The sequence below is a fragment of the Pelagibius sp. Alg239-R121 genome, from assembly GCF_947331435.1.
GTDB lineage: Bacteria > Pseudomonadota > Alphaproteobacteria > Kiloniellales > Kiloniellaceae > Denitrobaculum.
The window spans coordinates 1-115,343 of the sequence record NZ_CAMZOF010000009.1 but is presented as its reverse complement, the minus strand read 5'-3'; the positions used below and the strand labels follow the sequence as shown (position 1 = coordinate 115,343).

Below are 115,343 nucleotides of genomic sequence, written 5' to 3'. Positions count from 1 at the left end.
CTATGGTCAGGGCTGGGATGCGGTTCGCACGGCGCGCCATCAGGAGATGAACGGTCTGGGCCTCTTCCAGACCAACTGGCAGATCTCGCCGCGCGATCCCTCGGCACCGCCCTGGGAGGCCATCGAACATAAGGACTGGCAAGCCAGCAAAATGGCGACCTATGCCGCCATGGTCGACCGCATGGATCAGTCCATCGGACGGCTGGTCGCGGCGCTGAAGCAGCGCGGACAGTATGACAACACGCTGATCCTCTTTCTCTCCGACAACGGCGGTTGCGCGGAATTCATGGCCGAGGACGGCTGGGCCAAGTTCTTCCCAGATCAACTGGATGACGGCCGCAGGATCGAGATGGGCAACCGGCCCGACATCCGGCCCGGCGGCCCCCTCACCTACCAGAGCTACGACCTGCCCTGGGCCAACGTCTCCAACGCGCCCTTCCGCCTGTTCAAGCACTGGGTCCACGAGGGCGGGATTTCAACCCCGCTGGTGGCCCACTGGCCGGCGCGCCTGAAAGCGCCGCAGGTCGCACAGGCCCCGGCCCACGTGGTCGACATCCTGCCGACCATTCTGGAGGCCTGCGGCGCCAAGCCGCTCACGGAACTGGGCGGTCACGAGATCCAGCCGCTTCAGGGCGAGTCCCTGATGCCATTGCTCTCAGGCAAGGACTGGCAGCGCGAACAACCGATTTTCTGGGAACACGAAGGCAACTGTGCAATCCGCCAGGGCCAGTTCAAGCTGGTCCGCACCCACGGTTCGGAGTGGGAGCTCTACGACATGGAAGCCGACCGCACTGAGTTAAACAATCTCGCTGATCGGAACGCGCCCCTCGAAGCCGGCCTGAAGAATCAGTATGCCGACTGGGCAACAAAGACCGGCGTCGAGGCCTGGGACCAAATCCTGCCGCGCCTGCAGAAGGCCTGGAACATGGAGAATATCCACGGCGGCGAAGGCTGAATCTTTAAACGGACACGCCACCTTTCAGGCCGCCGCACCTTCGACAATGAGGAAGTCGGCATCGGCATTTGCATTACGGATTTCCTTTGCAGCCTGATACTCGGGACTCCGGTAGCAAGCCGCCGCCGTTGCGTAATCCTTGAACTCGACCACGACATTACGTGCACGGGCCTCGCCCTCCATGGCTTCAAAGGAGCCCCCGCGAACGAGGAACCTTGCACCGAATTTATCGAAGGCGGCCTTCGCCGCTTGAAGATATTGGGGATAGCGCGCTTCGTTGTGTACGCTGACACGCACGATCCAGTAACCCTTTGGCATGAGACCTGTCCTCTATGGAATCTTCATGTGAAAACGAAAAGCAGGGGCGGTTTTCTAGTGGCTGACCTGAGCATCTCAGATCCTATGCCGCAGCCTTCATGGTCCCGGCGATCAGTCCATAAGCCTCTGCCCAGGCCTGACCTGCTTCTGGCGTCCAATCCTCGGCCAGCCCCTCTTCCAGAGTGCCGAGCAATGCAATTCCGACAGAGGCATAGTGTTCGTCCTGAACCCCATAAGCAGTATGACGCCGGCCAAGCTCCTGTAACTGAGGAACGATTTCCTCAACACCCTCCAACCGGCCAATGACGCCGGCCAGCGCCTGCACCAGTTTCATCCGCTGGGCCACCATATCGGTGCCCTTAAAGAGTTCGCGCAGATCCGGATCGATCTCGAAAAGCTTATCGTAAAACAGAGAGACCGCCTGATCGGCGATCGGAGCAATCTTACGCCAGCTTTCGCGGACAATTGCAATTTGTTCAGGGGACATTTTCAATTCTCCTATATTTATCATGGAATTAATCAACAGGTGCTTGACCAAAAAATGGACGGCGGCGCCAATCGTGACTTGTCTTAGCAATTGCCAATCATTTAAAAAAATGAATAATTATGATGATTTTGTTCTCTATGAGAGATTTATGGATCTGTCCGACCTGAAGATATTTACTGCCGTTGTCGAGGAAGGCGGCATCACCCGCGCCGCTGAGCGCTTACACCGGGTTCAGTCGAATGTGACCACGCGCATCCGGCAACTGGAGGATGAGCTCGGTGTTCCGCTCTTCATCCGCCAAGGTAAACGCCTGCATCTGGCCCCCGCCGGGCAGACCCTGCTCGACTATGCCAAGCGCCTGCTTCTGCTGGCGGAGGAAGCGCGCGAAGCTGTGCACGGAGATGTGCCTCGGGGTCTATTTCGCCTGGGATCTATGGAAAGCACCGCAGCCGTACGCTTGCCTGGGCCATTGGCTGCCTACAACGACCTGTATCCCAAAGTTGAGTTGGAGCTGCGCACCGGAAACCCGACCCAGCTCGCCTCGGCGTTGCTGTCAGGCGAGCTCGATGCCGCTTTGATGGCCGAACCGATCGCAGATGCCAAGTTCGAGTCCGTCCTCGCCTTCGAAGAGGAACTGGTTATCGTGACCGCCCAGGATCACCCCACGATCGACAAGCCAGACGCGGTGCCCCGGACCATCCTGGTCTTCGAACACGGCTGCCCCCACCGCCGGCAACTCGAGCGCTGGTATGCGGCACGGGACGAAACACCCCAGCGCATCATCGAACTCAGGTCCTATCACGCCATGCTCGGCTGTGTTCTCGCCGGCATGGGTGCGGCTTTGCTGCCCAGAAGCGTACTCGGCACCTTTCCCGAGAGTAAGAGGCTGCGCATTCATGATCTGCGGGCAGGTGAATGCGATCTCAACACTCTGTTGGTCTGGCGTAAGGACGTTCGCTCACCGAAGGTAAAAGCCCTGGCGGATATCCTGACGGAAACAGGTGACTGAAGGTGGAGTAATCAGTAAACGCAGGGCTTTCACCCTTACCTCTACTCGTCAGGTTCGTAAACAAGCAGGTCTCCGGGCTGGCAATCCAGAATTTCGCAGATCTTTTGCAGGGTATCGAAGCGCATACCTTTGACTTTGCCAGACTTGAGCAGAGAAATGTTCTGCTCGGTAATCCCCACATGGAGCGCAAGATCCTTGGAACGCATCTTGCGTTTTGCGAGCATGATATCGAGGGTTACAACAATCGGCATAATCAGGTCGTCGTCATTTCTTCGTCATTCTTTGGCGGCAATAGTCATGCAAACTTCGCAGCGCACTGCATTATATGAACGACCTATTCTCTTCGGAGATTTTCGAAGCCTCACTTAGGATTCGCCCGACCAATACGATAAGCAGGCCGATGACGATTGCAAAGGCATCTAGCTCGCTGACGCTGATATAGGCCATTAAGGCGAAATCGGCAGCCGAGATTGACAAACCACTGTCCATCGGAGCAGCCGCAACGACAACCGTCTTTAAGAGACCGAAATCCGCAACGAACCCAATCGGCGCAAGCAGCGTGACCATCCATCCTACTTTGCCGAGGCGCATGGCCGCGATCTCCGTAAAAATCTCACCCCGGCCATAACCACGAAACAGCTCGCGCGCCCAATAGAGGGCACAGAGCGCCAGCACATTGATCATGTTGGAAGTAACGAACACTATCGCACGCGCAAGCGGCGAATAGCTCTCGGGAACCGGATACTTCTGCTGTCCGGCCTCAAACACCGGGGCAAAATCCGGGCTGGAACTCAACACCGAATAGGCAAAGGCGAGCATTTCGTCGTATTCGGCAGGCGAAAAGGCCATGAGGTATGCGGCTTCCGCGCAGTACCAGATGATAACGGCCATACCCACGAGCGTTAGTATCTGCGCAAAGCGGGCCAGAGAGCGAATTCGGCCCGTTGCCCGCCCTTGCCCAGCCATCGTCTCTTCTAAAACCATCAACAACTTCTCCTCGTCACGGGATCCGACCGGCAGCTCAATCGGGCGGGTGTCCGGTGGACAGTTTCTGTACTGCGTTTCCTGTCCCAACATCGGCGCGCAAAAAATCAATTGCGAACACCGTAATTATTTTACTTGAATTTTTTATCGTAAAACAATAATTTTTTCTCATTCAACGATCTTGAATCGTCGTTTAGCACATAACAATGGGATCTAAAATGAACTTCTTGAAGCGGGGATCACTCCCCTCTCAGGCCGCCCCTGCGGTCAGGATTCGGGTCTATCTGGTTCTCCTGAGCATATCGGTGCTCTTCCTATTGCCGATGACGGCCTTCGCACAGCAGGTCAAAGACAACTGGACCGGGCCTTACGTCGGTCTGACCCTGGGTGCCAACGGTACAGCGGCAAGCATCGAAGACGGCGCCAACGGCAATGATCTCGACCTCGATGACAGCGGTGTTTCATTCGGCGTGGTCGGCGGCTACAACTTCGCTCCTTTCGGCCGCTCCGAAAGCGGTCAGTGGCTGATCGGCCTGGAAGCCGACGCCCAAACCCTCGACAGTGACGACAGCGCGAACGATTCTCTTCTGGGTAAGGCCTCTCTGGAGAGCAACTGGGTGGCGACCACGCGTGTCCGGGCCGGCTACGCCTGGGAGCATCTGCATCTATACGGAACCGCCGGTCTCGCCCTCTCTGATATTCACGTCAAGACGGCCGGAGACGATGACGACGGCGTGCGGGCCGGCTTCGCCGTCGGACTTGGGGCAGAACTCGCCATCAACGAGAATTGGTCGGGCCGCCTGGAGGGCATAAGCTACGGTTTCGGCGAAGACGACCGCCGGATTGCCGGATCAGACCACGATATCGGCATCGGTGCCGCGGTTGTTCGCATAGGCGTTTCCCGCCGGTTTTAGTACCCAGACCGCACTCGCACAATATGAACGAGAGGCTGATCCACGTAACTCGCTGATTTAGTTGAATCCGATCAGACTCTTGCCCCAGACACGGGCGGGCCGCTTTTAAAACAGGCGCCCGCCCACCTTCTTTACCTCCAATCAGGTTCCCTCTTTCGTCACCGCGGCAATGCTTTATTTTATCGGAGTCTCGAAATCTCCCGAAAGGCAATGCGACGTGGAAACCGAACTCCAAGCCTGTTTCTCTGCCGATTATGCGTCGGCCCGCCAACGGTTCCTGACGCAGAGCCGCAAACTCGGCTTGGAAGTATCCTCCTACCGCAATCCCAACCTGGGTCCCCTTGGCGAAGAGTTGGCATGCGACACGGCCTGGGCTGGTCCCCGTAACGCCAAAAAAATCATCGTAACTCTGTCTGCAACCCATGGCGTCGAAGGTTTCTGTGGATCGGGCGCACAGCTGGACTGGATGCGGAACAAAGGTCCGGAGAGCCTGCCTGACGGTGTCGCGATGCTGATCATCCATGCCATCAATCCGCATGGTTTTGCCTGGCTGCGCCGGGTCACGGAAGAAGGCTGCGATCTCAACCGCAATTGGCTCGATTTCGACGAACCTCACCCGGTCAATTCGGGATTCGAGGCTTTGCGGGACGTTTTGCTGCCACCCGAGCTCTCCGGTCCACTTTTCGACCAGGCCGAGGAAAAGATTGCCGCCTGGCGCGCCGAACATGGAGAGACCGCCTTTCACGTCGCACGCGGCGGCGGCCAGTACACCCATCCGGAAGGCATGTTCTACGGCGGCAAGGCGCCGACCTGGTCGCGCCGAACCCTGGAAGGAATCATGGTCGATTTCAACCTTCCCAACCGCGCCCACATCGCCGTCATCGATTACCACACCGGCCTCGGACCCTTCGGCTATGGCGAACCGATCTGTGGCAATGTACCTGGCACCCCTGGGCACGATCGCGCCAAGGACTGGTATGGACAGTCACTGACCGAGCCGGATCTCGGCACCTCCTCCTCCGTGCCCAAGGTTGGCCTGTCGGAATTTGGCTGGACGCGGATCGTCGGTGACATTCATACCTACGTCGCGCTTGAGTACGGCACTTACACGCCGGATGCCGGGCGCACAGCCCTGCGCGCCGACCACTGGCTGCACGCGCGTGGCAAGGTCGATTGGCAATCGGAAGAAACCCGGGCGATTAAGAAACGCCTCAAAAACCATTACTATCCGGGAACACCGGACTGGCAGGAAATGGTGATTTTCCGCAGCCGCATGGTTCTCCGCCAGGCCCAGCGCGGGTTGGCGAAGGTATAAACGGGGATTGGCCTTGGCATGAAGATCTGGGACATCACACAGCCGCTCCGCCCCGGCCTGCCTGTGTGGCCGGGCGACACTCCCTACGAAGAAGAGCGCACCTGGCAGATCGATGATCATTGCCCGGTAAATGTTTCAAGAGTCACCCTCTCGACCCATAGCGGCACCCATGCGGACGCTCCTCTTCATTACGACCCGTCAGGCCTGCCATCGGGTCAGGTGGATCTTAGTTTCTACCTCGGCCCCTGCCTTGTCCTGGACGTCATCCAAGCCGGTTCGCGTATCATGCCGCGCGACATCGCGCCGGCGCTGGATCAGCCGGCCGAACGCGTGTTGCTGAAGACCTACAAAACCACACCGCTGCAGCAGTGGGACGAAAACTTCACCGCGATCGCACCGGAGTCCATCGAGGCTCTGGCTGCGGCAGGCACCAGATTGATCGGAACCGACACGCCGTCGCTGGATCCGCAAAGCTCCAAAACCATGGACGCGCACCACGCCGTCCGCCGTGCGGGCATGGCCATTCTGGAAGGTCTGGTGCTGGACGAGATTGCCCCGGGCGCGTACGAATTGATTGCCCTGCCCATCAAGTTTGCAAACCTGGATGCCGCCCCTGTGCGCGCCGTTTTGAGAGGACCCATTCCGTCGTGAGTGCAATCACCCGAGAAGACCTCCTGGAGTGGGATCAAAGCGATCCCCTCGGCCCAATGCGGGCGCAGTTTCATATCCCGGCGAATACCGTTTACCTGGATGGAAACTCGCTGGGGCCAATGCCGAGAACCACGGCGGGGCGCGTATCGCAAGTACTCGAAGAAGAATGGGGCGAAGATCTGATCCGTAGCTGGAACAAACATGGCTGGATGGAATTACCTCAACGCTGCGGTCGCAAGATCGCCGGCCTGATCGGCGCCGCGGCAAACGAGGTCGTGGTCGCGGATTCCACCTCGGTCAATCTTTTCAAACTGCTGGCCGCCGCGCTTCGTCTGCAGACTGAACGCAAAGTGATCCTGTCGGACAGCGGGAATTTTCCGACTGATCTTTATGTCGCCCAAGGCCTGATCGATCTGCTGGACAAAGGCCACGAGCTGAAGCTGGTGGCGCCCGATGAGATCCTTGGCGCGATCGACGACCAGGTCGCTGTGGTCATGCTGACCCAGACCGACTACCGTTCAGGACGCATCCACAAAATGAACGAGGTAACGGCAAAGGCACATTCTGCCGGCGCCCTTATGCTCTGGGATCTGGCACATTCGGCGGGCGCCTTTCCCGTCGATCTTCGGGGTGCAGGCGCAGACTTCGCGGTCGGCTGCGGTTACAAGTATCTGAATGGCGGACCGGGCGCGCCAGCGTTCCTCTTTGTCGCCGAACGCCTGCAGGATCAGGTGCGTCCACCGCTATCCGGCTGGATGGGGCACGAAGCCCCATTCCTGTTCGATCAAGACTACCGGCCGGCGGATGGCATCAGCAGAAACCTCTGCGGCACCCCGGCTGTTCTCAGCATGTCGGCGCTGGACGCAGGCCTGGACGTTATCGGGAATGCCGGCATGTCGGCAATCCGCGAAAAGTCGGTGCGCATGACCAGCCTCTTCATTGACCTTGTGGAGACGCATTGCGCCGACTTCGGCTTCGAACTCTTCAGTCCCAGGGATCCGGAGACACGCGGCAGCCAGGTTTCTTTCAGCCATACGCAGGGTTATCCCATTATGGCCGCCTTGATAGATCAGGATGTCATAGGCGATTTCCGAGCGCCGGATATCCTGCGTTTCGGTTTCACGCCGCTCTACCTCCGCTACGCCGATATCTGGGACGCCGTGGAGACACTTCGTGACATCATGACAAGTGGCAGCTGGGACCAACCGAAATTCCATAAACGCCTTGCCGTCACTTAGGTGAAGGAATCGCAATGCCGGAAAAAAAAGCACAAAAACCCACGACGGCAAACCTGCCTGAAGGCGCCCATAGCGACTTTGCGGAGTCGATGAGCTATGGCGACTACCTCTCGCTGGACAGCCTGCTCGCAAGCCAAAACCCAGTCAGCGGTGAGCACGACGAACAGCTCTTTATCATCATCCATCAGGCGACTGAGCTCTGGATGAAGCTGATCCTTCACGAATTGCATGCCGCCGTCACCTGCATCCGCGCCGACGACCTAGCGCCCGCCTTCAAGATGCTGGCGCGCGTTGCCCGCATTCAGTCGCAGCTCATTCAATCCTGGTCCGTGCTGTCGACCATGACACCTGCGGACTACCTGCAGTTCCGCGATCAACTCGGGCTCTCGTCGGGCTTTCAGTCCTATCAATACCGCGAGATCGAATTCCTGCTCGGCAACAAGAAGCCGGCACTTCTGGCACCGCACCGTCATAAACCGGAAATTCATGACCGCCTCGAAGCCGTGCTGAAGGCGCCTAGTCTCTACGACGAAGTGCTGCTGCTTCTGGCACGAAAGGGTTTCGCGATCGATGCCGCCGTGACCGACCGGGATTGGAGCCAACCCTACGCTGCGTCGCCGTCCGTCGAAGACGCCTGGCTGCAAATCTATCAGCAACCGGAAACCCATTGGGAACTCTACGATTTAGCCGAAAAGCTGGTCGACCAGGAAGATTCCTTTCAACAGTGGCGCTTCCGCCACCTGAAAACCGTCAGCCGCATCATCGGTCACAAACGCGGCACCGGCGGCACTTCAGGCGTCAATTATCTGTCGAAGGCGCTGGACTACAGCTTCTTTCCGGAACTCTGGAGCGTGCGCACCGCTCTTTAGTCATGGACGACGCGTTGCCGGTCACCACCCAAACCCGTCCTTCACAACGGCGATCCGCGTCTGCTCGTCGGATAGAGTTTGCAGGAAAAGCTACGACGCCGAAACAATTGTTCCAGAACCATGGAATGCTGTGAACTTATTCAGCCGAGAGCATCAAAATGCGTTATATGGGATAAAGCTGTTTACCACTTCAGGTGAATAAACCCTTCATTTCCAATCATTCTTGAGTGCCTTGAACCCCGACAACTTAATCTATCCTCAACACCTTTACGGCATTTTATCAATCTGCAGCAGTCTTTTCAGGAACGCAGCGGGTATCGATGTCTCAAGCTCAAGCCGCGGCAGTTGCCGCCCCAGACGAAAAAGAAACGAAAGCAGACCTGCTGGCGCGGGATTCCCTGCGTATTCTACCGCTTTCCTGCATTCCGCTGGAAACCGCGCCGCTTCAGCGCGCTCGGATCGTCAAGAATTTGCACCTTCAGGGCGTCGTCGAGATGTTCCAGGACGAGAGCACCGGCAGCGGACAACTCGAACCCGACCAGTTGCCGACATATTTTGGCTGGGACCCCAACAAGGATCATGCGGACCTTACACGTATCCGAGCCCTTTCGAGCCTAAGCAGTTACGACGTCTATAGCCTGCGCATCGAGCTTCGGCGCCTGGGCATCGACGTCAATGATCATAAAGCGCTTACACTCTCTGAGGATAAGAGCAAGGAGCTCGCGGGTCATATGAAGAGTTTTACCGGTCCACTGCTTCAGCAGGTTTATGGATCCGGTGAAGAAAACATTCAGGATTTCGGCCAGCTTGTTGGCCTGTTCGCTTCGCCGAACAAGGCTGAGGCCCAGAAGAATCTGAAAAAGCTGGCAGACAAGCTTGAGATTGATCTGATCGAAGTTCCAGCATTTTTGGAAGACTATGCCGATACCTTCCTGTCTCTCGCCTACTTCAAGGATTGCCTAGACGATGTAGTTCCCAAAGTCATGTCATTCCTCGAGAATATCGGCGATCTCAGATCCAATCTTCAGTTGCAGCGCACCACCGGCTTCCTGGAAACCTGCGACTTCATGGAACCGCGTCTGAATAGTATCATCACATCGATTACCGGACGTTTCGAGCGCTTTGACCAGCATACGAAGAATCTTTGGGACGACGTCTCAGCGACATCTTTTCAACGGATACGCCGCCTGATCAAAAGTCATCACAAGACGGTTGGCGGAGTCCTTTGCGGTATGTCGACAAAGATGGATGCCTGGGAAGCGAAGTTCGGCACAAACAGCCAGGGGGCCGCGGTCGTCGCCCGTGCCGATTTCATCATGAGCGATATGCGTCACGGTATCGTGCGGCTCGAAGAAATTGAGAAGTCGGCCCCGGATATCGCCGAAGCGTAAAATCTGACATTTTTCCTATGATCTGCTCGACCGGCGATAGGCGCCCGGGCCGACGCCGAAAACTTCCTTGAAGCGCTTGGAAAAAGACGGGACGGAAGCGTAGCCGCAACGGCTGGCGATTTCCGCCATATCAAGTTCAGAGCTCGCCAACCAGTTTCGCGCCTTGCTTAATCGCCAATGCGTTAAGTATCCGACCGGCGGCACACCGACCGTCGCCGTAAAGCGTTCGGCGAACCGCGCCCGCGACATGCCGGCAAGCTTCGCCAAGCCGCCTATCGTCCATTTCACTTGCGGTTCGTTGTGAATTGCCTGCAAGGCTTTGGAAAGCTTTACATCATGCAAAGCTGCAATAAAACCCGCCGGTTCATCCTCGAGTTCTGCCTTCATCCGCCGGACCGATTGAATAAAAACGATCTCGAGCAGGCGAGTCAGAATCCCTTTGCTTCCCTGCGCCTTCAGGTCTGCTTCCATGGAAAGCAGGCGCAGTGCCGCAGCGGTCCAGGGCTCCGCTCCCAGGTCACCGGCGCGCACCAGAAGCAATGCTGGCAAGCTGGTCAGAACAGGATGATCTATCGCTTCATCGAAATGACAGAAGCCACAGAGCAACCGCGCCCGGCGCTCGCCTGATCCGTAACGCAAAAGGCCCTGATCGAGCGCGCCCGCGGCCAACACCTCGGCCAAGGGAATCGGATCTATCTGCGGTCCACTTGAAAGAATCTGACCCGCACCGTCAGGAACGATGGCGAGGTCACCTTCATTCAACTCCCTCTCCACCTGACCCGGCACGCGCAGCCAACAGTGCCCCTGTTGAACAAGATGAAAGCGCACGCGCCGTTTCTCCGGGGGCAGTTCGATCGAAAATCCGTCGCGGAGTTCCGCCTGAAAATAGAGCTCGCTATGAATTCTCAAGGTCGAGAAGACATCAGATAGAACATCCGAATTATCCATACCCTATTCTTTTCGAGACGATTGAATAAGAAATCGAGATCCAGGCAAAGTGTTTGGCGGCGCTGATTCTGTCAAGTTGAGTGAGATCAATTTGAGGGAAAACCTGATGTCGCAGGACACCGTCTTTGCCTTGATTGGCTTTGCATTCGCCATGTCCATCTCGCCCGGTCCGGGCAATTTCCTGCTGCTGACCTCGGGCGTGAACTTCGGTTTTGTGCGCTCGCTGCCACTGGTTTTGGGAATCAGTGCCGGATTCCTAACCATGGTATTTTGTGTGGGAATCGGGCTGGGCCAAATTCTGAACAAGGCGCCGATTATCTATACCTTGCTGAAATTTGTCTGCGCCGCCTACGTGTTCTGGCTCGCCGTAAAGATCGCCCGCAGCCGCTCCATAGGATCAAGCGCCAGTGATCAAATGGCGCAACCCATTTCGTTCATACAGGCGGCATTGTTTCAGCTGGTCAATCCGAAGGCTTGGGCCGTAGCACTGATCGTAACTGTTTCCTATACGAATCCAGACAACTACCTGACAAGTTTGGTTCTCATGATCCTTCTGTTCGCAATCGTGAACCTACCCTCGATCAGCGTCTGGGCAATATCAGGTGTCGCATTGCGGCTTGTTCTCGGAGAAGGCCGCAGGATCGCTCTCTTCAACTTGGCGATGGCGATCCTGCTCGTCGGATCCATGATCCCGGTTTTACTTGGTTCGATGGATTAACCGCAGACTTTCAAGGTAGCCGAAGAGAGCGGCCTACTTACGGCGCCAGGTCGTACCTCCGGCACCGTCTTCCAGCACAACGCCCAATGCATCCAATTGATCGCGAACCTGATCGGCCTTGGCAAAATCCCTGGCCTTACGGGCGTCGGCTCGCTCGATAATCAGGCGCTCGATCTCAGCTGAATCATCGCCACCGTCACCCTGAAACCAGGTTTCCGGGTCGCTTTCCAACAGCCCCAGTAAACGCCCTCCGGCAAGGAGTTCTCCCTTGAGCCTGGCCAGCAGGGCCTCGTCTCGAGGTTCTGCGCCCACCGCCTTGTTCAACGCCGTTCCGACTTCATGCAGAGCTGCAAGCGCGAGCGGCGTATTGACGTCGTCTTCGAGTGCTGTCAGCAGCGGCTGAGGCGGCTCCGATCCAGCTGCCTCGACCTCCTCGACGGAGCGCAAGGCGCCATAGAGCCGGTCAAGCTGGCTTTTTGATTCTGCGACCTTCTCACGCGTGAAATCCAGCGGCTGCCGGTAATGAGCCGAAAGTAGCGTCAGCCGCATGGCTTCGCCAGACAGGCCTTCGTCGCGGAGTTGGCGCACCGTGAAGAAATTGCCGAGCGACTTTGACATCTTTTCGCCGTTTACCACGACGTAGCCGTTGTGCATCCAGTAATTCACGAAGGGCACATCATTGGCGCAGGACGACTGTGCCAATTCGTTCTCGTGGTGTGGAAAGGTCAGGTCAAGACCGCCGCCGTGGATGTCGAAGGTCTTACCCAGATGCTCCTCCGACATGGCCGAGCATTCGATGTGCCAGCCGGGCCGGCCCCGGCCCCAGGGGCTGTCCCAGCCGGGCTGATCTTCCGAACTGGGTTTCCAGAGCACGAAGTCGGCCGGGTCCTTTTTATAGGGGGCAACCTCGACCCGGGCGCCAGCAATCATATCATCGCGGTTCCGGCCCGATAGCGCACCATAGCCCGTCATTGAAGTGACATTGAACAACACGTGGCCATCGGCGGCGTAGGCATGTCCCTTCTCGATCAACCGCGCCGTGATGGAGATCATCTGGGCGATGTGATCGGTCGCGCGCGGCTCAACGCTTGGCGGCAAGGCACCGAGCGCCGCCATATCCTCGTGATAAGCTTGCGTTGTACGGGAGGTTACGCTCTCGATGGACTCGCCCTTTGCCAGGGCGGCGTCGATGATCTTGTCTTCCACGTCGGTGATGTTGCGGGCGTAGGTAACCTTGTCGTCGCCGTAGATCCACCGCAACAGGCGGAAAACAACATCGAAAACCACCACGGGGCGGGCATTGCCGATATGTGCGAAGTCGTAGACCGTCGGACCACAGACATACATCCGTACGTTCGACGGATCGATCGGCTCAAAGCTCTGCTTTGTGCGCCCGAGCGTATTGTATATCTGAATGGTCATGACTCACCGGTGGGACTGTTTGCTGCTGGACTTGCTGATTGCCCGGCAATATTCGGACTGGAGCGAAACAAGTCAAGCCGTCTCGCCCTTCAGGCGCGCTTCCGCCCGTTCCCGACCGATCAGCGGCAGCAAAACCTTGAGTTCCGGCCCATGATCGAGGCCGGTCAGCGCGAGGCGAAGCGGCATGAACAACGCCTTGCCTTTGCGCCCGCTGGAAGCCTTCAGAGCCGTCGTCAGATTGCTCCAGGTGCTCTCATCCCAAGGTTCCGGCGGCAACTGCTCCGCTGCCGCCTGGGTAAAGGCAGCGTCCTCAATCACGGGTGTGACCGAACCCCGGCAGATGTCATGCCAAAGCTTGGCATCGCCAAGTTTCGTCAGGTTCGGCCGGACGGCATTCCACAGAACGTCGTCGAAGTCGGCGGACAGGCGGGATTTGACGCTATCGAAATCCAGCAGATGCAGGATTCGTGCGTTGAGCAGGTCCAGCTCTTCCGGATCGAAACGAGGTGTCCCCCTGCTGAAGCGCGCAATATCAAAGGTCTGGGCCAGTTCAGCCAGTTCGGTCACCGGTTCGATGGCATCGGACGAACCCAGGCGCGCCAGATAGCTGTTCAGCGTCATGGGTTCTAAGCCGGATTCCCGCAGTGACTGCAGGCTCAGGCTGCCGAGCCGTTTGGAGAGTCCACCGCCGCTGGCGTCGGCAATCAGGGGCAGATGCGCGAATACCGGCACGTCACCACCTAGTGCGGCAAAGAGCTGGATCTGAACCGCCGTATTAGAGACATGGTCTTCGCCGCGCAGGATATGCGTCACGTCAAGCTCGATATCGTCGACTACGGACGACAAGGTATAAAGCGGCCGGTCGTCTTCACGGATAAGAACCGGGTCGGTCAAATGTGCGCCATGGAAATGCACGTCACCGCGAACCAGATCCTCCCACTCGATATCATCATGCTCGAGTTTGAAACGCCAGTGGGGCGTCCTGCCTTCGGCTTCGAACTTCGCGCGATCCTCGCCGGTCAACTTCAATGCGCCCCGGTCATAGATCGGCGGACGCCCGGCTTGCAGTGCGACCTTGCGTTTGAGGCCCAGTTCCTCCGGAGTCTCATAGCAGGGGTAAAGCCGCCCCTCATTCTTCAACTTTTCAGCGGCAACGACGTAGCGGTCCAGCCGGTCCGACTGCACGGCAATTTCGTCCCAGTCCAGGCCAAGCCAGCGCAGGTCTTCCTTGATCGCATCGGCGTATTCGTCGCGCGATCGCTCGCTATCGGTATCGTCCACACGCAGCAGGAACTTGCCACCGGCTTTACGCGCCATCAGCCAGTTGAGCAAAGCCGGACGCGCATTACCGACATGAAGCAACCCCGTCGGGCTGGGGGCAAAGCGGACTTTCATGGCTTATAGGGGACCTTTGAAGGCGTTGGTAATGGGATAACGGCGATCCCGCCCGAAGGCGCGCCGGGTGATCTTGACGCCGGGCGCCGCCTGACGCCGTTTGTATTCCGCCAGTTCCAGCAGACGCCAGATGCGATTGACCGTCTCCCGGTCATGACCGCGCGCGACTATCTCATCAACTCCTGCCTCGCCTTCGATCAGGCACTCCAGAATGTCGTCCAGTTTGTCGTAGGGCGGCAGGCTGTCCTCATCCTTTTGATCCGGCTTCAGCTCAGCGGATGGCGGCTTGGTGATGATCCGCTCGGGAATCACCCGCCCTTCCGGCCCCAGGAGGCCGGCGGCCTGTGACTGATTGCGCCAGCGCGACAGCTCGAAAACGGTCGTCTTATAGAGATCCTTCAAGACGTTGTAGCCGCCGCACATGTCGCCATAGAGGGTCGCGTAGCCAACAGAGACTTCGGATTTGTTCCCGGTCGAGAGCACCATATGCCCGAGCTTGTTGGACAGCGCCATCAGGGTCAGGCCGCGGGAGCGCGATTGAATATTCTCTTCGGTGATCCCAGGCGCAGTCCCGTTGAACAGCGGCGTCACCATCCTATCGAAAGCGCCCATTGCCGGTTCGATGCTGACGCTGTCCAGTTTCACACCCAAAAGCTTGGCGGCTTCGGCGGCATCTTCAAGGCTTTCGGCGCTCGTATAAGGTGAAGGCATCATAACGCAGTGCACTCGGTCCGCGCCCAGTGCATCGACCGCAATGGCCGCGGACAGTGCGGAATCGATGCCGCCTGAAAGACCCAGGAGCACGCCTGGAAAGCGATTCTTCTCGACATAGTCACGCAGACCCAGCACCAACGCGCTGTAGACCGTTTCAAGCTTGGGTGTCGGCGCCACACGGGGGCCTTCCTCGCAATTCCAGACTCCGTCTTCGCCGCGCGCCCATTCGGTTAGAACCCAGGCTTCGCTGAACATCGCCAACTGAACCCGAAGTTCCCGCGCACTGCTGAGGACATAGGACCCGCCGTCGAAGACCAGTTCATCCTGCCCACCGACCTGATTCACATAAATGACCGGCAGCTCGGTCTCGAGAACCCGGGCCACTCCCAATTGAAGGCGCTCATCCTCCTTCTCAAGTTCGTAGGGTGAACCATTGATGCAGACGAGAATTTCGGCACCGGATTCCATCAGGCATTCAGAGACGTCGGGGAACCACATATCTTCGCAGACCATGACACCAAGCCGCACGTCCCGAAAGTTCATCGGGCCGTTCAGCGGGCCGGCGGCAAAAAGGCGAACCTCGTCGAACACGCCGTAGTTGGGCAGTTCATGCTTGTAGCGTGTGCCAAGAACCTCGCCCCCATCCATAAGGACCGCCGCGTTGAAAACCTTACCGCGCAGCGGTGCGCGAGCCGACTTGTCCTCGCGCCAGGGCGCACCGATCAGAAGTCCTGGACCACCATCGGCGGTCTCTGCCGCCAGGACTTTGAGCGCGTCATCCACACGATCCAGAAACATCGGCTTGAGAACCAGATCTTCCGCGGGATAGCCGGTAAGGTACATTTCACTGGCAACAACCAGGTCGGCACCCTGCGCCGCCGCCTCCGCACGCGCGGTGCGGATTTTAGCCAGATTTCCTTCGATGTCGCCCAGCGTGGGATTGAGCTGGGCAAGGCAAATTTTCAGCGTGTCAGTCATAGGTGATTACTTAGCTCCACCGGACGATCACAGCAAGGATGAGAACGAGAAGCAGCCAGAAATTCACGGGAATCCAACCAATGAAAAGGCTGGCGATGGTCATACGGCTTACCGGCAAAAGCCGGAAAATGCTCCTGGAGAAGCTTCGTTAACCCTTAAAGAGCTGTCAAACCGTGGGTCTCCAAGATCTCGATCAGCATTTTACCGCTTCCTTCGCGATGCTTTCTGTGGATCCGGCTCGCCGCTTCTCCGTCGCGCCGCAACAGCGCGTCCAGCAGATCGGCGTGATCGGCGCTGGACTTGGTGGGCTTGGGCCTTAATCGAAGGGTGATCATGCGGACACGGTGCGCCTGATCCCAATAGGTGCCGACCAGCGAGCGGAGTCGGCGGTTTCCGCAAAAATCCACCAGCAGCATGTGAAAACGCTCATCGGCCTCTGCCCAGGCCCGTAAATCTCCGCCTTCAAGCGATTGATCCATATCGACCACAGCCTGCTGCAACCGCTCGGTCTGCTCATCTGTTAAGCCCTGGCTAGCTACCGATTCTGCAGCAACCGTCTCAAGCCCCGTAAGGATCTCATAGATTTCTCGCATGTCTTCGCCGGAAACCGGCAAAACCCGCATGCCGTGGCGCGGGCGGACTTCGACCAATCCTTCGTTGGCCAATCGCACCAGCGCTTCGCGGACGGGCGTGCGGCTCATACCCAATGCCTCAGCGATCTCCTGTTCGGTTGCCTGGAAACCGGCAGAAATCTCATTGTCGAGGATCTTGCGGCGGAGCAAGGCATAGGCCTGGTCGGAATAAGACTGACGTTTCCCCTGCGGGACAGAAGCCGTCGTATCCGCGTTGGACAGTGCCTGTTTCAAACCGGCTAAATCACTGACCATCTCTAACCTCTTTACGCCCGTGCTATAAAACCACCCGCTTGCCGAGCTCGTTCGAACTATAGGCGGCTTCCTCGATTCGGATGTTGGTTAAATAGTCTCTCGCTCGGTTCATGACCGGTGCACCATTCCGCAGATGTTCGACTACATGCTGCTGGAGCGCGAAAACGCAATCGCCGCCAAAGTTCCGATCCTGCCAGTCATAATCGATCCGATGCTCGCCGTCATCACCATGTCGACGCAAGAACACTTCGCCATCGCCATTCAGACGCAAGCTTCCCAATGACCCTTCCAGCATCATTTCCCCCATCGTGAGCCTCCGGTTGTTGGCCGGATGGTCGGACAAGCGATTGCCGTCGAACAACCCCATCGTACCGTTTTCGAAGTCGAACAGCATCACACCCGCATCCTCACCCTTTATCGCAGGATTCAGGCGCCGAAGCACGGCGGTTACGGAGGTCATCTCGCCGAAAAGGTAGCGAAAAACATCAATCAGGTGGATTGCAGTCTCATGCACGAGAAAGCGTTCCATCTCCTGAAAATATGGCTGGCGGGCGAGATAGGCCTCCGGCCCCTGCCCGTCACCGGGGCGCAGTCTGAAGGCAACTTGATAGAGCTCCCCTAACGACCCCGCATCGATCTGGCGCTTTATCTCGCCATACCAGGGTTGGAAACGAAAATTCTCGTGAATGACCAGCAGTGCACCAGCGTCTTCCATCAGTCCGGCGGCATACTCCGCTTCCTTCAGACTCGGCGTAAAGGGTTTCTGGCAAATAACCGGAATCCCGCGCGCGGCAGCCAGCTCGATGTAAGCGACATGCGTGGCCGGCGGTGTAATGATATCCACCAAGTCGGGTTTTACTCTGTCCAGCATCTGCGCGAAATCGGTGAATACCTGAGCAATACCGTAGGTATCGGCAATTTTCCGGGCGTTGGCCTCTGTCTTGTTGCAGATGGCCGCAAGATCAACGTCCAGCCGGTGCCAGGCTTCATATTGGAACTGGCTGAAATAACCCGCGCCCACGCAGGCCACCCGAAGCTCTCTTTTCGTTGAGTCCGTCACCTCATATTTCCCATTGTCGCAACAAGGTCCGAACCGTCCCAGACCTGATCGATGGCGGCCAGAACTGCGTTGGTCACCTTACTCGTCCCACTTTCACCCCCTAGTTCGAATGGCACCAGACTGCCGCCGGAGAAGGCCTTGTCCACCGCGGCCGTCAGCAATGCTCCTGCTTTTCCGTATGCCGGTCGCTCATGCTGGTCGCCGAGCCATTCGAGCATCATTGCGGCGGAGAGGAACATCGCGGTTGGATTTGCTTTGCCGCTGCCGACGATGTCCGGTGCACTACCATGACATGGCTGGAACACGGCATTACTGTCACCAATATCCGCCGAGGGAGCCATTCCCATACCCCCGATAAGGGCGGCCCCCAAATCCGACAGGATATCGCCGAACATGTTCTCTGTGACGGCAACATCGTAGACCCAGGGATTGCGCACCAGATTCAGCGCCGTCGCATCGACATAGGCGTGGTCGGCAAGAATATCGCTGTTCCTCGTCGCGCATTGGTCGAAGATGCTGCGAAAAAAGGCAAACGACGTGAAGACGTTCGCCTTGTCGACACAGGTCAGGCACCCGCGATGCCCGGCTGCCTTGCGTTTTCGCGCCAATTCAAAGGAAAAATTGAAAAGCTTCTCCGACACCTCGCGAGTGATGACCATCGTGTCCCGCGCTTCGCGGTCGTCTTCGATCGTGCCCTTCCCATGAGACGCAAAAAGCCCTTCAGTCGATTCCCGAATCAGAACGAAATCCAGCGCCTGAGCGCGCGGATCGGCCAAAGGACCAGGCAAACCCGGGATCGACCGGACCGGGCGGACACCGGCGTAGAGTCCCAGTTCGAAGCGGATGTCCAACTGCGGCGCAATCTCCGTCCCATCTGGATAGCGGATGTCGGGCATCCCCATGGCCGCCAGCAAAATCGCGTCTGCGTCGCGGGCCGCGTCCATCGTCTCATTCGGCAAGGCATCGCCGTGGTCGCGGTAACAGGCGGCACCAGCATCGACTTGGTCGAAGGTAAGCGAGATATCGCCGACCCGTGACGCAACCGCGTCGATGACCTCCAAACACGGGGCCATCACTTCCGGCCCGATGCCGTCACCGGGTAAGACCGCAATTGATAGTGAATTCGATGAAGACATTAGAAACTCCAATGAGCCGGGGCGAAACCGCGAAAGGGTGATTCGAACACAGCGAGGGAGTCTCCCAGCAGGCACCCAAGATAAATGTGCTTCAAGTCCGGTCCGCCAAACGCAAGGCTCGAAATATTCTTTAGCTTCACACTTCGGCAAACGTCCAGGTGCGGCCGACCCATAGTGCCATCCAGAAAGGCCGCTTCGACATATTCCAAATGTGCCGGATCGTTATCTTCCACCATCACCTGATGTTCACCGTTCGGGGCGATACGAATGACCCGATTGCTGACGATGCTGGTTATCCAGATCCCGCCTTCTTCATCAAAGGTCAATCCATCAGGAAAAGTTCCGCTTCCGAACTCTGCCACTGTGGTCTTGTTGGACAGGCTCCCGTCCTCGCTGATATCGAAAGATGTCAATCGGCGCGCAAAGGTCTCATTTACAAACAAATGCCCGCCATCGGGATGTACAACGCACTCGTTGGTGTAGCCAAGTCCATCAGCGACGATACGCGCTTTTCCTCCTTCGACCAGAACGATGAAACCGTCCGCAACGCTGGCATTGTAGCCGAGGTTCCTGGGTATTTGGCGTGTGCTCACCGTTATCCAGATGCGGCCTGCAGCATCCAGGTGTACGTAATTTGTCGGCGGCAACGGGACGCCCTCTATTTCCTGTAGGAATGGGGTAAGACCGCCATCCGTACCAAGCCTGAAGACTCCGCCATCCTCTGCGCCCAGATGGGCGAGTAGGTAGCTTCCATCCGGCATCAGGCAGATGCCGTTCGGCTTGACCTCAAAGTCGCTCTTCTCGAAGACAAGCTGCCTCTGGCGTTCTCCTTCCGAGAGAATGCTGACACCGCCATCCCAGTTCGAAGCGTGAACGCGCCCGTCGAATGTACAGAGAACACATTCCGGCCGTTTCAGCCCTACTCCTTGGAATCCGATGAACTTCAGGTCCGATATAAATTTGCAGGCGCCGACATCCTGCGCGCCGTCCTTTGATTCCAAAACCCCTCTAGCCTCGCTATAAGTATGATTTATGCATGTGACGCCGGCGCCGCGAACTTAAGCAGGCGCAGACCGATTGCCGGCGCGGAGATGCTCACAGGCCGAGAAATCAGCGGCCAAACTGGACAGCGGCCAGATTCGTTGGCTTCGGCTTGCAATCACCAATTAATGCATACATTATCTTATGCATTAATGCACGATAAAAAAATCCGCAATAAAGGAGAGATTTGCAGGCAGCAACTGTCGTTCGCAGTGTCAGTGGCAGGCTCACTTACCCGATTGTCTCAATCAAGAACGACCACTCTGCAACGCTGTCTCAGGAGGTTTACGACAAAACCGGTACACCCCCCCTTATCAACCGGACTCCGGCATCACACGACAATCAAGAAAGCAGAGAAAAATGTTTGTTATTGCAGTTACTTTCGAGATTCACGAAGACCAATCACAGGTTTTTTTGCAAGCCGTGACGGCGCAGGCTCACAATTCGCTCAGTAAAGAACCGGACTGTCTGGTGTTTGATGTTTGCGTCGATCCTGACCGGCCGAACCGCGTCTTTCTTTATGAGGTCTACAGCGACGAAGCCGCATTTGAACATCACATCAAGACCGACCACTTCCGCGAATTCGATGGAACTGTTTCGAGCATGGTGCTCTCGAAGACCATCGAACGCTGGAACCGATTACCTGCCCGAGCATCTTAGTCCGCGTAGAATTGAGACTTGCCGGTTTTTCAGCCTGCTTCCGTCCTGGCACCGGCATTTAACCGGGCCAGATTCCGGATACGTTCAACCGCGGAATAAAAACCGTTGGCCCGGTTCGGGCTGATCTGGGCCTCGAAGTCGAGCCGGCGCAGAACATCCTTAATGTCGACGGCCAGGATGTCTTCAGCGGTTTGCCCCGAATAGATCGACAGCAGCACAGACAACAATCCCCGAACGATGTGGGCGTCGCTATCTGCGCGAAAGGACAGAACCGGTTTGGGATCTGCTGAGACCTCGGCAATCAGCCATGCCTGGCTGGTACAGCCCTGGATACGGTTCTGTTCGTTCTTGTCCGCTTCGTCGAACTCAGGCAGCTTGCGCCCCAAATCGATGATGTAGCGATAGCGGTCTTCCCAGTCATCGAGGAACTCGAAGTTCTCGACCAGTTCATCAACCGATATCACCTGCATAGGTTCGCTGCCCATCTTCATTTCCCGCGCGACTCTGACTTCTTAAGCTATGTGGGAAGAAGCCATGTACCAACCGCTACTTACGCAGCAAAAACTCTCGACCGACCTTGACCCGTGGCTCGCCATCATATTCGACGATATCTGCCGTCGCATAGGTCTCGGACCAGCTGCTAGGTAGATAGCTTCCGGTGCCGACGATATCAATTGGAGCCTGGGCCTCGGCGATCATTTTGCACTTCACCGGGCTGAAGCCGGATGAGCCTACTATCTTCACCTTGGAAAAGCCCTCGTCGTCGAGTGTTTCGCGAAGTTTCCAAATCGCGGCCGCGGAAACGCCGGGTCCGACCAGATAGCGAAGTTCGGCTTCATTTCTGTAACCACGAACCGCCTGGGGCACATTGCGCTCAAGAACCGCATAGGAACTTGGGGGATCCAAGGTTTCGACAAAGCGGCTGCCGGGGGTATCGAGCCGGATCGCCAGCTGTCCATTCGCGGCACGTTTCGGGAAGCGGCGGCACACAGTCATCGCATCGGTGATTTCGCGGGCGAAGTAGTCGACCAGAACGGTCATTGGCTCGTCCGGGAAGACTTCGTCATACATTTCAGCAGCCCGCAGGGTCGAACCGGCATAACCGATGAAAGCATGCGGCATCGTCCCTTTTCCGCCATCGGTACCGAAGTAATGGGCGGTTGCATCCGTTGCGTTGCCGATAAATCCAACGGCCCCGACCTTGCGTTTCGCACGTGCCGAACCGACGGAGGCGGCGTAAGCCATCATCTCCGCCATTTCTGTGCCCGCGCAGTGCCGCGCGTCCATGGCAAGAAAACCAACCTTCGGCAGGTCGGCGCACATGGTGTAGGCGTTATAAGCGGCGACACAGGCCGGCCCAAGCTTTTGAAGCACCAGGGTTTCCAGATCGGCCAGATGAAACAGCGAACCCTTGACGTACAGGATCGGTTCACCGGCGCCGACCCACCTGCCCTCGTCGAAGCGCAGATCGATCTCAAAGCTCGTGCCGCGTTTCTCCGCGACGGCTTTCAGCCAGTCGATGGCCAGTCTTGGTGCTGAAACCACCGGCCGCCGCATGAAAAGCGCATAGACGGCCTGAACATCGCCGAACTTCCCGACCGCCTTTTTCGTTCTCAGAAAGTAGTGATCGGACCAGTTAACGACGTCCTGCTCCCGTAGAGGCCAGGCCGCAATGTCGTGCGTGTTGTCAGGTCCGGCTTCTCGTTCCAAAGCATCATCAGGCATGAGACCGATCCGTCCCTATGAAATTTGCGGAAACGGCGCTTTCGCTGTCTCGGCACGAAGATTATTCAGCAAGGAAAAGTAGAGCGGCTTTGTTCAAGTGTATCAAACAAAAATCACCCCAAAATTCCCTGTGCCGCCGATCATGGGCGCGCGACGTTCGAGCTTAAGACGCCGCTGCGATCGCGCCACTTCCGTTTCTTTGGTCTTCACGTTCCTGTTTCAATTGCTCGGCGATCAGGAACGCCAACTCCAATGCCTGGCTGGCATTCAGTCGCGGATCACAGTGAGTGTGATAGCGGTCGCCGAGGCGGTCTTCGCTGATCGCCTGCGCGCCGCCGATGCATTCGGTGACATCCTGTCCTGTCATCTCAAAATGAACGCCGCCGGCGTAGCTGCCTTCGGCCCGGTGCACGTTGAAGAAGCCTTTGACCTCGGCAAGGATCCGGTCAAACGGCCGGGTCTTATAACCGCTTGAGGACTTGATGGTATTGCCGTGCATGGGGTCGCAGGACCAGACGACCTTCCGGCCTTCCCGCTCGACCGCACGGACCAGCCGGGGCAGCTTCTCCTCAACCTGTTCATGTCCCATGCGCGCGATCAAGGTCAGACGGCCGGCCTCGTTCTCCGGGTTCAGCACGTCGATCAAGCGGACCAGATCGTCGGTTTCCATGGAGGGGCCGCACTTCATCCCGATCGGATTCTTGATCCCGCGAGCGAACTCGATGTGGGCCTCGTCGATGTTACGCGTCCGATCGCCGATCCAGACCATATGCGCCGAGCAGTCGTACCATTCACCGCTCAGGCTATCGACCCGGGTCAGTGCCTGTTCGTAGTTCAGAAGCAGCGCTTCGTGGCTGGTGTAGAAGTCGGTTTCACGCAGCTCGGGGCTCTTTTCCGGGGTCAGACCGCAAGCCTTCATAAAGGCGATGGTTTCGTCGATCCGCCGTCCGAGCTCTTCGTAGCGCTCGCCCTGAGCAGAACCGGCCACAAACTCGAGATTCCACTGATGTACCTTGTGAAGGTCGGCAAAGCCGCCTTGCGCAAAGGCGCGCAGGAGATTCAATGTAGAGGCCGACTGATTGTAGGCACGCAGCAGGCGCTCGGGATCTGGCAGGCGCGCAGCTTCGGTAAAATCAATGCCGTTGACGATATCGCCGCGATAGCTGGGCAACTCTTTGCCGTCGATTGTCTCGGTACCTGCCGACCTTGGCTTGGCAAACTGGCCAGCCAGACGCCCGACCTTGACGACGGGGCAAGCCGCACCAAAGGTCATGACAACCGCCATCTGCAGCAGAACCTTAAAGGTATCGCGGATGTGGTTGGGGTGGAATTCGGCAAAGCTCTCCGCACAATCGCCGCCCTGAAGCAAAAATGCTTTCCCCTCGGCCACCTCGCCGAGATGCTTCTTCAACTTCCTCGCTTCACCGGCAAATACCAGCGGCGGGTAGGCAGCAAGAGTTTCTTCGACAGTATCAACTGCGGATTGGTCAGGATATTCCGGAACCTGACGGATCGTCTTGTCGCGCCAGGAAACAGGCGTCCATTTGGCGGTCATCACCGGCCTCGTTTTTCATCATTATCAAAGTCGTACAGTCACATGGACTGCGCGGAGCGAAGGTTTTACAAGCCTTTCGGGGCCATTACCACCTGAAAAGGCAGCAACGACCGGCACCCGCTCACGCGATGCATCAGCTAAGCCTATTCGGGCCCGGGCGAACAGGAAATAACGCCGGCACCCGCAAATTCTCACCTGGAATTGAGGTATAGCCTTAGGAAGTCGTTATTCCGCAGCCTTTTCAGCAACTTCCGGCACAGGCTCGCGCATTGTGACGAACTCTTCCGCGGCGGTCGGATGGATGCCCACGGTCGCATCGAACATCTGCTTGGTCGCCCCTGCCTTGATGGCAACAGCCAGCCCCTGCACGATTTCCGGTGCATCGAGACCGACCATGTGGACCCCGACCACACGCTGGGAAGTCCGCTCGACCACAAGCTTCATCATTGTCTTCTCATCACGGCCCGACAAAGTGTGCTTCATCGGCCGGAAGGTCGATCGGTAGATATCCAGCCCACCATAGGCCTTGCGGGCATCTGCCTCGGACAAACCGACGGTCGAGACCGGCGGATGACTGAAGACTGCGGATGGTACGTTTTCATGGTCCATCGCACGCGTGTTACCCCGGTAAACCGTATCGACAAAGGCCATGGCTTCCTGGATCGCAACCGGGGTCAAATTGATCCGATCCGTCACATCGCCCACCGCGTAGATGTTTGCCTGACTGGTTCGGGAATAGTCGTCGACCTCAATGGCACCTGAAGCGCTGACCTTTACGCCGGCAGCTTCCAGGCCGAGATTCTTGATGTTGGGACGCCGTCCAGTTGCCGCCATGACAAGATCGGTCTCAAGGGTCGTGCCATCGGACAGACGGACCAGAAGGCCATTGTCACCCTTTTCGATTTTCTCAATCGTGGTCTGCACACGAAGGGCGATACCCTTTTTCTGCACTTCGGCAGCAAGCGTATTGCGAACATCGTCATCGAATCCACGCAGGATCTGCTCCCCGCGATAGACGAGATTAACATCGCTGCCCATACCATTGAAAATACCAGCAAATTCGACTGCGATGAAACCGCCGCCATAAACCAGGGCGCGTTTGGGCAATTCACTCAGGTGAAAGGCTTCGTTCGAACTGATCGCATGTTCCCAGCCTTCACCCGGCGGAAAGCTCGGGCTGCCACCAGTCGCGATCAGGATCGTTTCAGCCGTCACCCGTTCGTCGCCAACCTGAACGGTATGAGGGTCAATCAATTCGGCGTGCGCTCTGAAAGCCTTTACCTGCGCATTGCTGAGCAGATTTTGGTAGATGCCCTCAAGCCGGTCGATCTCTTTGTCCTTGTTCCCGATCAGCTTGTTCCAGTCGAAACTGGTCTCTCCGACGGTCCATCCAAACCCGGCGGCATCCTCGAAATCCTCGTGAAAATGGCTGGCATAGGACAGCAGCTTCTTAGGCACGCAGCCTCTGATCACACAGGTTCCGCCGTAACGATAGGATTCCGCCAGTCCGACCCGCGCACCGGTCGATGCCGCCATACGCGCGCCGCGCACACCGCCGGACCCGCCGCCGATCACAAAGAGGTCGAAATCATAAGCGCTCATATCAGCAATTCCATATTTCAGTTCGGTTCGTGTCCAGCCCGTACAAGGACGAAGCCGTAAGAGATGGGATCATGTGTCGGGATTTCCAGAGCTGGTCACGCAGCCCTGAACATCCCCCCTCTCAGATCTGGCCCGGCTGTCTAGCTGGTTGCCATGCAGATGTATTTGACTTCCAGGAAGTCATCCATGCCGTACTTGGAGCCTTCGCGTCCGATGCCGCTCTCCTTGACACCGCCGAACGGTGCCACTTCGGTCGAGATCAAGCCGGTGTTGACGCCGACCATCCCGCTCTCGAGCGCCTCCGCAACGCGCCAGACCCGGCCGAGATCCTTGGCGTAGAAGTAGGCCGCCAGGCCAAATTCGGTATCGTTTGCCATTTCAACAACTTCGTCTTCGGTCTTGAAGCGGAACAACGGCGCCAGCGGCCCGAAGGTTTCTTCGTGTGTTACCTTCATATCGGTGGTCACGTCGGTCAGGACCGTCGGCTCGAAGAAGGAGCCTCCCAGCGCGTGGCGGCCGCCGCCGACAGCGACTTTCGCGCCTTTGGCCATCGCATCCGTTACATGCTCTTCGACTTTTGCGACCGCCGCGATGTTGATCAGAGGTCCCTGGGTCACGCCCGCTTCGACGCCCGCGCCTACGGAGAGCTCTTTGACCGCGGCCGTCAGCTTTTCCGCGAAAGCATCATAAACGCTGTCCTGGACGAAAATGCGGTTGGCACAGACGCAGGTCTGACCGGCATTCCGAAACTTGCTGATCATGGCGCCTTCAACCGCCGCATCAAGATCGGCATCGTCGAACACGATAAAGGGTGCGTTGCCGCCCAGCTCCATGGAGACCTTTTTGACCGTGCCCGCGCACTGTTCCATCAACAACTTGCCAACCCGCGTTGAACCGGTGAAGGAGAGCTTGCGCACGATCGGGTTGGAGGTCATCTCGCCGCCAATGTCGCTCGATTTGCCGGTCACCACGTTGATGATCCCGGCGGGAACACCGGCGCGCTCCGCCAGCTCAGCGAGTGCAAAGGCCGAAAGCGGCGTCAATTCAGCCGGCTTGATCACCACCGGGCAGCCCGCAGCCAATGCCGGTGCGCACTTGCGTGTGATCATGGCGATGGGGAAATTCCAAGGCGTGATCGAGGCGACAACGCCGATCGGCTGTTTGATCACGACGATGCGCTTGTCGGTTTGGTGCTGCGGAATGGTGTCGCCATACACCCGGCGGGCTTCTTCCGCGAACCATTCGATGAAGGACGCGCCGTACACCACTTCGCCCTTGGCTTCGGCAAGCGGTTTGCCCTGCTCCGATGTCATTAGCAGCGCGAGGTCATCCGCGTTCTCGATGACAAGATTGAACCACTTCCGCAGGATAGTGGCGCGCTCTTTAGCGGTCAGTGCGCGCCAAGCCGGCCAGGCCCGGTTTGCCGCGTCAATGGCCGCGCGCGTCTCGTCGGCGCCCATTCTGGGTATGGTCGCAATGACGTCGCCGTTGGCCGGATTGGTGACTTCCACGGTATCGCCGCTGTCGGCGTCCAACCATTTGCCATCGATGTAGCACTGCTGACGAAGTAGCGACGGATCTTTCAGCTGGACGGTCATTTAAGTATTCTCCTCGGAAGCAGCGCTAACGCTTTGATATTCATAGGGTGCCAATGAGGTCACCCGGCAAATGGCCGCCGGAGTATAAACAAGCAGTGTCCATTGCGAAAAGCGCAATGTCGTCCTTGCCTGCGGGAGAGGAACCTGACAGAGATTCAGAGCCGACTTTTCAATCAGACCAGCGTTCGAGTTTATCAAGCATGAAACACTATAATCCCGAAAACGAGCCGCAGGATTCACGCGCGCGCCGCGCCGTCAAACCGGTTGTCTGCTATCCGACAGAGAGCCTTGTGCCAGCAGAGATGGATCGCCTTCTGACCGCCCGCCAGGACTTGGAAAAAGTTGGCGCAGTGACCGTGCCGCCACGTGACGCTCGCTGCTTCGAGGTACCGGCAGGCCATTTTTTCCGCATCGTCAGCCGCGACGGCGCCCAGGTCGGGGATCTCAATCTCTGGGCTCTCAATGATCTCAATGAAAAATTCTACAGCGGGAAAACCAGAGCTCTTCATGGAACTCACCTCTCTACGGGCGATCGGATGTGGTCGAGCTTTCCCTATCTGCGGCCGCTCGCAACGGTCACCCACGACACGCTCGACTGGTATGGCTGGGATGAATTCGGCGGGTCGGTGCATGACGTGATCGGCACACGCTGCGATCCCTATACGGCCAAGCTGCTGTCAGGCGTCGACTATCACTATTGCTGTCATTCCAACCTGATTCGAGCATTGGCAGATCACAAGAAGATGCCCATGAACGAAGCCGAAGCCTACGTCCATGATGTGCTGAACGTTTTTATGTGCACAGGATTTACCCTGGACACGCACCAGTACTTCATGAAGGCCAGTCCGGTGCGGCCAGGTGACTATCTGGAATTCTTTGCGGAAACCGATCTCTTGGGCGGACTTTCAGCCTGCCCGGGCGGGGACTGCTCGTCGGAGCATTCCTCGAACGAGGCAGCCTGCTTCCCGCTTGAAGTTGAGATCTTCAGATCCCATGCGCCGGAAGTCCGGGACTGGATTCCCCCTGCCCCTTCGAGCTACGCGAGGACCCACGGCTAGAGAGGACCCACGGCTAGAGAGGACTGCGAAATCGGCTACTCTACCGTCACCGACTTGGCCAGGTTCCGCGGCTGATCCACATCCGTGCCCTTCAGAACAGCCGTATGATAAGCCAGAAGCTGGATCGGAATTGAATAGAGGATCGGCGCCACAAAAGGATCGATCTTCGGCAGCTCTATGGTGTGAACGGCAAGCTCGCCTGCCTTGGCAAGGCCTTCCTTATCCGAAAGCAGCACGATGCGGCCACCGCGGGCATGCACCTCTTGAAGGTTGGAGGCCGTCTTTTCGAACAGCGGGCCACTGGGCGCGCAGGCAATAATCGGCACAGCTTCGTCGATCAACGCGATCGGACCATGTTTCATCTCGCCTGCTGCATAACCTTCGGCATGTATATAGCTGATTTCTTTAAGTTTAAGCGCACCTTCCATCGCGATCGGATAGAGCGTTCCACGCCCGAGATAGAGCACGTCCCGTGCCTCCGTCACATCGTGGGAGATCTCTCTGATCGCTTCGTCATGGTTCAGGACTTCGGCGATTCGGGCAGGCACCTCCGTCAGAGCCGCGGACAATTGGCGTTCCTTGGCCGCATCGATGGTACCGCGCGCCCGTGCGGTCGCGATCGCAAGACAGGCCAGCACCGTCAGCTGGGTCGTGAAAGCCTTCGTGGAGGCGACACCGATCTCCGGCCCGGCCTGGGTCGGTAAGACGGCGTCGGAACTCCGGGCGATCGCAGATTCAGGAACGTTGACGACCGAGAGAATTTTCTGATCTTGTGACTGCGCGTACCTCAACGCAGCCAGCGTGTCGATCGTTTCACCGGACTGAGAAATATAGACGCTGACCCCGTCCTCGGGCATCGGGGCCTCGCGATAACGGAATTCGGAGGCGATATCAATCTCGACTGGCTGTCTGGCCAGCTGCTCGAACCAGTATTTCGCGACCATGCCCGCATAGAAAGCGGTGCCGCAGGCGATGAAGGTAAAGCGCGAAACCTTCGAAAGATCAAACGGCAGGGACGGCAATTGAACCGAGAGCGTCGCCGGGTTCAAGAAGCTGTGCAGGGTATCGCCGATGACCGCCGGCTGCTCGAAGATCTCCTTCTGCATGAAGTGGCGGTACTGGCCTTTGCCGATCATCGCCCCGGACATGGCGGTCTGCTTTACTTCACGCTCGACAACGGCGTTGCTGCTGTCGTGAACGATTGCACCGTCCCGGGTGAGTTCGACCCAGTCCCCTTCTTCCAGGTAAGAGATCTGGTCGGTCAGGGGGGCCAGTGCAAGAGCGTCGGAGCCCAGATACATCTCGCCGTCACCATAACCGACGGCCAGCGGGCTGCCGCGCCGCGCCCCGATCATCAGATCGTGGCGGCCGGTAAAGATAATGGCCAACGCGAAGGCACCTTCCAGACGGGAAAGGGCCTTGGCGACCGCGTCCTGCGGACTCATCTGCTGCTTGAGGTGCTCGGAGACCAGATGCACCACGACTTCGGTGTCGGTTTCGGTCTCGAAAACATGATTCGCATCTGCGAGCTCAGCCCTTAACTCCTGGAAATTCTCAATAATTCCATTGTGAACCACCGAGACAAGATCGCTCGCGTGCGGATGGGCGTTGGATTCCGTCGGACGTCCGTGGGTCGCCCAACGGGTATGACCGATGCCGATCGTTCCCTCGACCGGTTCGCTTTCCAGCAAGGTCGCCAGGTTGTGCAGTTTTCCTTCGGCGCGGCGCCGGTCCATGCTGCCGTTCACCAGGGTCGCGATCCCCGCGGAATCGTATCCGCGGTACTCCAGACGCTTCAGGCCATCCAGCAGCAGGGGAGCCACTGGCGCATTTCCAATAATCCCGATGATTCCACACATAGTTTCTAGCCTTCTATAACCCTGTCTCGGAGATTAATCTTTTTTCTGCTGATCGCGGAAACTTGCGGCACGTCCTGGAAACTCCACCTGACGCCCGCGCCCGAACGCGAGGGCGTCCTTGGATACGTCGTCGACGATCGTGCTCCCGGCCGCCACGATTGCCCCCTCCCCGATCGAAACCGGGGCAACCAGCGCCGAGTTCGAACCGATGAAGGCCGACGCGCCGATCGAGGTCTTGAACTTGTTGAAGCCGTCGTAATTGCAGGTGATGGTGCCCGCACCGATGTTCGCTTTGGTGCCAACGGTCGAATCACCGACGTAGGTCAAATGATTGGCTTTCGCACCGGCACCGAAGACGGCATTCTTGCATTCGACGAAGTTGCCGATTTTGACGCCCTGCCCGATATCGGTTCCGGGCCGCAGTCGCGCATAGGGTCCGATCACCGCTCCGCTCGCAATCTTTGCGCCCTCAACGTGAGAGAAAGCCCTGATCTGGACATTGTCTTCTATGGTTACACCCGGCCCAAAGATCACATTCGGTTCGATAAGGACATCGCGGCCCAGGACCGTGTCATGGGAAAACCAGACCGTCTGAGGGGCGATAAGCGTGGCACCGCCGGCCATTGCCGTTGCCCTCAGGCGGTCCTGCATCACCTGCTCGGCGACGGCAAGCTCGGCCCGGGAATTGACGCCCAGAACGTCATCTGCCGGCGCCTCGACAATCCGCGCATCCATGGCTTGTTCACGAGCGGCTGCAAAGAGGTCGGTCAGATAATATTCGCCCTGCGCGTTATCGTTTTTGAGGCCCTCGACCAGTTTCAGCAGTGTCCGGCCTTCGCCTATCAGAGGACCAGCGTTGCAAAGATCGATCTTGCGAATCTCTTCGTCTGCATCGGCATATTCTACAATGCCTGTGACTCCCCCATCACGATCCACGACGAAACGGCCGTATTGGGCGGGGTCGTCCGGCCGGAAGGCCAGCCCGACCAGCTTGGTTGAAGCCGCGGCATTGCGCTCATCGAGCATGCATTTCAGCGTCGTTCCGGTCAACAAAGGTGTGTCGCCGTAAATCACCAGGATGTCTGACGCTCCGTCCGACGCGTAATCGGCTAGAGCCTTGGCGGCGCACATGACCGCATGCCCGGTGCCCAAACGCTCCTCCTGCACGACGACCTGATGCGGCGCGGCAGCCGCTTCCACGACCTCGGCGCCCGGGCCGACGACAACCACAATCCGTTCGGGATTCAGGCTCTCGGCAGCATCCAGCACGTGCCGCAACATGGCGCGGCCGGCAATGGGGTGCAGGACTTTGGGAAGTTCTGATTTCATCCGCGTTCCCTGACCGGCGGCCAGGACAACTACGGCAAGTTTGTTAGCTGTCATTGTGTTTCGGAACTTTAAAAAGAGACAAACGAATTCAGGTTCGGCACATCAGCCGTTGAGGATTAAGGATCAGGATGCAGATAAGCGTTTTACATTGAATTAACTTTGCGCGAATTTGCCATAGGTTAACGATTCAGCGCAATTCACCATTTGTTGCGGTGCGTTACAATAAATTCAGGGACTTACCGGCCGGATATCCGCCACCACCCCCAGAGCATCACTGGGTTCATCGACTGTAACATCCCTATACCACAAGAGAAGGATCAGGCATCAGCATGATCATCGACGCGCCTGGACGGCATTCCACCTTGATATGCGATCTCGACGGAACTCTTGTGGATTCCGCTCCGGACCTGGCGGGCGCTCTTGTCGAACTGCTCGCCCAGGAAAGTAGAAAAAGTCTCTCGCTGCAGCAGGTAAAATCGATGATCGGAGATGGTGTTGCCAAGCTGGTTGAGCGCGGCTTCACGGCAACCGGCATCTGCCCGGAGCCTCCCGCCTTTGAGGCCCTGGTGGCGCGGTTCGTAGACATCTACAACACACGCCTGGTCGCCGAGACACGGCCTTACCCCGGAACTCTTGAAGTTCTCTCCGCACTCAAGGACGCCGGCTGGACGCTTATCGTCTGCACCAATAAGCCGGAGGCCCCGTCTCACGAGATCCTCCGCGCACTACAACTCGCACCGCTGTTCGAGGCAGTTGCGGGCGGAGACACCTTCCCCTACCGAAAGCCCGATCCACGTCATTTGCTGACCCTTCTTCAACAAGCCGGCATCGCGCAGGATACCGCTATCATGTTCGGCGACGGCAGGGCCGACGTGGCCGCAGCCCGCGCGGCCGGCATCCCCTGCCTTCTGGCCACGTTCGGTTATGGCGGAGAAGCCGCCGAGAAGGAAGGTCCTGACCGGCGGATTGCGGGTTTCGACCAGTTGCCCAGCGCCTTACGGGACCTGGCGGTCTGAACCGCCATCCCTCGGATACGCACCGGCCCCGATGTCACCCGAGCCCCTTGACACCACCCGGCCCCCTACCCTAAATCAAGCCAAGCGGCGGCATCGTCGCAAGCAAGACCGGTCCGTCCCTAATCTGAAGGGACCAGCACCTGTCCGGGCGCGTAGCTCAGCGGGAGAGCACTGCCTTCACACGGCAGGGGTCACAGGTTCAATCCCTGTCGCGCCCACCATTTTCCAAAACATCAGTTTTCCGGACGCGGGCCATAACGCGGCAAGCTCTGTCCCTCCTCACAACAACCCAAATCCGGCGCTTTGCCGGCGAATCCATCGTTGAAGTTGGGCAGGACTTCTCCCCTATCGGCCGCCTGGGACTTCGGCCGGAGCTGAGGCAGGTTAACCGACGCCTTATATTCGCTCTTAAAGCTCTTAGGCGGCAGGAAGCCATCCTTAAAGGTGCGATGGCTGTAGAGAGAGACTGCCCCCCGCTTTCGGTAGAGCCGCTTCGAACGCTTGGCATCCTCCAGGGAGCGGTAGCGCTTGTTGTTCCAGACAGCAAAGTCCCCGGCACCGATGCCCCAGGCAAAACCGTCGCTGTCGAAATCAGTCTCGATCATGTGACCCGTGCTGCGCAAGGCCGGGCTTCTGGTGCCGACAAAGATATTGTTGCGCGTCACTACGTTGGAGACCGTCTCCCGGCCCGGCTGAATGTTCAGGGGGATCCCGGCGCGCACCGAAGTGTTGTGGAACAGCAGTAACCCGGAGGTATCGTTGTGTAGCTTAAAAGGTGCGTACTGGGTGTTGTAGATCACGTTCCGAAAGACATAAACCGGTCCGCCATGCACCGGCTGGCCACTAATTCCCGCGTAGCAGTTGGTGATCCGGTTGCGGAACACACGGACGTTTGTGTCCGAGTAATCGGTCTCGATGCCGTCATCGGTGCAGGTGACGATTTCATTGCCGTAGACGTCGGAAGCCGACATGCGTCCACGCTCTCCGTTGTGGACAGCATCCCCGACATTCCGAAACAGATTGTGCGCGATGACGTGGCCGGAGCCCGTAAGCTCGACGGCATAGGTTTCTTCGATCCCCTTTGAGCGCGGCCATTTCGTGATCCCCTGAAAAACATTGTCCAGGACAGCGTTGTTTTGAGATTCCGTGTAACTGGCCCAGCGCGACGTCACGCCGTACTGGGAAAAGTTGAAACGATTGCGCCGCACCAGCAAATCGCGGGCGTAGTCGGCACTCAGCAGACGATCGGCATTCTGAAACACCAAACCTTCGAACCAACGATGCGAAGTTCTGTTGACATTCACCAGAACCTCGCCGCCGCCGCCATCCAGTACCGCCCCTTCCTGGCCCCGGTAAACGATCGGCCGTTCCGTCTCGCCAGATCTCGTAATTTTGAAGCCTGGAACCCGGTAAAGCCCGGGCCGAAGGATGAAGAGATCGCCAGGCTCGGCGGAATTCTCCGCAGCCTTAAGACCGTTGAAGGGCTGATCGGAAGAGCCGTCACCGGCATTGTTAACTTCGCTATTTCGCGGAACGACAAAAAGCTGCCGGAGTTCCTTTGCTTCACCAGGCTCCGGCCGTGTCGCGACGGTGATCTCTTTCGTCACTTCAGTTGAGGAAGGCTCGCCGGTAGTTACGCCGTCCGTATCGGAGAGCGTCAATTCAACGACATAGTCCTGGCCCGGCTTCAGTTCCACCACGCTGCCGGCAAACAACCAGCCGCCGGAGACCCGGTTGTCGACAGACATGCGCTCCGGCAAAGGACGAAACAGAGGATAACCTTCATGCCAGCTCTTTTCGTCGGCTCTGCGAAAACGCACTGTGACCTGTGCGTTCTTGTTGGCATCCCCGAGGATCGGCCAGCGTACCGCGATTGAGCGGAAGGTCGAAGGTTCTAACAGAACCTCACCCGGCGTCGAATTTACAGCCCCGGATCCCGCACTTTCGGACTGTCCCTGCACGTTTCGCGCCCATAAAACCGCGGCACCAATCGTCAGGAAAACCAATAATTGTAGGCACGTCCAGCGAACGGAACGGATCGGCGGCACCAGCCTGATCAAGGAAAACATGGAGAGAACTCTACTTGCATCCAACGATCACACCTTTCATCACCGACGCAGCCGCCCTCAAGCTAACGGATATGAATGACAATTCGTAGATACAAAAAAAAGGCGGCCTCCAATGAAGGGGGCCGCCAAAGCAGAAAATCCGAATTTGTTCAAAAACAGACGCTTCAGATCGCCTCTTCCGGTGTAAGACCGGCCTCTTCCCAAAGCGAGTTTGCTGAATCGAGCCTGACCCTGATCGCCTGCCACTCGGCGGTGATCTCCTCTTCAGTCTTTTCACCGCTCTGCAGGGCTTCAATCGAATCAATGGCAAAGCGCCCGAGTTGAATCAGCGCAAGTATCAGTTCAGGATTCATCACGAACCTCCTCTTCAATAAAAATCATGCTGACAACACCGGATTCGACGAGATTGAGCAGGTCGTCCGTTTCGGTGATGCCGCCGCTGCAAGCTTCGTTGAGGGTCGGCCGCCATTGATCGACAGCTGCGATCTGTTGATCGGTCAGCCGCCCGGCGGCCCGAAAACCGGCGAGCGAGGTCAGACTGGCGGAATAGGCACGGCAGGCGATCTGCAGGTTCTCCTGCAGGGAAATGCTGGATGCGCAACCGGCCAATAAAAAAGCTGCCGAAACGGCAGCCATCATTGCTTTATGCATTTGGGTTTACTCCACATTGGGCACGAGAAATACAGCGAAACTGTTCAGGATCACTCCAAGGGCGGCGACCACTTCCGGATCCAGAAGCGTAACCGCGCTGATCACACCTGTAACAGCACTTGCAATGGCCGCCGCGGCAGCTTTGTCGTACTTGGTAAACATCTTTTCCTTTCTTCAAAATTTCAGGTGTGTCGAAAACGCCGAAGCGGAGGAAACGAGTGCGATCGAGCTTGCTTGAAACAACCAAGGACGAGGAGCCCCTCCACCGACCAGATTTTAGGACCCCTGCGCAAAGGCCTGTTTGAATCCGATCCAAAGCATGCTCAAGAGCCCCGTGATTGCCGTGGTATAAATGGCAATTCTGAGAGCCATGCCGACGCGCTCCGAGGCTCTACGCTGTGATCGTAAATAGGCCATGTCGGCCTGGGCCTCGCGTGGGTCTCTCGTATCGAGCCCCATCTTTACGAAGGTCCTCTCGACGGCCTCGCGTGCCGCCGCTGCTGCGATCGCCCGCGCATCGTCGTGGTTCATAGAGATTGACCGACCGAATTCCGGAGCAGCCATGCCGCAAGATTCCGCGGATGCACGCCATAATCTTGAAAACAGCCATCGAGGAAACGCAGCACTGCTACGTTTGCAACCCCATCCTTCGACAGAACGAGCACCTCGTCAGCATGAAGCCGGGTCTTCGGCGGTACAGCGTTATAAACCTCCATGAAGCGCGCGGCCTGATCGCCCTGAAGATGGGCAGAAACTTTCTCTGCGGCCGACAGACCGGCAACAAAATGCTCTGCAGGACGACAGACCTGAGACGTGGCGCGAGCGGCAAGAGCATCGAACGACAAAACTGCGGACATAAAAAAAGCCGCCATAGCGGCGGCAAGCTTGAACGCTTTCATAAGATTCCTCCTAGGTCATCAAGGTTCCTCTAAACTGCTGGCTTTGGCGCTAAGGCCATCCAGTTGAGATATCGACAGCGTTCACTTCGGCAATCGTTGCGGCTGCCATAACACTCGCCTTCTTCGGCCAGGACGCGGCATAGATGGTCGCAACCCGTTGCGTGACGGCAACGCCCAACGCGATCATCTGGTTCGGCGTCAGGCTATGGGCCTGATCTTCCGCATCGACGAAAGTGATCACGGCGCCCGTTTCCCCGGCCGCGTCAAGCACCTGCGCCAATGTGGTAAGCGCCTGCAGATTATCGAAATCCGGCTGTTCGCGTGTGTCGACCATGCCTGTGAGACCATCCGGGAAAAGATAACTGAGGCCATCGAAAATTTTCTCATCGCGCAGAAGGTTGATGGCCACACGCTTGTCGGCCTTCGCGCTCTCCAGAGTAACAGCAGGCGCGCGCAACGCTTCAAGTTCGCTCGTCAAAGCCGGCAAATCCGCCAGCAATCCATCTCCGAGGTCCCAGGGAACGTCGCCGCTGGATTGGTTACTCCCATCGCTTCGCAAGTGCATCTGGCCATCGTATCGGATGGTCACGAAGTCCACCGGCAAAGTCACTTCCGGGCGCAGTAAAGCCAATTCCGGAACCGTCAGTTTCAGACCTTCGACATCGACCCGGCCGTCATGAATAGTGAGCAGCATCGACGCCTCCGTTAAATTTTGATCATGAGGTTGAGAGCGAGAAACGGCGGCATATTGTTATGGGCCTGGTCGCCACCGACGTAGTTGGTGTTGTTGTTTTTTTGCTGCGCTGTCGAGTAGGCTCCAAAGGCCGGACTGCCACCGTCGCTAGCGGAGCCTCCCCTTCTACCCGTCATGCTGTGCCGATGGCTCGGTATCTCCGACAGCGTCAGCGTGTGCGCTTCCTCTCCACCGGTTTGCCCCAATGCCCGCGCCGTCAATCCCGAACCGCTTCCCTGCCCGATCAGCGCACGGCCAGCCGCCTCGGACAACGTCAGCGTCTTGTCATCGATCCAGTCCTGCAACGCCGTTGCACCCCGGTCACCCGACACCGGCGCCCACTGATTCTCCATGACCGACCATAAGTGAATGAAAAGCTCCTGAAACTGATCCCCGGCATGGATGGCACTGGACTCTGCGCTGCCAATCGCCTGCCCGTTCATCAATAGCCAGCCATCATCCGGCAGGTTTCGGGTGGTCATTTTCACATCGCCAGTCGCCCAGGGAGACAGCACCTCGACAAGTTCCAGCGCCCCGTCGGCAGCACGCCGGATCGTCGTGCCGTCGACCTTGATCATCAACTCTCCGCCATTCAGTTCCAAACCGGAGTTAGGCGCCAGATCGACGGAGAGTTCATTGTTGGAGATGGTGACACCGCTCCCGGCAATAATCGCCGCCTCGGGAAGTGTGACGGTCTTGTTTTCCAGTCCATTGCCCGCTGCATTCCATCCGATAAAGGATCCTGCGGAGACAGCCGGCAGGATGGGGTCGGAAGCGCTTCCCCGTGACAGTGCGAAGGTTCGTGAAAGCCTCTCGTCGAGCTGCTGACAAAGCAGTGTCAGACGGTCCAGCCCACGTTCGTGAGTCTCGGCGGGAAAAGGATCGTTTGAGCGGTAATCGATCGGCTGCTCCATAGGCAGATCCCGCACAATATCACCAAACGCTCTTGGTTCGAAGGCGCCGCGGTCATGGTCACGGCGCCATTCCGCCCGCCGCCATAAACCGCATAATCCACATTGAGCACCTGCAGGAGCTCGGAGCCGTCGCTCTCGATCTTCAAGACATCGAGATCTTCCGGTTGGTAAAAAACAAAGGGAACAAAAAACTCGACCTGTTGACCGTTGCCGGCATAGGTCACCTTGCTTGCCTGTTGCGTAACTGTCATATCGCCTCCAGTGAGAGGGCCAATTGAAATGCATTGCATCGATCGGGCGGCAGCGCGCGTTCGGCCTGACCTGCGAATACCTGCAGAACCGAATGAACGACGCTTGGGGGCTGCCTTGACGCTGGGGACTACCTAATTGATAGCTCCTGCAAAGTTCGACGCTCCCTTCAGAAGCGATGTCCCGGCCGATATGAAACCTTGCGTTTTGGCATTTCGCGCGGCGGATCGGTCCAACTGCGCCTGGGAACGAAAGTTTGTTGCCTGCAGCCTACCGCCATACCTTAAATTCAGTGCATCGAGTTCCGCTTCCAATGCCTGGTCTTCCAAAACCTCAAGCGGAGACCCCTCGAGCGTGACGCCGGCAGCTGCGATCGCCGCACGGCTGCCGGCGGTTTGCCGGCTTGCTGAGCGGCGTTGCCGCTTCTCGTCGGCAGCGGCATTCTGTTCGGCGATGATCGCGTTGTTATCTGCGATTTTCGCATTGAATTCCGATGCGGCAGCGCTCGCGCGTGCTCCCTGTATGGCGCCTAGTGCGCCAACTGCCGCCGAGATTAGAAGAGCTGGTGCCATTTAACTTATCCTCGCATATAGATCGCAGTCGCGCCCATCGGGCGTGTAGGCGCGCAAAGTACCTTCGTGTTGAAATCCGAGCAGGCTTGCCCACCTGTGCCCCGGTGCATGCAGTGAATCGACGGTCATCTCGACCCGCCTCAGCGGCAGACCCTTCAAGAACGCAGCAACGCACCGGTGGACCGCCAGAAACTCATATGCCGATATCCGGCCGAGTAGCGACCAGGCGACCCCGCGATTGCACCAGACCCGCTCCACCCCGGCACAGCCAAGGACGCGGCCGTCTTTTATTGCGGTGAATGCATCGCCCGCCTGCGCCAGTCTGACGCCGTAATCCCGCGACATGTAGTCCGCCATATCCTGCTGTGCGGATTGAAGGATCAGCCCGTCCAGATGTCCGGCCTGAAAGCGTAGGATCTTCAACGGGAATCCTGCGTATGAACTTGCGGAAACACCGCCAGAACCGTCAAAGGCAGAGGCTGATCCTGGGCAACCGTCATACGCCCCTCGGTTTCGTAATCGCCAGGCCAGTCCACAAGTTTATCGCCGTCAAACAGCGGTGGCGGTTCATCCATCAAATCGAAACCACTGCGGAACTCGATCCGGTCGAGCTGGTCGGGACTCGGGCCATACAAAGCGCCGAGAGATTGGTGCAGCCGGATCACAGCGCGGTGAATTCTTTTGGTTTTCCCTTGCGCAGTACCGTCAGCTGCGCCTGCCTCAAGGCGCACGGTTTCCAGGACAGAGCGATATCCCAGTCCGACCTGGACGACCGATGCGGGCACTGACAATTCGATTGTGCCGTTGTTGACCTGACGCTCCGGATGGGTGGCACCATCGGCCAGGACCTGCACCCGCTCGCCTTCGAGATGGCTCAGGCCACTGATGGTCGATGCAGGAGAGCCGCTGTAGGTCAAACCACTGTCGACGAAAAATGCGCTTCGCTGCTGCGTCAGAAGAATTTTCCTGTAGTCGTCAGACGATTGAGATGGCCCTTGGGCTTTGGCCGCGAACGGCGCTTCCATAAACTCGACGCTGCGTTTGACCTGGCCATTGATCCATCTCTGCACCACCACCCAGAGTTCATCCCGGCTGCCATCGGGTGCCGGAATCACGGCGATGGATTCGACCTTCGCTGGGAACGTTCCATCCTGATCACTGAAGCCGCCTACGACATGCCGATGCCAGGCAACGACCTCCTGTTCGCGCTCATAGGTCATGCCGAGCAAAGCGCCGTCTTTTCTGACCGCCCAGACGACACTGTCCGGTTCCTGCTGATAGGCAAGCCCGACAAGACCACCCTCGGAGATATGCTCCGCCAGCAGGGTCATATCGGGCGATCGGAAGCCATCGGCTTCGAACACGTACGCCAGCTCCCTGAGTTTTCGTCCGGCCCGCTGCACGAAGAGAATCGCGTCCGCTGCCTGGACGGGTTGCACGTTGGCGGATCCGCGCGTCGTGGAACGCCGTGCCTGGATATTTGAAGGCGTCAGTGCCTCCCCCAAACTGGACGGACTCACGAGCCATTCCCCGCCGACTGACCCGACGACCAACCCCTTATCGTCGTCGATCATCCAGCGGATAACGTTCACATTGTTGGCGTTCAGAGTGAAAGCGACCGCATTGGTATCTTCGACGGTCCCGTCACCGAGCTTGCTGGGTGCGAAATGGGCATAGTCTCCGGTCACCGAACCATCCAGACGCTGAGGATGGAGCTTTGCCCCTGCAAAATACAGCCGGTCCTGAAAGAAGGTCACGCAAGTCGGAAACCCGGTCGTATCGGACCAGACACCCAAGCGCCACTCCTTGCTGGCAGCCGTAGACACCGCGCTCATGATTTGCCAGGTAACTTGGGTTTTGCTGGTGAAGCCGGTGATGATCCCCCAGCCCCAGCCCCCGCCGTTTTTCTTGCGGACGATCCTGCCTACATCGGTCTCGGAAAAAAGCTCGGCGCTCGCCGTCAATCCACGCCCGGCTCCAACGGCTCCGGAGGAAGAGCTCAGCGTTGTACCTGCAGTGTTGGTCGCTAGATACGGCCCGTCTTTGAAGGCGATTTTTTCAATCGACCAGCTGGTATGACCTGACCTGCGTAAGGTGTAGGGCGGATAGGATGGATGGCAGAGGTAAAGGACATCGGCGGACTGCGCCGTTTTGATCAGGCAGCGTCCATCGCTATCGAACAAATCGTTCTGTGCGTAGGGAGTGGTTATCTCGTAGACCGCGTCTTCGTTGTCCAGGATCCGGCCATGGTTGCGGTAGAAGCGGCAGTAGTGATCTCCGAACTCCAGAACATAGGCCTGTTCGACGTTAAACTCGAAGGGCATCAGCGCAGCCGGCTTTGCACTATCCTTCACCTGCGAAACGTGCCTGAAGCCGCTGCGCCGCTGCGCGCCACCCTGCTGCTGAGGCACCATGTTCAAGAGCGTGCGTGCACCGTTGAAGTACTTCGAAAGATCGACCCGGCCTTCCAGGCGCGGGCTCAGCTCGCCCGCCGTGAAGTTGGTTTGAGAGGGTGAGGCTTTCGGCATCAGAAGCGCGCCTTAATCCAAGAGGTCTCTTCCAATGCGTCCGGCGTTCCCTCGATCGCGTCGATCCGCCGCGCGCGCCGAATGGCCTGCGCGTAGTCGTCCAACGCCATACGCTTTTTTGTGTTGGATTGAGTCAAGGTCTCACAGAGCTCTACCGCCAGGCGAGCCGCGAGCGCTTCGACAAAAAGAGCGTCGAATTCGCTGGCATCGGCTGCGCGTTGCACAAAGGAGATCCGAAGCGGAGCAGGCAGATCGGTCAGAACCCGTCTTCCTTCGACCTTCCAGTCGCCCGGTGGGTAAACCTCGATCACCTTTAAACAATCGCCGGGCAGCTGATACTGCCGGGCAAAGCCATAGACCGGCACCTCCTCGAGCGCAGGAAGAGACTTTCTAACCACCGCAAAATTCCAGTAATGCTCTCTCAGCTCTGCATCTCGAACGCCATCGAACATTCGGGCACAGGCACGTGCCGACTTCACATTGTCCTGCAAAGATACGATGGGTGCCGAGCCCAGCTTATCCAGAGCACGGTTACAAATCTCCACACGGGATGTCATGAGCACCTCAAAATAGATGGGGCGGCCGGAGCCGCCCCAAGTTTCGGTTCAGGGAAACTGGAGATATCAGTCGGATACAATCGAAACACGGATCTTGATCGCTTGACCCCCCGCAAGCGTGCCGCCGCCAACAGTCAGAAACAGTTCCCTGTCCTCTGGCGGCTTGTGACCAAAGCCCGCGGCGGCGGCGACGGTCGCGCTTCCAGCCGCCGAAACGGACGTGGCAGCGAGATAGCGGTCGTCATCCTCGGAATCGCCTAACTTCAGCGTGCGTCCTGTTCCCATGGCACCGAAAACCAGGCGTCCGCCGAGAAAACGTTGCCCGTTGCGCAAGGTACCGACCCTGATCCGATCACCGGAACTTTCGCTCCCCGTGGTCACATACTCGTCGTACAAGACCCGCTGACGCCCGCCATAGTCCCCGCTATCGATCAGCTGCGGCGGAACGCTCCGTGTTCTGGCTTCGTTTGTCGCATTGAAATCAGCCATATTCAGCTCTCCTCTACGGCAATTTCGATGACTTTGCTGTCCTGCATCCGCACGGCCCCAATGCTCATGCCCGCCATCACCTGATAGGATTCACGCTCGTCGATCCAGGCGACCCGCCCATAAGGCGCCTTCCAAGTGCCCAGGTTGACCCCTGACCGCAGAAACATGGCGCAGGACCGGACGGAGCCGTTTTTCGGAAGCAGATGCCCAATCTCAGCGTCGTCCTCGAGCAGATGGAAATGGCAGCCGTAGAAATACTTGACGGTGCCGTCCGGCAGGACCCGTTCGCGGTTGAAGTCCACCGAACTGACCTGATTGGTGTTGATGAACTCGCGTTCCTGGCGCGCAGTCCAGAAGACGTGACAGGTATCGCCGGGCATCAGGGCATTTGCCGCCTTGAGCCGCTCCGACGCCTCCTGCAGTTTTTCCAGCGTAAAGCCGGTGCCGCCGGCTGCAACCTTCTGCCCGTTGGGCAGCGCGACGGACTCGGTGCCGTCTTCACCGATGTAGGCTGTGCCCAAGGCAGCATCGATGACGGCCTTATCGAGCTCTCGCGATGCTGCGGCAGCAAAGGCCTGGGTATAGGCGTTCGTCGGATCGTTCAGAATTTTCAACTTGTCGAACTCGTCGACGAAGTCGCGGATGTAAAAATCCTGCGCGGTGACCCAACGTTTCGCGTGGGGGGTGTTGACCAGTGGAATATCGGTGGCCCGTCCCTCCTTCTTTTTCATTCGCACGGCGCCGACCTGATCGAAGGCATGCCGTTTTCCGGACATCGACTCCTCTCGAACCGCCTGCCGGGTCTGGCTGGACATTTGTTGCGCAAGCAACTCGACGCCCGTGCTGTAGGATTGATAATTGAAAACCGGTATTTGATCGGACATTAAGTCCTCCAACAATCTTGCAATGGGATGATTGCCGGAGAGGTTGCCCCGAGGCGGATCTCGGCCAGTACACAAGGATACGCAACCACCAAAAGTCAGCGGTTGATCCGGGCACCGGAGATCCGTTTGGACCTTCCCTTACTTTTTACGCCTGTTGAGGCGGCTGTCTGTCCAAGCTGTCCGCAAGGAACCTGTTAAATCGGAAAGAAAGCGATACGCACCACATTCTCCACCGCCACAGATTTTATCCTACCTCTTAATAAAGTTTGCTTGCATGCTTTTGCGGCTTCCAGTTCTCCGGCGCAACCGCCTAAAAATCCCAACCTGGAATGCCCGCTATGCAAGGCCATTGAACCCAATCCAACACACTGGACCGATATTTTTTTTTACAAATGAGATAAACAGGCTATTCATGGGAATGATCCTTGGACGGACTCGCAGCACGGAGTACTGAGTCGTGAAGCCTAGACTGTTGGTTTTGTTGTTCGCGTTTGCCATCACTGCCTGCCAAACCGCTCCCCAAGAAGAGCAGACTGCCGCGCCCGAGCCGATAAAACTGTCGAGCGACGAGCTACTTCAGAATCAGCTTACTTCGGCAAGACTGCCCGCAGAGCTTAACGAGCGCGGCCTGGTGGTTGAGCTTGCCGGCGTGTCCTTCGCCCCCAACAGCACCTCGCTGACCCCGGCTGCCCGCTCCCTCCTGCAAAAACTGGCGTCCATAGTCAATGATGCCGAGTACGATACCCGTGTATTGACCATCGAAGGGCATACGGATTCCGTTGGCCGCGAGAGCTATAACTTGAAGCTATCTACCGAACGCGCGGAAGTCGTTGGCCAGGAACTCGTTTTCAATCAAGTTCGTGCCGATCGCATTACAATCGTTGGCTACGGCGAAACCCGCCCAATTGCGTCCAATACCAATCCCGACGGCACCCCCGATCTCGAGGGTCAGGCCAGTAACCGGCGGGTCGATATTGTCATTCATTCGCAGCCTTAGACCACACGTCGCCCTTCTCATTCCTGGCCGATCAAGCTGCACGCCTCCGAAAATCAGCAAAAACTTCTGTATTAAGCAGCGGCAGCAGGCACAATAGCTTAACAAAATGACTCCGCAGGGTTGTTGTTTTCCTTACTCGACTCCCGTAACAAGAATTTTGTTCTTAGGTATCGCGTTAATATCTTCTGATGCCGTTCGATTTTTTCTCAGTTATTCCCTATATCAACGCTGTTTGGAGAAAACATCACGCCAAAAACCCCGTCTAATATTTTGAAAATCCTCATTTGTCACAACAATGACACTCGATTTTTCGTAAATTACCGTCCAATACCGGCTTTGGCCAAATAACGTATTACTTGCTCCAGCGAAAGCACAGTTACGCTAACAGTTGAGTGTTGATGAAGGTTGCGAGGCATGTACTCCCAGTACTTTGGGTTCAAGAAACCGCCGTTCAAAATAACGCCTGACTCCGGTTTCTTTTATACAAACGCAGTATTTCTGGATGCCCATTGCAGCCTGCTGGATGCGATCGATGAGCAGCGCGGCCTGTCACTTCTGACGGGCGCTGCTGGTACCGGCAAGACGACACTGCTCACGCGTCTGGCGCAGGACCTCGACGAGACGGTTCACTTTATCTATCTGCAAAACTCAAATCTCAGCCTGCAGGATTTCATTGGAAGTCTGCTCGATAAACTTGGTGTCATCGACGTCGGGCAACCGCGTATTTCAATCGAGGCTGAAATTTACCGATTGCGTGATCACCTCAAGGTTCTCATGGAGCAGGAACGTGGCTGCGTCCTCTTTATCGATGACGCCCAAAATCTGCCGCACGAGACCCTAAACGCGCTTCCCCTTCTGTTGAAGTCGGATGACGGCAGCAATCAGCTACAGGCGGTTCTCTCCGGATCCCTGGAGTTAATAGACAAACTCACTGACCCGGCACTGTCTGCCGTATCCAGAATGGTTGGCGCACAGGCTCAGCTGGACCGGCTGCCGTCTGCCGAAATCGCTTCCTTCATCGACCATCAGATCCGGGTCGCCGGCAGTATGCGCTCCGATATCTTCTCGGAAGGCGCGATCAGGGAAATCGTGCAAACGACATCCGGACGCCCCAGCGATATTAACAAGGTTTGTGATAAAGCCCTGGAGATCGCCTACAGACAGAAGACGCAGGTCGTCACGCGGGAAATCATCCGGCAAACCTCACGTTCGGCATGGCTGGAAGACGAAACACCTGCCCCATCCAACACAGCTGGCTCCAATCCGTTCAAACAGCTTGCCGCCAAAGTGAGCGCCTCAGCCGCTTCAGGCCGTCCGTCTGTAGCAGCGGCAGTGGCGCGGGTTCAGTCAATCGGCACTGTCTTTAGCCGGAGTATCCGAGGCCTCGGCCGGCAGCTGATCCGATGGAGCCGTATTACGTTCGAAAAATTTGGTGTATTGGCCCTGGTTGCTCTTGCAAAGGCCTGGAAATATGCCTCGCGCTCGGCAAGTCTGATTAAATCCGGAGGAAGCTCACTCTTTTCAGGCACGCAGTCTCAATTGGAAGATAAAAGGCCAGCACTCCGGCGTAGGCACGCTTGGATTGCCGGCGGCCTGGTTCTCGTTGCCGCCTTTGCCGCTTCGCTTGCCTACCTTCCAACACTTGATGATGGCGGTAAAGAACAACGCGTTGCATCTGCAACTGCCAACTCTGGAGCCGCCACGGCAAGCAAACAACAGTCGGCCAGCAAGAAATCCTCCGGTCGAAACCTCACCAAACTTTCGGAATTGCGCCGCAAGGTTGCCCAGTTGAGCCTCGACCTCAAAACCACGGTTTCAAACCGCGATTACCTTAAGAAGCTTGTTGGCAACCTGACCGAAGAGCGCAACGACCTGACCCTCGAACTCTCACAGCTTAAGTTTGAGCATGAGCAGATGCAGCGCACCCTGGACGTAACGCGCAAGCAGGTTGCTGATCTTGAGCGCGATTTGTCCCTGGCGCGCGCACCGGCCAGCGGGCCCGATACGGGATTGCGGAGCGTCACCGGCACAAACACGCTGGATCTGGCTTCAAACGACAGCGCGCAAAGCGGCATTGCAACAACCGTCTCCGATAGTGACCCATCACCTAAAGACCAGACGCTTCTGCAGGCGGCCGCGCTGGAGCAGTCCAAGTCGACGGATGCGCACAAGACAGACGGACAAGCGCCCCTATCCCAGTCAAGCGATGCTGATACGCCTTTGCCCACGTCAGAACAGGCCGGAGACGTCGCCAGTGCGAAGTTGAACCCTTCAACAACTGGCACCTCTGCAACCGACGGATCCCTCGATTATATCCGCGACGTAAGTGCACTTTCGAACGACGCTGCGGTGGCAAGCGGGCAGAACACCGCCTCATCGCTGGAACAGGTCGCGACCACCCCGGCCTACATTCCCTTGGCGAATGAAGATCCGGACACCGGCCAGGCCGGCGCAGAGAAGGCACCGAAGAGAACTTACAGCGACCGGGCCGTTGCATTGCTTCTCCACAAGGCACGGCGCCTTTATCTCAAGGATCTCCTGACCACCCCGGCCGGAAACAATGCGTATGATATCTATATGCAGATACTCGACGCGACCCCCGATCATCCCAAGGCCGCTGCGGGCGTCAAACGGATCGCTGCGCGCTATCTGGATTGGGCGGAAACCGAAGAGAACAACGGCAATAGAACAAAGGCGCTGCGATACTATAAAAAGGCGCTTGCCGTTGTCCCGGATCACATGGGCATCGCAGAGCGGATCGAAGAGATCCAATCTGGCCGGAGCAAGAAGACCAAGGTCGTGGAGGCCACGCCCGAGGTCGACAGCAGTGAGGCGGCTCGCGCTCGCTTGAAGACTCTCGGAATAGAGATCAGCGAACGCAGCTTGCTGCGCGCTGTCGAAGCCAGGAACCTTGAAATTACCGGACTTTTGATCGATGCGGGCATATCGCCCGACGCTCAAAACGTCAACAAACAGACCGCCCTGTTGACCGCTGCCATCAACGGTGACGAGGCCACCACCAAACTCCTCCTCGAACGCGGTGCTGATGTCAACAAACCCAATAGTTTGGGACGCTCCCCGTTGATTGCAGCTGCCTGGAACGGAGACACGCGTCTGATTTCAGTGTTGCTCGCAGGCGGCGCAGAGATCGAAAAGACCAGCGAAGAAGGCTGGAACGCCCTGATGTATGCGGCCTGGAACGGCCATCGGGCTACGGTTAGTGCCCTACTCGAAAAAGGCGGTCGTGTCGACGCGATCAATAGTCAGGGCTGGACCGCATTGATGAACGCCGCCTGGAACGGTCACAGTGCTACAGTCCAGGTTCTATTGGAGCACGGCGCCAATGCCGGCTATCAGACACCCTCTGGCGAAACCGCGTTACTGGTCGCGTCGCAACAGGGGCATCGGGCAACCGCACTTTTGCTCGACTGAGTCCATTCGCACTTCCGACAGATTGCAATACTCCTGTCCTCGCTTTGGCGCCGGATCAAATTTGGCATTGCAATTGTGTGATTCTCCCGTTTTCATCTTCTTTCGGCGGGGCGGGCAACCGGACGGAATAGGGACGTAATCTGATGAAGCGAGTTCTCACTATTGGCGGCAGTATTGTCGCCGTCATTGCTGTTGTGTGGTTCATTGTCGCGACTTTCGTTTTCCCATCGATCGAATCGGTTGTGAAGGCCGCGGTCGAGAAAATCGGTTCCGACCTCACTCAAACCACCGTCCGGCTGGACGACGTCAAACTCTCACTGACGGACGGAAAAGGCAGCCTGCACGGCTTGCACATGACCAATCCGAGCGGCTTCGGAGAGAACGATGCCTTCGCATTCGACCGGGTCGCCATCAAGGTCGATCTCACGACACTCGCCAGCGACGTTATCGTCATCAACGAGGTCGTGATCGAAAAACCGCGGGTTCTTTACGAGCTCGGCGAAAAGGGTACGAACATCGACACCATCCGCAAAAACGTTGAATCCCAGCAAGGTAGCGAAGTTAAATCGGACAGCGGCGACACCCCTTCGTTCATCATTAAGAACCTCTACCTGCGCGACGGAACGGTCAGCGTTGGCGCCACCGGCTTACTGGATCAACAGCTCTCCGTTCCCCTGCCTGACATCCACCTCACCGACGTCGGTGAAGAAGGCGCCGGCGCAAGTCCGGCCGACATCGTCGAACAAACCCTTGCTGCCGTAGGCGGCGGCATTACCTCTGCCGTTGCGGACATCAACCTGGACGGCATTCGCAGAGGCGTTGAGGATGCGGCAAGCAGCGCTGGCGACGCCATCGAGGGTGCTGCGGAACAGACTGGCGAAACGGCCAGCGATGTCGGCGAGGCCATCGGCGAAGGCGCTGAACAGGCCGGCGAAGCCATTGGCGAAGGCGCCGAAGCTGCCGGCAAGGCCATTAAGGGGCTGTTCGACTGACTTCGAGGCCGTCGGGGCACCCGCAGCTCGTGCCGCATTCCAACTTCGGCGCATCGTCCGCGATCATGCAACGGCGCTCCGGCTGTTCGGCACGCGATAGACTTCGTGATGGTAGTCGCGCAGGATTTGCTTGGTCATCTCTCCGATCTCGAACTGATAGGGCCCAATCTCGGAGACGGGACTGATCTCCGCGGCACTGCCGGTCAGAAAGCACTGCTCGAAACCCTCCAGTTCTTCGGGCGCAATTGCCCGCTCGAAGATCTGAATGCCACGGCGCCGCGCCAATTCCATCACGGTCTGCCGCGTGATGCCGTTCAGAAAGCAATCCGGCGTCGGCGTGTGTAGCGCGCCGTCCTTGACGAAAAAAACGTTGGCGCCGGTCGCCTCGGCCACGAGCCCGCGATAGTCGAACATCAGTGAATCGTTGAAGCCGGCCTGTTCCGCCGCATGCTTGGAAAGCGTGCAGATCATGTAGAGTCCGGCAGCCTTGGCTTCGATCGGCGCACAGTCCGGCGCGGGCCGGCGCCAGTCCGAAATGGCCAGCCGCAGGCCCTTCTCCAAAGCGTCGGGCGAGAAGTAGCTGGGCCAGTCCCAGGCCGCCATGGCGACATTGATCTTATTCGACTGCGCCGCGACCCCCATCATCTCGCTGCCCCGCCAGATCACCCGTCGCAGATACCCTTCCGACAATCCGGTCGCCTTAACCGTCGCTTCCGCGGCCTGGTTCAGTTCGGCAACGCTGTAAGGGCAGTCCATGCCCATGATCCGGCAGGAGTTAACGAGGCGTTCGCCATGTTCCTTCAGTTTGAAAACACGCCCGCCATAGAAGCGTTCGCCCTCAAAAACGCTGCTGGCGTAATGCAGACCATGAGTCAGCACATGCACCCGGGCATCGCTCCAGGGCACCACCGCCCCATTCAGCCAGATCGACCCCTCACGTTGGTCAAAAGGAATATTTGCCATGATCTGTCCCACCCTCCATATGATTGTTTCACTGTGATCTTCTCGACAGCAACAATCATACTTAATAGGTCAGTATTACTGACATGTTTTTACTGCAACACAGATATGCGTACAGACATGCGTTTCGAAGTTCGTGGCTAGCCACTGCCACCCTGCCCGTCCCGAAGCCAGGTCAATCCCGAAACCAGGTCAATCCCGAAACAAGGCAAAAAAATTCCCGCGCCGGGCTGTACCGCTGCGGGATCCGGACCTATTGGCCCGCAGCAAAATTCGCAAATTTGCTGTTATAAGTCAATGGGCTGGGGATAAGACTTGTCCCCAGTCAAGACACTGGTGGAACCCCACTGATCTAATCTTAATGTAATAGGTCACAGGACTTTTCACTTAAGGACAGATGGCTTCGTCATTGGGTCTCAAAACCTGCCGAGAGCGGTCATCAACCAGTTTTGTCGGATATCACGGAAGATCCCTTACTGCCCTATGCTGCGCTGTGAACAAATGTCGGCCCCCTTGGCGTAGGATCTTGCCCCCTACGGCACCAGCTCCCAGAAACGCGATTTACCGACTGGCTTCAGGGGAAACTTAGCTTGAAAAGGGTGAATTGTGGAAGGCGGTAGGATCGTACAGGAGGATTGGGTTATTGCTCTCCCGACACGGAAACAAAATTGCAATGGCAACCAGACCGACCATGCACTAACAATCAAATTGGACCCGTCGTACAGGGTCGCTCATTTTTTCCGGACATAACCTAGGACGCGGCTGCGACGAGGTTCTAAATGCAAGAATTACGAACTGATCGGCTTTTTCTGAGACAGTGGAGAGCGGAAGACATCGAGCCTTACACTCGGTTTTTCTCTGATCAGGATAGATCCCGGTACTTCGGCGGACTGAAGAACGCTGATGATGCGTGGCGACACCTGGCTCTGCAGGTTGGGCACTGGCATTTGAACGGCTTTGGATACTGGGCTGTCGAAGAACTCGGCAACAGAACATTTGTCGGATGTGTCGGACTTTGGAGATCTCTGGACTGGCCGGAACTGGAGTTGGGCTATTGGGTTGATGACCGACAGCAACGAAGAGGTTTTGCTGAAGAGGCCGCCGCGGAATGTATCAGCTACGCACGCGAAACACTCAAGTCACCGTCGCTGGTGAGTTACATAGACCCTGCCAATATTCCGTCTCAAAACTTAGCGCTGAAGCTTGGCGCAAAATACGAGCAAACAATAGAGTTGGTGGAGCAAGGACCACACCTGGTTTACCGGCACTTTTGAGGATTTTGTCCCGGATGCTTTGAGGGGTAAGCAGAATTTGGGTGCGGTTGAATAGACATGATGTGACATTGGTAAAGCCGACCGCGATCAATAGCTGTTGGTCCGCATACACTGAATCCACGTTTCTCTAATCGGGTATTTGAGCCAAGTTCATTTCATCTTTTCTGTTCTACCTTGTGGGGACCCTTGTCTCTCATCCGGGTCACACTTCTCGTCGCAATAATTTTGGCCCAGTTGTGGAGCGCCAGATGGCTTTGACCTTCACGTCACATATCTGACCCAATTTCGGAAAACATCGAAAGCTGCCATTGATAAGGTAGGGCAGCTAATGGCTGGTAAGAGCCCCTTCTCATACCTTAGCCAGAGGCTGTTTGATGTCGGCTATGCACTAATACGGGTCAATGGTTGGCCGTTGGATTTAACACTATTGGTAACTGGCTTAAGCCGGAAAGCCCCGATTTTCGCGCTTTCCGAGCATCCTAATGGCGGTTCTCGTTGAGCGGAGCGCCGACCGTAAGGAATTCGCCCACCAGCAAGCCGACAGAGGCCGGGAAGTTCCGCTATTTACCTGTCAGCGAACCCTCAATGAGAATTACCGATTAGGGTAATTTTGACCCGACGCGGACATCGGGACATCTTGTTGGCGTTATCGCTTTTGTGCTTAGCACAGAGATAAGAGCCAGTTTCTGAACGACCGAATCAGCACTCTTTCTTCATCTCCGGCACGACAGACAAAGTAAAGCTCACGGTCCGGCGATATGGTCGTCGTATCCAACCTGACGACGCGCCCGGCCCCCAGATCGTCCTGCACAAGAAGCCGTCTTGCCAAAGCAACGCCCTGGCCATCAATCGCAGCGGTGATCAGGACAGCCGAGTCCCGATATTTCAGGTCTGCAGCTTCCACTAGGGACTGATCCAACCCGACTGCATTGGCCCATTTTCCCCACGCCGGATCGAATTGATCATGTAGCAGGGGAAGGCCTGAGATTGCGGCAGGTGTCATCGGCAGGTCCTCGCCTGCGACCAAGGCAGGTGAAGCCACCACCACCAGCTGCTCGTCCACGAGACGCTCGTAGTGCAAGTTTGGCCAATCAGGAACGCCATAGCGCAAGGCCACATCCACGTCGCTGTCGTCGAAGTCAATCACCTCGTCGTTGGTATCGAGGTAGAGGGCAATGCCGGGATGTTTCGTTCGAAAGGCGGGCAGTCTCGGGACCAACCATTTGGTGGCCAGCGACGCCGACAAGGAGATCGTGATCGCACGTCTGTCCTGCGCCCGCTTGACGCTCCTGATGCCCGTCTGAAGCGCCGCAAAGGCTTGTCGAGTCGCCTTATGCAGTTGCTCTCCTGCGTCTGTCTTTTCAACGCCGTTGGGACGCCGATGCAGCAAATGAACACCGAGGTAGGTTTCGAGTTGCTTGATCTGTCGGCTCACTGCGCCATGGGTTACCCCCAAGGTTTCAGCCGCCCTGCTGAGGCTTGAATGGGTCGCCGCCGTGTCGAAGGCTTGCAGCGCTCGGAGGTGATGGACTTCATTCATTGCTATGAGTTTTCCTGATAGCCGTGTTCGAAAATGTCGCTTTAATGGTCGATTTCCAGGCCGTATTTTCCAAATATTGTTCTATTTTCTCACAGCAAGGCCGATCAGCGCAATTGATCAGACGATAGGAGCCGAAACATGCCTGAAATCAAAGTCGCACTGATGACCGGAACCGGTCAGGGGATTGGCCGGGGCTGCGCCATCGAAATGGCAAAGGCCGGTTACAGGGTCTCCCTCATGTCGCCATCGAAGAGGAGCATTGAGCTGGCAAAGGAATTGGGTGGCATAGGCCGCAGCGGCTCGGTTCTCGACACTGAGGACTTGCAGGCGATGGTGGACGACACCATGAGTGAGTACGGACGTATCGATGCCGTCGTCAGCAACATGGGCCATGGCGGGTCTGTGCCAGAAGCCATCAAGACCGTCGGCTTTGATCCCGACTTCGATGGCCCCCTGCTCGAACTGCCAGACGAGTTGTGGCACGAAAGCCTCGACATGTATGTCTTGAACGTCGTGAAGCTTGCTCGGATTGTCACGCCGATCATGATTGAGCAAGGCGGCGGCGCCCTCGTGAACATCTCTTCAATGAACACCATTGAGCCGCGCGCACCTTATCCTATGAGTATGCTCCGCGCCGCCCTGCATTCGTTCTCCAAGCTCTTTGGAGACCGCTATGCCAGACATAACATCCGCATGAACAATCTCCTGCCGGGCTTCTGCGAGAACGTGAACCTCTCGGAGTTTGCTCGCAAATCCATCCCGGCACAGCGTTCGGCCACCTTCGAGGAAATCGGTCAAGCTTGTGTCTTCCTTGCTTCCCATCAAGCAAGATACATCAACGGTCAATCAATCCTCTCCGATGGCGGCATGAACCGCGCCGTCCGTTGAGGCGAGGTCTGTCTTTGGCTATTTTTGACCGTGCGACGTGGCTTGGATCAATGACCGCAAGACCTCTGAAAGCAGCCATTTAACACTATTACTAAGAACGTTAAGCAGGAACCCCGAAACCTCGCAGCAACATTCTATCTTTAACAACAATGAGTTACCTCGGCGATCGTCATGTTTAACACTTCTCTATGAAAACTGTTATATCTGACGACCTTCAGCCAAAAGACGATTGCACTTTTTCCTATTAATTCAAAGGTCATCGGTTTTGAATAATCAGCTAAAGATTTAACGCAATTCGAGAAGACATTTTCAATCTGTCCACTGAAACGGGGCAAGACGAATTAGCAGACATGGGTTGGATCAAGCAAAATCTCCGCTTTGTCCGCTCAGCTGTCATTGGTTGAAGGCGCAACGAACTTCCGCTCTGTGCCACTCCCTTGAATATCACTGGATGGTGGCTGAACTCCGCAGATGAATGACCGTCCGCTCGTCGACACTTTCGCTGTCGAGGTTGAGCCTATGAGATAATTGTGCCTACGCTCCCATAGCCGCTTTCGCAATGTGGAGCATTCGATGTCGGACCTTTTTTCGCCTTCTTTGTCCAGACCGGAAATTCCGGGCTTTACGCCTGCGCCTGAGCATGCGCCAGGAAACCGTCACGTGGAGGCGGCATTGGTGCGTCACAAGCGCGAGGGCATGGACCTCGCCGTGAAAGCGCGCACCATCGCGATGAGCATAATCATCGTCATGCTCATCTTTATCAGTCCTTGGCCGATGCTGCTCTTCTATCAGGGGATTGCATTGCTCTTTATCCTGAACGGTCTCGTCCAGCAAAGGATTGCCAAGGTCGGCCGGTCCGGCGCGGAACTGGTGCTCCTCTTCGCGGATCTCGCCCTGATGACAGCCACATGCGTGGTTACACCACCCTTTAATACCGAAACCTGGCCGGCCCCCGTCCCTTATGAATTCAACGTCTTTATCTACTTCTTCGTTCTCCTGGCCGGAGCCACCCTCGCATATAGCTGGCGCACGCTTATCGCGGTAGGCGTCTGGACTGGGTTACTCTGGGCCGCCTCCGCGGTCGTTCTGTGGCAAATGACCGAAAGCGACCCCGGGATAGCGCAGGTGCTCGACACACTTTATGCCGGCATGCCTCGATTAAGGGAACTCTACGACCCGACACGGATGCAGTGGGACATCAGGATACAGGAAATCGTCGTCTTTCTGATGGTTGCGGGCATTCTTGCGGTCTCGGTAAAGCGGTCGAGCAGCCTGGTGTTGCGGCAGGCGGAAGCCGCCCGGGAACGGGCCAACCTCGCGCGCTACTTCTCTCCCAACGTCGTTGAGCAGCTCAGTCATAACGACGAACCTCTCAAGCAGGTCCGCAAGCAGGAAATCGCCGTTATGTTCGTCGATATTGTGGGCTTTACACGCTACGCGTCGGGCGAGGATCCAGAGGCGGTGATCGAAACTCTGCGCGCCTTTCACGCGCGGATGGAGGGTGAGGTATTTCGCTACAACGGCACGCTGGATAAGTATCTCGGTGACGGTCTCATGGCGACATTCGGGACGCCGGTTGCGGGGCCCGACGACGCAAAGAATGCGCTCTTGGCCGCGCGTGCAATGCTCGCCTCCGCAGACGCCTGGAACGCCGAACGCCAGCTTGAGGGCAAGGATGAGATTAACGTCAGCATAGGGTTGGATTTTGGACCTGTTGTGCTGGGCGACATCGGGGCCAATCGGCTCGAGTTCGCAGTGATCGGCAACACCGTCAATATGGCAAGCCGGATCGAGGCGATGACCCGAAAGCTTGGCGTCCGGCTCGCTGCAAGCGACGCCTTGATCAGACGTGCCGCGGCGGACGTTTCATTGGAGGATCGGGCCACCGCCGATTTGGTACGCCATGACGATCAGGAGGCCCGCGGCTTTGACCAAAGAATTACCGTTTGGTGCATTGGCCTCAAAGACTAAGAGATTTGACTTCAGTAAGAACGGCGAATTCTGAAACCAAACCGCTCGCGTAAGATCGACAGCAACCATGTCCATTCGCGCCCCGATATCTTGGATGCTTTGTCGGATGATCTGCTTGTCCAGCATATCCGTCACCGGCGCTGGGAGAGATGAAGGTCTGGAGTGCGCCCATAGTTGCCACGTCCGGTTGTTTATGTGACTTATGAGCGAGACAGATTGAATTCGACAGGTGTGCCCGATGACTCAGATTGTCGAAATAATTCGTAAACAGCTGAGCGAGAGTGCTTTGCCTCCAGTTCATCTCGAAAAGGCAGAAGAAGGCTTGGTTACTGTCGTTGAAAAAGACAGCCTCGGCGCACTCATCGCATCAGCAATAGCCTCTAAAAATCAGGGACGCATTGATGAAGCGATATCTAATGTAACGAAGGCAAATCGGCAGCAGTTGGACGCGATTGAAGGCATAACAAAGACGTTGGATGAAGTGTTTGACCGCCCTGCAAACGAAGTGGTTTTTGCAAAGTTTCGTCAAATCTCCCCCTTCGAAATGGGTGTAGAAGGTGCTGACGATGTGCTGGATCTTGTTCGGAGGTTTCAACGAGAAATGCTTTTGGCTGACAGTTCGCAGATTGAAAGACTACATGAACTGGAGTCCGAACAAACCGAGGAGTTTGAAGCCTTGGCTTTTTTTCGTGAAAGATTTTCAGACGGTAGTGCCAAGGCTGATGTTGAGGAAATTGAAACCAAGTTGAAATCTATCGCCGACGAGTTAGAACGAACAAAGACTGTTATTTTGTCATCGGTGATCATGGCCGTTTGCGACTTTATGTCAGAGCGTCAATTGTCAAAGACTTCCTTGCCTGCACACTACGATGTTGCTGGCTGGTTATATCAAATTGTAACCAGCAAAGTTCTCACCAAACCCGCGAGTGAAGTCCTCGTGGTTTGATGCGGCGACCTGTTGAATCCGCACCCGCACAGCAGCCATTGGCGTGAAAATTCGGAACGTCAGCTCTTGCGATGGAAAGCGATCTTGCCCGCGGGAGGCTATCGGCAGGCACCTCAAACCGATGGCTTGCCAGGATAGCGCGTCATAAAATTCTTAGAGTTATACCGGAAAAAATATTAACCCGGCATAATTTGCGTGACGTCGCGCATACTCACATCGGTCAGAGGCCGGAAGCCTCATTTCCCGTCCCAAACCAAGCCGGCCATAACACACCCCATTCGCATCCCTCACGACTTGGGCACCTCCCCGGCAACGGTTTACGCACCCGCACCAGAGCCTCTTGAGATTTCGCACCATATTCGGCGTAACTCGCCCTGGCCTGGTTCAAGCTCATTTTGTTCGCACAGCCTGTTCTATCTGGACCCTGGGACTGAAGATGATCATCGCCCCAACCGCAGATCTCACAAAGATCATAGGTGCCGTGCTCTTCGAACCACCTTCTCATGTAACCACAACAAAGACAGGGGTAACGTTTAAAATCGTCTTTCAGTGGTTTCTCCAAATCAGCCCTTATTTACCAGTTGTCATTCTCGAAAGACATTCATCTGCAGCGACCGGTCGGCTCTCCAGCCGCGCAGAGACCAGTGGCCGCAGCTGTCACGGCTTCGGTATCTCCTCCGGCACCGCCGTCTGGTCGATTAGCTCTTTGAAGTCAGGAAGAATGTTTTCTTCGATATGCTCCAGCCGCCAGCGCAGCATCTCGGCATATTCTTTCGTCGGAGCCGCATTCACACGAATCAGGTTTTCAACCGACCGTCCTTTCTCAACCGCTTCCACCCATTCGAACATCGCACCGACGTATTCGCTCAATGCGCAGATTGCGTTTGGACAGGCACCGGGCTCTGGATCACCAATGTAAGCAGGAGGCAAATCCCCCATCACCACCCAAATCAACTCGTCGACGTCGACGCGGCTTGTTTCGATTTCCAGCAAAAAAACACCCAACAATTCTTCGACGAAGAACCCCACTCTGATCTCGACCACGCGATCACACCAGCGAAAGGACTCCAAGTACTTTCGCGATCGATCGACCAAATCGTTAAAGTACGCAAGGTCCTCTTTTGGCAGCTTGTCTGGCGCTTCTTCCAATGGAAACACCTTAGTTTCATCGATAATTTGCCTCACCTTAGATGTCCCCTTCAAAAGACCGGACACGGCAAGTTCGGATTTGCCGTCCAACAGTGAACAAGCAATCCCTTACATCTTTTCCCACCCAAACCAGCTCCACGGTCTCATTGTCTCCACTTATCAATTTTCACCTGGCATCCGGGCCGGTTTTCGTCATCGGCAGCAGCCCTTTGCTTCCGCAAACAACGGCGTCAAAAAACACTTCCGAATTGCTCACTGCCGGACCATCAGATCGAAGTCGATACTGTCCGCTGTCGCCGTGGTTGCTCCCCACCAGCAACTCCTACCGGCAGGAGGCTTCAGGTCTGGGAACTTCCCAAAACCAAATAAGAACATTTCATGAACATTTAATGTGAAGAATTTTTCTGAGTCAAAATGTTTTTTCAATAATGAGTAGCAACACCCTTTGGGAGCGCTATGAGGTCATTGCCGCTTCCAACCGCTCGCCAACCAAACATTGTTTGTTTGGAAGCCCTATGAACAATGGAGGAAACATGAAATTCAACAACGCGTATTTTCTCGATTGAAATCTATAGAACTCTGTTGACGTTTTGCGTTGCCGGCCAAATCGTCACGGCAAATCTAATCGTCGTATTCAACCTCATAGAGCATGTCGAGAAACGCGGAAAAACTGTCGGCAATAACGTAAATTTCCTTTGCCGTGTAATCTTTCCACATCGGCACCCGGTCGATGAACACTACGGCACCATAGTGTTCGTCAGACAGGTCGAGACAAATCAGATCGTTAAAACTGTCGTTTGCGATTGGGAAAAATTTGTCGAAAGCCGGATCAGCAAAATATCCAATGATAGAATCAAAGTTCTTCTGAAGCTCCAACGCTTTGAGCTCATAATCCACACCATAAAATACGACAACATCACTTGATTCTTCCCTGTGTCCAATCAACGGAAAATCGCAGGGCACCGGCTTTCCGCCGTTATACTGCAACATAAAACTCTTGTAATCTTCAGGGAGTTTCAACTGGTTGTTGTTTTCGAAGTTCGCCAACTTTTCTTCCGTTAATACAGGACCTCTCTTAACGATCTCGACCGTCATGATTTTTCCCCTTCAGAAAGACGGATTGGCTGCCACACGTTCCTGCCAGTTCGACACCAAGCACACTCTCAGGAACCGCTGAACAACAATATTCTCGAAAAGTTGCCGGCCGAAGAATTGACAAGTCTCGACCAGCGCGCACCTCCATATGCAAGCGCTATCTGCTGTGACCAGTTTCTTTTTGATGTCTTTCGGGACACCGCATTTGTGTGCCCAAAATCGAAAAATCACGATATCGAGCTCGACAAACAGCGTAATAGTCGTGCTCTATACCGATGCTCTTTGTTTGGATTAAGCGACCATTTCCTCTTCAGATGCCTGGGAAAAGTGGAGGACGTTCAACGTAGAGAAAATGTTGCTTCAGAAGATCGATCCGCGGGCGGAGCATCGCTGCGTGTTCCTTATCGGCAGGCAAATCGAAGTAGACGAAATCATCGACCGTATCCCCTCCTTCGACCGCCTTGACCCAATCTGAGGCGACAGCTGTGTACCCAGCGAGCGCGACCAAAGCATCTGTGATTTCCTCATTGATAAGATAGGCTGGAGGCAAATCGCCGGCCACCACCCAAATCCACTCCAATATGTCCGTTGAGTCTATCCCGATCGGTGGCGATTTTTCCACTTTATAGGCGAAAACGGCAACAACTGGCGGGCAGTAACACCCAACATAAACGCCTTCGACCGGCGGACACCAAGTATAGGTCGTCAGGAAATTTCGCGCCTCTTTTTCGATTGCATCGAAGCCCTCATGATCTTCCCTCCCGTCGAGAAAGCGATTGCGAAAATCATCCGCTTCGAAAACCAAGTCAAAATCAACCTTGTGCGGCACCTGACACTCCCTTGCTCCAGCGATCAAATTTCTACGTCCAAGAGTTACGCCGGCACACGATTGGACTGTGATTTTAGGAACATGTCATGAACATTTTGTTTAAAAAGCATCACTGAGTCAAAACATTTTTACAATACAGGGTAGTATCATCATTGGGAGATGTATCGAGGTTAACGTGGTTTCCAGCCACCCTCCGAACAACCATTTGGTACGCGGAAGGTTCCTTCGAGAGGAGGAAACATGAAATTCAACAGCGCGTATTCTCTCGATTGGAATCTATAGAGCTCTGTTGAAGTTTTGCGCTGCGGGCCAAATCCTCACGGCAGCTTCAGTCGTCGTATTCAACCTCATAGAGCATGTCGAGAAACGCGAAAAAACTGTCGGCAATAACGTGTGTATCCTTTGCCGTAGGGTGTTACCGCAACTGCCTCATTTATGTTAAAAATTCTTTGTAGTCGGTTAAGATACTTTGCTCGATAAACTCGAGTCTTACTCTAAGATACTTGGCCCACTCTTTTGTTGGCGGGGCATTGACGGGAATCAACTTTGCAACAGAACGCCCCTCCTCGACTGCTTCCACCCAATCCATCATTGCTCGAACATATCCATCCAACGCACAGGCCGCATTCGGGCAACTCCCAGGATTTTGCTCCGCAATATAAGCAGGAGGCAAATCTCCCATAATGACCCAGATGAGCTCATCCACATCGGGTCGGCTGGTTTCAATCTCCAACAAAAAAACTCCCAACACTCCCGGGTCGAAAATCCCAACACGGACACTGACTACACGATCGCACCAGCGAAATGCCTCCAAATACTCGCGAGACCGATTGACCAGATCATCGAAAAATTCGAAATCTTCTTTTTCAAGAAGCTTCGGCGCCTCTTCTAATGAAAACACCGTCGCTTCATCGATTTGCGGACGTGCCATCTACTTCTCCTTCAACTTCTGCCAACGCACAAAATCGCCCTCCTCGATGTGATCTTTCCGAGTCATAGGCTCAATGACTTCAAAATAGTCAGTACCTCCATCAGCCAGCGCTATTGTATGGGAAACATCTTGAAAAAACCCGTATCAGGATCCGTAGGCCATACGATTCCTTTATCTTGTGCATACCGCTTCCTCAACGTCTTATTTGTTGTATGGCGCCCAGGGTGCCACCAACTAAATGTTCCATCAGCCGAAAGATCACCACTCTTCGCATTGCGATACCCCCCTTCGCTTAGGAGAATTATTGGAACGTTGAGATCCTGACTCTGGTCAGGAAATGATGTCTTGATGGGCCCGTTCGGACCTATGGGCGCGAAGCCTTCTGGTTGGTCAGTAAGTGTGTTAGGGCCCGGAGGGTCACCAGCCGTAGTGATTGGTAAATCCGGAACGCCCTGCGCCCCAAACCCCTCCGGGTTAAACTCGCTCCCTGACTGCGGAAATAAAGGCGAACTTTATTGCGTCCCCCCTTAAGGAGACGGCACAAAGAATCGACTATTCGGAAACGTTTCGGTGGTGTCATTACGCTGGTCGGGGTCGTAAAAAGTGGCGTCAATGTTGAAATATCTCTCTGTCGTGATGTCGTACTGCTGGCGGACCGTAACGCGACCAAGCTCGTCATGCTGAATTTCAATTCTACGGATGTCGTTCTCATTGTCCTCTTCGACGATCTTCCCGAGATACTCGGTGCCGTCGCCAATCGACAGAAGGGCATCGCCGAAGAAAAACGCGGCATATGGCGGAAACAGCCGGGCGCGTAACCGCGAAAGCTCCTTATTGCTTTCGCGATAGGTTTCATCCAAGCGACCAACCAAGTTTGAGCTTTCTTTCTGCAATAACTGCGTGGTGGCACCGGCGAGTTCGTCGTCGAGCGGATTTCCAAAGGGCCCATAAAACCCGCTAGTTCCTCGCAAACCGCCCTTTCCGGCAGAATTACTGAATCCCTTGGAAAAGAATCCAGCAGGCTGCAAAAGCGAAGCTCCTTCAGCGTTCACCCCATCGGCAGCGTCGGACTGCCGTGCTCTTGTTTCCAAGATGGTTCTCAGCAGGCTGACCCTGCTCACCATCCCGCCGACGTCATGCCTTAGCTGCGCCCGGGCTTGTCGCGTGTTCAGACCCCGGGCCAGATCGCCCAGGTAATTATCTTCGAGCAAGCCGAGGATCCGGCCGACATGCCGATCCGGCTGCTTGCCAATGAACAACGCGCGCAGATCCCTCTGCAGAACGGCCATCTCTTGGTCGTCGACGAACCGGACCGTCCCGTCGCGCGGCAGCTCCGCCTCTGTGCGCTGCAAGGCATCGGCAGGATCGAGGCCGGCATCTAGCCAGCGCTTGAGAACCCCGCCCCGCGCCCGCGCCTCGAGATCGATCGCGTTCTTAACAAGCTCCGGTGCCGCCGCGAGCAGTTGGCCGTAGAGCTCCGCACCTGCGACCTGCCCGGCTTCGTCACGGCCCTGCAGCAACGCCGTCACATCGCGTGCCAGGCCCTTCGGCAGATAACCGGTCCTTTTGACCGCCGAGACGACCTGCGCGACGGGCGCGTCCTCCGCCCCCTCCCGAACCGCCGCACTGAAGACCCTCTCGTAGAAATCATCCGCGGCGGCCCGGTTCTGCGGATTGCCCGCATCGAAGCCGGCCCCGTTGTTCAGGGAAACCCCGAGTTCGTCCTGCGCCGCCTGCCGTTCCTGTGCCGCGGCCGCCGCTTGCGCCACTTCGCTGCGCAGGGCTTCAGCCTGCGGTGTGGAAAGAGCTCCATCCTCTTCCGCCCGCCGGACCTCGGCCTGGCCGGCCTTGCCTTCTGCGATATCCTGCGAGAGCTTGAGACTCTTGTGCGCGCCCTGCCGGCTGCGGTCGATCCGCTCTGCCGTCTGCTGCCGGGCCAACGCCTCGCGCGCATCTTCCTGTAGCGCGCTGCGGCGCGCCTCCGGGAGTGTTTCCGGCCAGCTTCCGGCTTCCAGATCGACCAATACACCGCCCGGATCACCAGCCATCCGCGCATCGAGCAGTTGCTTCAGCGTGTGCTCTCTCCAGGCGGCCAGGGCCTCGGGCCGTAAACCGAGTCCACCCAGCAGACCGGCTTGCCCATCACCCTGCTTGTCATGACCTTCATCGTCGCTGACTCCGTCACCTAAAAGTTCAAGGGACGCTGTATTGAACTGAGACGCATCGGCGGCAATGCGCTCCTGCCAACTCGACACAACTGCCTGCACATCCTGAAGATCCTTGTGCAGACGGCGGCTGGCCTCTCCCTCCACAAGCCTGCGGGTCCAGGCCCTGCGCCGCGCGTCGATGCGCTCACTCAACTGTGCCTGCAGGCTCTGCCCTTCGTAGCTCTGTACCAGTGCCGCCGCACTGGCTTCAAAGACGGCCTGCTGCCGTTTGATCCGGCTGTCGCTATCCTCCTCCGGCGGTGCCTGCGCATCGCTCTCGGCGCGTTGCCTGGCCACATCGACATCCAGGCGCGACACGGCCTGCATCACCTGACGCTCCCGGCGTTGATCGCGAACTTCGAGCGCCGCGCCCAGATCGGCGACGCCGGCACCAAGTCCGGCCAGTTCCCGGCCAACGCCGCCACCAAAGTCAGCGGCATGTGCTCGGGGCGCGGTAGAAAAAGCAGCGGGCGCCGTGGTCCGCTGCGGCTGAACAGGAAAGCGCGGCATGAAACTCCTCGCGTTGTTGTAGAGAAGCCGGAGGACGGAAACCGCCGTCCGGCAGGGTGAGCAATTTTCAAAAGGAAAACGCCACGCAGCCCGGCGAAAACCGGAAGGCGTGGCGCATAAAAAAAGACCTCAAAAGGAGGCCTGCCGAAAACGTCTGTCAGGTCGTGGTGTGCGGTTTCAAAACCCGGCCATAACGGCCCTGCTCACACGAAAATGGCGATCATTCCATCTTTAGAGCTTGGGTGCCGGATGTACGCGACGTGCCGCACGCTTGGGTCTGCCGACAGGCGGCGAAGCCTTCGTTCCAAGCGAGAGCGTCGCCGAAAGCCCACCCTTGGCGCTGTTCCAGTCAGGCGCACCAGCTTCACTGGGGATCTTGGTGGGGATCTTGGTGGGGATCTTGGTGGGAATCTCGGTCAGATGTCGCACCTCACGCCGGCTCTCCGCCGTCACCCAGCCGAAATACTCCTCCGCGATCTCAAGCAGGTCCCGGCTGTCGCGCGCCCCCTGGCGTTGAAGGGCGAGCCGCAGACAATCGAGCCGCAAATCCTCTCGCTGATGTTCCGCCATCAAGCGGTCCTTTTCGGCAGGGGAACAGGCAACCGGTCCCGTATCGGGTTTCACTCCATTCATGACAGGATCTCCAGTTTTTCAGTTAAGGCAGCCATGCGGGCAACGGCCTGCGGGTGGCCAGGGTGGGAATGTTCGAGCCAGGCCTCCCGGAAGGCCGGATCCGCCTTCAAGGCCGTGATCTGTGCGCGGACCGAGCCCGGTTGGGAAAAGCTCTCGCTGGCCTCGCCCTGCAGATCGTCCTCGGCCATGGCGGACCCGATACGCGCGAACATTTTAAAGACGGCCGCGCGTCCGACCGCCTCTTCCAGACCGTCGATGGTCTCCGCGTCACCGAAGCGCCGCGCCGCACGCCGGGCCTGTTCCATGTTGCGGTCGAAGCTGCCGCCCCATTCGGACCGCAGGGCCTCCTCGTCACGGGCGGCCCGTTCGATCCGCAGTTGTTCGCCGCGCGCCGTCTCGCCGCCCAGATAGCCATGCCAGCCTTCGGACAGCGCCGCCACCTGCGTCTTGGTGAGGCCGGCGCTGTGGAACAGCTCGCGCATCTGCTCTTCAAACGCTGCATCGCGCTCCACACCCTCGGGCACTGCGATCTCGTACCCCTCGGCAGACTCCGGGCGGCCCAGGCGGTCGAAAACCGCGTTCCAGGCTTCTCCGTCACCGTCCTTGGGGATTGCGATCTTGTCGCGCCCGATCAGCTTCTCGAGATGGCGGTAGGACTCCAGAACCGCGCCCGGCGCCTTCCAGCCTTTGGTCGCAAGCAGGGCACGCTGTTCGTCGTTCAGTCCCTCGGTCCAGTCCGCAGGCTCTTGCGCAGGCGATCCGCCCGGTGCTTCTGCCGGCGTTCCAGAACCGCCAGTTCCCCGGTCCCTGTCCTGCTCGGAGCCCGCCGTGTTGGGCGGTCTCGATCCCTCCGTCGTCTCTTGCGGCATTCCGTCTTCCTCTCTTTATGTTCACTAAGCCGTCCTCAGTGCCAACGGCGCCCAAGTCATTCGGGCACGTTGTCGGAGTCCAGCTGCCAGATCTGCTTATCGGTCATGTTGAGGTGCATCTGCAGGCGCAGCCAGACCTCCCGCCGGCCCTCGCGCAGGGCGGTCGCGTGGGTGTCGCCGGGCTGGAAACTCGGCCGCGTCGCACAGCAGAAATTACGCAGGTCGGCGAGCACCGCCTGACCGTCGCGGCTGCCGAAGGTGCGCCGGTAGGCCAAACGGCGGCGGCGAAGCAAGCGGGCAAAGATCTCACGCATTCCGCGCCCCTCCGTCACTGGCGACTTCGGGCAAGCCAGGACCGCCGCCACCCGGGTTCCCAGGCGGGGCACCGCCCGCCACCTGCGCCAGCACGGCTTCCAGGCCCGTCCCAGCACCTTCGATGCCGGACAGCTTGCTGACCGTATCCGCGACCTGTGGCCCGGCGGCCAGGGTTTGCATCATGGCCTCCTGTTGCGCGCGTTGACCGCGCAGGGCTTCCACATCGTCTTTCTTGCGCAGAATATGTTCGACGCCGTGGACCTCGACCGCGATCTTCGCGACAGCATCGGAATCGAAGTTGTCGAAGATGGTTGGATCGGCCGCCGCCATGGCACCGGCGATTTCCAGCGCCCGCATGACGCCCAAGCCCTCCTCTGCGCGCTGGGCTCGGGTCAGCGGGGAGTCGTAGAGAATTTCATAATCGCCTCCGGCCTCCTCGAGCGCCGGCGGCATCGCCGGCAGGGCATCGGCGCGGGCCAGGATTGCAATCTCCCGCTCGATCATGGGCCCCAGGGATTCCGACTGCTGGCGACCGATGGTCGGCCCCAGCAGCACGCCCTTCTCCTGGGCGCGTTCCAAAACTTCGGTCGCGGTCATGGCCGGTCCCCGGACCAGAATCTGAAACAGGCTGACCAGAAAGGCGTCGTTAATGACCTCGCGGCGCTGGTTCATCATGTCCAGTCCGATGTCGACCCGCGCGTTGTTCTGAAAGGGCTGCATCAAGGGCCGGCCGGAGCTGTCGACCCCGCCGTAGTTGATGGCGTTGGGGCGCAGGTCCGGACGGCCGCCCAGGATTCCGTCGTCATGAATCAGCACCGGCGGGTCCACCGTCTTATGCGCCGCACGGATGATGGTCTTGCTCATCTCGTTGAGCATTTTGATATCGGGCAGCACCGCCATGGCCGGCGAGCGCCCATAGACTTCGTTCGGCGCGGTAACATAACGCGAGACCGCGTAGGGGAACTGTTCGAAGCCCCCCACCTGCAGGACGGACCGCGCTTCCATCGCAATGTGATAGGACGCGAATGGCAGGTTCTTGGCATCTGCCTTTCCGGCTTTGAGCTCACCGCGCGGCACCACCGCATGCAGAAAGTCGAAGCGCCGCTCGGGCTCTTTTTCCAGCGCCCGCAAGATGCCGCGCGGCAGGGTCTTCTCCGGCCAGCGTTGCGCCGCCTGGCGGGCGGAGAGACGGTAGGTGCGAAAGACCGTATCGATGCGGCCGTTCGCGTCTTCAGCAAAACAGCAGTCCGAGAGATGGATCGACTTGTAGCGCAGGCCGCGTCCCACCTCTTCGCCGATAAAGAGCACGCCGGTGCCGAAGGCGCCCAGGCTCATGTAGGTTTCATGCTGCTGGCTGGCGTAGTTGGCCCGCGGGCTGTAGCGTGCGGCAAAGAGGATGTCTTCAACCCGCCGGAACCAGTCGCGCACCCCGTCCGCTTCATTGAGCCTTTGATCGGATGCCCGTAGGCGGTGCCAGCGCTGGGCGCGGGGCGTGAGCATCGATTCCATTGCCGCCGCGAAGCGTTCCAATGCGATCGGTGCCGTGGAATCGAAGATCTTTTCGTTGCGCTTGGCTCCGGGGGACCATTTGGTCTGAAAGGAATCCTGGCGCGGCAGAATACGCTCCGCGATCTCCCGCCAGTGATTTTCCCAGGTGGCCCGCGCCGCGGCGAGCTCTTCATGGCGGCGAATCAGATCGTCCGCCGGAGTATCTGGTACGCGAGTGTCGTGCATGGATGGAGTCCTTGTACAGGTCGCCAAAAGAGAGGCAAAAAAAACTTCAATCTAAAGTTCGATATAAATTTGTTGGTAAGCACATGTTAACCATCAGCACCCTATGATTCGGGCTGAATAGGCTGAAGGGTCGGGCGCCGGAGACGGCGGAATGGCCAGTCGTTTAGAGAAGTCTGCACAACAGAACAAAACAGCTGTCCAAACCCTTCGGAAGACTGCGGTCACATCTGGAGAGTCATGGACTATGGCATACGCGCAAACATCACCCTTTTCGTTAGATACGGAAAGTCCCGCGAACATCGAAAATCAGGGTGATGCAGCCGGCGCGCAGCAGCTCGCCTGGCTTACCGCACAAAGCAAGGCTTCGGCGAACAGCCCCAAGCGGCACCTTCTCGTTCTCCGCTTCGCCCTCGTAAACATCATTGCGGCCGGCCTTCTTGGCGCCGCCTATCATCAGGGCTTGGTCGAACGCGCCTTCGCAGCGGATAAGACCTATCTCTCGGTCGCGATCTGCTTCGTCTTCCTGGCCGGCCTGATCGTCTGCGCCCGCCGGGTCTGGGAAACCAGCCGGGATCTGGAGCAGGTCGATCATTTCGATCCACTGCGCGACAGCCATGCCACACTTTACATCGCCAGCCTGCGCGGCCGGGCCGGTGACAGCCGGTCGCTTCTGGCCTCCTCGCTGCGTATGAAGCTGACCCACCGCATCGCCGTGGTCCGCAACGTTGCCAACTCGCTTGTGCTGCTCGGCCTGATCGGCACCGTCGTCGGTTTCATTATCGCTCTCTCGGGGGTCGATCCGGAACAGGCCTCAGACGTCAGCGCCATCACGCCCATGGTCTCGACCTTGATCGAGGGCATGTCGACCGCACTCTATACCACGCTGGTCGGTGCCATTCTCAATGTCTGGCTGATGATCAACTATCAACTGCTGGCGGCCGGCACCGTCAGGCTGATCACTGCACTGGTTGAATTCGGAGAGAGCCATGGAAGGGCTTGATCACTTCGACGACAACACCGGCGACACGGTCTTCCGCGACATCATCTTCCTCGCCCTCGCCGGCTTCGTCGCAATCGTCCTGCTGCTGCTGCCGCACCTGAACCCGCCGGCAAAAGCGGAAGCCGAGACCAACGCACCGGGCAACGTCATCGTCGAACTGCGCTGGCCCGATGAGTTGAACAGCGATGTCGACCTCTGGGTCGAAGCGCCCGGCGACAAGCCGGTCGGTTATTCCAACAAAGGTGGCGTCTCATTCAACCTGCTGCGCGACGACCTCGGTAATCTGGCCGACGCGACGCGGATGAACTACGAGGTCTCCTATAGCCGTGGCGTGCCGAGCGGTGAATACACCGTCAACGTCCATCTTTACCGGAACCTCAGCGGCGTCGGCACCATTCCCGTCACCGTGGTCATCAGTGTCAAGCCATCGGAAGAGGCCCCTGCCAAACAGATCCTCGCGACTGGTGTGAAGCTGGAGCATGAAGGCCAGGAACTCACCGCGTTCCGCTTCTCCCTGGATGAAAAGGGCCAACTCGTCTCCGGCAGCGTTCACGATCTTCCCCGAGCATTGCGCGCCAGGAAATCATAAGGGCCAGGAAATCCTAATGGACAGCATCCGCATCATCTTTCCCATCGCCGTGGCCCTGGTCGCGATCCTTGCCCAGATCAGTGTCTGGTCGCCGCGCCGGCTCTGGATCAAGGTCACCGCGCTGGTCACCATGTCCTTGTTCCTGCCGGTCGCCTACATCAGCCTTGAAACGCTTTTGAGCCGTCCCAAACCCGTGGCGATGGATTGGGCGTCTGAGCACCTGGAAGACGCAAGCGTGCTGGCCGCACGCATCGACGAGGAAGAATCGATCTATCTCTGGCTTGCGGTCGCCGGCATCGACGAACCCCGCTCCTACGTTCTGCCCTGGACCGAAGAAACCGCGCGTGAGCTTCACGCCGCGCAGCAGGGCGCCGAACAGGAAGGCACCGACGTCAAGATCCGCCGGCCCGCCGAGTCCGGACAGGACAATCAGGAACCGATGTTCTACGCCCCCCCGCAGGATACGCCGCCGGAAAAGCAGCATGCGGATTCAGGTGCCCAGATCTTCCAGCGCTCGCCGGATAATCAGTGACATCATGAAAAAGCCGGCCCGTCACTCACTGTCCCCAACACTCGAGCGTCGCACGCCCGGGCCTGGTACGCCCGAAGCCTGCACATCCGGGCCTCGCACGACTGAACCCCACACGACGCAGCGACGAAAGACCGGCGCTTCATTGCCGCCCCTTAAGCCGTCGCGCAACGATCACCCAGGCGGCCGCCAGGCAATCGCCCTCGCCTTCCGGAGCGCCGCGCCGGACATAAAACTTGAACGCGCGCGATGCACCACTCGCAGACTATCCAGCGTCCGAAGAGTGTCAGGCGCCAGAAGAGCATCAGGCGTCAGAAGAGCATCAGGCGCCTGAGGCACCCCCGAACGCCAAAAGATCACGAAACCGACTTAAAAAACGCTGCAAACCCTCATCGAATCCACATCCGTCGAAACTATAGTTTTCTAACCGCCTGATAGTGTTACACTACCACGACTTCCGCCTGTATGGGGATTGGCCGGAAGTTGAATTTATTTTGCACCGGGTAACATAAATTGAGTGGATTACGCTTCAGGAGGTCTTCTTGGGAGCATTGCTTGATGATTGATTGACACGTTAATTGTGCTGATCTAACCCGCAATCAGCAAAGTCTCTAGAGTTTATGAAACCGGCGTTTCTACATCTTAAGTGCGGCCCAGACGGCATAAAAGCCGAAGGCGATACCTCGTATTATCACGGCAACGCCGTTGAACAAGATGACGGTACACGCAACGGTGTCTATGCGGAGTGGTCTTGGGACGGTGCGACGCTTCATGCAAGTAATTGTCGCTACGGCATGTCACCACTTTTCTACTACTGCGGCAAAAATGAGTTTTGCATCTCCAACTCTATCCCCAAAATTATAGAGCGTGGCGCGCCAATTGATTGGGACGACGATGCGATGGCCGTCTTTATTCGGCGCCATAGCTTTTTAGGCGAAGATACTCCGTTCAAAAAGATTCGCACTACGCCGCCAAGCGCTAAGCTGATCTGGCAGAACGGTCAAATGACCATAAAAGGTCATCGACCTACGTCAAAGCTGCAACATCTGAAGCGCTCAACAATCATTGAAGGTGTCATTGAACTATTCTCTAGCTCGATCAAGCGCCGTTTACCCGAATCAGAGAACTTCTATTTACCTTTGACTGGCGGCAAAGACTCTCGACACATTCTCTTAGAATTAGCGCGCCAATCGAGTCTACCTAAAGCCTGCGTCACCGCTAGCTTTCCACCCCCGTTTACCAATCAGGACAGTGAAATTGCTAGCCTCTTGGCCAAAAAACTTGACCTACCACATGTAATAATACCTCCCTCTGATCGTGGATTAATTGATGAGGAGAGGAAAAACCTACATACAAATTTTTGTACTATTGACCATGGCTGGGCACTACCCCTTACTCAATTTCTCCAAGCCAATGCATCTGAGAGTTATGATGGCTTAGGTTTGGACGTATACTTCAGCACTATGTGGCACAGTGAAAAACGTGCGGCTTTGTACAATGAGGGTTCTTTTAAGAAATTAGCAGAAGACTTTCTAGGTGATTCCGAGAATGCACTTTCTTTAATATTTACACCTGAAATAATTCAAAGATTCAGTAGGCGAAAAGCCTTGCAGCGGCTAACAGAAGAAATAGAACTGCACGCTGACGCCCCTCATCCTATAGCAGCATTTCAGTTCTGGAGTCGTACACGCCGAAACACCGCCACTTTCACATTTGGTCTGCAAAACAGTGTTCCCAAAGTCCACACACCTTATCTCGATCATGAACTTTTCGATTTTGTCACTGCCCTCAGTCCAGATGAGAACTTCGCCATCCATACCGATGCGTTATTGGCTGCATACCCCGAATTCAGTTCAGCACCTTTTGTTACGTCTGGCGTGCCCAATCGACCAAGCTCTTGGCGAATTAGACAAATGTCTCTCAGCTTACTATCGGAACTACTATCTCGGTCTAAAACACCTTCGGCTATGAGGTCCCTGTCAGTTGCTGCAAGGCTCACAAAAGGGTGCTTTTCAGGTAACTCCGCTGACTACGATTGGCTGCAGCCACTCCTTGTGTTTCATCTAAAACAACTAGAAAACTTGAGATCCATTTAGCGGCAACCAGAATTTTTAACGCACCAACCGTCGCATCGGATCTCAGCATTTTTCATGCAATTAGCTTTTGTTTCTCAGCGCTTGCCCCGAAAAAAGCAACATCGTTCGCAAAGCAAACGAAACGTATTCGGGGAATTGCCTATCCCTCCTAGACACTTATCCGTCTCATTCTGTGAGTCAATTCGCTTGGTTCGGGGAAACCCTCTATGCGGAAATAGATCGAAATCAGGTTGGCCAAAGATTACAGAATAGCGTCCATGGGTAACATAAATTAAACACACCACAGCAGATCAGAAATCGTCTTTAAGGATCACTTACGATTGAACATCAATCATTGTTCAATCGTAACTTACTTTCTTAAATTGCAGAGTCTTTAAAGATAAATGAAACCTGCATTTTTACATTTGCGCTACAATCCAGACGGCATCATCTCCGATGGCCAAGAGTCTTACCGCCATGGCAACGCTATCGACCAAGCAGATGGTTCGCGCAACGGCGTATATGCAGAGTGGTCTTGGGATGGAACGACACTAGCCGCGGGCAATTGCCGCTATGGCATGTCTCCTCTTTTCTATTATTCCGGAAAGGATGAGTTCTGCATATCAAACTCAATTCCAAAGATTTTGGAGTGCGGAGCCCCTAACGAATGGGATAACGATGCAATGGCTGTTTTTATCCGCCGACATACGTTTCTCGGTGAAGACACGCCGTTTAAACAAATCCGCGCTATGCCAACGAACGCAAAACTAACTTGGAGTAATGGCCGACTAAATTTGACGCATGAAAGCCATACCCCAAAGCTGCAGAACCTCAAACATTCCGAGGTCGTAGATGGCATAATCGAACTATTCGCCCAAGCAATCAAACGGCGACTCCCGCAAACTGACGATTTTTGCGTTCCTCTTACGGGAGGTAAAGACTCTCGGCACATTCTTTTAGAATTGGTGCGACAATCCGCTTTTCCCAAAGCTTGTGTAACAGCCAATTTTCCAAAACCTTTAACAAATGAAGACAGCGAAATTGCCCAACTTTTGGCAAGCCGGCTTGGACTCCCTCACATTGTCCTTCCACCTGTGGGGTTTGGGATAACCTGCGAAAAACGGAAAAACCTGCATACGAACTTCTGCACCCTTGATCATGGATGGGCGTTGCCACTTGTAGACTTCTTACAAGCCAACACCGCGGTTAGTTACGACGGTATCGGCTTGGACGTTTTCTTTAACACAATCTGGTACAGTGATAAGCGTGCAAGATTATACCAAAAAGGAGCGTTCGAAGCACTCGCTTCAGATTTGCTTGGTGATTCAGAAAAGGCCCTGTCCATCATATTAGACAAAGAGGCCTACAAACGCTTCAATCGAGCTCGTGCGATAACTCGCCTAGTAGAAGAACTAAAACTTCACGCTGACAAACCACATCCTATAGCAGCATTCCAGTTTTGGAGTCGCACCCGTCGCACGACCAGCACATTCACCTTCGGTCTTCAGCACACAATTCCGTTGGTTCATACGCCTTTCCTAGACAACGATCTTTTTGATTTCGTTTCTTCTTGCAACGATCACAGTCGTATTGCCGTTCATGCAAATGTCCTGTCTAAGGCTTACCCCGAGTTTGATGAGTTTCCATATACAAGCACTCAGATATCGCCTCCGCCCAACTCATGGCAGGTTCGACGCACGTTGATTCATGTACTGATAAACTTGTTATCAATACTAAAAAAAGATTCTCTCATTCGAACAGGATCTATTTATTCGCGATTTCTAAAAGGAAGTTTGACTGGTCGAAACTCTGATTTCAAATGGCTCCAACCGTTACTTATTAATCATATAAATCAAATGGAAAACTATAAATTTATATAAATATTAATAACACAATACACAATGCGATAAAATTTGTCATTATTTAGGAATTCTCTAGGGACTATTTTTTGTGCTTGATAATATTATTACATCACAATTTCTAATTTTTGTTCCGCGCGAGAAAAATACTTTCGCAACTGGAACTCAACACGCATTCGAAAAACACTGTAAAAGCAAAAATTTTCAAATTATCCGTTCTAAAAATTACTTCTTTGCGATCAACACACATGATCATCAAACAGATACCTCAACCGAGGAGCCGTTACTTGTAAGCCATGTTTCACCAGGTAAAATTCTCTCCAACCGTTCTATTGAAATCGCAAACAGTGACAACAACTGGAAAGTTTGGCATAGGCATCTGGAAACAGAAGCTCAAGTATACAATTTAATACATAGCCTTGAAACCAGCTTCAAGATTGAATCCGATGCACTTGGATTAATGCCAATGTATCGGTGCCACACGTCAGATGGTTTAATAATTTCGAGCAAAATACTTGATTTAGTTTCTATTTTTCCTGATGCGATAGGAACAGCAGATAGAAACTCTGTTGCTGAATTTATGATGATGGGCTACCCACTTTCTGGCCGAACGCTACATAAAAAAATTACCCGAGCGCAAACTGGTGAAGTTTTCGAATGGTCACTGGGAATTGGTGAAAAAATAACTCGCCCTAGACGCCTTCGTATAGAAGGCAAAATTAGGTCGGATACATATCTACACCAAGCTTTAGTTGACCTTGAAAAAGCGCTATCACAGAGCATTGTTCGCTATACGCAACATGGAGACTCCCCAATCAATGTTGCACTAAGTGGCGGATTTGATTCTAGAATTTTAGCAGCGACGATTAAGAACTGTAACTTAGATCTAAATACGTTCACGTACGGTCGGTGGCATCATAGAGAGCTCAGAACTGCACGCAGAGTTGCAAAAACCTTAGACGTAAATCATAAAATACTCAAATATCCATTAGATCATTATTACCTAAAACTACCTCTCTTTATGTCAACTATGGAGGGGCATGGAGATAGCAAAACAACACAGATCACAAATCTTTTTGAAATTGATGATCGTGAAGGTGCACCTCTGATTCATGGCTTCCTCTCCGATCCAATAGCAGGTAGCCATTTGAGTGATTGGTTTCCTACTCACGACTTGAAATCATACGACGAAGTCACTGATCAGCTAATGGAGGTATTAATCCCTCCCACCAGCCAGATGACACTTCTTCAAGATGTATTGGGTTTCCAATTTGATTTGGACCATTTCAGGAGTGAAATTCATTCGGAACTGTCTGAGACTGAGAAACCCTATCAGGCGGCGGTACTGTGGGACATAGAAAACCGACAGCGAGGACTAATCTCGTCGCACTTGCTAATGCTTGGGCAAAAGTTTGATGTGATTGCTCCGTTTTACAATAAAGAATTGCTCAATCGATGGATTACAATGCCTCGCATTGGATTGGACAAACGCTACCTCCAGCGCCAACTACTTGCTAATAGCTTTCCCCATTTAGCTAAAATTCCCCGAGACGAAGAAAATTCACCAATAATCCCTAACTTAAAAAATCAACTGCTTCTGTTTATTGACACTCTTGCAAGAAAATCGTTACTGCGCACTTACGGACGCATATTTGGTTATCGCCCGCAATCGATTTGGTCTTTGGGTCATGGCATGGCTAATGACTCTCAAAGAAACTTAATGAATTCTAGTATACAGGAAAACCAAAGCCTACCTGAGGAAGTTTTCGGACTGAAACTCAATCTAAATACGAGTTTGTTGAATAAGATTCGTCAAGCGCCGGATGACGGCGACTTCCAAACACCGCGATTCATCTTTCAATTGATCGAGTACGCGAGATGGACACAAGCGGCAATGGAAAAACCAATTCACCAAAATTCAGAGACGAAACGTCCTCTATCCTGTACTTGAACATTCTGATTGTGAGCAGCTTGGATAGTTGAAGGCAGCGTATTAGTTCCCTGAAGCAATTTTATTTGAAACAGACCGGCTTCGAAACTATCGTGAAGCCCCTTCGCCAACGCTTCTCCGAGCATCGCATAATCGGATATTGATGTTACGAAGCCCGCGCCTTCGGATGTAATAGACAATGGTACGTTGTAGACGTCACGGTAAAAAGTCTCAGAAACTCCTCCGGCTGTTGTACTCACAACTGAAACAACTGGATATACAGAGTTTACATGTGAGATAAATGCATCATTCGTTACGTTTGGAAACCTGAATATCGAATCAGGATCTCGAAACCGGCCATGAAAGTCAATGAAAGCACTTATTGAGTTTCCAGTATCCACTTCTATTGCAGTTCTCGTCGCTTCCACTACATCCAGTCGACCAGAAGAGTTTCCGCCAGGCCAATCTCTGTTGGGGTCTTGATCACGTTCACTCTGTTGTAAAGTTCCTCTATACGCATTTCCCCAACGACCAGAAGGATTAACCATCGGGTAAATAAAAAACTCCCAGTTTTTGAGAAGCGCATTTGCTGTTGCACCACCATCAATCAAAAAATCCACAAATGACTGCAGTTGCCAATTTCCTTGGTCCTTTGACGCGTGCTGTCCGGCAATAAATACGGCTTTGCGCTTCGGGCTTCCATCTGCAGCACTGGTTGCATCATCTGAAATTCGATAGCTTATTAATTCAAGCGCCGGTACCGGCAATCCATCGCCATCGCGCGTTGTCGCTGAACTCAATCCATAGACAAAGTCATTACCCGTTGAGCTTGGAGGTTCTGAAACAAATGGATTGAACTTAATGCTATCGATATGAGCGCGAACTCTTGAAGGATTGTACGGTGGACGAGTAGCAAAATATACAGTGTTTTGAGAGAACGAGGTGGAGTTTGACACCTCTTGAAAGCCCCCAGTTACGCTGGAATTGTCCATTCTGTGCCATGTTATCTCATCATAACTGAACCATGGTCGCCAAGCCACCGGCCAACCTTCGCTTCCATAAAGAGAGTATGGAACTGAATGAGATAGATTGAGTCGAAATTTTGGCATTTTTCCCAAAATTCCGGAGATTTTGAAAGCAAGGCTATAGTAAATCGGATTAGGTAGTGCGCCCTCAACATTGACGTTAGGTCTTGCGTAGACAGTGACCGTAGGTGATAGCGAATCTGGAGCTTCGATTATGGTTCTTGTAACATCTGTATTCCCACCTTCATACTGATCAGTCAATGTTACTGTTGAACTTGGAGTTGTTGTGATCTCTGCAGATAAAGATGCAATAATAGGCGAATGCGGCGAAGAGATTTGCGCACCTATTGCGTTACTTATTGGACTATTGTTGTCTGATGCAAGTGTTTGTATCGCTATTGGAGTTATCTGACTAATATTTGATACGAATGTCGGGTGCGGATGCGCAATTGGCGTTCCATTCAGCGCCCCAACAGCTGATGTTACATTTTCAGTCGTATTTCCCTCGATGAAGCGAACATCGAAAACAAGATCCGCTGACCGTACTGTTGCTGGTGGACGACCTGCGGAGTAATTTGCGCGTTCATTGGCAGATATAATTGAGCTCCAAGCACCAAGGTCTGCGAGACAGCCATTCAAATTGCGCAGGTTATCTGTTGCACGACCTCCAACAAGCCAATTGCCATTCTGCGCACGAAGTGGCGGTGTACCATCTGTTGAAGTAGCATAACTCAGCTCTTGTCCATTCAAGTAGATATGAACACCAGTCGCTGACGCTGCTCCATCCCACGTCACAACCAAATCATACCAAGTGTTAGTTGGGAATGACTGAGGAATAGCATACTTCAAAGTACTGCTAATCGTACTTGAGCAAGTAACTGCCAAACTCTGTTGACCAGAGTCCTCTCTCAGCCACGCTGTAAATCCGAAATCGTTTTCTCCTGATTCGATGAGCAGAAGATATTGATTCCCTGTTGCCGAAGTTAGCTTGAACCTACAGGCAAACGAAAATGGGTTTCCAACAGGAATATATATACTCGGATAATCAACACGCGCCGAAGAACCGTCAAACTGAAGAGCCATTCCAATCCTCGCTTACGCTGATTCGAGTTCGTCGACGTTCCAAGAGGTGATCGTCACCGTCGCGCCGCTGTTGATGACGGGGTTGTCGATCTCCATTTCGCCGCCGAGGCCGGTGGCGGTGATCGCGCCGTCTTGAACCGGGTTCGCGTCGCTATCGTAGGCACGGAACCAGCTGGCCGTTCCGTCGGCTCCGGCGTTGGCGCTTGGCGTGCCGTTCATGCTTGCGCGCGCGCCGGGGTTTTGGTCGGCCGCGTCGCCGAACGCGGGGTCCTGTAGCGCAATCGTTACCAGCACCACCCCGCTCGCCGGGTCATCGCCAAAGGCGGGCTGTGTGCCGGTGCGCAGTTCGATGTAACCCGGCCCTGCGCCTGCATCCAGACGGTCGACCTGTGCGTTGCAGCGCGTGAGTGCCGCGGCGTTGGGAATTCTTGTGACCATTGGTTCTTTCCTTCTCTTTTTCACCTGGCCTTCGAACCAGATTTTGTTCAGCAGGAGCCACCGGCTCTCTTTGGGATTCCGTGGCGTGAAACTTGTGAAGTCTTTTGGGACGCTCCGGCTCCAACCGGCGTGCCATTTGGACGAACGCGGTGACCAGATCACGACCAACGCGCCGCGCCGGCGACGCTTCCAGAAAGTCCGAAGCGCCCAGCAGAGGCAATTGGAACGTCCCGACGGCCGCAATCCAACGCGCCTGTCTTCATTGGACTTGAGCTTAGTGAATTCTGCCCCGCAACCTTTTGACGGCGGGCCTTCAGGCTTATGACGATCAGGCTTATAACGTTGAGGCCGCCGGGGCTCGAACAGGTGATACCTGAATGAGCGTCCTCTGCGCCTGCAGACGCCGTTTGCGCTGGCCGGTCCAAGCCAGTGCCGCATGGCAAACCAGAAGCCGCCAAGGATCATGGCCACAGACCCGCGCCACCACCGCTGCGCCATCGCCGCCGCTTCGCATCTACAAACGCGTAAAGTTGAAACTCGCCTCCAAATGGGACGCCGCAGATATCGCCGACAGAGTGACGGATAGTTTATCGCCCGTCGCAAAGTCATTGTCGTTGCCGGTGCCCGAGGCTCCCGCCTGCCCGGATGCCGCCACCGCAACTGCATTTAAGCCGCTGAGACCAGCAGCGTTTTTCTTGACGGCAAGGGTCACGCTGCCGGCCGCCAGGCTGAAATCGACGCTGTCCAGCCGCGCAGCTGCCGGCATCTTGAATACCAGCGTCACATCCCCTTCAAGAGGCTCTGGCTCGAAATAGGTTACGGCCGCCTTCTGCCCGGCCAGACTGACCGGGATCGAGGATTTCAGGGACTGGCCCGTCATGGCCTTGGACACACCGCCCTGGGTCAGGGCAATCAAATCCGCGTCGCCCAGGACGCTGGTCGTGGCGAGTTCGGAAAACTTCGTCATGGCTTACTCCGTGGTAAAACTTGCCAGGGTCTCGGTCGTCAGGTCAGAACCCGATTCCGTTTGCATCACGGCGCCGGCGAGGTAGGCCACAGACTCTCCGCCGCGATAGCCCGGCCGGGTATCGCCTTTCCAGCTGCAGTCCCCGGCCGCGGGCGTCGAGGCGGTGAAGACGGCGCTCATGGAATCCGCGACACGCGGGCATAGAGGCCGCCCGGCGTTCCACCTGTGACCTCGGCGCGAATACGCCCTGCGCCCAGTTCGAAGTTCGCCAGCCCGGGAGCGCCCAGAGTGACATCACCGCCGACATCCAATGCTGTCGCGCCATCGGGCCCAAGGTATTGCAGCTTGACCGCCGCGCCGCCGAAAGCCCCGGCAACCGTGAAGGTTCCCCGTCCCCCGCTCCAGTTCCGCCAACCGGCGTTCTCATCGTTCGCTATCAGATTTATCGTCATGAATCGCCTGTCCTTTTCTCAGCTCTGCTGGATCTCTGCGCCATTACATTCACTCGCCAAGCAGTTGCTTGCGGGCCGTGCGGGCGGTGGTGGTCAGGCCGTCTCCTCCGGTCAGGATGGTCGACGCCCGGCCACGTGCCTTACGCTGACGTTCCCGCTCGGCCGCCGCCGCGGCCTGAACTTCGCTGTCGTCCTTTTCAGGTGGCGGCGGTGGCGGTGGCGGCGCCTTAGGTTTCTTCGGTGAAATCAGTCCGCCCATCATTCAATCTCCAAATAGGTCATAGTCACTACGCGCGAGTTTCGGGCGGATCCGCCGTGCCGCCGGCGCGGCAAAGCGCAGGCTCATCAGGCCGTAGCGGGTCGCCGCCATCAGGTCGTCGTACTCCTTGATCACCTTGCCGTCCTTACGGTGGTAAAGACGGAATTCGCTGAACCATTCGTTCAAATGGGCAAAGACCTTCAGGCGCCCGGTCTGCATCCGCTCCAGGAGGATCATCAGTCCGGCTTCGACCCCGTTGGAGCCGTCGGCGAACTGTGCGTGTTCCTTCAACATGGCTAGCCCCTGCTCGCGGTACACCTCGGCCAGCATCCGTCCGCTGCCTTTGTCATGCTGCAGGCCGTCGTGCGGCCAGGCCCACGGCAGGCCTGCCCCCCAGGCTTTCAAGGCCGCGCCATGAATGATCGGGGTCGCCTGTTTCGCCTTATAGGCATGGGTGACATAGAGGCAGTCCGCATCCCGGTCCCAGGCCAGCTTGACGGCAGCCGTCGGGTGATCCCATCCGAAGTCCAACGCACCGAGCACCGGCCAGTGCGCCGGAATTTCGATCGCTTCCGTCATGATTTGTTCGTCGCCGATTGGGAAGATCCGGCCGGAGCCGAGGACCGGAATCCCCTTGGCACGCGCATCGCGCTCATGCAGCGGATAGCTCTCGATGATCACCCGGCGCTGCGCCTCGCTGTAATGCTCGGCGTCCCAGATTGTCATAGTCGTGACATGTCGCGACACGGCGCCCTACCCTCCACATTCGGTGATCGCGTCCGACAGGAACAGGCGCACGACCTCCGACATGCCGAGCAGCGGCGTAAAGGTGACGATGGTCATGCCGCCGGTCGCGTTGGTCCGCGTCAAGCCTTCGGAATAGACATCCAGTGGCGGCTCCTCGTCGAACCAAACACCGTCGAGCGTCTCGCCCTGCCATTTCTCACGGCCCTTTTCGTAGGATTTGAAAGCCAGTGTGGACTGTCCGCCGCTCCCGTGGCGCACGACAATGCTGTCCACCGTGTCCGCGCCCTGACGCGATGCGCTGGTGCCCAGAATGCACTCTCCTGGAATTGCTCCCGTGCCCCAGGCGTCCCTGCGCTGCGGCGGACCGAGCAGCATGCGCTGCGGATTATCCCGTGTGGATTCCGCCGTCACACCGGCGGCCCAAAGGCGTACCGGGCGCTCGAAACGCCGGCCCCGCCACCAGCCCGGATAGCGGCCGCAGAGGTGCATGGCCCACTCCGACGCGCCGGCCAATGTCTTGCCGAGCTGATTGCCCGCCATGAACAGCCGCTCACGGTGGGACGCACCGGCATCGTGAAAGATCTTCTGCTTGTCGTAGGGCCGGTAGCGGCCCAGTTCATTTTTCTCCAGGCGCTTCAGCTTCTCCCGCTTCAACGCGACGCTGGATTCTCTCAAGTACCGCAACCTGCCGTCCAAGATCCGCTTCGAGTTCGTTGAGCTCGTCGTCGCTGAGGTCACCGAAGCCACCGCCTTTCCCATCCCGTTTTTCTCCGAATAAACCCAGTTGCCGACCGAGCAGTTCCAAGGCCTTGTTCGCGACGCTGCCCTGGTGGCTGTAACTGCCCACAGTCCGGCCGTTGCGGTCGCGCAGGGGCTTAAGGCCCAGCGAGCGTTCGATGTTTTCCACCAGACACTCGACGATCCAGTCCTTATCGACAGGGCGGCCCTTCCTCGTCCGCCTGAGTTTTTCAAACCTGGATTCAAATAGAATTGACGGGCGGTTTTCAGCTTCCACGCCTGCATCGTCGAGGCCGCACTTCAACTCCTCGATCCGTGCCAGGATTTCTGGTTTTGCCAGCAGTTTCCGTATTTGCTTTGCAGGCTCCTTCGCACGATAGCCTGCGGCTTCATAAGCGGCTGCAGGCTGCATGTCCGATGCGATCAGATCCGCGAAAACCTCCTGACGAACAAGCTTTAATCCCGGCATGAAACTCCCTGCACGACGCGCGATTGAATTTGAATTGGAGAACATTAAGCTCATAGGTGATCAGGCTGGAGCGATCTCACTCGAGCATCTCCGACACACCAACCTACGTGGCGCCTAACCTATGGGACGCCTAACCTATGGGACGCCCAAACTACGGGGCGCTCACTCTTCGAACAGCAGGACAGTGTTACGGGTCCCATTTTTTTGCCCCTGAACCAGGTCAAAAAAAATCCCGCTTCGGCCTTGGCCGTCACGAGATTCAGGCCTATTGGCCCGCGACAAAAATCGCAAATTTAGGATTGTGAGTCAATGAGATGGGAATAAGAATTATCCCCACCATGTGTGATAGCAAAGACAAATGCCGATAACAGATCAATCTAATCCTTGATCACTTTCAGTGCCTTCTGTGATGCCGAAAGCACGTCCTGCCATTCCTCCAGCGCGATGTACTCCTCGTCACTCATATCCTCTTGGTATTTTTTGAAGATCAAATTGAGTGCCGAGATGACCTCATCCACCGCCCGCGCTTCTTCCTCGTTCTTCAGAATAACGCCGACGTAGCCTTTAGAATCTTCTTCCAGGCTCGTGTCGTCAAAAAGGAAACGTATCGAAAAATCGAGGTCGTCATATGCGACGTTAGGCGGGTACTCGCCTCTGACCCAGGCGGCCTGCTGATATTCGTGATCACTCAGCTTCTTGAGACAGTGGATAAGCTCGACCCGCATGTTCGGGTACTGAAGCTCGCTACTTGAAGCCATATTGGGACATCCACTTCATAGATTTTACGACGGCGGTTCAAACTGGATCGAAGAACGTTTACCTGAAACCAACGGTGAGCGCCGTTCATCAGTGTCACCGCTTCGGAACAAAGCGTCCGTGAGCACATGCCGTCAAGTTAGGACGCGTTGCCTCAGACGGCATTTGTCGATCGTTTTTCGCCGGCGTAAAAAGAACAATTAGAGAACATTTTGTTGTTCCGGCAATGAGGAGTCAATGAGATTTTCGAATGAGGCTTTTACCGGCAGGCCGTCGCGGCGACCGCGGTGCCGACCAAAATCCGCAGAGGGCCTTATGGGGCATACCATGTTCTCCACTTCAGATATTCGCTCAAGGGGATGTGGGCGTCCGGATTGCCGTCGATGGGTCCGTCAATCGGTTGCCCATCGCGTCCCCGCACGGTTCCCTTGTAGCGAACGATGACGTGATCAACACGCTGCGACGGATAGCTATGTTCGGGATTGGCCTTATCTACGCGGACACCGTTTCCTTTGTCGCCGGGATCCGACCAGCGCACACCCGGTTTGTTTTTCCGGCCCGCTTTTTTATCCTTTTTATTGGGCTTCGCCGTCCATCCCTCAGGAATGACCGGCATGACCTCCTTTACGCCTTGCCAGTCGGGGTACCAGCTGGCCGGGCCGGCACCTTCGCCCGGAGACGCTTCGCCTGCGTTCTCGTTGAGCATGACCAGCGGACCGTTCAGCCGTCCACTCTGATCCGGCAAACCTGTGATCACCTCGTCCGTACGTTCCGGCGGAACCAACCCTTCCGGCTGGGTGGTCAGTGGGGTGTTGTCCGGCGGCGTCCCGCCCGAGGTGATCGGCAGCTTGGGCCCGCCCTGGTCCCCGAACCCGCCCGGAACAAACTCAGCACCGGACTGCGGCTCCAGCGGCGGACTTCGGAACCGCCCTTCTTCCTCCGGATGCAGCAGCCGGCCAGTCTTGAGATCCAGCAGAGCCCAGTCTTTCCGGGCATTGTCATAGAAGCGTGCGGTCTCATCGACGTAGGCTTGACTTGAAGGGTCCCAGCGCTGGAGAACCGACATCCTGCCGTAGGTCTCTTTGTCAAAGATCTCCACAAAGCGAATGCCGTAATCCCTGTTGTCGTCGGTGATCTCGCCAAGGTATTCGCCTTTGTCGGCAAGACCGACCATCGACAGACCGACAAGTTCAGCGACGCCGGGCATCAGCGAAAAGAACTCTGTCTTCGCCTCCAACGAAAGCTCCTCCACCCATTTGCTTAGGTCTTTGACCTGATCCGGAGCCTCAAACCCCATGTCCTGCGAGGTCTGAATACTCCAGACCAGGGCCGCACCGACCAGGAGGAAGCCGCCCATGACAAGTGCCGACCCGGTGACGGCTTCCGCCTTCTGCAAACGCGGCTCTGTCGGGATCAGAACCGGCCTGCCGTCTTGCAGACTCAAGACGAAACCCGCATCCGCAAACCGGTTTTGGATCTGCTCGAGTCGAACAAAGGCCCGCCCCATGTGCTGCTGGATCCGCTCTTGCGCCTGTCGCGGCGGTAAACCCTGGGCCAGATAGTCCAGGTACTTTTCATCCAGTTGCTCCAGCAGATTGCCGGCGATATAACCCGCGGCACCGTCGCCAAAACTGCTGCGCAAGTCCCGCTGCAGGGCGGCGGCCGTGTCGTTGTTAAGCGCCCGGGTTCTGCCGCTACGCTGCAGTTCCGCTTCGGTCCGCTCCAAGGCATCCGCGGGTTCCAGCCCTGTCTCCAGCCAATGGCTGAGAACACCACCCCAAGCCCGTGTTTCCAGGTCGACCGCTTCGGCCAGCAGTTCAGGCGCGGCTTCTTTCAATCGGCTGTAGAGTTGGGCACCTGCGATCTGGCCCGCTTCGTCACTGCCCTGCAGCATCGCGGTCACATCGCGCGCCAGCCCCTTCGGCAGGTAGCCGGTCCTGGCAACCGCCGATGCCAGCTGTTCGCGGGTTCCATCCTCCGCCCCCCTTCTGACCGCCGCACTGTAAGCTTCCTCGTAGAAGGCGTCTGCCGCTTCGCGATTATGTGGATTGTCGATATCAAACCCGGTACCGCCGCTCAGCGCGCGCGCCAACGCGTCGTTTGCCATTTGCCGGGCCTGGGTCTCGATCTCCGCTTGTTCCGCTTCACTGCGTAACTCTTCTGCCTGCGCCGCTGAGAGGGCGCCTTCTTCTTCGGCCCGCCGGATCTCCGCGCGCCCCGCCTGACCGCTCGCGATATCCCGTGACAGATCCAGGCTCTTGTGCGTGCTCTGCCGGCTATGCTCGATGTTCTTCTGTGATTGCTGGCGCTGCAGCGCTTCCCGGGCGTCGTCCTGCAAGATCTCACGGCGCTCCTCGGACAAAACCTCCTGCCAGCGCCCGGCCGCCAGATCCGCCAGTACCCCATCGGGGTCGGTGGTCAGGCGCGCGTCCAGCAATTGCTTCAACGCGTGCTCTTTCCAAGCCGTCAATGCTTCCGGCCGCAAACCAAGCCCGGCCAACAACCCTGTCTCGCCGCTTTCTTCGTCACCGAATATTTCCAGGGACGCTGTATCGAACTCTTCAGGATTTTGCGCAACCTGCTCTTGCCAACTCGACACGATGCCTTGCACGTCCTTCAGGTTTTTCTGATGGCGCTGTTCGGCCTCACTCTCCAGCAGCATTTTGGCCCAGACCGCCCGCCGCGCGTCGATCCGTTCTGCCACCCTTCCCAGAAGACCCTGCCCTTGAAAGCGCTGCACCAGTGCCGCTGCACTGCTCTCGAAGACCTCTTGCTGACGCGTGATCCGGGTATTGCTGTCTTCTTCCGGTGGTGCCTGTGCATCGCTTTCGGCGCGCTGCTTGGCGACATCGACGTCAAGGCGAGAGATGACCTGGGCCACCTGGCGCTCGCGACGCAGCTCACGAGCGTCGATTGCCTCACCCAGATCAGCGACACCGGCGCCGAGTTCGGACAGATTGCGGCCGATGCCTGCCCCTAAGCCGGTGGCTTCCGCCCGTGGCGTACTGGATACGGCAGCGGGCGAAGTCGTGCGCTGCGGTTGGACTGGAAAGCGCGGCATAATTCTCCTCGCGATGTATGGAAGAAAGCCCGAATGGCTTCCGCATGCGCCCAGTCACGAACAGGGGGCAGGAACAGGGTGCCAAGATCAGGAAGGCAAGACGCCTGCTGGTTATAGGAATGTGAGCCGGGGCCGCTGGTTTCGCGCAGCTTCAGGTCAAAAAAAATCCCGCGCCGACTTTCGTCGTTGCGGGATTACCGGCCGGATCGTTTGACTTTGACTCGAAGTGAAAGGTAAACCAGCCACTCCTTCAATTTGTTGGATTCCGCCCCGTTCGAGACCTATTGGCCCGACGCAAAAATCTCAAATTTCCATATATAAGTCAACAGGATGAGCCACGAAGTTATCCCCGCTCTCCCCATCCACCGTCTTAATGCGTGAGCTCCAGTCGCCAGACAGCCTCACCGTCTCGATGCTCACCGCTCGTTTGGAATCCTGCAGCCCGGTACAAAGCCTCAGCAGCCGCGTTGCGGGGGTTCACTGTCAGGCTCAAAACCTTGCAATCAGGAAGCTCCCTCCGGATCAGATCGACAATCGCAATCAGGGCCGCTTTGCCGTATCCCTGTCTCTGGCGGCTTTGATGGATCACAAGATGATAGAGCTCACACCTGTCGGCGCGATCCGCGAGGGCGACGATCCCCACCATACTGTCACCCGAAAGAATTCCGAACGGGCGCCAGCGGAATCCACCCGGACAGAGATAGCACTTTGCCAGAATGACAAGCGCGACAGGTTCGTGATCTGCCACAAACGCCAGTTGATCCGGTCTCGTCCGAACCTCCAGCGCCTGCCTCCAGTTCGAGCGATCGAGCAGTTCGAGCCGCAGGTTGATCATGCTCATCACCTTTCCAAGGCCACCCCTGCATCATGGCCTCTTCTATATGACTCTGATCGTTGTTCCCAGCATCCTTGAGAGGAAGATCAGTCTCTACTTCTCACATCCAGAGAATGTATCAATCCAAAACGACCACACCTTATTGCAGGATGTCGCATCCCTTCTTCCAATCCTGCGGCAAGACACTCACGGCGGTGTTCGGTTTCAGACGGTTAAAGGCCATCTGACGATAACTCCATGCAAAAACCTCAAAGTCTTTCAGGACAGCTGCATGCAGATAGAGTTGAAAGTCTTTGGGCGCCTCATGCAGCGAAAGCCAAAGCGAGTTCGTACGGCCACATAAACCAGGATAGCCAGCCCCAACGCTCCTTTGACATTCAGCGGATGCTCCTAACCGCGATTATCCGGCATACAAGGTGGCGCCTCTGCAGGATCCTCTATGCCAACTGCGCCTTGAAGAAGTCGATTGTCCGGCTCCAAGCCAGCTCTGCAGCGTCCTTGTCGTAGCGCGGCGTAGTATCGTTGTGGAAGCCATGATTGGCACCCGGGTATATATGCGCCGTATAGCTCTTGTTGTGCGCCTTCAGCGCTGTCTCATAGGCAGGCCAGCCTTCGTTGATGCGTTTGTCCAGCTCGCCGTAGTGCAGCAGCAAAGGTGCCTGAATACGCGGCACGTCTTCGGCCTTTGCCTGCCGCCCATAGAAAGGCACCGATGCCGAGAGCTCGGGATAGGCCACCGCCAGTGCGTTGCACACACCGCCGCCATAACAGAAGCCCACGGCCCCAACCTTTCCGCTGCCGTCGTCTCGCGCTGCAAGGTGTTCATAGCCGGCGAAGAAATCGTTCATCAGCTTCGTACGATCTACGGTCTTCTGCAGGGCACGCCCCTCGTCGTCGTTGCCCGGATAACCGCCCACCGAGGTCAGGCCGTCCGGCGCCAACGCCATGAAGCCCGCCTTCGCCGCGCGCCGTGCCACGTCCTCGATGTAGGGATTAAGCCCTCGGTTCTCGTGCACCACCAGCACCGACGGCAGTTTACCAGCAGCACCCGCCGGCTTCACCAGATAGCCACGTACTTTGCCATGGCCATTGGGAGATTCGTAGTCGATGTACTCCGCCTCAATCCCCGGATCGTCTTTGGCCACCTGTTCCGCCAACGCATATTTCGGCGACAGCAGGTTCAACAGGCCAAGCGCAGTCGCGCCCCCAACCGCAAATTTGCCTGCGCCTTCCAGGAATTCACGCTTGGTGATCTTGCCGTGGACATAGAAGTCATAGAGATCCAGGAGCTCCTGATCGAAATCTTTCGCTGTGAACCGCATGATTTTCCTCCCTTGTGAGCAGAATTCGTCTCTCTAAGGTATTTGGTGGCGAGCGCATTTTTCAAGGCAATTGCTTTTCGAGCCAATTGTGAAAGCCCTCAAGTTTCAACAAGTCATCATGCTGTAAGGTGCTGAAGTCAATCTCCGTTGTCTTAAACCCACTGCTATTTGACTGTCGAAATCCTGACCAAATTTTTCGACGTCCCCGAAACCCTCCTCTGCCCCACCTGCTTCCAGTTCGAGCGATCAAGCAGTTCGAGCCGCAGGTTGATCATACTCATCACCTTTCCAAGGCCACCCCAGCATCATGGCCTCTTCTATAAACGCCAACGCTCTGACGAAGGGCGGATGCCAGTCACCCACGGGACCATCTCCCAGAGGATGCCAGAAAAACCGAAATTCGTGACCGCCGTCGTCCGTAGTTCGAAAACTCCAACTGTCGACCAAGTCCGGAATCGGGCAGAGAAAGAACCACCAAACCTGTCCCTCAACAATCTCTCCCGATTGTCCCAAGAGCAGCGGCGATTCCACGGCGACTACGCCGCTTTCTTCCGCCAGTTCCCGCACCGCTGCCGCCACCGGACTTTCAACAGCCTTTACCGTTCCCTTGACGATCTGCCGCCCCGCCAACGGATGCTCGAAAGCCAGAATCTCAGGGTTTTTCGTGCTGCCTCTCAACACTACGGGGCAGGCTTTGCGGATATGGATCATGTTCGGACAATCCCCTGGACCAATGCGGTCGGCATTCTCAGTCTTTAAACTATTTGACATATGCGTGGACGCAAGCTTGCACAGTGTTCAGTGCTGCACCAAATTGGCGGGATACTCGAACACGTCGCCGCAGAGCTGAAAGAAGCACTGCGGCTTCCACAAAGCTTTTGCAGAAACTGCCTGCGCCTGGGATGTGCGGAAGTGATGAACGCACGTTCTCGAGGCTACCTCCTGTCTGGAAATTACGTCAAATACGAAGACAGTCCCTCCGGAAAAAGCTGTTGCTGTCCCGACCTGAATTCATCGGCCGCGATCCAGGTCGCATCCGCCGCCAAACCGCCATCCGTGAAAGCAAAATCCTCGACGTCATAGGCTTCAGCCTTCAAGAACGCCGCTTCATACACGAAGACGATCTCGTGCCCCTTCGCGCCTTCATGTTCGTAAAGATTTTCCAGAACGCAGACGAATGCCGCCACAGAGACCGCCTCGCCGAGTTCCTCATCGAATTCCCGCACGAGCGTTTCTTCTGCGCGCTCCCCGAACTCGATCTCCCCACCGAGCGGCCGCCAACCTTTGATGCTGCCGTCGTCGGCCCGGACTGCGGCAACCAGGATTTTCCGCCCGCGGCGCACTAGGCCGACGGCGATCGGCCGCACCTGCTGAACAGGCCGCCATGACGTCTTTGTGTCAGCCATTGAAACCCACTCCGGAACACAAAATATAACGCTTCTTACTATTGAATAATGTCATCAATAGCATCCGAAAATATGAGCGGGTCCTCAGCAAGCCCCTTCAGAACAAGAACCTCGTAACAGCACTCGCGCAGCCTCAACGCAGGCGAACTCAGCGAGACGGATCGATGGAAGGAGAAAAAAATAGCCAATCCAAGCAAGAGTACCGATCCGGTAAAACACTACACTGCACTTGGCATCGCACTCGGAACCTGTTTCGGCACGGTCGTTGGCGCAGCACTCGGGAATCCCGGAACCGGCCTGGCGCTCGGCATGACGTTCGGCTTAGCTTTGGGCCTGACGGTGGGGCAGAAAAAGAAGAAGTGGCAGGATGAGGACGTCTCCGGAGACCGACCGTAAGCGGGCTCCTGCCAGCGCATTTAAGAAACGGCTGTTACCAGGCTTTCAGTGCCAAGTGCGTGACCGCCTCGCGCTTTCAGGCCATCTCACGCTTTCGGGCCGTTTCACGCTTTTGGGCCGTTTCACGCTTTTGGATAGACACCGCGGATCGGATGGATCTTCGCAACGCTGCGCCAGTGCGGAATGCTGCGTGTACCCGAGTGCCGGCGATAAGAGGGGAAGTGCGTGAGTGCCCGCCGCAGAACGAGCGAATGCCGCCGCAGGCACGCAAGGGCCGTATTTTCTGCCTCTGCATTAAAATTGGAGGGGCCGCTTAAAAGTGAGTTCTGACAGGATATAGCCCCCTGCGCCGATAGCGTAAAACTCTGCAGAAAGCTGAACCGGCTAACACCCGATTGCCTGGAGCGGGAAGGAACTGACCAAAGTCTTTGCAGGAACAGCCGCGAGGAACTCAATACCAAAGAGCGGGACAGGATCAGAGAACGCGACAGGTTTCGAGACAGCGGCCGCCTCTTGGAGTTTGCGGCAACTTCGGACCTGTGGGAAAGAATTTTGCGGGTAGGATCAGTCTTGTTCCCCGCCTCGCAAAATCGGGATCGAAAGTTTCGGTCCCGCTTGCCGCGAGGCTTGTCCTCGAGGGGTGCCGCCGGCGCAGAAATCGCAAGGGCAATAGCCGGCCGAAGCCCCCGAGATGAAACCGAAAATCGTAACGGCTTCACACGCAAGGAAAAGTCCTTTTAGACTTCAGGATCGGCGTTGAGAGCAACGGCTTCCTTCTCGCGCCAGCCTTCACCGGCGGCAACCAGACAGCTTTTGCCGTCGGGGGTCGACATGATGATCGTCCAGGTGTTGCCGTCGCCGGTGCTGAGCACCTCAACGAGGCCGCCCTTGCTGGTCAAACCGACTGCTACCGGAGCTTCACTGTATTTTTTGGCCAGGGTCGCCAGGATCTTATCGCGGCTATCGCACTGGGACTGAGCGAGGGCCGGCGTTGCAGCGATCGTCGTAGCGATTGCAAGGCTCAGACCCAGAGTTACGGACTTCCACATCACGCTCTCCTTTCCGCACCGGAAAACAGAGGAATTTCTTGTCGGCGCGTGAATATACGGTGACAGAAGTTAGTAAACTTAAAGCAAACAACTGATTAACCAGCAATTAAGATCGAATGAACAGGAGTTGACTATTTTTTCGAGTATTTCGATCAATTACGGTCTTCGCAAATAGTTGTAATCCTCCGGCACAAGTAGAAAATAAACCCGCACTATCCGTGCTTTAACGTGTTTAGGAGAATTGCCTCCTCTTGAATACGCCCCTGGCGAGCGCTCTTTTGCTGCAAATCTGGCGGGAAATAAGCGGTTTGCCTGGATCCAAGAAACAGCAGACCCCAAAAAAACTTCGTCCCGGCAAAACATCCTCGGAATGACCAAGAAGCCTCCACCATCCATTCAGTAACGCTCTGCGCCCACTGCTATACCAGGCCCGCGTATCATAAACGATGGATAAGCGCTGCCAGCTTTCGACAGAACCTCTGAGGCCGATCAATCGACCGCGCAGTTCGGCAATGCGGGACAAAGCGCGCGTTACGCCGCTCTCACATGCTTGGCAAAGTTCATGACTTCGCCTTTAAGTTGGTCGATTTGAGCCAACAGATCCTTGGCCGCACTTGCTGTCTGCTGCGAGGTCGCATCCGCTTTGTCGGCGGCCCCACTCAGTTCCACGATCTCACTGGTCACAAGCTGCGTACCGTCGGCAATGCGGTTGGTATTGCTGCTGATCTCGCCGACAGCCGCGCTCTGCTCATCGATGGCAGAAGAGACAGATGTAGCGACATCGTTGATCTCCGAAATTGTTTCCCGGATTTTTTGGATAGCGTCGACCGCATCCTTGGTCACATGCTGCATCTCAGAGATTTGTCCGGTGATCTCTTCGGTTGCCTTCGCGGTTTGACTGGCGAGATTTTTCACCTCGCTGGCCACGACCGCGAAACCCTTGCCGGCATCGCCGGCGCGCGCCGCCTCGATGGTCGCATTTAGTGCCAGAAGGTTGGTCTGTTCTGCGATATCCGAAATCAGGCTGGTCACTTCGCCGATCTTATCGGCTGCCTGCGCCAGCCCCTGCATGGTTTCGTCGGTCTGTTCAACCCGTGTGACCGCATCACCGGTAATGCGGCTTGAATGCGCTACCTGATCGACGATCCCCGAAATTGAAGCACTCATCTCTTCGGTCGCAGAGGCCACGGTTTGAGTATTGCTGGTCACTTCCTCGGCGCGCTGAGTGGTGCTGTCCGAGCGCGAGCGGGCTTCCGTGGCCACCTGATTCATGGTTTCGGCATGGCCATTCATGTCACAGGCCCGGGAACGGACTGTATCCACCAGATTGCCAACATCCTTTTCGAAGACGGCCGCGAGATCGGTCAAAGTCTTCTGCCTCTCTTCGTTGCCGCGTCGCTCGGTTGCGCGTTGCTGCTCACCAAGCTGCTGAGCTTCCGTCTCGGCAACCTGGGCCCGCTCGATGGCGGCGGAAGCTTCGGTAAAGGCGCCGGTCAGCTTCGCGGTGATCCACATCAGGGTCGCGGTTTCGAGAATCACGATGCCGGCATGCAGGATCACCCGGGCCAGATCGGTTCCGTTCGGGAAGACCGCCAGCGGCAGCAGATAGTTCAGTACTAGGTGATGCAGCGCCACCGTGGCCGCTGCCGCCAGAATCGTTCGCCAGTCGCAGAAAGCCGCCAGCATCGCCAAGGCGGCAAAGAAGTACATGTGGATGTCTATCTGCCAGGCATCCCCCATGAACTGATAGAGGATCAACGCCACCATCCCCATCTGCGCCACCGCAATGAGATAGCGGGTGGCCGCGACGCTGCCGCTGACTTTCCAGCTCAACGTCGCTGCACAAGCCAGCAGCGCCGCACCGACACTCGGCCAGAGCCAATCCCCCATAAGTGCACCGAGGCCGGCTATGACAGGAAGGTGTAGCCAGAGGAATGCCACAAAATATGGCGTTACGCGTTGTCTGAGTTCATCAATGGGGTTCATGAGGTAAAACCATTGTTTGAGATAAGGACTTTAAGTGATACCGCGGTTCGAAGCGGCGCCCGCCGGATCACAACCGCCGACAAATACCGGGTCGATCCCGATCCAGGCGCCATGGCGCCAGAGTTGCGCAACAGTGACATCCCGGTCGAAGACCGCCACGACGACGTTGCGAAAGCCGCCGACGCGGACGATCCGGCCATCGAGCGCCGCAACCTGATGCAAGGCGGCGTCACTGCTGACCGTCGGGTTGAAAAAGAGAGCGACGGGTTCCTGGGCAGCAGGTGCGCGCAGACTGAGCGCGGCCAGGAACAGACTCGTGCCGAATGCGAGGGCAAGTGCCGGCGCTACGGAGCGCCAGGGACTCTGTGGTTTTCTGCTGGAGTTAGTCTCGCACATCGCATGAACAGCCCGTCTTAATGCGGCCACTATCCAGTAGGTATCTTAACAAATGGTTCTACCAAAGGTTCGACATATCCCCGATTGATTCAGGCTGGGTGCAGCGCGAATGTCAGGCACAGACTGATTGGACGACGAGATGGGCATTTTTTGAAAGTAAAGGACGGAAAATGAAGCGCTGCCGGTCATTTGCTAGGAACCAAGCTCCTTGTGCAGCCAACCTCCAATTCTGCAACACCGTTGTTGCAGGGCGGATACTTTTCCTACGCCCATCCAGTCTTATCGTGATTCATAATCTCTCAGGTCTTCCGGCGCGTGAAGCAGAGTGCCTTCGTACTTCGGAAGATCATCATTCATTTGAAGCCAGGGAAGCTTACTTTCAAAGTTTACGTGGAACCTGGGCTCGAAGTCGGCGGGATCTTCCAAAGACGCGGCATAGAGGTGCATCCCGCCCGTGTAGTGATCTGCTTCAAATCCCATCGGGGAACCGCACGCTTCGCAAAAGTGCCTCCATACTCCTTTGGAACTCTCGAATGATTTCGGCGCCGCTCCCAGCCACCGAAAGTTTTTGACCGGAACGCCGAGCCACGCGACCACCGGTGCAGCACAATTGCGGCGGCAATCATCGCAATGACAGTAGCAGGCCCACGTTACCTCGCCTTCAAATTCCCAACTCGTTTTCCCGCAAAGGCAATGGCCTCGCTTTGTCATTTCATCCTCCAGGTGTGGCCGCACAGTATCCGAAGTACCGGCCTGAGGCCTCGGCACCCTCTTTCACTAGCTGCCCTTCCTATTCTTCAGGTCGCAATTAGACCTGAAGCGGCGTGAGCGCTGTTCCAAATGCGACGCTGCTTAAATGTTCGCTTTGTCCGGTGGAATCAGATGATCGGTTCTGCAGGCCGGGCAGACATTGAACTTGAGCATTTCGGCGCGATCAGACAGGGGCTATGTGTTTATGAGTCCACGCACCGGAAGCCTGCTGCTGTGTACTTGAAGCACCCTGGCGGCGTCCGGCCTGCTGCAATCGGCTACTACCGCCCGCTGGCCTTTCAGCTCGCACCTCAGGGTCCCGGCATCACGAATTTCCCGGACACAAATCAAGGCTCATGGAGAATAACGGGCTTGCCGTTATCAGCCGGAAATGAAGCAATTGGGTTGTTTCCGCCTGTTTAGGTCATACAGGACTATGATCCACGACGCTGTTTATCGATTTTCAAAAACAAATCAGTCGTACTTGCCGCAAGGCTCACTAAATGCGAGGAAGAGTGGGCGCCACACCCGGGCGACGAACAGACTGACCGAAGGAGTCCTAAGGTGTTTAGCGCAGAAACCAGATATACCGTCAACGAGTGGTTCACCACGCGTAAAAAGCTGGTGATCGGTTTGATAGTCGTGGTGTTGCTGTTGATCTTCTATCCGGTCAGCATGCTGATCGCCCATAAGGTCAATGCCGACGTTGACTTCACGCTGGCCGAGGAAGAACTGGCGCCGGGCGGCAGCCGGGCCGTGGCCATGTCGATCGCCCTGATCGATCGCGAAGTGGAACAGACCGGCTGGGTCGCCAACAAGCCTTTCCCCTTCCCGTCTTCACTGCTCGACAATATGCCGAACTTCCAGATCGGCCTGATGTACGCCATGTCGCGCTTTTCCATCGAACTGACCGACGAGCTCGGCCGTTCGCGCGGCTCCAGCCAGGTCGACCCCGATCTGGATAAGGCTTCGGGCCTGCTGAAGTACGACGGCAAGATCTGGATCTGGGATCCCTCCACATCGCTTCTTCCGACCGCCAGTGCCGACCGTCAATATATTGCGGGCAAGAAAGCGCTGATGCGCTACAACGACCGCCTGGCGCAAGGTCAGGCCGTATTCGATCGGCGCGCGGACAACCTCATCGCTTTTCTGGAGCGGGTTGGTGCCGATCTGGGAAGCTCCTCCGCCTCCCTGGATCTGCGTGCGAACGCTTCGGATGCCGGCTGGTTCGATCTCTACGCGGACGACGTATTCTACGCCACCAAAGGCCGCCTCTACGGCTACTACATGATCCTGCGCGAACTCGGTGCCGACTACCAGGACATCATTGCCGAGAAGAAGGTCGGCACCGTCTGGCAAAAGATGCTCGATAATCTCCGGACGGCCGCCGAGATGGATCCGATGATCATCTCCAACGGTTATAACGACGGACTCATGATGCCAAGCCACCTCGCGGTTCAGGGCTTCTACCTCCTGCGCGCCCGGACGCAGTTGAAAGAAGTCGCGAACATTCTGCTGAAATAGCCGTTTTTGCGGTAGCGGCGCCAGCCAATGAACGAACCAACAAATTGCATCAGTTCGTCTGATACGCGCTAAAAGGTAGTGACTTTAAAGGCTTAACTCCCAGTTTACTTATTTGCCCTAACCTTGTGGCAAATGTATGTCATATTGAAACATAAATTGCCGCTTCTTGCCGCCCTACTTTTGGGTGCGTCGTCGCAGGCATTGGCGGCGAACGATAGCACTGGCGACTGCTCGTTCAATGCGACCTCGACTGCGACGAATCTCTGCCATGACCAGGCGGTCATGCGGGATTACGCGCTTGGTCTGACCTCGGAAACCTTTGTCACGACCCCGCCTGTCTCGCTGGAACCCAACGCCGAAGCAAAGCCTGAAAATTCGGCCCCCCGGCCGCTTTCACTGCTGTCAGGCGACCTTCTGCAGAGCCAGGAACCGGCAGCGGCGCCTGAGCCGACATCGGCGCTTGAGCCAACCATAACCCGCGATCTGCAAAAGAAGCGTCCCAATCCGGCGTCGAAAGTCGTTGTCGAAAAACAGCGCCCGTCCAGAGGCGCGAAGCCACAAAAAAGCAGAGTTTTCTCATCCTTCGTCCGCCGAGGTCCGATCGCGGGCGAACAAAAGACCATCACCGGCGCCGACGCCCTGCGTCGCTACGTCGCCCTCGGGGATTTCGCCGTTCCCGCTGATGCGACCGATGTGGCCCGCGCTTTCGATCTGTGGAATCCGCGCATTCAGCACGTCTATATGCGCGGCCGTCATTACCGCCGCGTTCTGGTCGGCCCTTTCTCCGATGGAGAAATCAAGTCGGTTCAGCAGCACCTGGACCAGCACGGCTTCAGCACCGCCTGGCCACTGCGCACGACCGCCGATGCGACACCTGAAACGCTGATCGCCCGTTACCCCGGCGACGGCTGACAACAAGCCCTTTTCCAACAGCTTTTTCCGGCACCGCAGTCCGCGAGCCGCCGCAGTCCTCGAGCCACTGCTACGACAACCCGCAAGCTCGCAGGGTCTGTTCGTTTTCGCTCGTTCCGGGTTGTAGAAGTATCGCTGTACTGCTGTTCGTTCAAACTGGCACAAGTCAGTGAAAACAGCGAACTCTGTTCCCGACGCCTGCTCAAAAAATTTGACAGTAGCCGCGCGGAGACTCTGAGACTCTGGCGGGATCGGTGGAGTAAGGCGGGCAACATCCGATTGGATGATCGCTCAGCGCTCTTTCACCGGTTCAATGAGAACCTTCGGGACCTTATGATGTAGATGACTCGTCGAGCGAGCATCCAACTTTCCAGCGGCCTGCTTTGATTGCAGCCGGTGTTATTCGCTGCTCGTGGCGGGGGCCTTCTCATCCTGCGTAACATCCTGGGCAGGCTGCGTTTTCTTGTCCAAACCGGCCGAGAAGCAGATGAGATCGCCGCTGCCGGCCAGAAAACAGTTCAAACCCCGGTCAATGCGCAGTTCGCCGCGCTTGAAAGCACCGACACCCGCAGTCTGTTCGACAGAACGCGAATGACGCATGTCGTGGTATGCGATCTTGGGGGCGTTTTCTTTTTTGGCGGCACCGGAATGTGCGGACAACCCTAACGCACCATGTGGCACGGCTGCGCTGGCTTGCCCCACAAAACAGGCAACGGTGACAGTCAACAAAGGCAGGCGGATTTTTCTAAGCATTTCACGCGTCTCCCGTCAAAACGGACTGACCATTCAACCGCAGACCGATTAATCGGCAGTGACGGTTCAGTCTTTCATTCTCACAGGAGTTGAATAGCGAAATCGCGTTAACAAACCGATAATATTCGCTCTGTAGTCGAATATATCTATTTGTAATATTTCACTTAAATACTATATAAATTCTGAAAATCGGAGGCCGGCTGCGGAAATTTACCTACGAAAAGGGGAGCTGCAGCGTTATTCTTGACTTACGCCAGCTTCCTTCACGAACTGCTGCTCGCGCCTGGCTCAACGGCGTGAAACATCTTCACAGCGCCAAAATTGCGAAGGATGGCTCGGATCGAAGCGGTCTTTTCAGCTGCGCTCTCGAAGGCTCAACGTCATCACCAAGGCTTCTTCGGTGACGACGTACCCACTTTGAACCACAGAGACCAGCGAAAGACTGGAGAGAGGCTAGAGAGCGTTTAGAGACGGGCCGTTATCGCTGAATCAGCGGAAAACGCGAACCGGCCCCTAAATCACATCAGCTAGGCGTCAGGTTCGTCGTTCGGCAGGATCTTAGTCGATTCCGCCTGCTGCTGAAGCTTCTTCCACCCCTGTCCGGCAGCAACCAGACAGGTCGTACCTTTTGGAGAGGACATAATCAGCGTCCAGGTTTTCCCGTCGCCGGTGGTCAGTATCTCGACCAGGCCGCCATTGTTGGTCACGCCGATAGCCACCGGCGCTTCGCTGTACTTGGAGGCAAGCGTTTGCAGAATTGAATCGCGATCATCGCATTGCTTCGCAGCAAGAGCAGGAGACGAGGCCATCGCCAAGCCAACGATCAAAGGAAACACCATACGCATTATCTGTTCCTTTCAATAGGTCCTGACCGAGCCGAAACCGACCGGTCATGACACAAGAATGACAGACGAACGTTAAGACTTTCTATAAGGCATGGTAAATCAATGGTTAACAAAGATTAGCTATCGCCAGGCATCAGCCTCTCTTCCCGTCAAAACCGCCAGATCGACCGCGCGGGCGTGGAGCTGTTAGACACCGGTCGGCACTGCCGCTATCGGACGCCTGCGCATATGCAGGATCAGTTTGACGACCATTGACGGTTCATCCGCTGTGGTCTGGCCTCTGGGCGCTACCGGGGTTGAATATTCAAGCTGGAAAATGCGCTTGTTACTTCGTCTAATTTAACTGTTAACAATCAGTTAATTAAATCTCAGATTGCGGTTCGAACCGGCCCGCATTGTTGCATTTTGCAATTTGCGTTGCATTTTGCAACGCATCACGGCGATACGAAAGCCTGGAACTGCAATTATCTTCAGTAACATAGCTTTGGATGCCGGAAATTACGGGGGCGGAAACCCGCTGTTTGACCCGTTTTTGTGTTGGATTCGGTACAAAAATACGGCGCCGACGCCATACATCCCGTAACTGGCATGGCCTTTGCTACTACACGATGTGGCACTAGCCCTTAGGAGCATGCTCGTTTGTGCTTCTAAGTCTATGGAAGTTACAGGGAAAACCAACTCAGCCGACAAAAATAGTGACGGCGAAGTGGCCCGGGCAAGTCCTGGGCCACTATTTTATCGAACCGGTTTTCACTTCGGCGACGAAGAGACGCAGATTGTGAGCCACAGGTAGTGACTGCGACAGGAATAGGCAAGCGAAGCTTTGCCGTTGACCCTTTTCCTGATGCCTACAGGAGTAGCCATTTGTTCCATCGCCCAGCGTCAATCGACGACTGCCAGACCTGCAATCGTCACCCCAGTATCTGCACCTGCTATCCGCTTTTAGCGATCTCCAAAACCTTCGCGCGCCGCAAGCCGGCAAGCAAAAGACCTTCGCGCCCGCGGGATCGTTTTTCAAATCTCCATAGCCAGCCCGCGTTTGCGCATCAGGAAGAACGTTAGTCGTAGCCCCCTGCGCCGCGGCTTCAACTTCGACCAGAGGATAGCCGGCCGATGAACAATTGGCGGTCGGGAGCTCATCTGAGATAATCAGACTTTACGAATCGTCTGGTTGGGAAGATCGAGCTTTGAGCAACACGCCTTTTGCCCTTTTGTTTGGAAAGAAAGCCTCCCAAAAGGTCCGTCAACTTGAAGAATTCTTGACGACGAACTGGGAAATCGCATGCTGCATTCCGGAAGAAACACCTGCGGACCAGCTTCGCGAGTGGGCGTTTCGTGCCAAGGCAGTTGTGAGCGGCCGACCGGATAGCACCCTCCCCGACCTGCCAAATCTCGAACTGTTTCAAATTCCCTTCACGGGCTTTGACTGGATAACGCCGGAGGAATTGCCGGCCGGCAGCGCCTTTTGTAATTCCTTCGAACACGAACCGGCCATCGCGGAATATCTGTTGCTGGGCATGCTGGAATGGGAAGTCGGGCTCTGCCGGGTATCCAGTGCATTCCGGGACAAAAGCTGGGATGGCAAAACGGCCGGCGCCGGCCCGACTCATGGTGAACTCAAAGGCAAAACTCTCGGTATTCTGGGATACGGGCATATCGGCCGCGAAACGGCCCTACGCGCGAAGGCCTTCGGGATGCGGGTCGCCGCGATCGCCAACAGGAAAAAACCGGCCGACAGTCTGGCGGATTGGCTTGGCACGCAAGACGATCTGGATCGCCTTCTGACAGAAAGCGATTATCTGGCGGTCTGCTGCCCATTGAACGAGAAAACACGCAACATCGTCGACAGCCGCGCTTTTGAGGCGATGAAGCCGAATGCCGTCATCCTGAACGTTGCCCGCGGCCCTATTGTCAACGAAGAAGCCCTGTTTAACGCGCTGCAGACGAAGAGAATCCGGGGCGCGGTGATCGACGTATGGTACCAGTACCCCAATGCGGAGAACCCATCCGTCAGGCCGTCGAAGTTTCCGTTTCACGAGCTCGAAAACGTCGTCATGACGCCGCACAATTCGGGCTGGACCGAAGAAACCATCGACCGCCGCTGGAGATTCGTCGCAGCCAATCTTGACAGGCTTGCCCGGGGCGAACCTCTGCAGAATGTCGCCTTCCACGGAACCGGGCAGCGTCAGGCGTCATCGAACGCCTGAGACGATGGCTAACCGACAGGCTCACCTGCGAGGAGACGGTACACGCTTACCTCGCGAAACTTGCCTTTAACCTGGAAGCTTCCGGCCGGCTCAAAGACGATATGCTCGTCCTGAACCTGCGAGGCGACCGCGTCCGATACAAGTGTCGTGACCGACTCGCCCCGGTCGAGTTCCTTTCCCAGGGATTCCAGGCGCTGGCCCGTGTTCACCGTATCGCCGACGATGGTGTAGTTCATGCGCCCCGGCGCGCCGATGTTGCCCACCACCACAGGGCCTGAATGAATGCCGATCCTCACGCGGATCCGGGACTCCTGATTGATCTCCCGCTTCGCGTTCTCGGCTTCGACCGCCTGCACCATCTTTAGCGCCGCGCGACAGGCGCGTATGGCCGTATCGCCCTGCTCGTCGGGGGCGCCCCAGAAAGCCATCAGGCCGTCGCCGATGAATTTGTCGATCGTGCCGCCCTCTGAATCGACACAGCCGCCCAGCAGCGCGAAATGCTCGTTGAGCAGGCTCGCCACTTCCGCAGCGGGCAGTCTTTCAGACTCCGCGGTAAAACCGACGATGTCGGTGAACATCACCGTCAGGATCCGCTCTTGTGATTCCAGGCTGCTGGCATCGCCCGTGCGGATCAGGCGTGTCACCAGCGTTCGGGGCACATAGGTCTCAAACCAGCGCAATCCGGCAAGCATGGAATTGAACGCAATCGCCTGATCGTTCAATTCGCGCACACGGCTCCCGCGTAGACTGCTGACATGTGCCAGATCGAGTGCACCGATCTGCGTCGCGCTCTGTGCAAGCAGGCTGATCGGCCGCGCCAGCCTCCGGCCAAGCAGGACCGCCGCCAAGGTTGCGATGACCGCAATCGCGAGACCTGCGGCGGCGGCAAACGCCAGGCGCTCTAATTCCTCGTCGGCGTCGTCCGAGACCAGCCAGGCGCCGATCGCCCAGGGTGGGCTGCCGAAGTCGTTTACCCAGCGGTAGAACGCGACATGTTCGACGTCACCGACTTCTGAAACCACCACATTGACCCCGGCCTTCGCCGCCCGGTCGAAGAACTCGGCGGGCTGACCCGACCAGATTCCGTCCAGCACGATATCCCCCACCCGGCCGATCGCCACGACGGGGTTCTCGATCGACTGTTCCGGATGAGTCTGCGTCAGCAGGGGATGCGCCAACACCCGGTCGCGGCCGTAAAGAATGAAAGCGTTCGCATTGAACAGGTCTCCGACCTCGGTCACGTATTTCGACAGCTCGGCCAGAGACACGCCTACGACAAGAAACCCAATGTATTCGCCTTTTACCCGAACCGGCTGAACCAGATTCACGTAACTGCGCCCGGACTCAGGAGAGAAGACGATATCGTCCCAGAAAGGGCCCGTTGCAATTCGTGCGCGGCCATCCTTGATCTTCGTGGCCTCGGAATTATCTCTGCCGCCTTCGATAACGGTGGCCGCTTGACCGGAAGAATCGTTCAGAATGACAAGCTGCCGAAAATCCTTGTCCCAATAGACGATCACTTCGATCTGAGGAGCCGCGGCAAGGCTGCCGGACAACAGATCGGTCAGCCGTTGCCGGTCGCTAGGATCGACCGCACCGGTCGCAATGCGCCGACGGACAAACTCCACCTGCGCCAGAGCCGGTTCAAGATACCCGCGAACGTCACTCTCGATGGATCCAACGATCAGTTCCAATTGGTTGTTGAGAAGATCGATTGTGTTGCGCTGGCTGGTCCAGAGCCCGATGAAGAGAACAAACGCAACAGCGGTCAGAACCAACACGGCCATACTACCCGCCAAGACCAGGGACACGGGAAAGGTCGAGGAACGCTGCCGGGTGGTGTCGGGCGACACGCCCTGGCCTGTCTGCTCACTGCGACCTGTCTGCTCGTTGCGCTTCAGGTTTCTGGCCGAAGAGGTCATCTAGCTTGTGGTCTTTCCTACAGTTCTTTGTCCGACCAGGGCTTTAGCCGCCGGTGAGCGAATCCCCCTGCGCCGGATGCACTCCGGTTGCCGGCGCAACATAACCTTCATATTGCGCAATGGCTCAGGGTTTTTTCCGAGCAGCAGGTGCAAAGTGCTACACTCCAACAGATTGTCGTTCGAATCGGATTTTTAATGAGAGACAAGCCCGACTGCTCATCTCTCCAGGTAGGCTGAGTGTCCAAACTATTCTACCACCCATCTATATATGCGGGTCTGTCTTGAAGATAAATCCCCGAAAAACGCTGCGTAAAAAGCCAGCGCATTAAAGATAGAGCGTACACCGGAACCCTCAGGGTTTGGGAACCGCAGGGAGATTGGGGGAGCATCGATATGAACAGCGACGCCGATAACGCCGAACTTGATCCCATCGAACCTGAGTCGACACCCAGTTCGACCATGAACCGCCAGGTCTTTGCCACCGAACTCCAGGCGATAGCGGGCAGCCGCCGCCAGCGGGGAAGTGAGGTGCAGGCTGCGATCCTGGAGCGAGCCCTGGAAAAATCCAAAACGGACCCGCGCCGCAAAGGCCCCAATCCCTCGATCGATCTGGGCCTCCTCGGCATGGCTTTTTCCGGCGGCGGCATACGCTCCTCGACTTTCTGCTTCGGCGTCCTGCAGGCCTTGAATGAAGCCGGCGTCGTCAAGCATGTCGACTACCTCTCCACGGTCTCGGGCGGTGGCTACATCGGTTCGATGTGGAGCTGTTTTCTCGAGAATTCGCGTGACGAGCAGGGCCGCCGTCTCGCCGAGGATCCCAGGTTCAAGGAGGCACCTCTCTTCAAGCTTTCCCACGAACTCGGGCGTGAAGAGGCCAAAGCCTTCCAGCATCTGCGCAACTACGCGAACTATCTCATGCCGCGCGGTTTGGCGGATGTAATGCGCTTCCCTGCCCTGTTGCTACGCGGTCTGATCGTCAATTTCATCATGCTGCTGCCGTATCTGCTGATCGCGGCCTGTGCAACGATTTGGATGTTCAATGAGCAGATCGCGCTCAACAAACTGGGTTTTGAAGGCCTGTTCAGCGGTTTCGACTATTCGCCCTACACGCCCAAGGCCATCATCGCCTACCTGTTTTTGATTATCGCCGGCACGGTTCTGCAATCACGCCTGAGAAGACATGGCAAAACCAGCATCAAATGGCGTTGGATCATGCTGGGACTTCATACCTTCCTGCTCTTGATCGTCGTTCTTGTATTCGTTTTGGAATATCAGCCCAAGGCAATTCACTACCTCTTCGGCCCTCGGGACGACGGCCTGTTTCAAGGCCTGGGCGAGTGGCTCTCAGGCTTTTCCGCCGTTTCGGGATTGCTGACGGCGGCCTTTTCCGCATTTGCCACCACCCGATTGTCCGCGCTTGCCAGCAAGAGCGGCCTCCTTCTGGTCAGCATCTTGGTTCCCTTCAGCCTTTGCCTCCTCTACTTCGCTTTTATCGCCTGGGCGGTCTTTCCCCAACATGACTGGCTGCGCGAACTGGTCTCACCACTCGACCTCACCTGGACCTATCTCGGCGCGGCCGTCGCCATCGGACTGCTTTCTCTCTACGGCTTTGATGTCAATGCGACGTCGCTCCACAACTACTATCGCGACAGCCTCAGTCGGACATTCCTGTTTTGCCTGAAGGGCGAAAATGTCGAGAGAGTCGACGATGTCACCCTGGGCAGTATCGACGTCAGAAAGTCTGGTGGCCCCTATCACCTCATCAATGCGGTCGTGAACAACCCGGATCTGAACGAGGTCAATCTGCGCGGACGCCGAGCCGAGTTCTTTATCTTCAGCAACGGCTATACCGGCAACAACCGCCTGGGTTACTGCGAAACCGCAAAGCTGGAACATCAGGATGCCGATGCAAATCTGGGCACGGCCATGGCGGTATCGGCCGCGGCGGCGGCTCCGAACATGGGGCAAAAGACGCTGAACCCCTTCATCACCTTCTTGATGGGCATGTTGAATCTGCGTCTGGGCTACTGGCTGCCGACCCCTGCCTGGGTCAACAAGCCGTTCATCCAGGATTCCGATGGCCTGGTAAGCCGTCTTCTGCCAAGCGTCGGACAGGTCGGTCCTATGTACTTTCTCAGTGAGCTCCTTGGGCTGCCAACGCTCAGCAAGCTCCTCAGGCTGGAAGCGCTCTTCAAACTTCTAGGGCTGCCGGCATTCGCAAATCACGGCTACATCAATCTGTCGGATGGCGGCCATCTGGAAAACCTCGGCGTCTTCGAGCTTCTACGCCGTCGCTGCGAATACATTATTGCGGTCGATGCGGAAGCCGACCCGGATATGACCTTCAATGGCCTGGCCACCATGATTCGCCTGGCGCGGACCGACATGGGAATCGATATCGACATCGACACCGCGGACCTGCGCAAGGACGAAAAAGGGCAGAGCCGGCGTCACTGGGCACTCGGCAAGATCAACTATAGCGACGACGAGGTTGGCGAACTCCTCTACATCAAATCCTCGGTGACCGGCAGCGAAAACGAATACATCACAGAGTATCGCGCGCGGAACCCGGCTTTTCCTCATCAATCGACGGGCGACCAGTTTTTTAACGAAGAACAGTTCGAAGCCTATCGGGCGCTGGGCTTCAAGGCCACCCGCAGCCTGTTCTATAAACAATCGCCGGTCACCAAAGAACAGCGCCGGTCAACAACTTCCCATCGCGAAAAGCATATCTCGCCTGTCGGTTTCGCTTCTGCAGATGAACTCTTCGACCGGCTTCGCGCCCGCAACACCGCAACACTGCAAGATCAGGATATCTTCTTCCATCTGACGGATCACCGCCGGGAAATCGAGCGGCGCCTGAGCGAGCCCGCCTTGTTTGATTATGCCGCCGAGCTCAACTTCGAACTGACGCGTCCAGAGTCCTCCACGGACACGAACGAAGCCGATGGCCCGGCAGCAGATTCGCCCCTGCCAACCGATCCTCTGGCCGTCGACCCTCTGGCCGCCGACCATATGATCTACGCCGGCGACGCAAGCGACGACAAAACTGAATTCGATAAAGAGCGTGAACAACTGCTTTATCAGATCTGTAATGAACAGATGCAGCTGATGGAGCGAGCTCTCGTTGGCTTACGTCTGGACGATTCGCGCAACCGGAGCAGACGAAGCAACATAGGCTGGATGAACCTGTTCCGGCGCTGGTCGCGCTCGAAGACGTTCCAGCGCATCTGGGCCGCCAGCATCGCCAACTACAGTACAGCCTTTAAACTCTTCTGCATCGAAGAGTTCAGGCTGGATTTCAAAATCAACTGGGTGCCGGCAAGCGTCGGCGATCTCACCCGGTCCGAACATGCCTTTCTGCCTGACCCGGTTGCTCAGGCGGTTATGACTGCCAGGACCACTGGCGGTTCGACTCAATTGCTGGAAAACGTATTCATTGCCCGTGTGAACGCGAGCACGACACCAGCCGCAACCGATCTTCAGCGGGCCTCCCGCCGCGACGGAAATGAGACCTCCTCCTTCCCGGTCGCCCTCGCCGTCATCCCGACCTTCGACGATGTGCCGGTGCTCACGCGCTTTCGAATTCGGCGCACCTACCTGAGTATCGGCTTAACGCGGCAGCTTCTGGAAAACCTCCGGCGTCATCCCGCAATGAATTCGTCAGGCCAGACGGAGCGAAGCAAGTGCTATTTCAAATTCGAAAATCCGAAGGATGAAAATGCCAGCCGCTTAAAGAGGATCCTTCTGCACCTCGGCTATTCGGACCATGGGTCGTGATCAAAAGGGCAGCGCGAAAAACCGAGACCGGATCATACGTTGTCTAGCCCAGCTCCATTCTTGGGTAGAGCCGCCGGCTTGGTATTTCTGCTCTCGTAATTTTTCATAAGGATCTAAACGGACTTCATCTTTGTCGATAGTACCGACGCAACATCCTCGATCGGACAGTCGCGCAGATCTTCGATTGTCGCATCATCAACCCAGAACAGCGACTTGATGATCGCAGCAGTCAGCTCGCAGTCACTCGTGCAGTGATGCCGCGACAGGACCAGTGCGTGATAGTTGCGTGCTCTCCCCTTGGTGCCCTTAATCTTCTTCCAACCGGCCTTCAACATTGAACGTCCGCTCTCGAGACCGACGGCAAAGGGCACTGTTGAGAACGCCTTTCGACCCCGTTTAGCCTTCTTTTTCTTGATAATGTAGGGCAAGGCCGTACTGAGGACATGGCTGTGATCATGGCTGTTTGGCTTGGAACAGGAACAACCGCTCGCACCCGCCAGAATGCCCTCCAGTTCCTTGATGTGCTGATGGGTCTTAGTCGCCGAGATGCCGGCCTGCACGGAGAAGCCGACAGAAAAAACGAGGCTGGCAACCAACAGCCCAATCGGACCGGCTCCGGCCAGCGTCGCACCCGTCGCCAATGCGACCACGCCGGGAGAGCTGGTCGCGATCTGGGCAACACTCACGCCGTAGGAGGCTACGGTCGAGCTGGCATTGCCGGCCTTTTTCAACATTGTATTCCGGTCGAGGATCTTGTTCCCCGGCGGCTTAGGCAACGGTCCCTTGAAGACTTCCCCGGAGTTAAACAGATGCTCGGGTGCATTGTCCCCATCGTCTTCCAATTGGTCTTCAACAGCAGCAAGAACATCAAAGGGATCTTGCAGTGACATGTCCGTTCCTCCCCGGCGATAGGTGTCCTAGGATTTCGCATCCAGGTTGATTTAATGAAGCGATACAACAGAACACAAGTGATGCCAACAAACAAAATGAACCGCGAAACCAGCGTTCAAGCTTCCACAAATCCCGGGACGGACCTATCGCCAAGCGAAGACGGATCCCCTCTACATTATCTCGTCATACGTCACCATGATCTGGCTGGAGCCTTGGTCACGTAAGGGAATCAATGCCTGATATTCGGGCGATGCGTGCCACCGCTGGATCGTTGCCGCATCAGGGAAGCGGGCAATGACGACCAGGTGATGCCCCTCCGGCTGGCCATTCAGAACATCGCCCATGCGTCCTCTAAATAAGAGCTCTGCTCCATAAGGTCTGGCGATCTCCTGAGTCTTTGAGAGGTAGGCCTGAAAGGCCTCCGGATCGGTTACCTTAATCTGTGAAATCATGATTGCAGACACTCTGTTCTCCTTTGTTTGAGATGTGATTTCTCGCGATGCGACGCGCGATCGTTGTTGATGAAACCAGTCGAGAGTGTGGACCTGCCGGTACAGATATCCCGGGCTTTTCCTCGTCATGGAATCTATAGGTGCGGAACAGGCCAGCGTTTCGTCCTTCAGTTTTTATTTTTATCTGTATATGCAGGTATTAGCGCAAATTTTTTTACTCCAGTGAATGGCAGGCATCTTCTATTTGACGGAGCACGCCCTCCAATTCACGCCACTGCTCCGCTCCCAGCCCGGTGAGAACCTGTTGTTGTGCCGCTTGCCAGAATGGCAGGGCTTCCTGGTACTTGTTCCGCCCCTTTTTGCTGAGCTGCACTGTGCGGACACGCGCATCATCACTGGCGCAATCCTTGACCAGACCCCGCCGAACCAGCACTTCGAGGTTTCTCGTCAAGGTCGTTCCATCGGTTGCCAGCAAGTCCGACAAGGCGCCGATACTTACCGCACCTTCCGTCGCGAGTGCCGCCAGCAGGGTAAATTGCGTGTTCTTCAGGCCGGTCGTCTTCAAGGCCGCATCATAGCTTTTCGCGGCCAAACGTGCTGCACGCCGCAGCCGATAGCTGACACAATGCGTCGGATCGAGCGCTTCTCGCAGATTCGAGCTGTCGCCTGTCATGATCTTTAACTATCTGGGTTCATTTTATCTGCATATACAGATATTGACGATAACGGAGTGTGTCAAGACTCTGGTCAAAATTTCACTTGTCCACTCTACGGACATTGCGAAAATGCTTCTGTTTTCAACGGCGTCGCAAAATTATCTTCGCGTATAGGAGAAGCAATTGAGCCGACGTCCTCGATTGACGGAAAAAAGAGAGAGAAGGAACGGCATGGCAATCACGGCCCTGGGATATCTCGGCGTTCGTTCCGACACTCTCGATGACTGGTCCGGTTTCGCGGGCAAGCTGCTGGGGATGCAGCAGGTCGATCGCGGCGGAAAGACGCTTGCCTTCCGTATGGACGACCGCAAACAGCGACTGGTCGTTGCCCAGGAACCCGGCAACTCCCTCGCCTTCATGGGGTGGGAGGTTGCAGCCAAAAGCGACCTGGAGAGCTTCGCCGCCCGCCTCGAAAATGCCGGAATCAAGGTGACGTGGGGTGGTCGCGAGTTGGCGGATCAACGCTTCGTCGAGGCCTTGATCGTCTTTGAAGATCCGGACGGCAATCGCATCGAGCTTGCTTGGAATCCCATGACCGACAGCGACCCTTTCACACCCGGCCGTCCGATCTCCGGATTCATGACGGGACCACTGGGGCTGGGCCACGCCGTATTGCATGTCCGCGATGCGCAGGCACTGCTGCCTTTCTATCGCGACCTGCTGGGCTTCGGGGTCAGCGACTACGGCCTGACGCCCTACCCACTTTACTTCTTTCATGTGAACGGCAGACACCACAGCTTCGCCATGTTGGGGTCCAGCCAGGCCGGTTTTCACCACTTCATGGTCGAATACAAGAACCTGGACGATGTCGGCCAGGGCTACGATCTCGCACAGCTCGAGGAAGGCCGCGTGGCCTTCACGCTCGGCAGACACACAAACGACTACATGACGTCCTTCTACGCCGCGTCGCCCTCGGGCTTTTTCGTGGAGAACGGTTGGGGTGGACGGATCATCGATCCTGAAAGCTGGGAAGCTCACGAAACCTTCGACGGACCCAGCTTCTGGGGGCACGAGCGGCTCTGCCTGCCGGAGAAAACCCGCACCCGTCTGCGCGAGATGCGCCTAGATGCCGCCGCTCGCGGTCTCCGTACGCCGCCGATGATCGACTGCCCCTGGCTTTACAGCGAAATCACCTGCGAGTGACCATGCCCACGTCAGCCGATTCTCCAGGTAACGCCGAACCCTCCAAAACCTACGACGTGATCGTTGTCGGTTTGGGACCGACCGGTGCGACACTCGCCAACCTGCTTGGCCTTTGCGGCCTGTCGACGCTTGTTCTGGAACGCGAAGCAGCCGCCTATCATCTGCCGCGCGCAGTCCATTTCGACGACGAGGTCATGCGTGTCTTTCAGACAATCGGCGTTGCCGAAGAAGTCACCAAGACCGTCAGGGTCAATCCGGGCATGCGTTTCGTCGATACCGCAGGCAAACTCCTTCTCGACTGGCCCCGTCCGCAGGAAGTCGGACCCAACGGCTGGCATGCGAGTTACCGCTTTCACCAACCCGATCTGGAAAAGATACTGCGTGACGCTCTGAAACGCTTTGATCAGGTTGACGTCTACAGCCGCGCAAACGTCCTCCAGGTCGAAGACCGGGGTGACCACGCGGAAGTTCAGTATGAGGACCTGGCAAGCGGCCAAAAATGTTCCGCGGCCGCACGCTACGTGGTTGGCTGCGATGGCGCGCGCTCCCTACTGCGGCAGCTTATTGGAACGGAGATGGAGGATCTGGGTTTCCGGGAACGCTGGCTCGTCATTGATGTCCTGCTAAAGCAGCCGAAACCGGAACTGGGAGATCACACGATCCAGCATTGTAATCCGTCGCGCCCGTCCACCTATGTCCGCTGCCCGGAAAATCGGCGGCGTTGGGAAATAGCTGTTCTGGATGGCGAGGAGTCTGATGAGATTTCCAGTGCCGGCTCAGTTTGGCAGCTTCTGGAGCCCTGGCTGTCGCCCGATGAAGCCGTGCTTGAACGCCAGGCCGTCTACACCTTTCATTCCACGATTGCCAGGCGCTGGCGCAAAGGGCGTCTGCTGATCGCTGGCGACGCGGCTCACCTGACGCCGCCCTTTATGGGTCAGGGGATGTGCGCGGGCATTCGCGATGCCGCAAATCTGGCCTGGAAACTGGCGCTCTGCATAAGAGCTTTAGCCGACGACAAGCTTCTCGAAAGCTACGAATCAGAGCGCCTTCCCCATGTGCGGGAATTCATTCAGACGGCTGTTCGCCTGGGTGGGTTGATCAATACCTGCGGCACCGAAGAGGCCTTGCGGGCCGCCCTGCCCCAGGCCGATGGTTCAGCCCGCATGGAAAGTATCCTCCCCAATCTGGGTCTGGGCCCTTCTGCTGGTTGCGATACCCACCGTGGACAGCTTTTTCCGCAGCCCCGGCTCCAGGAAAGCGGATTAATGGATGACACTGTCGGTTACGCGCCGCTGTTACTGGCCGATCAGGCACTGTTGAACGCTGATGAATTGACTCAGCCGGCACTCTCGGAAGCCGGCGTTGGCTTCCTGTCCACGGACGGCGAACCCGAGCTCGGCGATCACATCAAACGGATGGGCGCGAAAGCCGTCCTTGTAAGGCCCGACCGTTACATATTGGGCACAGCCGCAAACAAGACTGAACTGGCATCGCTGCTGGCCGGTGCCTACCCTTCTCCTCTCAATCGAACTCTGAATGAAAGCGACCTCAAGCTATGAAACTCTGTTCATTCCGCACTGGCGACAGAACCAGCTATGGACTTGTGTCGGGTGACGCTATCGTCGATCTCGGTGCGCGTTACAAAGACGCTGTCACACTGCGGCAATTTTTGGCGAGCGACGGGCTGGAGAAAGCAAAGACTCACCTAGAGGAAGCGCCGGATTGTGCAATGGATGCCGTCACGCTGGCGCCGGTCATCACCGACCCGGACAAAATTGTCTGCGTCGGCTTGAACTACCACGACCATATCAAGGAGACCGGACGCACAGTCACGGAGAACCCGGTTCTCTTTTCCCGCTATGCCGGCAGCCAGGTGGGTCATGGGGAACCCATGATCAAGCCTCTGGAATCCGACAAGTTCGATTACGAGGGCGAACTCGCCGTGATCATGGGAAAAACCGGCCGGCGGATCAGCGAGGCTGAGGCCCTCTCCTACGTCGCCGGCTATGCCTGTTACAATGAAGGAAGCGTCCGTGACTGGCAGCGCCACACGCATCAGTTTCTCCCGGGGAAGACCTTTGCAGGAACCGGCGCGTTCGGCCCCTGGATGGTGACCGCGGATGAAATTCCCGATCCCTCCGCCCTCACCCTGACGACGCGCCTCAATGGCGAAGTCGTTCAACACTCCGCCTGTGATCTGATGATCGCTTCGGTTCCAAGACTGATTTCTTATATCTCCACCATTCTTCCGCTCCTGCCCGGCGACGTGATCGTTTCCGGGACGCCCGGCGGTGTCGGTGCCAAACGCAATCCGCCGCTTTGGATGCGTGACGGCGATAGCGTCGAAGTCGAGATCAGCTCGATCGGCTGTCTGGTCAATCCGGTCGTCGCAGAAGGCTGAAGACCTCTGGTGCGTCTTCGAATAGAGTGGGTGAATGCGTCCTAGCTATCTGAAAAGCTGTTGGGTTCTTCATCGCACGCCAGTTGTCTTGCCACACCGAATGGCCAGGCCGGAATGAGCAGGAAGGATGAAACGGTCCGTTCCCTTGCCCGCGGACTCGCGGTCTTGCGGTATGTGAACGCTTCGGGCCAGGCCAAGGTCGCGGAGATCGCCAGGCAGCTCAAGATTCCGCGTCCCACGGTCTATCGCCTTTTGGATACGCTGATGGAGGAAGGTTACATCACCTATTCTCCAACCGACAGCAGGGTGCGCGTCACAATTCGCGCGGCCGGTCTCGGCGACAGCTACTCGGCCGCCTCCATGATCTGTCAGGCGGCCGGCCCTGTTTTCGGCGAGTACTGGCAGGAAATCGGTTGGCCGCTCGATCTCACCATCTATGAAAATGCGTCGATGGTGATCCATGAAACGACTCACACACGAAGTCCGCTTTCCATCGACCGGGGTATGATTGGATATCGTTTGCCTATGCTCCGTTCCTCGGCGGGCCGGGCCTACTTGGGGCACTGCGACGAAGGCGAACGGGAACTGATCCTTCAGCACATTCGAAATCTGGACGATCGGGAAGATATTCCCTTTCTCGAAACAGCACAGCTCACTGCACTGCTTCGCGAGGTTACCAAGCGGGGTTTCGCCGTGCGCGATACCGGCAGCTTCCGGCCCAAGACCTCCAGCATCGCCGTACCCGTCATCATCGATCAATTGGTTGTGGGTTGCATATCGATGATCTGGATCAGGACGGCCATGTCCGTGACGGAAGCAATCGACAGCTATGGCGAGCGGCTGCAGGAAATCGCCAAGCGGATCGCGTTAACAGTCGAAAGCACCTAGCGCAGATCCGGGTCAGGTGGATTGACGTAAGGCGGTCCCGAGAACGAGACCGCCGGTTACAATGTCAAAGACGACAGCGAGACCATGGTCTGCGCGCCGGATACCTCAGGCGGCAAGAGACGGCATCCCCTTGGCTGTGGCCATGCAGCAACCGCAGCACAAATCCCTGCAGCAGACCTCGCAGCAACACAATGACGCTGAGGCCGAATTGAGCCGGGCCGCAAGGCTCATGGGGTAATCAGGCTTGCCCCTTGTCGTCGCAAATCTGGTGGCCCTAATTCAACCACAGCAAGTTGTTGATTTCTTATCATTTAGTTGTTTTATCCACAGATTTTTATCTCTCTGATGGTTGTTGATGGTTGCCGGTGACTTTTATGTGCCCTAACCTAGGGCTGTAAAATCGAGTCGGCGTAATCGTCAAAAAGATGAAGGAGCGTAATGAGTTACGCTTTTGTTTCGCAATCTTTGCGAGATGCATTCTTGCGGCCTATCGGCAGAGGTCTCTGCGGCAGGTGCGAAAATGCGGTGTGTCTGGCTCGTTCGGCGGTGCCGGTTCCTTTGGGAGCCGGCTTTTTTGTGACCTGACGCCTTCTGCAGTCACAGGTTTTATTCGCGTGCGTAGTTTTTGGGGGAATAGCCGATGCTTTATAGCGTGTTGCGTTCGATTGGACGTACCTGTTCGAGGACACGTTCGAGGCAGCGTTTGCAAAGCACAACGCGTTCGGATGTGGCAGAGAATGCTGTCCAACGCAGCACGCTCTCGGTATCTCGTCTACTGTCGTGTGGATCTAAGTCTGCTGCGGGGCAGAAGAGCTTGCTGTTTTCAGCGGTTGCCGCAGCCTCGCTGCTGATCGGCGGCGCGTCCGCTTCGGCGCAGACCACGGTCGCGGGCGTGACGCCCGGGGCCATTGCGGTGGACGAGAGCGGCTCCGCCAATTACTCCATTCCTCTTTCGGTGCCGCCCGGTGTGGCGGGCATGGCGCCGAGCCTGTCGCTGATCTACGGCAGCCGGGGCGATAACGGGATTCTGGGCGTGGGTTGGTCCCTGGGCGGTCTCTCGGTGATCCACCGCTGCGGCAAAACCATCGCGCAGGATGACACCATCAGCGGCGTGAACTACAGCGCCAACGACCGCTTCTGTCTGGACGGCCAACGGCTGGTGGCGACCGACGGCGGGACCTATGGCGCGGATGGCACGGTTTACAGCACCGAACTGGCATCCTTCTCCAAGATCGTCTCCTACGGCACCGCGGGCAACGGCCCGGCCACCTTCAAGGTCTGGACCAAGTCGGGCCAGATCATGACCTACGGCGACACGGCGGACTCCGCTGTCGAGGTGCCGGGTCAGGCCGACATTCGCTACTGGTCGGTGAATCGGATCGAGGACCGGGTCGGGAACTACCTGGACCTATCCTACAGTGACGATACCACCAACAACGTGCACCAGATCGACCGGATCGACTATGCGGGCAACACTGTTGCAGGCACTTTGCCGAGAGCCTCGGTACGCTTTGTTTATGAGGGCCGGACCGACACCCGTGTGCACTACATGGCGGGAACCCGAACTCAGACGCTCAACCGCCTGAAGTCGATTGAAACCTACGCGACCTTTAGCGGCGCCGACACGCTGGTGAAGCGCTATGACATGGCTTACGAGTATGGTCCTGAGACTGGCCGTTCACGCCTGACATCACTGACCGAATGCGATGCCAACAACAACTGCCTTGAGCCGCATAGCTTTACATATCAAGGCGACGATCAGACCCACACAGATGCAGAAATCACAAACCTGTGGGGCATGTCGCTCGGCTATTGGTCAGGAGCTCACCGCAATCTCTTCACGTTGGATTACAACGGCGACGGCCTGACCGACGTTCTGCTTCAGGGCAAGACCACGACTCAACCAACCTATCTCCTGGTCAATAATGGCAATGGGTTTGACCCGGTCCAGACAGTTACCAACAGCTGGGGCATGTCGATCGGGTATTGGTCAGGCTACCACAGGAATCTCTTTCCACTGGACATCAACGGTGATGGTCTGACCGACATTCTCTTACAGGGAAAGAACACGACTCAGCCGAGCTATCTGCTCATCAACAACGGCAACGGTTTCGATACGGTCCAGACCGTCACCAACAACTGGGGCATGTCGATCGGCGGCTGGTCAGGCGATCATCGAAAAATCGCTATTCTCGATCTTAACGGCGACGGCCGGTCGGATATTCTGCTGCAGGGTACGACCAATACGCAGCGTACCTATTTTCTCATCAGCAACGGCAGCGGGTTCAATACCGTCCAGGATGCTCTCGTCACCAACGGCAGCACCATTGCCGGTTGGGCGGCGTCTCTGAGAAACCTGGTTCCCTTCGACTACAACGGTGACGGCATGATGGACGTTCTGCTTCAGGGCAGGAGTGACACTCAGCAGAGCTACATGGTCGTAAGCAATGGGAATGGCTTCGAACCTGCTATCAGCATTTCATCTGTAGCTGGTCTCTCAACCGCGAGCTGGTCGGCGACCCGGCGCAGTGTCGTTCCCTTCGACTACAATGGGGATGGTTTGAGCGACCTTCTTATGCAGGGAGTGAACGGGAGCCGACAATCAATCTTACTGATCAACAATGGAAATGGCTTCGAGCAGTTTGTCGATCTTGCGACACTGGGCGGGACCTCAACCGCCTTTTGGGGTCAGGATCGCCGCAGGGCAATACCGATCGATTACAACGGCGACGGCTTGGACGACGTCTTCCTGCAGGGCAACAATAAAGACCGCGGATCCTATCTACTTGTGAACAACGGCGACGGCTTTAATAATTTTGAAGACGTGTCCGCTCCTTGGGGCTTGACTACGGCTCATTGGGCGGCAGACCGGCGAAATTTTTTCACGCTGGATGCCAATGGGGACGGCGCAACAGATATTTTGCTTCAGGCAGTTGATACCAAACGCCCGTCTCGGCTTCTGACAGCAGACAAAGCAGCCCCCGATCTTTTGATCTCAGCGAACGACGGTCTCGGCCGCGTTGCTTCGATCACCTACAAGTCGCTGACCGATGCTACGGTTTACACCAAAGGCAGCGCAGCAACCTTCCCTGAGATCGACATCCAGGCACCGATGTACGTGGTGTCCTCGGTGAGCCAGGACGACGGTAAGACCGAGACGCCGGGCAATCTTGAGGGTCAGGCGGTCATCAACTACAGCTACGCGGGCGCCAAGGTGAACACGGAGGGTCGTGGCTTCCTTGGTTTCCGCACGGTGACGGCACGGGACGAGCAGACCGGGATCCTGACCACCACGACCTATAACCAGACCTATCCCTTTACCGGTCAGGTGGACAGCAGCGTCACGCGCCTGGACAACGGCCTGGTGGTCGATCTGGTCAAGGAGGTCTCGAGCACCTACGCCAGCAAGGAGATCTTCGACGGGACATTGACGAACCAGCCTTCCGTCCTCTTCCCCTATGCGGATCTCTCGACCTCCAAGGCCTATGAGATCTCACGCCAAGACCTGCAGAGCAACCAGGTCGCCGGCTTCCTGGTCTCCAGCACCACCACAACTTCGACCTACGACGACTACGGCAATGCCCTGAGCATCACCCAGTCGGTGACCGACGAGACCACGGGGGCGACCGGTGGGCAGGTCTTTACGACCCAGACCACCAGCCTCTACGACAACGACGAGACCAAATGGATCCTGGGACGGGTCACCAGCACGACGGTGACCAAGACCCGGCCCGGTGCACCCAACCAGAGCCGCAAGTCCGCCTGGGAATACGATTCCGCCAACGGCCTGCTGACCAAGGAGATTATCGAGCCGGATATCGCCAGCCTAAAAGTCACCGCCTCTTATACCTACGACGCCTTCGGCAATGAGACCGCGGTGACGGTCAGCGGCCAGGGCGTCACCTCCAGATCTTCCACCACCAGCTACGACAGCAACGGCCAGTTCCCGCTCTCCAGCGCCAATGCGCTGAACCACAGCGAAAGCATGGTGACAGATGCGCGCTTCGGGGTGGTCGCGAGTCTGACCGGCCCCAACGGCATCACCACGACCTGGGAATACGACGGTTTCGGGCGCAAGACCAAGGAACTGCGCGCCGACGGCACCGAAAGCCGGATTACCTATGCCCTCTGCAACACCTCTTG

At 56.6% G+C, this 115,343-nt stretch carries 104 protein-coding genes, 1 tRNA gene and 1 pseudogene (1 of these 106 running past the window's edge); 36 read left to right on the top strand and 70 right to left on the bottom strand.

Annotation, left to right across the window (positions count from 1 at the left end):
• On the top strand, nt 1–955 hold the 3' portion of the coding sequence (locus tag QMZ18_RS27065; protein ID WP_282609510.1) for an arylsulfatase. It extends 701 nt beyond the left edge of the window; only the last 955 of its 1,656 coding nucleotides appear in the window; the start codon falls outside the window, past its left edge; the stop codon is at nt 953–955.
• Nucleotides 956–979: 24 nt separating this feature from the next.
• Here the strand turns inward: QMZ18_RS27065 and QMZ18_RS27060 are convergent, their stop codons facing one another.
• The gene (locus QMZ18_RS27060) at nt 980–1,273 is read right to left on the bottom strand and encodes a DUF1330 domain-containing protein (RefSeq protein ID WP_282609509.1); all 294 of its coding nucleotides are present in this window, start codon (nt 1,271–1,273) and stop codon (nt 980–982) included.
• Nucleotides 1,274–1,355: 82 nt separating this feature from the next.
• Nucleotides 1,356–1,760 (bottom strand): globin family protein, encoded by a 405-nt coding sequence (locus tag QMZ18_RS27055; RefSeq protein WP_282609508.1) that lies wholly within the window; start codon nt 1,758–1,760, stop codon nt 1,356–1,358.
• A 148-nt stretch (nt 1,761–1,908) separates the two neighbouring features.
• On the opposite strand from QMZ18_RS27055, the gene QMZ18_RS27050 reads away from it, so the two are divergent.
• The gene (locus QMZ18_RS27050; protein WP_282609507.1) at nt 1,909–2,769 is read left to right on the top strand and encodes a LysR family transcriptional regulator; all 861 of its coding nucleotides are present in this window, start codon (nt 1,909–1,911) and stop codon (nt 2,767–2,769) included.
• Nucleotides 2,770–2,810: 41 nt separating this feature from the next.
• Here the strand turns inward: QMZ18_RS27050 and QMZ18_RS27045 are convergent, their stop codons facing one another.
• The gene (locus QMZ18_RS27045) at nt 2,811–3,020 is read right to left on the bottom strand and encodes a helix-turn-helix transcriptional regulator (protein ID WP_282609506.1); all 210 of its coding nucleotides are present in this window, start codon (nt 3,018–3,020) and stop codon (nt 2,811–2,813) included.
• Between the two features lie 70 nt (nt 3,021–3,090).
• On the bottom strand, nt 3,091–3,753 hold the full coding sequence (locus QMZ18_RS27040) for a DUF2975 domain-containing protein (protein WP_282609505.1): 663 nt from the start codon (nt 3,751–3,753) through the stop codon (nt 3,091–3,093).
• A gap of 218 nt (nt 3,754–3,971) precedes the next feature.
• On the opposite strand from QMZ18_RS27040, the gene QMZ18_RS27035 reads away from it, so the two are divergent.
• The 6 genes from QMZ18_RS27035 to QMZ18_RS27010 all read left to right on the top strand — a co-directional run bounded on the left by QMZ18_RS27035 (nt 3,972) and on the right by QMZ18_RS27010 (nt 10,131).
• A complete protein-coding gene (locus tag QMZ18_RS27035; RefSeq protein ID WP_282609504.1) occupies nt 3,972–4,667 on the top strand; it encodes an outer membrane protein in 696 nt (231 codons plus the stop codon).
• A gap of 217 nt (nt 4,668–4,884) precedes the next feature.
• Nucleotides 4,885–5,982 (top strand): M14 family metallopeptidase, encoded by a 1,098-nt coding sequence (locus QMZ18_RS27030; protein WP_282609503.1) that lies wholly within the window; start codon nt 4,885–4,887, stop codon nt 5,980–5,982.
• A gap of 18 nt (nt 5,983–6,000) precedes the next feature.
• A complete protein-coding gene (gene kynB, locus QMZ18_RS27025) occupies nt 6,001–6,633 on the top strand; it encodes an arylformamidase (RefSeq protein WP_282609502.1) in 633 nt (210 codons plus the stop codon).
• Nucleotides 6,630–7,871: a kynureninase gene (kynU, locus tag QMZ18_RS27020; protein ID WP_322097326.1), complete on the top strand. Its 1,242-nt coding sequence runs from the start codon at nt 6,630–6,632 to the stop codon at nt 7,869–7,871. Before kynB ends, kynU begins: the two co-directional genes overlap by 4 nt.
• 14 nt (nt 7,872–7,885) lie before the next feature.
• On the top strand, nt 7,886–8,740 hold the full coding sequence (gene kynA / locus QMZ18_RS27015) for a tryptophan 2,3-dioxygenase (protein WP_282609501.1): 855 nt from the start codon (nt 7,886–7,888) through the stop codon (nt 8,738–8,740).
• 320 nt (nt 8,741–9,060) lie between these two features.
• Entirely contained in the window at nt 9,061–10,131 is a 1,071-nt protein-coding gene (locus QMZ18_RS27010; RefSeq protein ID WP_282609500.1) for a hypothetical protein, read from the top strand.
• 15 nt (nt 10,132–10,146) lie between these two features.
• Here QMZ18_RS27010 and QMZ18_RS27005 read toward each other — a convergent pair whose 3' ends face one another.
• The gene (locus QMZ18_RS27005) at nt 10,147–11,079 is read right to left on the bottom strand and encodes an AraC family transcriptional regulator (RefSeq protein ID WP_282609499.1); all 933 of its coding nucleotides are present in this window, start codon (nt 11,077–11,079) and stop codon (nt 10,147–10,149) included.
• 106 nt (nt 11,080–11,185) lie between these two features.
• Between QMZ18_RS27005 and QMZ18_RS27000 the strand changes: the two genes are divergently transcribed.
• Nucleotides 11,186–11,797, top strand: a complete 612-nt coding sequence (locus tag QMZ18_RS27000; protein ID WP_282609498.1) for a LysE family translocator — start codon at nt 11,186–11,188, stop codon at nt 11,795–11,797.
• 33 nt (nt 11,798–11,830) lie between these two features.
• Here QMZ18_RS27000 and cysS read toward each other — a convergent pair whose 3' ends face one another.
• From cysS to QMZ18_RS26965, 7 genes are all read right to left on the bottom strand, one after another.
• Nucleotides 11,831–13,219, bottom strand: coding sequence for a cysteine--tRNA ligase (cysS, locus tag QMZ18_RS26995; RefSeq protein ID WP_282609497.1), 1,389 nt, complete (start codon nt 13,217–13,219; stop codon nt 11,831–11,833).
• A gap of 72 nt (nt 13,220–13,291) precedes the next feature.
• The gene (gene gltX / locus QMZ18_RS26990) at nt 13,292–14,614 is read right to left on the bottom strand and encodes a glutamate--tRNA ligase (protein WP_282609496.1); all 1,323 of its coding nucleotides are present in this window, start codon (nt 14,612–14,614) and stop codon (nt 13,292–13,294) included.
• A 3-nt stretch (nt 14,615–14,617) separates the two neighbouring features.
• Entirely contained in the window at nt 14,618–16,306 is a 1,689-nt protein-coding gene (locus QMZ18_RS26985; RefSeq protein ID WP_282609495.1) for an NAD+ synthase, read from the bottom strand.
• Nucleotides 16,307–16,461: 155 nt separating this feature from the next.
• On the bottom strand, nt 16,462–17,193 hold the full coding sequence (locus QMZ18_RS26980; RefSeq protein WP_282609494.1) for a GntR family transcriptional regulator: 732 nt from the start codon (nt 17,191–17,193) through the stop codon (nt 16,462–16,464).
• Between the two features lie 22 nt (nt 17,194–17,215).
• Nucleotides 17,216–18,253, bottom strand: coding sequence for a Gfo/Idh/MocA family protein (locus QMZ18_RS26975; RefSeq protein ID WP_282609493.1), 1,038 nt, complete (start codon nt 18,251–18,253; stop codon nt 17,216–17,218).
• The gene (locus tag QMZ18_RS26970) at nt 18,250–19,389 is read right to left on the bottom strand and encodes an isocitrate/isopropylmalate dehydrogenase family protein (protein WP_282609492.1); all 1,140 of its coding nucleotides are present in this window, start codon (nt 19,387–19,389) and stop codon (nt 18,250–18,252) included. Before QMZ18_RS26970 ends, QMZ18_RS26975 begins: the two co-directional genes overlap by 4 nt.
• Complete coding sequence (locus tag QMZ18_RS26965) at nt 19,389–20,390, bottom strand: SMP-30/gluconolactonase/LRE family protein (protein ID WP_282609491.1); 1,002 nt, start codon at nt 20,388–20,390, stop codon at nt 19,389–19,391. Before QMZ18_RS26965 ends, QMZ18_RS26970 begins: the two co-directional genes overlap by 1 nt.
• Nucleotides 20,391–20,790: 400 nt before the next feature.
• On the opposite strand from QMZ18_RS26965, the gene QMZ18_RS26960 reads away from it, so the two are divergent.
• Nucleotides 20,791–21,090: a putative quinol monooxygenase gene (locus tag QMZ18_RS26960; RefSeq protein ID WP_282609490.1), complete on the top strand. Its 300-nt coding sequence runs from the start codon at nt 20,791–20,793 to the stop codon at nt 21,088–21,090.
• Between the two features lie 29 nt (nt 21,091–21,119).
• Here the strand turns inward: QMZ18_RS26960 and QMZ18_RS26955 are convergent, their stop codons facing one another.
• The 5 genes from QMZ18_RS26955 to gabD all read right to left on the bottom strand — a co-directional run bounded on the left by QMZ18_RS26955 (nt 21,120) and on the right by gabD (nt 27,570).
• Nucleotides 21,120–21,575, bottom strand: coding sequence for a SufE family protein (locus tag QMZ18_RS26955; protein ID WP_282609489.1), 456 nt, complete (start codon nt 21,573–21,575; stop codon nt 21,120–21,122).
• 61 nt (nt 21,576–21,636) lie between these two features.
• Entirely contained in the window at nt 21,637–22,815 is a 1,179-nt protein-coding gene (locus tag QMZ18_RS26950; protein ID WP_282609488.1) for a hypothetical protein, read from the bottom strand.
• Nucleotides 22,816–22,978: 163 nt separating this feature from the next.
• On the bottom strand, nt 22,979–24,370 hold the full coding sequence (locus QMZ18_RS26945; RefSeq protein ID WP_282609487.1) for a class II 3-deoxy-7-phosphoheptulonate synthase: 1,392 nt from the start codon (nt 24,368–24,370) through the stop codon (nt 22,979–22,981).
• Nucleotides 24,371–24,595: 225 nt separating this feature from the next.
• Nucleotides 24,596–25,972: a glutathione-disulfide reductase gene (gene gor, locus QMZ18_RS26940; protein ID WP_282609486.1), complete on the bottom strand. Its 1,377-nt coding sequence runs from the start codon at nt 25,970–25,972 to the stop codon at nt 24,596–24,598.
• Between the two features lie 140 nt (nt 25,973–26,112).
• Complete coding sequence (gabD, locus tag QMZ18_RS26935; protein ID WP_282609485.1) at nt 26,113–27,570, bottom strand: NADP-dependent succinate-semialdehyde dehydrogenase; 1,458 nt, start codon at nt 27,568–27,570, stop codon at nt 26,113–26,115.
• A gap of 200 nt (nt 27,571–27,770) precedes the next feature.
• Between gabD and QMZ18_RS26930 the strand changes: the two genes are divergently transcribed.
• A complete protein-coding gene (locus QMZ18_RS26930) occupies nt 27,771–28,628 on the top strand; it encodes a DUF1989 domain-containing protein (protein ID WP_282609484.1) in 858 nt (285 codons plus the stop codon).
• A gap of 35 nt (nt 28,629–28,663) precedes the next feature.
• Here QMZ18_RS26930 and glmS read toward each other — a convergent pair whose 3' ends face one another.
• Both glmS and glmU read right to left on the bottom strand, forming a co-directional pair.
• Complete coding sequence (gene glmS / locus QMZ18_RS26925) at nt 28,664–30,487, bottom strand: glutamine--fructose-6-phosphate transaminase (isomerizing) (RefSeq protein WP_282609483.1); 1,824 nt, start codon at nt 30,485–30,487, stop codon at nt 28,664–28,666.
• Nucleotides 30,488–30,520: 33 nt separating this feature from the next.
• A complete protein-coding gene (gene glmU / locus QMZ18_RS26920; RefSeq protein ID WP_282609482.1) occupies nt 30,521–31,870 on the bottom strand; it encodes a bifunctional UDP-N-acetylglucosamine diphosphorylase/glucosamine-1-phosphate N-acetyltransferase GlmU in 1,350 nt (449 codons plus the stop codon).
• A 275-nt stretch (nt 31,871–32,145) separates the two neighbouring features.
• Between glmU and QMZ18_RS26915 the strand changes: the two genes are divergently transcribed.
• Together QMZ18_RS26915 and QMZ18_RS26910 are read left to right on the top strand one after the other, a co-directional pair.
• Complete coding sequence (locus QMZ18_RS26915; protein ID WP_282609481.1) at nt 32,146–32,832, top strand: HAD-IA family hydrolase; 687 nt, start codon at nt 32,146–32,148, stop codon at nt 32,830–32,832.
• 146 nt (nt 32,833–32,978) lie between these two features.
• Nucleotides 32,979–33,053, top strand: a tRNA-Val gene (locus QMZ18_RS26910).
• 12 nt (nt 33,054–33,065) lie between these two features.
• Here QMZ18_RS26910 and QMZ18_RS26905 read toward each other — a convergent pair.
• From QMZ18_RS26905 to QMZ18_RS26835, 15 genes are all read right to left on the bottom strand, one after another.
• Nucleotides 33,066–34,901: a right-handed parallel beta-helix repeat-containing protein gene (locus QMZ18_RS26905; RefSeq protein ID WP_282609480.1), complete on the bottom strand. Its 1,836-nt coding sequence runs from the start codon at nt 34,899–34,901 to the stop codon at nt 33,066–33,068.
• A 164-nt stretch (nt 34,902–35,065) separates the two neighbouring features.
• Nucleotides 35,066–35,254 carry a hypothetical protein gene (locus tag QMZ18_RS26900; protein ID WP_282609479.1) on the bottom strand — a complete coding sequence of 63 codons (189 nt, stop codon included), beginning with the start codon at nt 35,252–35,254 and terminating at the stop codon, nt 35,066–35,068.
• Nucleotides 35,244–35,552, bottom strand: a complete 309-nt coding sequence (locus QMZ18_RS26895; RefSeq protein ID WP_282609478.1) for a hypothetical protein — start codon at nt 35,550–35,552, stop codon at nt 35,244–35,246. The genes QMZ18_RS26900 and QMZ18_RS26895 overlap by 11 nt, the downstream gene beginning before the upstream one ends.
• A 6-nt stretch (nt 35,553–35,558) precedes the next feature.
• Entirely contained in the window at nt 35,559–35,714 is a 156-nt protein-coding gene (locus tag QMZ18_RS26890) for a hypothetical protein (RefSeq protein WP_282609477.1), read from the bottom strand.
• 114 nt (nt 35,715–35,828) lie between these two features.
• Nucleotides 35,829–36,083 carry a hypothetical protein gene (locus tag QMZ18_RS26885; RefSeq protein ID WP_282609476.1) on the bottom strand — a complete coding sequence of 85 codons (255 nt, stop codon included), beginning with the start codon at nt 36,081–36,083 and terminating at the stop codon, nt 35,829–35,831.
• On the bottom strand, nt 36,080–36,451 hold the full coding sequence (locus QMZ18_RS26880; protein ID WP_282609475.1) for a hypothetical protein: 372 nt from the start codon (nt 36,449–36,451) through the stop codon (nt 36,080–36,082). Before QMZ18_RS26880 ends, QMZ18_RS26885 begins: the two co-directional genes overlap by 4 nt.
• 49 nt (nt 36,452–36,500) lie before the next feature.
• Nucleotides 36,501–37,145 (bottom strand): DUF4376 domain-containing protein, encoded by a 645-nt coding sequence (locus QMZ18_RS26875; RefSeq protein WP_282609474.1) that lies wholly within the window; start codon nt 37,143–37,145, stop codon nt 36,501–36,503.
• An 11-nt stretch (nt 37,146–37,156) separates the two neighbouring features.
• The gene (locus QMZ18_RS26870) at nt 37,157–38,098 is read right to left on the bottom strand and encodes a phage tail protein (protein WP_282609473.1); all 942 of its coding nucleotides are present in this window, start codon (nt 38,096–38,098) and stop codon (nt 37,157–37,159) included.
• Nucleotides 38,023–38,349 (bottom strand): hypothetical protein, encoded by a 327-nt coding sequence (locus QMZ18_RS26865; protein ID WP_282609472.1) that lies wholly within the window; start codon nt 38,347–38,349, stop codon nt 38,023–38,025. Before QMZ18_RS26865 ends, QMZ18_RS26870 begins: the two co-directional genes overlap by 76 nt.
• 132 nt (nt 38,350–38,481) lie before the next feature.
• The gene (locus QMZ18_RS26860; RefSeq protein WP_282609471.1) at nt 38,482–38,919 is read right to left on the bottom strand and encodes a hypothetical protein; all 438 of its coding nucleotides are present in this window, start codon (nt 38,917–38,919) and stop codon (nt 38,482–38,484) included.
• Entirely contained in the window at nt 38,920–39,342 is a 423-nt protein-coding gene (locus QMZ18_RS26855) for a hypothetical protein (protein ID WP_282609470.1), read from the bottom strand.
• The gene (locus QMZ18_RS26850) at nt 39,339–41,447 is read right to left on the bottom strand and encodes a hypothetical protein (protein ID WP_282609469.1); all 2,109 of its coding nucleotides are present in this window, start codon (nt 41,445–41,447) and stop codon (nt 39,339–39,341) included. The genes QMZ18_RS26855 and QMZ18_RS26850 overlap by 4 nt, the downstream gene beginning before the upstream one ends.
• Nucleotides 41,447–42,004 (bottom strand): hypothetical protein, encoded by a 558-nt coding sequence (locus QMZ18_RS26845; RefSeq protein ID WP_282609468.1) that lies wholly within the window; start codon nt 42,002–42,004, stop codon nt 41,447–41,449. Before QMZ18_RS26845 ends, QMZ18_RS26850 begins: the two co-directional genes overlap by 1 nt.
• Nucleotides 42,005–42,070: 66 nt before the next feature.
• The gene (locus tag QMZ18_RS26840; protein WP_282609467.1) at nt 42,071–42,493 is read right to left on the bottom strand and encodes a hypothetical protein; all 423 of its coding nucleotides are present in this window, start codon (nt 42,491–42,493) and stop codon (nt 42,071–42,073) included.
• Nucleotides 42,494–42,495: 2 nt separating this feature from the next.
• Nucleotides 42,496–43,377: a phage capsid protein gene (locus tag QMZ18_RS26835; protein WP_282609466.1), complete on the bottom strand. Its 882-nt coding sequence runs from the start codon at nt 43,375–43,377 to the stop codon at nt 42,496–42,498.
• A 457-nt stretch (nt 43,378–43,834) separates the two neighbouring features.
• Here QMZ18_RS26835 and QMZ18_RS26830 point away from each other — a divergent pair, with 457 nt between their 5' ends.
• The 3 genes from QMZ18_RS26830 (at nt 43,835) to QMZ18_RS26820 (ending at nt 48,798) form a co-directional block, all read left to right on the top strand.
• Nucleotides 43,835–44,374 (top strand): OmpA family protein, encoded by a 540-nt coding sequence (locus QMZ18_RS26830; protein ID WP_282609465.1) that lies wholly within the window; start codon nt 43,835–43,837, stop codon nt 44,372–44,374.
• Between the two features lie 414 nt (nt 44,375–44,788).
• Nucleotides 44,789–47,806 (top strand): ankyrin repeat domain-containing protein, encoded by a 3,018-nt coding sequence (locus tag QMZ18_RS26825; protein WP_282609464.1) that lies wholly within the window; start codon nt 44,789–44,791, stop codon nt 47,804–47,806.
• Nucleotides 47,807–47,949: 143 nt separating this feature from the next.
• A complete protein-coding gene (locus tag QMZ18_RS26820; RefSeq protein WP_282609463.1) occupies nt 47,950–48,798 on the top strand; it encodes a hypothetical protein in 849 nt (282 codons plus the stop codon).
• Between the two features lie 63 nt (nt 48,799–48,861).
• On the opposite strand, the gene QMZ18_RS26815 is transcribed toward QMZ18_RS26820, so the two are convergent.
• On the bottom strand, nt 48,862–49,761 hold the full coding sequence (locus tag QMZ18_RS26815) for a branched-chain amino acid aminotransferase (RefSeq protein ID WP_282609462.1): 900 nt from the start codon (nt 49,759–49,761) through the stop codon (nt 48,862–48,864).
• 776 nt (nt 49,762–50,537) lie between these two features.
• On the opposite strand from QMZ18_RS26815, the gene QMZ18_RS26810 reads away from it, so the two are divergent.
• On the top strand, nt 50,538–51,032 hold the full coding sequence (locus QMZ18_RS26810; RefSeq protein WP_282609461.1) for a GNAT family N-acetyltransferase: 495 nt from the start codon (nt 50,538–50,540) through the stop codon (nt 51,030–51,032).
• A 661-nt stretch (nt 51,033–51,693) separates the two neighbouring features.
• On the opposite strand, the gene gcvA is transcribed toward QMZ18_RS26810, so the two are convergent.
• A complete protein-coding gene (gene gcvA, locus QMZ18_RS26805) occupies nt 51,694–52,572 on the bottom strand; it encodes a transcriptional regulator GcvA (RefSeq protein ID WP_282609460.1) in 879 nt (292 codons plus the stop codon).
• A gap of 138 nt (nt 52,573–52,710) precedes the next feature.
• Here gcvA and QMZ18_RS26800 point away from each other — a divergent pair, with 138 nt between their 5' ends.
• From QMZ18_RS26800 to QMZ18_RS26790, 3 genes are all read left to right on the top strand, one after another.
• Nucleotides 52,711–53,460, top strand: a complete 750-nt coding sequence (locus QMZ18_RS26800) for an SDR family oxidoreductase (protein ID WP_282609459.1) — start codon at nt 52,711–52,713, stop codon at nt 53,458–53,460.
• Between the two features lie 573 nt (nt 53,461–54,033).
• Nucleotides 54,034–55,431 (top strand): adenylate/guanylate cyclase domain-containing protein, encoded by a 1,398-nt coding sequence (locus QMZ18_RS26795; protein ID WP_282609458.1) that lies wholly within the window; start codon nt 54,034–54,036, stop codon nt 55,429–55,431.
• A gap of 238 nt (nt 55,432–55,669) precedes the next feature.
• Entirely contained in the window at nt 55,670–56,377 is a 708-nt protein-coding gene (locus tag QMZ18_RS26790) for a hypothetical protein (RefSeq protein ID WP_282609457.1), read from the top strand.
• 220 nt (nt 56,378–56,597) lie between these two features.
• Here QMZ18_RS26790 and QMZ18_RS37120 read toward each other — a convergent pair whose 3' ends face one another.
• From QMZ18_RS37120 to QMZ18_RS26745, 10 genes are all read right to left on the bottom strand, one after another.
• Nucleotides 56,598–56,939, bottom strand: coding sequence for a CPCC family cysteine-rich protein (locus QMZ18_RS37120; RefSeq protein ID WP_367575961.1), 342 nt, complete (start codon nt 56,937–56,939; stop codon nt 56,598–56,600).
• Nucleotides 56,940–57,034: 95 nt separating this feature from the next.
• On the bottom strand, nt 57,035–57,562 hold the full coding sequence (locus tag QMZ18_RS26785) for a hypothetical protein (RefSeq protein ID WP_282609456.1): 528 nt from the start codon (nt 57,560–57,562) through the stop codon (nt 57,035–57,037).
• Nucleotides 57,563–58,147: 585 nt separating this feature from the next.
• Nucleotides 58,148–58,621 (bottom strand): SMI1/KNR4 family protein, encoded by a 474-nt coding sequence (locus QMZ18_RS26780; protein WP_282609455.1) that lies wholly within the window; start codon nt 58,619–58,621, stop codon nt 58,148–58,150.
• Nucleotides 58,622–58,931: 310 nt separating this feature from the next.
• Nucleotides 58,932–59,477, bottom strand: coding sequence for a hypothetical protein (locus tag QMZ18_RS26775; protein WP_282609454.1), 546 nt, complete (start codon nt 59,475–59,477; stop codon nt 58,932–58,934).
• Between the two features lie 406 nt (nt 59,478–59,883).
• Nucleotides 59,884–60,381 carry a hypothetical protein gene (locus QMZ18_RS26770; RefSeq protein WP_282609453.1) on the bottom strand — a complete coding sequence of 166 codons (498 nt, stop codon included), beginning with the start codon at nt 60,379–60,381 and terminating at the stop codon, nt 59,884–59,886.
• Between the two features lie 527 nt (nt 60,382–60,908).
• Nucleotides 60,909–63,098, bottom strand: coding sequence for a hypothetical protein (locus QMZ18_RS26765; protein ID WP_282609452.1), 2,190 nt, complete (start codon nt 63,096–63,098; stop codon nt 60,909–60,911).
• A 231-nt stretch (nt 63,099–63,329) separates the two neighbouring features.
• Nucleotides 63,330–63,731 carry a hypothetical protein gene (locus QMZ18_RS26760; protein ID WP_282609451.1) on the bottom strand — a complete coding sequence of 134 codons (402 nt, stop codon included), beginning with the start codon at nt 63,729–63,731 and terminating at the stop codon, nt 63,330–63,332.
• Nucleotides 63,728–64,600: a hypothetical protein gene (locus QMZ18_RS26755; protein WP_282609450.1), complete on the bottom strand. Its 873-nt coding sequence runs from the start codon at nt 64,598–64,600 to the stop codon at nt 63,728–63,730. Before QMZ18_RS26755 ends, QMZ18_RS26760 begins: the two co-directional genes overlap by 4 nt.
• 56 nt (nt 64,601–64,656) lie before the next feature.
• On the bottom strand, nt 64,657–64,914 hold the full coding sequence (locus tag QMZ18_RS26750; protein ID WP_282609449.1) for a hypothetical protein: 258 nt from the start codon (nt 64,912–64,914) through the stop codon (nt 64,657–64,659).
• The gene (locus QMZ18_RS26745) at nt 64,907–66,649 is read right to left on the bottom strand and encodes a portal protein (protein WP_282609448.1); all 1,743 of its coding nucleotides are present in this window, start codon (nt 66,647–66,649) and stop codon (nt 64,907–64,909) included. The genes QMZ18_RS26750 and QMZ18_RS26745 overlap by 8 nt, the downstream gene beginning before the upstream one ends.
• Nucleotides 66,650–66,893: 244 nt before the next feature.
• Here QMZ18_RS26745 and QMZ18_RS26740 point away from each other — a divergent pair, with 244 nt between their 5' ends.
• The 6 genes from QMZ18_RS26740 to QMZ18_RS26715 all read left to right on the top strand — a co-directional run bounded on the left by QMZ18_RS26740 (nt 66,894) and on the right by QMZ18_RS26715 (nt 74,652).
• Nucleotides 66,894–67,649, top strand: a complete 756-nt coding sequence (locus QMZ18_RS26740) for a MotA/TolQ/ExbB proton channel family protein (RefSeq protein WP_282609447.1) — start codon at nt 66,894–66,896, stop codon at nt 67,647–67,649.
• On the top strand, nt 67,636–68,238 hold the full coding sequence (locus tag QMZ18_RS26735) for a hypothetical protein (RefSeq protein ID WP_282609446.1): 603 nt from the start codon (nt 67,636–67,638) through the stop codon (nt 68,236–68,238). Before QMZ18_RS26740 ends, QMZ18_RS26735 begins: the two co-directional genes overlap by 14 nt.
• Nucleotides 68,239–68,254: 16 nt before the next feature.
• Entirely contained in the window at nt 68,255–68,770 is a 516-nt protein-coding gene (locus QMZ18_RS26730) for a hypothetical protein (RefSeq protein WP_282609445.1), read from the top strand.
• 617 nt (nt 68,771–69,387) lie between these two features.
• Nucleotides 69,388–70,863, top strand: a complete 1,476-nt coding sequence (locus QMZ18_RS26725) for a hypothetical protein (protein ID WP_282609444.1) — start codon at nt 69,388–69,390, stop codon at nt 70,861–70,863.
• Between the two features lie 383 nt (nt 70,864–71,246).
• The gene (locus QMZ18_RS26720; protein ID WP_282609443.1) at nt 71,247–72,722 is read left to right on the top strand and encodes an asparagine synthase-related protein; all 1,476 of its coding nucleotides are present in this window, start codon (nt 71,247–71,249) and stop codon (nt 72,720–72,722) included.
• 70 nt (nt 72,723–72,792) lie between these two features.
• Entirely contained in the window at nt 72,793–74,652 is a 1,860-nt protein-coding gene (locus QMZ18_RS26715) for an asparagine synthase-related protein (protein WP_282609442.1), read from the top strand.
• Here QMZ18_RS26715 and QMZ18_RS26710 read toward each other — a convergent pair.
• The 18 genes and pseudogenes from QMZ18_RS26710 to QMZ18_RS26630 all read right to left on the bottom strand — a co-directional run bounded on the left by QMZ18_RS26710 (nt 74,610) and on the right by QMZ18_RS26630 (nt 92,727).
• The gene (locus QMZ18_RS26710) at nt 74,610–76,739 is read right to left on the bottom strand and encodes a LamG-like jellyroll fold domain-containing protein (protein WP_282609441.1); all 2,130 of its coding nucleotides are present in this window, start codon (nt 76,737–76,739) and stop codon (nt 74,610–74,612) included. The genes QMZ18_RS26715 and QMZ18_RS26710 overlap by 43 nt on opposite strands.
• A gap of 12 nt (nt 76,740–76,751) precedes the next feature.
• A complete protein-coding gene (locus tag QMZ18_RS26705; RefSeq protein WP_282609440.1) occupies nt 76,752–77,201 on the bottom strand; it encodes a hypothetical protein in 450 nt (149 codons plus the stop codon).
• A gap of 490 nt (nt 77,202–77,691) precedes the next feature.
• Nucleotides 77,692–78,144, bottom strand: coding sequence for a hypothetical protein (locus QMZ18_RS26700; protein WP_282609439.1), 453 nt, complete (start codon nt 78,142–78,144; stop codon nt 77,692–77,694).
• Nucleotides 78,145–78,320: 176 nt separating this feature from the next.
• The gene (locus tag QMZ18_RS26695) at nt 78,321–78,596 is read right to left on the bottom strand and encodes a hypothetical protein (RefSeq protein WP_282609438.1); all 276 of its coding nucleotides are present in this window, start codon (nt 78,594–78,596) and stop codon (nt 78,321–78,323) included.
• 49 nt (nt 78,597–78,645) lie between these two features.
• Nucleotides 78,646–78,858 (bottom strand): hypothetical protein, encoded by a 213-nt coding sequence (locus tag QMZ18_RS26690; protein ID WP_282609437.1) that lies wholly within the window; start codon nt 78,856–78,858, stop codon nt 78,646–78,648.
• Nucleotides 78,859–79,434 carry a hypothetical protein gene (locus QMZ18_RS36975; RefSeq protein WP_322097356.1) on the bottom strand — a complete coding sequence of 192 codons (576 nt, stop codon included), beginning with the start codon at nt 79,432–79,434 and terminating at the stop codon, nt 78,859–78,861.
• Between the two features lie 15 nt (nt 79,435–79,449).
• Nucleotides 79,450–80,142: pseudogene (locus QMZ18_RS36970) on the bottom strand (terminase family protein); the annotation flags it as partial.
• A 76-nt stretch (nt 80,143–80,218) separates the two neighbouring features.
• Nucleotides 80,219–80,809: a hypothetical protein gene (locus QMZ18_RS26680; RefSeq protein WP_282609436.1), complete on the bottom strand. Its 591-nt coding sequence runs from the start codon at nt 80,807–80,809 to the stop codon at nt 80,219–80,221.
• A 377-nt stretch (nt 80,810–81,186) separates the two neighbouring features.
• Complete coding sequence (locus tag QMZ18_RS26675; protein WP_282609435.1) at nt 81,187–81,567, bottom strand: hypothetical protein; 381 nt, start codon at nt 81,565–81,567, stop codon at nt 81,187–81,189.
• 311 nt (nt 81,568–81,878) lie between these two features.
• Nucleotides 81,879–84,626: a hypothetical protein gene (locus QMZ18_RS26670; RefSeq protein ID WP_282609434.1), complete on the bottom strand. Its 2,748-nt coding sequence runs from the start codon at nt 84,624–84,626 to the stop codon at nt 81,879–81,881.
• A 370-nt stretch (nt 84,627–84,996) separates the two neighbouring features.
• The gene (locus QMZ18_RS26665) at nt 84,997–85,467 is read right to left on the bottom strand and encodes a GNAT family N-acetyltransferase (RefSeq protein ID WP_282609433.1); all 471 of its coding nucleotides are present in this window, start codon (nt 85,465–85,467) and stop codon (nt 84,997–84,999) included.
• Between the two features lie 431 nt (nt 85,468–85,898).
• Complete coding sequence (gene yghX / locus QMZ18_RS26660) at nt 85,899–86,783, bottom strand: YghX family hydrolase (RefSeq protein ID WP_322097323.1); 885 nt, start codon at nt 86,781–86,783, stop codon at nt 85,899–85,901.
• 246 nt (nt 86,784–87,029) lie between these two features.
• Nucleotides 87,030–87,494: an NUDIX domain-containing protein gene (locus QMZ18_RS26655; RefSeq protein WP_282609432.1), complete on the bottom strand. Its 465-nt coding sequence runs from the start codon at nt 87,492–87,494 to the stop codon at nt 87,030–87,032.
• A 242-nt stretch (nt 87,495–87,736) separates the two neighbouring features.
• On the bottom strand, nt 87,737–88,189 hold the full coding sequence (locus QMZ18_RS26650; protein ID WP_282609431.1) for an NUDIX hydrolase: 453 nt from the start codon (nt 88,187–88,189) through the stop codon (nt 87,737–87,739).
• A gap of 1,133 nt (nt 88,190–89,322) precedes the next feature.
• The gene (locus tag QMZ18_RS26645; protein ID WP_282609430.1) at nt 89,323–89,634 is read right to left on the bottom strand and encodes a hypothetical protein; all 312 of its coding nucleotides are present in this window, start codon (nt 89,632–89,634) and stop codon (nt 89,323–89,325) included.
• A gap of 531 nt (nt 89,635–90,165) precedes the next feature.
• Nucleotides 90,166–91,620: a methyl-accepting chemotaxis protein gene (locus tag QMZ18_RS26640; RefSeq protein WP_282609429.1), complete on the bottom strand. Its 1,455-nt coding sequence runs from the start codon at nt 91,618–91,620 to the stop codon at nt 90,166–90,168.
• A gap of 30 nt (nt 91,621–91,650) precedes the next feature.
• Nucleotides 91,651–92,016 carry a hypothetical protein gene (locus tag QMZ18_RS26635; protein ID WP_282609428.1) on the bottom strand — a complete coding sequence of 122 codons (366 nt, stop codon included), beginning with the start codon at nt 92,014–92,016 and terminating at the stop codon, nt 91,651–91,653.
• A 279-nt stretch (nt 92,017–92,295) separates the two neighbouring features.
• The gene (locus QMZ18_RS26630; protein ID WP_282609427.1) at nt 92,296–92,727 is read right to left on the bottom strand and encodes a GFA family protein; all 432 of its coding nucleotides are present in this window, start codon (nt 92,725–92,727) and stop codon (nt 92,296–92,298) included.
• Between the two features lie 603 nt (nt 92,728–93,330).
• Between QMZ18_RS26630 and QMZ18_RS26625 the strand changes: the two genes are divergently transcribed.
• Together QMZ18_RS26625 and QMZ18_RS26620 are read left to right on the top strand one after the other, a co-directional pair.
• Nucleotides 93,331–94,290: a DUF2333 family protein gene (locus QMZ18_RS26625; RefSeq protein WP_282609426.1), complete on the top strand. Its 960-nt coding sequence runs from the start codon at nt 93,331–93,333 to the stop codon at nt 94,288–94,290.
• A gap of 156 nt (nt 94,291–94,446) precedes the next feature.
• A complete protein-coding gene (locus QMZ18_RS26620; protein WP_282609425.1) occupies nt 94,447–95,202 on the top strand; it encodes an SPOR domain-containing protein in 756 nt (251 codons plus the stop codon).
• Between the two features lie 399 nt (nt 95,203–95,601).
• On the opposite strand, the gene QMZ18_RS26615 is transcribed toward QMZ18_RS26620, so the two are convergent.
• On the bottom strand, nt 95,602–95,955 hold the full coding sequence (locus QMZ18_RS26615) for a hypothetical protein (protein ID WP_282609424.1): 354 nt from the start codon (nt 95,953–95,955) through the stop codon (nt 95,602–95,604).
• 527 nt (nt 95,956–96,482) lie between these two features.
• Nucleotides 96,483–96,800 carry a hypothetical protein gene (locus QMZ18_RS26610; RefSeq protein WP_282609423.1) on the bottom strand — a complete coding sequence of 106 codons (318 nt, stop codon included), beginning with the start codon at nt 96,798–96,800 and terminating at the stop codon, nt 96,483–96,485.
• A gap of 1,259 nt (nt 96,801–98,059) precedes the next feature.
• Here QMZ18_RS26610 and QMZ18_RS26605 point away from each other — a divergent pair.
• Nucleotides 98,060–99,007 (top strand): 2-hydroxyacid dehydrogenase, encoded by a 948-nt coding sequence (locus QMZ18_RS26605; protein ID WP_282609422.1) that lies wholly within the window; start codon nt 98,060–98,062, stop codon nt 99,005–99,007.
• Between the two features lie 8 nt (nt 99,008–99,015).
• On the opposite strand, the gene QMZ18_RS26600 is transcribed toward QMZ18_RS26605, so the two are convergent.
• Nucleotides 99,016–100,929 carry an adenylate/guanylate cyclase domain-containing protein gene (locus tag QMZ18_RS26600; RefSeq protein ID WP_282609421.1) on the bottom strand — a complete coding sequence of 638 codons (1,914 nt, stop codon included), beginning with the start codon at nt 100,927–100,929 and terminating at the stop codon, nt 99,016–99,018.
• A 393-nt stretch (nt 100,930–101,322) separates the two neighbouring features.
• Here QMZ18_RS26600 and QMZ18_RS26595 point away from each other — a divergent pair, with 393 nt between their 5' ends.
• Nucleotides 101,323–104,709: a patatin-like phospholipase family protein gene (locus tag QMZ18_RS26595; RefSeq protein WP_282609420.1), complete on the top strand. Its 3,387-nt coding sequence runs from the start codon at nt 101,323–101,325 to the stop codon at nt 104,707–104,709.
• Between the two features lie 113 nt (nt 104,710–104,822).
• Here the strand turns inward: QMZ18_RS26595 and QMZ18_RS26590 are convergent, their stop codons facing one another.
• The 3 genes from QMZ18_RS26590 to QMZ18_RS26580 all read right to left on the bottom strand — a co-directional run bounded on the left by QMZ18_RS26590 (nt 104,823) and on the right by QMZ18_RS26580 (nt 106,725).
• Nucleotides 104,823–105,599 (bottom strand): hypothetical protein, encoded by a 777-nt coding sequence (locus QMZ18_RS26590; protein WP_282609419.1) that lies wholly within the window; start codon nt 105,597–105,599, stop codon nt 104,823–104,825.
• A gap of 171 nt (nt 105,600–105,770) precedes the next feature.
• Nucleotides 105,771–106,064, bottom strand: coding sequence for a DUF1330 domain-containing protein (locus QMZ18_RS26585; protein WP_282609418.1), 294 nt, complete (start codon nt 106,062–106,064; stop codon nt 105,771–105,773).
• A 202-nt stretch (nt 106,065–106,266) separates the two neighbouring features.
• The gene (locus tag QMZ18_RS26580) at nt 106,267–106,725 is read right to left on the bottom strand and encodes a MarR family winged helix-turn-helix transcriptional regulator (RefSeq protein ID WP_282609417.1); all 459 of its coding nucleotides are present in this window, start codon (nt 106,723–106,725) and stop codon (nt 106,267–106,269) included.
• A gap of 214 nt (nt 106,726–106,939) precedes the next feature.
• Between QMZ18_RS26580 and QMZ18_RS26575 the strand changes: the two genes are divergently transcribed.
• The 6 genes from QMZ18_RS26575 to QMZ18_RS26550 form a co-directional block, all read left to right on the top strand.
• Nucleotides 106,940–107,911: a VOC family protein gene (locus QMZ18_RS26575; RefSeq protein ID WP_282609416.1), complete on the top strand. Its 972-nt coding sequence runs from the start codon at nt 106,940–106,942 to the stop codon at nt 107,909–107,911.
• Between the two features lie 2 nt (nt 107,912–107,913).
• On the top strand, nt 107,914–109,470 hold the full coding sequence (locus tag QMZ18_RS26570; protein ID WP_282609415.1) for a bifunctional 3-(3-hydroxy-phenyl)propionate/3-hydroxycinnamic acid hydroxylase: 1,557 nt from the start codon (nt 107,914–107,916) through the stop codon (nt 109,468–109,470).
• Nucleotides 109,467–110,312 (top strand): fumarylacetoacetate hydrolase family protein, encoded by an 846-nt coding sequence (locus tag QMZ18_RS26565; protein WP_282609414.1) that lies wholly within the window; start codon nt 109,467–109,469, stop codon nt 110,310–110,312. Before QMZ18_RS26570 ends, QMZ18_RS26565 begins: the two co-directional genes overlap by 4 nt.
• Before the next feature lie 114 nt (nt 110,313–110,426).
• Nucleotides 110,427–111,200, top strand: coding sequence for a DNA-binding transcriptional regulator (locus QMZ18_RS26560; protein ID WP_282609413.1), 774 nt, complete (start codon nt 110,427–110,429; stop codon nt 111,198–111,200).
• A 61-nt stretch (nt 111,201–111,261) separates the two neighbouring features.
• Entirely contained in the window at nt 111,262–111,438 is a 177-nt protein-coding gene (locus QMZ18_RS26555) for an integrase (RefSeq protein ID WP_282609412.1), read from the top strand.
• 576 nt (nt 111,439–112,014) lie between these two features.
• The coding region (locus QMZ18_RS26550; RefSeq protein ID WP_282609411.1) for an FG-GAP-like repeat-containing protein at nt 112,015–115,343 on the top strand (3,329 nt) is incomplete at its 3' end.

What these genes read in the sequence shown, in the direction of transcription:
- QMZ18_RS27060 (WP_282609509.1), bottom strand. Translation starts at nt 1,273, where the DNA reads ATGCCAAAGGGTTACTGGATCGTGCGTGTCAGCGTACACAACGAAGCG.
- QMZ18_RS27055 (WP_282609508.1), bottom strand. Translation starts at nt 1,760, where the DNA reads ATGTCCCCTGAACAAATTGCAATTGTCCGCGAAAGCTGGCGTAAGATT.
- QMZ18_RS27050 (WP_282609507.1), top strand. Translation starts at nt 1,909, where the DNA reads ATGGATCTGTCCGACCTGAAGATATTTACTGCCGTTGTCGAGGAAGGC.
- QMZ18_RS27045 (WP_282609506.1), bottom strand. Translation starts at nt 3,020, where the DNA reads ATGCCGATTGTTGTAACCCTCGATATCATGCTCGCAAAACGCAAGATG.
- QMZ18_RS27040 (WP_282609505.1), bottom strand. Translation starts at nt 3,753, where the DNA reads ATGGTTTTAGAAGAGACGATGGCTGGGCAAGGGCGGGCAACGGGCCGA.
- QMZ18_RS27035 (WP_282609504.1), top strand. Translation starts at nt 3,972, where the DNA reads ATGAACTTCTTGAAGCGGGGATCACTCCCCTCTCAGGCCGCCCCTGCG.
- kynB (WP_282609502.1), top strand. Translation starts at nt 6,001, where the DNA reads ATGAAGATCTGGGACATCACACAGCCGCTCCGCCCCGGCCTGCCTGTG.
- kynA (WP_282609501.1), top strand. Translation starts at nt 7,886, where the DNA reads ATGCCGGAAAAAAAAGCACAAAAACCCACGACGGCAAACCTGCCTGAA.
- QMZ18_RS27010 (WP_282609500.1), top strand. Translation starts at nt 9,061, where the DNA reads ATGTCTCAAGCTCAAGCCGCGGCAGTTGCCGCCCCAGACGAAAAAGAA.
- QMZ18_RS27005 (WP_282609499.1), bottom strand. Translation starts at nt 11,079, where the DNA reads ATGGATAATTCGGATGTTCTATCTGATGTCTTCTCGACCTTGAGAATT.
- QMZ18_RS27000 (WP_282609498.1), top strand. Translation starts at nt 11,186, where the DNA reads ATGTCGCAGGACACCGTCTTTGCCTTGATTGGCTTTGCATTCGCCATG.
- cysS (WP_282609497.1), bottom strand. Translation starts at nt 13,219, where the DNA reads ATGACCATTCAGATATACAATACGCTCGGGCGCACAAAGCAGAGCTTT.
- gltX (WP_282609496.1), bottom strand. Translation starts at nt 14,614, where the DNA reads ATGAAAGTCCGCTTTGCCCCCAGCCCGACGGGGTTGCTTCATGTCGGT.
- QMZ18_RS26985 (WP_282609495.1), bottom strand. Translation starts at nt 16,306, where the DNA reads ATGACTGACACGCTGAAAATTTGCCTTGCCCAGCTCAATCCCACGCTG.
- QMZ18_RS26980 (WP_282609494.1), bottom strand. Translation starts at nt 17,193, where the DNA reads ATGGTCAGTGATTTAGCCGGTTTGAAACAGGCACTGTCCAACGCGGAT.
- QMZ18_RS26970 (WP_282609492.1), bottom strand. Translation starts at nt 19,389, where the DNA reads ATGTCTTCATCGAATTCACTATCAATTGCGGTCTTACCCGGTGACGGC.
- QMZ18_RS26960 (WP_282609490.1), top strand. Translation starts at nt 20,791, where the DNA reads ATGTTTGTTATTGCAGTTACTTTCGAGATTCACGAAGACCAATCACAG.
- QMZ18_RS26955 (WP_282609489.1), bottom strand. Translation starts at nt 21,575, where the DNA reads ATGGGCAGCGAACCTATGCAGGTGATATCGGTTGATGAACTGGTCGAG.
- QMZ18_RS26950 (WP_282609488.1), bottom strand. Translation starts at nt 22,815, where the DNA reads ATGCCTGATGATGCTTTGGAACGAGAAGCCGGACCTGACAACACGCAC.
- QMZ18_RS26945 (WP_282609487.1), bottom strand. Translation starts at nt 24,370, where the DNA reads ATGACCGCCAAATGGACGCCTGTTTCCTGGCGCGACAAGACGATCCGT.
- gor (WP_282609486.1), bottom strand. Translation starts at nt 25,972, where the DNA reads ATGAGCGCTTATGATTTCGACCTCTTTGTGATCGGCGGCGGGTCCGGC.
- gabD (WP_282609485.1), bottom strand. Translation starts at nt 27,570, where the DNA reads ATGACCGTCCAGCTGAAAGATCCGTCGCTACTTCGTCAGCAGTGCTAC.
- QMZ18_RS26930 (WP_282609484.1), top strand. Translation starts at nt 27,771, where the DNA reads ATGAAACACTATAATCCCGAAAACGAGCCGCAGGATTCACGCGCGCGC.
- glmS (WP_282609483.1), bottom strand. Translation starts at nt 30,487, where the DNA reads ATGTGTGGAATCATCGGGATTATTGGAAATGCGCCAGTGGCTCCCCTG.
- glmU (WP_282609482.1), bottom strand. Translation starts at nt 31,870, where the DNA reads ATGACAGCTAACAAACTTGCCGTAGTTGTCCTGGCCGCCGGTCAGGGA.
- QMZ18_RS26915 (WP_282609481.1), top strand. Translation starts at nt 32,146, where the DNA reads ATGATCATCGACGCGCCTGGACGGCATTCCACCTTGATATGCGATCTC.
- QMZ18_RS26905 (WP_282609480.1), bottom strand. Translation starts at nt 34,901, where the DNA reads ATGTTTTCCTTGATCAGGCTGGTGCCGCCGATCCGTTCCGTTCGCTGG.
- QMZ18_RS26900 (WP_282609479.1), bottom strand. Translation starts at nt 35,254, where the DNA reads ATGAATCCTGAACTGATACTTGCGCTGATTCAACTCGGGCGCTTTGCC.
- QMZ18_RS26895 (WP_282609478.1), bottom strand. Translation starts at nt 35,552, where the DNA reads ATGCATAAAGCAATGATGGCTGCCGTTTCGGCAGCTTTTTTATTGGCC.
- QMZ18_RS26890 (WP_282609477.1), bottom strand. Translation starts at nt 35,714, where the DNA reads ATGTTTACCAAGTACGACAAAGCTGCCGCGGCGGCCATTGCAAGTGCT.
- QMZ18_RS26885 (WP_282609476.1), bottom strand. Translation starts at nt 36,083, where the DNA reads ATGAACCACGACGATGCGCGGGCGATCGCAGCAGCGGCGGCACGCGAG.
- QMZ18_RS26880 (WP_282609475.1), bottom strand. Translation starts at nt 36,451, where the DNA reads ATGAAAGCGTTCAAGCTTGCCGCCGCTATGGCGGCTTTTTTTATGTCC.
- QMZ18_RS26875 (WP_282609474.1), bottom strand. Translation starts at nt 37,145, where the DNA reads ATGCTGCTCACTATTCATGACGGCCGGGTCGATGTCGAAGGTCTGAAA.
- QMZ18_RS26870 (WP_282609473.1), bottom strand. Translation starts at nt 38,098, where the DNA reads ATGGAGCAGCCGATCGATTACCGCTCAAACGATCCTTTTCCCGCCGAG.
- QMZ18_RS26865 (WP_282609472.1), bottom strand. Translation starts at nt 38,349, where the DNA reads ATGACAGTTACGCAACAGGCAAGCAAGGTGACCTATGCCGGCAACGGT.
- QMZ18_RS26860 (WP_282609471.1), bottom strand. Translation starts at nt 38,919, where the DNA reads ATGGCACCAGCTCTTCTAATCTCGGCGGCAGTTGGCGCACTAGGCGCC.
- QMZ18_RS26850 (WP_282609469.1), bottom strand. Translation starts at nt 41,447, where the DNA reads ATGCCGAAAGCCTCACCCTCTCAAACCAACTTCACGGCGGGCGAGCTG.
- QMZ18_RS26845 (WP_282609468.1), bottom strand. Translation starts at nt 42,004, where the DNA reads ATGACATCCCGTGTGGAGATTTGTAACCGTGCTCTGGATAAGCTGGGC.
- QMZ18_RS26840 (WP_282609467.1), bottom strand. Translation starts at nt 42,493, where the DNA reads ATGGCTGATTTCAATGCGACAAACGAAGCCAGAACACGGAGCGTTCCG.
- QMZ18_RS26835 (WP_282609466.1), bottom strand. Translation starts at nt 43,377, where the DNA reads ATGTCCGATCAAATACCGGTTTTCAATTATCAATCCTACAGCACGGGC.
- QMZ18_RS26825 (WP_282609464.1), top strand. Translation starts at nt 44,789, where the DNA reads ATGTACTCCCAGTACTTTGGGTTCAAGAAACCGCCGTTCAAAATAACG.
- QMZ18_RS26820 (WP_282609463.1), top strand. Translation starts at nt 47,950, where the DNA reads ATGAAGCGAGTTCTCACTATTGGCGGCAGTATTGTCGCCGTCATTGCT.
- QMZ18_RS26815 (WP_282609462.1), bottom strand. Translation starts at nt 49,761, where the DNA reads ATGGCAAATATTCCTTTTGACCAACGTGAGGGGTCGATCTGGCTGAAT.
- QMZ18_RS26810 (WP_282609461.1), top strand. Translation starts at nt 50,538, where the DNA reads ATGCAAGAATTACGAACTGATCGGCTTTTTCTGAGACAGTGGAGAGCG.
- gcvA (WP_282609460.1), bottom strand. Translation starts at nt 52,572, where the DNA reads ATGAATGAAGTCCATCACCTCCGAGCGCTGCAAGCCTTCGACACGGCG.
- QMZ18_RS26800 (WP_282609459.1), top strand. Translation starts at nt 52,711, where the DNA reads ATGCCTGAAATCAAAGTCGCACTGATGACCGGAACCGGTCAGGGGATT.
- QMZ18_RS26795 (WP_282609458.1), top strand. Translation starts at nt 54,034, where the DNA reads ATGTCGGACCTTTTTTCGCCTTCTTTGTCCAGACCGGAAATTCCGGGC.
- QMZ18_RS26790 (WP_282609457.1), top strand. Translation starts at nt 55,670, where the DNA reads ATGACTCAGATTGTCGAAATAATTCGTAAACAGCTGAGCGAGAGTGCT.
- QMZ18_RS26780 (WP_282609455.1), bottom strand. Translation starts at nt 58,621, where the DNA reads ATGACGGTCGAGATCGTTAAGAGAGGTCCTGTATTAACGGAAGAAAAG.
- QMZ18_RS26770 (WP_282609453.1), bottom strand. Translation starts at nt 60,381, where the DNA reads ATGGCACGTCCGCAAATCGATGAAGCGACGGTGTTTTCATTAGAAGAG.
- QMZ18_RS26765 (WP_282609452.1), bottom strand. Translation starts at nt 63,098, where the DNA reads ATGCCGCGCTTTCCTGTTCAGCCGCAGCGGACCACGGCGCCCGCTGCT.
- QMZ18_RS26760 (WP_282609451.1), bottom strand. Translation starts at nt 63,731, where the DNA reads ATGAATGGAGTGAAACCCGATACGGGACCGGTTGCCTGTTCCCCTGCC.
- QMZ18_RS26755 (WP_282609450.1), bottom strand. Translation starts at nt 64,600, where the DNA reads ATGCCGCAAGAGACGACGGAGGGATCGAGACCGCCCAACACGGCGGGC.
- QMZ18_RS26750 (WP_282609449.1), bottom strand. Translation starts at nt 64,914, where the DNA reads ATGCGTGAGATCTTTGCCCGCTTGCTTCGCCGCCGCCGTTTGGCCTAC.
- QMZ18_RS26745 (WP_282609448.1), bottom strand. Translation starts at nt 66,649, where the DNA reads ATGCACGACACTCGCGTACCAGATACTCCGGCGGACGATCTGATTCGC.
- QMZ18_RS26740 (WP_282609447.1), top strand. Translation starts at nt 66,894, where the DNA reads ATGGCATACGCGCAAACATCACCCTTTTCGTTAGATACGGAAAGTCCC.
- QMZ18_RS26735 (WP_282609446.1), top strand. Translation starts at nt 67,636, where the DNA reads ATGGAAGGGCTTGATCACTTCGACGACAACACCGGCGACACGGTCTTC.
- QMZ18_RS26730 (WP_282609445.1), top strand. Translation starts at nt 68,255, where the DNA reads ATGGACAGCATCCGCATCATCTTTCCCATCGCCGTGGCCCTGGTCGCG.
- QMZ18_RS26725 (WP_282609444.1), top strand. Translation starts at nt 69,388, where the DNA reads ATGAAACCGGCGTTTCTACATCTTAAGTGCGGCCCAGACGGCATAAAA.
- QMZ18_RS26720 (WP_282609443.1), top strand. Translation starts at nt 71,247, where the DNA reads ATGAAACCTGCATTTTTACATTTGCGCTACAATCCAGACGGCATCATC.
- QMZ18_RS26710 (WP_282609441.1), bottom strand. Translation starts at nt 76,739, where the DNA reads ATGGCTCTTCAGTTTGACGGTTCTTCGGCGCGTGTTGATTATCCGAGT.
- QMZ18_RS26700 (WP_282609439.1), bottom strand. Translation starts at nt 78,144, where the DNA reads ATGACGAAGTTTTCCGAACTCGCCACGACCAGCGTCCTGGGCGACGCG.
- QMZ18_RS26695 (WP_282609438.1), bottom strand. Translation starts at nt 78,596, where the DNA reads ATGACGATAAATCTGATAGCGAACGATGAGAACGCCGGTTGGCGGAAC.
- QMZ18_RS26690 (WP_282609437.1), bottom strand. Translation starts at nt 78,858, where the DNA reads ATGATGGGCGGACTGATTTCACCGAAGAAACCTAAGGCGCCGCCACCG.
- QMZ18_RS36975 (WP_322097356.1), bottom strand. Translation starts at nt 79,434, where the DNA reads ATGACGGAAGCGATCGAAATTCCGGCGCACTGGCCGGTGCTCGGTGCG.
- QMZ18_RS26680 (WP_282609436.1), bottom strand. Translation starts at nt 80,809, where the DNA reads ATGCCGGGATTAAAGCTTGTTCGTCAGGAGGTTTTCGCGGATCTGATC.
- QMZ18_RS26675 (WP_282609435.1), bottom strand. Translation starts at nt 81,567, where the DNA reads ATGGCTTCAAGTAGCGAGCTTCAGTACCCGAACATGCGGGTCGAGCTT.
- QMZ18_RS26670 (WP_282609434.1), bottom strand. Translation starts at nt 84,626, where the DNA reads ATGCCGCGCTTTCCAGTCCAACCGCAGCGCACGACTTCGCCCGCTGCC.
- QMZ18_RS26665 (WP_282609433.1), bottom strand. Translation starts at nt 85,467, where the DNA reads ATGAGCATGATCAACCTGCGGCTCGAACTGCTCGATCGCTCGAACTGG.
- yghX (WP_322097323.1), bottom strand. Translation starts at nt 86,783, where the DNA reads ATGCGGTTCACAGCGAAAGATTTCGATCAGGAGCTCCTGGATCTCTAT.
- QMZ18_RS26655 (WP_282609432.1), bottom strand. Translation starts at nt 87,494, where the DNA reads ATGATCCATATCCGCAAAGCCTGCCCCGTAGTGTTGAGAGGCAGCACG.
- QMZ18_RS26650 (WP_282609431.1), bottom strand. Translation starts at nt 88,189, where the DNA reads ATGGCTGACACAAAGACGTCATGGCGGCCTGTTCAGCAGGTGCGGCCG.
- QMZ18_RS26645 (WP_282609430.1), bottom strand. Translation starts at nt 89,634, where the DNA reads ATGTGGAAGTCCGTAACTCTGGGTCTGAGCCTTGCAATCGCTACGACG.
- QMZ18_RS26640 (WP_282609429.1), bottom strand. Translation starts at nt 91,620, where the DNA reads ATGAACCCCATTGATGAACTCAGACAACGCGTAACGCCATATTTTGTG.
- QMZ18_RS26635 (WP_282609428.1), bottom strand. Translation starts at nt 92,016, where the DNA reads ATGTGCGAGACTAACTCCAGCAGAAAACCACAGAGTCCCTGGCGCTCC.
- QMZ18_RS26630 (WP_282609427.1), bottom strand. Translation starts at nt 92,727, where the DNA reads ATGACAAAGCGAGGCCATTGCCTTTGCGGGAAAACGAGTTGGGAATTT.
- QMZ18_RS26615 (WP_282609424.1), bottom strand. Translation starts at nt 95,955, where the DNA reads ATGCTTAGAAAAATCCGCCTGCCTTTGTTGACTGTCACCGTTGCCTGT.
- QMZ18_RS26610 (WP_282609423.1), bottom strand. Translation starts at nt 96,800, where the DNA reads ATGCGTATGGTGTTTCCTTTGATCGTTGGCTTGGCGATGGCCTCGTCT.
- QMZ18_RS26600 (WP_282609421.1), bottom strand. Translation starts at nt 100,929, where the DNA reads ATGACCTCTTCGGCCAGAAACCTGAAGCGCAACGAGCAGACAGGTCGC.
- QMZ18_RS26595 (WP_282609420.1), top strand. Translation starts at nt 101,323, where the DNA reads ATGAACAGCGACGCCGATAACGCCGAACTTGATCCCATCGAACCTGAG.
- QMZ18_RS26590 (WP_282609419.1), bottom strand. Translation starts at nt 105,599, where the DNA reads ATGTCACTGCAAGATCCCTTTGATGTTCTTGCTGCTGTTGAAGACCAA.
- QMZ18_RS26580 (WP_282609417.1), bottom strand. Translation starts at nt 106,725, where the DNA reads ATGACAGGCGACAGCTCGAATCTGCGAGAAGCGCTCGATCCGACGCAT.
- QMZ18_RS26575 (WP_282609416.1), top strand. Translation starts at nt 106,940, where the DNA reads ATGGCAATCACGGCCCTGGGATATCTCGGCGTTCGTTCCGACACTCTC.
- QMZ18_RS26570 (WP_282609415.1), top strand. Translation starts at nt 107,914, where the DNA reads ATGCCCACGTCAGCCGATTCTCCAGGTAACGCCGAACCCTCCAAAACC.
- QMZ18_RS26565 (WP_282609414.1), top strand. Translation starts at nt 109,467, where the DNA reads ATGAAACTCTGTTCATTCCGCACTGGCGACAGAACCAGCTATGGACTT.
- QMZ18_RS26560 (WP_282609413.1), top strand. Translation starts at nt 110,427, where the DNA reads ATGAGCAGGAAGGATGAAACGGTCCGTTCCCTTGCCCGCGGACTCGCG.
- QMZ18_RS26555 (WP_282609412.1), top strand. Translation starts at nt 111,262, where the DNA reads ATGTCAAAGACGACAGCGAGACCATGGTCTGCGCGCCGGATACCTCAG.